The organism is Leptospira hartskeerlii, assembly GCF_002811475.1.
GTDB classification, from domain to species: domain Bacteria; phylum Spirochaetota; class Leptospiria; order Leptospirales; family Leptospiraceae; genus Leptospira_B; species Leptospira_B hartskeerlii.
The window spans coordinates 1-115,343 of the sequence record NZ_NPDL01000011.1; the positions used below are offsets into that span (position 1 = coordinate 1).

A 115,343-nucleotide genomic window follows, 5' to 3' on the forward strand; every position below is an offset into this window, starting at 1 on the left:
TCCCTCCCGGGTGTTCTCCTTCAGGCGTAAAGACCATATTAATTACGTCACTCAACCGGTCAAATCTCTTTTGTAAAAATTGAGAACTATTTCCGAAGAAAATTAAAAGAAAACAAAAGAATTTTCGGGAGTTTTTCACAAGAAATCCCAGAAAAGAATTCATGATTTCACCTTAAGATCCGACACGATTTCACACCTATAAATTAATAATTTATTTCGAATAGAATTACGGGAGATTCTTTCGGAAATATCTTTATTCACTTTATAAAATTCAAATATGTCAGGTTTAGACGAAGACTATTGTCATGCTGTAAATATATGAGAAGAGAATATTCATAAAACCTAAAATTCTTCTCCATTTCACTTTACTTTATTTTCGATACCGACTAGCCTTCTCTCAATATAAGAAGAAGGCCGTATGAATCAAAATCGAATAAGAGTTAGAAACGCAATTATCATTGGATTGGTAATGGCTGCATTAGAAGGGATTTTAATCCGAGTAGCAGATCCAACTACTTCTACTTGGATCTTACTTCAATCCATATTATTTTGGTTTTCCTGCGGACTTGTGGTTAGCATTTCAAATACAGGTCTTCCTAAATGGATCGGTTCTATTCTACTTACTGAAATCTTAACTGCACCTTGGTTGATCGCACTCGTGATCATTCCCGAGCAATATTCTCATCTGGTTCCTTTGATTGTGGTGAATACCTTGTTTGGTGCGGTCATAGGCGGATTGAACAAGATCCTCAAGACTCCAGAATAATTCATTTTATTTCGCACAGAGGACACCGAGATCACAGAGATTTTTGTCCCTGCGGCAGAGATACGCAGGGGTAGTCCGAAGGACCGAAGCCCGGAGTAGCTCGACCCGAGTGAAACGAGGGGGCCGCCATAACCTAACCCTTCCTCTCTATTTTCAAAGTTGCAAAAAAGTTTCGGTTTTGAAGAAAAAACGAATTCGAATTTAGGATTTTGAATTTCAAGTTTCTTGCAAATGGAGAAGGGTCGAAAATTTTATCTTTAGATGAGCTCATATTTTTCTCCAGGAGAATCGGAACAGTCCGGAATGATAGTCGGTTTGCCCAAGGCCAAAAAAGGTGCGAGGGCTTTGGTTGTCGCGGGCGGAGGAATGAAAGGTTCCTTTGCGGGCGGGGCTTTGTATGCGATCAATCAAGCTATGCCTTCTACATATTTCGATCTAATTTTGGGAGTTTCTTCCGGTTCCTGTGCTGCTGCTTATTACACTACTGGATATGAGACAGATCATGCGCATGGTTTGAAGATCCTAGATATTTGGAGAAAAGAACTCACCGGAAGCCAATTGATCTCTTTTTTAAATCCTTTCCGGGGTAAAACTTTCCTAGATCAAGAATATCTAATAGACTATTTGTTCGGGAGCAAGTATAGACTTCCTTCCGAATATTTGGAGAAGAAGGAAACTTCTCCTTTTTACGTGGTGGTCACAAATCTTGCAAAAGCAAGAGCGGAATACGTAAAAGCAACAGCCTCCAATGTGTTGAATTTGTTGAAAGCAGCGACTTCTTTGCCGATCGCAACCAGAGGAAAATGGAAATTGGGCGGGCAATATTACGGGGATGGAGGGATCTCAGATCCGATCCCTGTTGAGTCCGTCATCCAAGCCGGTTATAAGGATATTACGGTTGTCTTAAATAGTCCTGAGGATGAATTTTCTGATCCGATCCCTGGTTTCCAAGGCTGGCTTTCCTATCCTTCTAATAAAAAACTTTCTCATATGATCAGTAAGGTGCACCATACTATGTACAATCGTGCGGTCCGGATCATTCATTCTCCTCCTAAGGGCGTAAAGATCAGAGTAATCTCTCCGGATGAATCCGAATTGAGCATGGTAACCACAAGCTCCAAACTTTTGAATCGTTCTGTCACCAAAGGTATGGAAGCGGGACAGAGACTAGTTGCAAACATGATCGCTGAAATTTCGGAACTCAAAAACAAATCCAAACTTTTGAGAAAACTTTTCATCCCTACAATCCGACCGGAAGAAGGCAAAAGCTGATCTTTAAGCGGCTTCTGCAAATCTGATCTTTTTTAGATCTTCTTTTCTTTTTAATTCGGAAACTGCAAAGTAATACGCCTTTCGGACAGAGTGCTCACTTAGGCCCAGATACCATCCTATCTTTTTGAAACTTTTTTCTTCTGTTACCGACCCACATACTTCGAGCAATTGTCTTCGGGAAATTTTCCATCTTTCTAAATTTTCGAAACGATGGATCTGCATGTTTTGGTAGAGCCTGGAAAGTTTTTCATTCAGTTCTTTTTTCCTTAGCCAGGATTTTCTTTCTTCTTCCGCGTCTTTTCCATAATAATCTCTGAGTTTTAGCTTTTTCTCTTTGAGTTTTGAGCAGAACAATCTGGATTCTTTTAAATTTAAAGGGATCCTATGTTTTAATTTAAGAATAAGACTGGTGATCGGATCCATTTCAGAAAGGATATTTCGGACCAAAAGAGAAGCTTCCCGATTTTGGCTCAATATCTCCTTGGTAAATTCAGACCTTGGGTCATAAAATCTTTCGAATCCATCCGATAATATTTCGCTCCGGTTAAGCCGTATTTCTTTTCTTCTCTGGTTCCATATTAAATTTTTAGTATATGTTGTGAAGAATGCGGGGAAATTAGAATATCCTCTTTCCTTGAATAAATGTAATACTTCTTCCGCGTCCAAAACCAATTTCAGAACGATCTCCGAACAGGAATCTTCGTCTAAACCGTATTTTCCTTTGGCGAGTGCCCAGGCCCAGAGCCATGCTTCTTTTAGAAAATTTTCGGAATTCCCTTCTCGGAAATAAAATTCGACGGAAGAGATCAGCCTTTTGTCTTTTTCGGAGTTTTTTGTCATAATCGGATCTCAAATGAGGAGATCCGATCTTCTATAAATATAAAAATGGAACCGTTCACCTTAGAGCCTAAATTGGGAACTAAGACGAACTTTTTAGATTTTTTTTAATTAGCGATCCCTACAGTCAGACTTGCAATATATCCTCCTGTGGAAGAATCTTCCGTGATCGTACATAATTCCAAACTTAGATCCGAAGTTGAGTTATTAAAAATATTATCGTAACAATTTCCCGGAACGGACGTGTTCTGCCCATGAGCGGAATACAGAGAAGTATTATATACAACTTTCGTAATGTCTTCCGGGAAAGCAATTTGAGATGTTGCTACAAGTCCGTTATTCAGATACACTTGGAAATGGATATGAGTTACCCTGCCCGAGTACCAACCCGGATAGATCGTGGTAAAGTTTACGATACCAGAACTATCCGTGAGCTGTATTCCTCTGCAGAATGTGTCACCGATATAATCCTTAGTGCCCAAATACCCGGATTCTTTGTATCCCGAATAGTAGCCGTCCTTATCACAATGCCAAACATCCACTCTTGCATTGGAGATAGGATTACAATTATCGTTTATGTTTTGGATCGTTAATATAAGACTCAAAGGGATCCCTGTTTTTCCCTCGGTGATATCTTGGCGGAAATAAGAAGAATTGGAACTCAGATCCAAAGGATAAGGACCTTCCGTTTCTGTAGGGATCAACGCGCATACGGAAGAAGTGGAAACATCAGCCGCATTGCAGGAAGAAGTATCCAGAATTCCTTGTAATAAGCCCAGATTAGCCGTGGAATTATCCTTTTGAGAATTACAGGAATTGGCAAGTCCCGTAAAAACTGCGCCGGATACGAATATACTTTTCAGAAAATCTTTTCTTTTCAATTCAAACTCCGTATTCTCTCTGATTGAGTGAGAGAATGATTTAGATATTCTTTGCATCTAGATAAACCCGGTCAGAGAAGAAGGTTCCCGAGAAAAGATTGAAGAAAGTTTTTTCCAAAATAAAATTTATCTAAATTCGGATAACAATACCCCTTAAGGATAAAAAATCCAAAATGAAACTAAATTTAATTATATTAGGTCGGAATAGAAAACGAACTCCCGCAAGAGGACCACATTATGAAAAAACTGATTTTACATTCTGCATTAGCGCTTATATTAACCGGAGCAGTATTCGCTCAGCCTACCGGCGGCCCTGGAGGACCTCCAGGAGAAGATCCGTGCAAAACAGAAAGGCAAACTTATTGTAAAGATTCCAGACCAGGTCACGAAACCGATCGTTGTCTGAAAGAATACATGTCCAAATTATCAGAAACTTGCAAAAATCATATAAACGAAATGATGTCTCGTTTTGAAAAATTCAGATCTGCATGCGCGGCTGACGATGAAAAATATTGCAAGAACGTAGAACGTGGCCCCGGTCATATGAAGTGCATGAGAGAAAACGAAAGCAAGTTATCCGCTGCATGTAAGGCAGCACTTCCACCTCCTCCACCTGGAAATAGAATGTAATTTACGCCGGCAAAATCCCTGGATCGTATTCATCCGTAGGCAAAGGAGTGCAACCAGGGATTTTACTCCAGTCCGGTTCGTCTCCAATATGACGATAAGAATGGGACCAGAGAATTCTATCTTTCAATACTAAAAACACTCCAGGCATCCTGAGTAAATGCCTGCCTTGGACTCCGTAAAAATTTCCTTTTGCAAGAGCCCGCACTGCACTCACCCAAACTTCGGGACCAGCTAGTTCGATTAAGTTGCCTTCTTGTATTTGTATACTTTCGTAAAAGGAAGCGCTCGGATTCGAAATTGCTTTTGCTTCCGGCCAGAATCTGGAAAAAAAATCTTCTCCTTCTCTCGCTGAGTCTGGATATACAAACAAAATTGGAGGGAATGCAGCCATTTGGGAACTGAAAACACGAAGGTCTTCCACAGTTTCTCTGCAAAATATACAACCAAGATGTCGCAGAAAAACGACCAGACTAGGTTTTTGAGGAAGATTGTCCCCGAAACTTAAGCCAGTTAAATTTCTTCCTTCGACCTGGGATTCCAAAATTTCTTTCGGTAGGAATTTCATCTCTCTTTCAAATCTTCTACGATACCGGAATGGAAATCGATTGCTTTTCTAGTCCTTAGACGAATTTCTTTCTACAATGGATTTGCATCTTGTAGACGTTATCATCTCTTTTCTGACCCTCACAGCAATGGAAATCGTTCTAGGGATCGATAATATTGTGTTTCTTTCCATAGTAGTCGGTAAACTTCCAAAAGAACAACAGACCAGCGGCCGCACGATCGGACTCTTAGCAGCCTTAGGTTTTAGGATCGGATTATTATTTACTGTAAGTTGGCTTGCAAGTCTCACAAATGGACTCTTCCAAGTGAGAGATTTTACAGTAACGGGAAGGGACTTGATCATGCTTGGCGGTGGTCTATTTCTAATCGCGAAAAGTACAAGTGAGATCCATCATAAAATGGAAGAAGGCGAAACGGATCTGGAAACAGGATCTTCTCCTACTTTTTTCAACGTGATCCTTCAGATAATCATTCTGGATATTATTTTTTCAGTAGATTCCATTGTTACTGCTGTCGGACTCTCAGGCAACCTGATGGTCATGGTTCTTGCAGTGGTCATTTCACTTTTGATCATGCTCATCTTTTCAGGAAAGGTCAGCGATTTTATCAATGAACATCCTACCATGAAAATTTTGGCACTTTCCTTTTTGATCATGATAGGTGTGATGTTATTCGCAGACGGTCTACATTTCCATATTCCAAAAGGGTATATTTATTTCTCTATGGCATTTTCACTCTTGGTGGAATTCATAAATATGCGGGTTCGTAAGGCAAATCAGTCCCCTTAAGAACTCTGGAGTTGATCCTCGCTTTTCGGTTCCAGATCGCCCAGCTCAGATTATAAAGTGGAGAAGTCCAGAAGTTCGGAAGTATATTCCCGTTCACCGCAAGTTCTAATACCTGATTTCTCCATTTTCGATAAAGTTTATCTACTTCTTCCAAAGCTTCTTTAGTGATCGGATCCAGAGAAAAGTTCCTGCTCAAACCAAGAGTATATTCTACTTTTTGAATATATTTCTCCTGCTTCTCCTTTAATTCCGCACTAAAGATGGAGACTGCCTTATCATAATTTTTCAGACAAAGTCTATATAAAATTTCATGGTTCCACCAAAGAGAAGAATCCGGACTGGCCCCTGGTTGTACAATATCTCCTTCCAAGAAAGTTTTTCCAGGAATAGAAAATGGAATAAAAACGGACAATGAAGGAATAGAACATCCAGTCGCCCAAAACTGAGAATACACTGGATTTGTATCTAGTTCCGCCACAAAAGAAGAAGTAGTTTGGTTCGGAGAAAAAGGACCTCCTGCATGAAGGCAAACTGAGCCCATCCCGGACTGAGAAGGAGAATAACCTATACTCTTGGAAGGAAAACCTCCCTGGCTGATGGAAAGCGGAACACTTCCCTTTTCTTTACCTTCTAATCTTAGTATCTGCATCGCTTCCGAAACGCCTAACTTGGAACCGAAAAATTTACCTCCGTTAGAAACGATCTCTCTTCGAACTTTACATTTACTGAAAGTAGTAAAAAGAGAATCTGAGAAAGCTTCTTTAAAGGAAAAGTTTTCTCCCTTCTTCAACCAACCCTTCGCTCTTGCAAAATCGATCGCATGAGAATGGAGTCCGTCATACTCGGATCCTAAGGTCAGACCGTTGGAGATTGCATAAAACCCTTTGATCTTCTTCCAAGCCCAATATCTGTCCGCAGTTTCCAGAACATAAGCTTCCTTAGGGTCGGCGATTATAAAACTATTATGATAGAAGAAGTCCCGATTGGAATAACCGCCACATGCATCTTGGCCGAATCTTTCTAAATATTCTATGATAAGATCTCTTGCATCCGCAGCAGTGTCGGAACGTTCTAATCCCAGGCGCAAAAGATCCATCCCGGTAAGGCCATCATTTTTCTTTCCGATCTTAAGCCTGGTGAATACTGCCTCGTTACCGATCACAACACCTTTTGAATTTGCACCCATCTCCGCTCCCCACATTTGAAGAGGGCGAGAGATCAAAACTTCTCTGGATTTTTTAGAACTTGGAACATCTATGAAGGTAAGTCTTTGCTGGCTTTCCTTAGATATTTTTTCGGGATATCGCACCAGACATTGGGGCTCGTTCGGTTCTCTATCAGAATTTTTTCCGAAGATCATTTTTCCGGAAGAAGTCGAATCCGGAGTGGCAACAAAAGTATCGCACATGGGCAGTGATCCTAACTCTTCCCACAAGAAGAGCAAGATGTTTTTTGTTTATAGTCCGAGGGACCTTTTGGGACAGGCCCCTATAGAACCTCTAAAAGTAGCATGGTCATATCGTCTTTAGGCGGAGAAGAATGTAGGCCCAACACAGCGTCTCCAAGAGAATCTAAAAATACTCTGGCAGAAAGAGATGTATAATCGCGTATTAGATCTAAAAATGCATCGTAGCCGAAAAATTCTTTTTCTTTTAGATAAAACTCGAACATTCCATCGGAGAACAATACGACTCGATCTCCAGGTTCTAATAGGATTTCATAGTCTCGATTGAATAGTTTAGGAAGTGCAAGTAACACCGTACCCTTCCCGGTCAACTCTTGCACAGAACCGTCCGACTTGATCAAAGCGGCAGGGTGATGGCCCGCATAAGAATAGGTCAGACTTTTTTTCTCCAGGTCCAATCTCATATAAACTGCGGTGATAAAAAATCCTCCGATCATAGTCATTAAAGACTCATGGATCCGAGTTAAACCTTTGGATGGACTTTCCGCAACGGGAGCAGTCGTCTTAAAAGCCATCACCGCCATCGCAGAAACCATTGCTGCGGAAACTCCATGACCCGCAGCATCTGCAAAGAAAAAGTCAAGTTCCCCTTCTTTGCCCAGATTTGTTTTGATGAGGTCCCCGCCCACACTTTCCAGAGGTTTGAAATAAGAATAGATCCTAAAATTGCCAGCTTCCGGAAATTCAAGATCCACGAGACTTTTTTGAGTCTTTTGAGCGATAGACAATTCTCCTTCTATATTGACCTGGAATTTTTCCATCTGAACGTCGGCCGCTAATAGGGTCTCGAATGTTCTCATTCTAAAACCGATCACAAGCACCGACAAAATTCCGGAAGAGATTAGACCGAAATAATACATCCCCACATCTATCTTAGGATCTTTCACATGTATCCCGACAAAGAATGCGATCGAAATGAAAAGAAGAAGGGACGGGATCAAAATCCTTCGGTTATTAATGGAAACCCCTGTGCTGAATACAACGAGTATCAATCCGAATAAATAGCCTAGATATAGACCGTTCACATACAAAAGATAAAATGAATGGATACTCATCACTGCGAAATGGAATAGCAAAATCGACTCGCAGTATCTTTTAAATTTTTCGAATTTAAAACTTAAGAATAAGGAGATACAAATTAATGTAACATGAGCGACCCTCATCCATCTTGGATCGGAAAGACCCTCGGAGGCAGGATCGCCTAACAATAAACCGAATCCGGCGAAAAAAAGAAAAAGGAACATCGCGAAACGAAATCGCGAAAGGGACTCCTCTGATAAAAATTCTTTTACGCTTGTGATTGCCGGAGTTTCATTTATTTTGTTGGAAGAATTGTTCCTTGTAGGCATCTGGAATCGCCGCCGGTTTTCCGGTAGAAAAATTAAACCATAACAGTTCGGCTTTTCCAGTCAACACGCATTCCCCTGCCTGATTCCACATAGAACAAACGATTGAAAAAGATCTGTTTTTAACGGATTCCAATTTTACGGAAATATCAATCGTTTCAGGAAAACGGACCTGCTTTCTATAATCCATTTCAATATGAGTAAGGACTGGCCCACCTTCCATTGGCTTCTGAGGAGATTCCCAAAGATCCATATCATCGAAGAAAGAGGCTCTTGCAGTTTCGAAATATCTTGCATAGACCACATTATTCACATGGCCGAAGGCATCCATATCTCCCCAGGCAACTTTTTGCTGAACGCTGTATCGGTATCTTTCCGGTTTAGACATACTGCTAGAAAAATCGAAGGGACCGATTCTGGAAATCAGGATTTTTTCAGAAACTGTTTATACGCTTGGAACGCTTCTTTATATAGATCAGGCGAAACGGATCCTTCCAAAGTAGAAAGAAATACTTCGAACCCGGATAAAAGAGTAACTACCTCTATCTTCTCTTTACCATCGGAAAGAAAAAAAGCAGACTTTTCGAATTGGACCGATTTAATATCTCGCCAAAGGATCCTTTTATGTTTTCGAAAAACCCCTCTAGACAAAATTGCATCCAGCTCTAATATGATCTTATAATTTTTACAATAGAGTATTAGCAAGGTTCCTATCAGAAAAAGGAGAAACGACACCAAACACAAAACAGGATCCGGAAAACTGAAGATACCATTCTTCTGAAAATTAAAATAAGAATCTCCTAAAAGAACAATAGGGACCAATAAGATTAAAAAGAAACCCGCGAATCTATAAAATACGGGAAGCCTCAGATATCGTTTCGTATCCTTTTGAAGTCGATCCGTTTGTTTGATAAAATACTCGAATGTATATGTAAGAGAAAAAGCGAAAACGGATCCAAGTATTAAAACCAGGATCGTTTCTCTTGTATACCATTCCATATTTATAAAATTCATATAATGTCAGTGGAAGATCTGCGTGTAAGCCGGATTTTGTACTCTTGCGAGCGATGATCATTTATCTTGGTCTTTCAGTTACCGAAAAGACTCTTTGCTCTCTACCCACGGCCCTGCAGAACCAACGATGGCCGCCTATTCGAGATTGCACCCGGGAGGGTTTACATTGCCCGCTTTTTCGCAAAAGCGGCGGTGGGCTCTTACCCCGCCATTTCACCCTTACTAGAAAACTAGCGGTATATTTTCTGCTGCACTTTCCATATCCGGTTTCTTACGATCCCGAACTCCGGGAATTACCCGGTCCCGTGGTTCTATGGTGTCCGGACTTTCCTCACAAACTCTCCGAATGAGGGAAAAATCCACTCGATCAGAAAAGAAAGCGCGACCATCCGGCAGACCTTCCAAAACGAATTTAGAAGAATTCCATGCAAAGGCTATCCGTTTTCAAACCATAGAATACGAAAAATATCTGCGCTATTTTGCAACCTTCTGCACGAACATATCTCTAATTCAATAATGTCATCTAAGAATATACAAAAGCCTCATCCTGGAAGTTCTGAATTAGCCAGAAAAGCGTTACGCTGGTTCGGAAGACTCTACGGATCCTTATTTTATAAAACAGAAGCTCATGGATTGGAAAATGTGCCTCAAACTGGAAAGGTCCTAGTACTATCCAAACATCAAAGGAATGACGATATCCCTCTCGGACTCGCCAAAGCATTATATCATAGAAGAATGGATATCTGGGCGATCATGAAGGATTCCCTTGCTTCTCCCATGTTCTTTGATTTTTTCCTTCGCTGCGGAGGAATTCCTCTGAATAGAAAAGAACCCAGAAAAAGTAAGAACGATCTTCTATTTGCGAAGAAGGTCCTGAACGAAGGCAATATGCTCGTGATCTTCCCGGAACAAACCACAGTTCCTTATAAAATGGGAAAGGGCCGCCCTGGCGGATTCAGATTCATAGTAGGAAAACCGGAAGAACCTCTAGCAGTTCTTTGCCTGGGATTGGAATATAAGCCGAGAGGATTTTTGCGTAGGACCAGCCTGATCGTTCGTGCTGGGAAACTCAGGTATTTAGAGCCGGATATGGACCCAGAAGATTTCCTACATGATTGTATGCACGAGATCGCAAGCCTTACCAGCATGAAATACCCATTCGAACAGGGTAAAAAATCAGCAGATTTAGAGCTGGAAGAGGCACCGATCTAAAAACCAGTCCAGCTTCTTCTCTTTAATACCTTCCTAACGGGGTGGAAGGAACTCCTTACACCCCTCCCCATATACATCCACAACCCAAAAGGCTATAGTGATACTAAGCTTCCGGGAAATTTTCAGGTTTCAGAAATAAAAAATCGGAAAAATCCCAGAAACTTGGCACGGTGCTTGCACTATATTATACAAAGCCCCGGCTGGGAGATAAAAAGATGAACAAAATAATTAAAATTGCCCTGATTTTAAGCATCTCCACTGCAATTTATGCAGAACCTGAGACCAGTGTGATCGAAAGTTCGCTCAAGAACTACGCACCGGAGACAGATACCCAGCTGGCAAATAAGCTTACTGCCCTGGGTAGCCTAAAACAAAAAACCAGGGACTACGAAGGTGCAATCGCTTTTTACGATCAGTCCTTGGCTGTGAGAACAAAAATCGGTGATAAAGAAAGTTCCGGATACGCTCTTGTTCTTTACCTGAAATCCATCTCCGAATTCCGTCTCGGCAAATCCTGCCAAGCCTTAGAGAACATTAAAGAAGTTATCCATGTATACCAAAAGATTGGTGACCTTGATTCCGCTCTACACGCAGAGGAAGAAGGTCTTAAAAAATACCAGGAAGCATGCAGCCTGGCTTTTGCGAAACAGCCAAGCCTGACTCTAAACAAGGACTAAGAAGCACTCGGAAATCATCCCATCTCTAGTTCTAACTTCCCTGGTCCGCCCCTTTCGGGGCGGGCGCTTTTTTTGATTTGACTCTGATTTTTTCCATCCTAATCTTACAGGAATTCCTGGGTTGGGATGACTCCCTTTCTTTCCCCGTCCCAAAATACGTTTCTTTAGTTTTTTCTGATCTGCATTCGTGCTATGATAAAACTTTGAGAAGCCAATAAATAGAATTCCGCGGAGGCTTTACATGAAAATCGTTTTTAATTGGAAAAATTTAGATCATTCAGGAACGGCAGAGGATTATGCCGAAAAAAAATTAGAACGAGTCTCTAAATATATACAAAAGTTAGTATCGATGGAAATTTCATTCGAACAAGTGCATGGATTGATCAGCGCTAATCTGAATTTAGCCGCGGACGGAAGTAAATTTAATGCGCAACACGAAGACAAAGATATTTATTCCTGCATAGATGGCTTGGAAGATAAGATCGTAAAACAAGTAAGTAAACATCACGATAAAAAAGCCGCTCATTGATGGACCAAGACAGGAAGTACGAAGAAGCGATAAAACATTTATCCGAAGGAGAGTTCGAACTCTCTCGAAACTTATTCGATTCCCTATTGGAAGAAGATCCGGAAAACCCCGAGTTTGCCTCGGGGTTTTATATTTCTTCTTTTTGGGATCATAGAATAGATCGGATCCATCTCACAAAAGAAGGAAGAGAAAGAACAGGGCTTCTATTAGAATTCCTGAAAGATTTCGATTCAGTCTATAAAAATAAATCATTCCCAAAAGAACTCTCTTATCATTCTGCGATGAGTTCTATCCTACAAGAAACCACAGACCAAGTGCGTATCGCTCTTAGAAAAGAAGGCATCCAATCACTTTCTCCGGGACTCATCGCAGAACTTGCTTACAGACTATTACTCGCAGAAGATACGGATCTTGCTTCCGAAGTATTGAGAGACTCTGCCGGATTGGAAAGATTCTCCCCTGAGTTATTATTTTTTAGAGCAGAATGTACTTATTTAAGCGGGCAACAAGCACAGGGACTTTTATTATATAGAGAGGCTTTTTTAAAAGAACCGAGCGCGATCCGATTGGAATCCGTTCGCTCAGAGCCTATCTTCTCCGCTATACGGATCTTGAGAGAAGAATTTAAGGAAGAAGGTGAACTGAAAGAAGCATTGCCTGTTCTTCTTCTCGAAAGAGGAGTATTCAAAGAAATCCGCAAAATGAGCGACAAGGAATTGGAAGCATATCGTTCCGAATTATTTAGACTGAGAGACTCATTGGGACTACGAAAGGGCGGAACTGAATTTAAGGTAAAGTGTAGAATGATCCAACTTTGCTGCGCCTTACTCGACTCCAGAACTTCGATTCTTTATGGAGAAGTAGCCCAGGAAGCAAAACGCATCCTGGATTCTTTAGACCCGAATTTATATCACAAAAGATTGAAGGTTTAGCTGAAAAAATATTCCACGCCAAGGCGCTAAGAAAAGAAGATTCGGGATACTTTTCGAAAAACTTAGCGCTCTTTGCGGCTTCGAGTGAAACCGCAGCTAACCACATTTTACTTAGAAGTTGATTCCAGAACGTGGCGGATCTCTTGAGCCGTTCTATAATCACCCTTTTCAATAAAGTATTGCTCTAAAGAACCTAAAGTCTTAGAAGCTTGGGGATTTTTGGAAATCTCGAGTAGATGACGTGAATTCAGATCCACATTTACTCTAGCAGAAGAAGGAAGATCTACAAACTCGCGATCTTCGCCTACTGTAAGAGTTCCGGATCTTTCTGCCAAACTTGTTTCGTTAGAAGAAGAAAAGCGACCTACTGTAACTGCGAGAACTAGGATTGCGAGAGCGGCGCTGAGAGAGTATTGGAAGGAGCGGTTCCAGACAAAACTGCGGGAGAATTTGGACCAAGAGGTTTCTTCGTCGAAGCGGACATCTTTGAGTAGATTTTCTAATCGAAGATTGAAGTCCTTGGAGAGGCTGATATCCTTCATCTGTTCCGTTCGCAGTTCGGAGACCGCTCGAACCAGAGAGTTTTCTAATTTAACGTGATCCGGATCTTCTTTCTGAAAAATGGAAGAGAATCCGAACTTTGTTCCCTGTTGTTTACTTATTTGTCTTTCCATACCTTACTACCTAAAAAAGCCTTCGCTCTTCCCATCCTTCATAATCAGATGTTTCAAAAATTCCTTTGCCTTAAAGAGCCGGCTTTTGACTGTTCCAATATTGGTTCCGAGAATCTCTGCTATTTGTGAATAGGACATTTCCTCGAAATATCGGAGCTCGATGACTTCTTTGTATATATCCTCGAGTTCGCCTATTTTGTTGATTAGATAGTTACTCTCGTCGGAAAGTTCTACTTTTTTTTCGAAGCTGATACGATCGTCGGTGACCTGGAACTCCGAATCGTCCATGGAATTCTCTCTGGCTCTCTTTCTTTTGGCCAGAAGGTCCTTAGATTTATTGACCACGATCCGGTACAGCCAGGTATATACCCCGGATTCGGCCCTAAAATTGCGTATGGAGCGATATCCTGAGATTAGTGCATCTTGTACAATATCCTCTGCGTCATCTCCATCTTTTACCATGGAGACAGCTTTTCTGTACAATCTTTCTCGATAGGGGCCAGTAAGCTCTATATATGCCTTGTCATCCCCTTCTTTGATCCGTTTTAGAAGTTGGATTTCTTTTTCTCTTACGGTTTGTTTGCGTTGAGGATTATCGGTTTCGATCATTAGAAGCCTTTACGACATAGGTAGGCTCTTCCCTGACCTTTGCAATAAAAATATGACGTAAGGAATTTCGCGCAATCGTATGCTATTTTAGGATTTTAACCTTCTAAAGAAAGATTGATGAGTATTAAAGACTCTGTCAGTTCTAAAGGATCTCTGAAACGTACTCCGTATAAGAACTTACGTTTGGATTCCACCTGCTTTGGAATTTTCCACACTACGTCGCCTAAAAATTCTAGACGTTTACCGGTCCTTCTTTCGATGACAGAACCTTCGATCGGAATGGAGCCCGGTAGATCCTCTCCGCTCATTAAAATGCAGATACCTGATTCGGAAATATTACCGAGTTTACCTTCTAACGTAATGAGCCCTGAATCGACCTGCACGATGTACTCGTCGAAATCTCTCGGATAAAATCTGGGACTCCTAGGTTTTTGATCGGGCTCGCTCATCGATAAGAGTTCAAATTAGAAACGAATTCGACAAGTGTCCAGCGTTTTACTTTTTTCAAAAGTCGAAGTAGATAAAAGGGATCTCTCCATCAGGACTTAAGATCGCAAAACAAAATGCGATCAATGGATAAAGAGAAAATTCCAACCAAACTGGTATCTTGAACTCCTTTCCTTTTTCATAAATAAGCCAACCTAGATAATGTCCAACGATCACACAAAGTATCGCGGGGATCCCTTGCTTTAACATATAAGGTCTAAGTTCTCCGCTTTGATACACGTACATTCCGTGGATCATTTTCAGAGCGGATTCTATATTTGCAGATCTGAATATTACTCCGAAGGTTACAGCCACTGAGCTTGCATATAATACTCTAACGGGAGTTAGTGCCTTATCCCAAGAGTTCGAAATCGTGAGGTTCGGGAACCATTTCGCTTTCCATTCTTTTAATACAGATTCTATTAATAGAAATCCGCCTTGTATGGACCCCCAGATCAAAAAGGTCCAATTGGCTCCATGCCAAATTCCAGCCACAAACATTGTGAACCAAACATTGAATCTATGACGGAATACTCCTGCACGATTTCCACCTAAGGAAATATACACATAGTCTCTGAGCCAACTGGAAAGAGTGATATGCCACCTTCTCCAATGCTCCGTGACGGATTGAGAAATATAAGGCATCCTAAAGTTCTCAGGCAACTGATAACCCAGGAGAAGGGCCGCGGAATATGCCATATCGGTATAACCGCTAAAATCGCAATATACCTGCACCCAGAAAAGAAATGCGCCTAACCAAAGTGCTTCTGTTGAATATACATCCGGATTTTTAAAAATAAGGTCCGCGATCGGAGAAATATTATCCGATAGCACAACCTTCTTAAAATATCCCATTAGAAAATAGCGGATCGCTTTTCTAAACGGAATGTCTTCTATCTTCTTCTCTGTTTGAAGTTGAGGCAAAAAGCTTTTGGCAGTTACGATCGGTCCGGCTACCAACTGAGGAAAGAAGGAAACAAATAATGCAAATCTAATGAAATTTTTCTCTGAAGGAATCACTCCCCTATATACATCTATCGTATAACTCAAACTCTGGAACGTATAAAAAGAAATCCCGACGGGAAGAACTATTTTAAGAATAGGGAATAAGCTCGGAAAACCAAAGTAATGTAAGAGTGCATTCAGATTCTCAGTTAAGAATCCGTAATATTTAAAAAATCCTAAAATGAATACAAGATTCAGCACCAAACTGATGACGATCAACCTCTTACGTAATACTTGATCCTTGGATTCGAAGATCAGATCCGCTAAAAAGAAATCGATTACGGTGGATAATAAGATCAACCCGCCGAATTTCCAGTTCCAACTCATATAGAAGATATAACTCACGATGAGTAGGAAGATATGGATGAGCGATTTGCGTAGTTTTGGCTCCGGAATAAGCGCCGGTAAAATATACCAATGGGTAACAAATACAAGGGAGAAAAAAAGAAAAAATTCAAGTGTGGGAAAGATCACGTAGGTTCCCTAAATCAATGGGCATCAGCCCTTAAAGAACGGCTTTATTGTTTTAATCCGTCTTTCGGTCCAGAAATATCGAGACTGGAACTAGGTCAAGGGATTCTCTTCCCTTTATTGGATCAGTTTAGCCCGGAAATTTCTCAGTCAAGATTTTGTCCTACAAAACAGAAGGAAGGATGTAAATCTCTTGCAAGATTTTTTCAATACTTTAATCGTAGTTTCGCATTCCATTCATATAAAGGAGTTCCGTTTTCAATGGTGAAAAACGTATTAAAAAAAATTATCCTAACCTTGGTACTGGTAGGAGCTAGCTTCGGTTCCTTAGCGAACTGTTTCGGAAAATTCGCGCTTGTAAGAGTTTTTTACAATGCTAACGACGGGATCAATGTAGGCGGTGGCCTTCTTGCAAAAATCGTAAAAACGGTTCTGTTCTATATTCCTTTCGGATTTTTAATGGCAATCGGTGGATTTATCGACTTTCTTCTTTTCAACCTGATCGAGTTCTGGTCCGGAAGTAACCCAGTAGGATTAAACGAGTACGATAAAGAAGGAAGATACGCAAAATCTTTCGAGCAAGATGGAGAAAAACTGACTTTAGTATATACTGAGTTCGGTTCCAGATTGGATCTGACTGCCGTTTCTAAAGAAGGAAAATCGGAAACTCTGACTGCTTTCCGCTCTCAGCCTGGAAAATTTTTCGTAGAAAGAGAGGGACAACTTTCCGAGATCGAAGTTACTTCTCAATCTGTAGGATCCCAAGTGATCTTAAAACTTACTGAACAAGGTAAATTAAAATCTTCTAAAGTAGTAGAAGCTCAAAGTTTACAAGATCTTCAATTGAGAGCTTCCGAGTCTCTCTAATCGATAAAGATGATCCGTCCTCAAAGGGCGGATCATTTTCCTATATATCTACTCTCAATCTTTAAAATAGAACTTTTTCCGAGCCCACGTTTCGCAAACCATCTAGGATTTGCTTCCACTGCATACATTACCTTTTGGGTAGAATGATACAGAACTTGTGTTTGGTTCGGGGCCATTTCGTAAACATCGACGAGCTTTTTGTCTTTTGAGAAATATCCTATGCTCAAAGGTATTAAAGTATTCTTCATCCAGAAAGATAAATGGTCCTCGGTAGGAAAGATGAAGATCATTCCTTCATTCTCTCCTAATTTCTTACGGAACATCAATCCTCTTTGTCTGGACTCATCAGTGTTTGCCACTTCTACAAGGAGTGCGTGCTCTCCAATATAGATGGTGGTTTTTTCCAAGTATAAGGGAGAATTATATTCTCCCCAACCCGCCATCGGAAGACAGAATAGAAAAGATAACAGAACGATTCTGAAAGTTTTCATGGACCCTCAAAAATTAGGAGGACGTTTTTCTAAGAATGCTCCCATTCCTTCCTTGGATTCTTTTCCGGAGAATAGATTTGAAAATTCTTTTTTCTCCAACTCTTGTCCTTTGGACAATTGCATGTCTAATCCGTTTAGTATGACCGATTTAGCGGTCGCGACTGCGATAGGTCCTTTTTTGAGAATGGATTCCGCAGTTGTTTTAGCGGCGGAGATCAGGTCTTCTCCATCTTTAACAAGTTTATTTAATATACCGATGCGATAAGCTTCTTCTGCGCCGATCATATCTCCAGTAAAGATAAGTTCTACCGCTCTTCCATAACCGATCAGTCTTGCGAGTCTTTGGGTCCCACCAAATCCAGGGATCAAACCTAAAGAAACTTCAGGAAGTCCTAATTTTGCTTTTTCGGAACCGATGCGGATATCGCATGCAAGCGCAAGTTCCAATCCTCCGCCCAATGCAAAACCGTTCACAGCAGCAATAGAAACCAATCTACTTCTTTGGATCCGATCGAATGTACTTTGACCCAAGGCCGCAAACTTCTCCGCTCCGTCCGCGTTCAATTCTTTCATCTTAGCGATATCTGCTCCGGCTACGAATGCTTTACCCTGCCCAGTGATGATCACAACGTGGATGGACGGATCTTTTTCTAAAGTATGGATCTCGCTAGTTAATTCGTTTAATAGTTCTTCGTTTAATGCGTTTAACGCAGAAGGACGGTTGATCTCTAAGATCGCCAGCTTGCCTTCTTTTTGCAGATGAATCAGTGATTCGCTCATTTATTTACTCCATCTCGATGATCAGGAAAAGTGTATCGTCTTCGAATTCTGCATCTTGAAAGAATGCGGAGAGCTCGGTTTGGACGGCTTCTTTAAACTGTTTTAAATCGGTAAAAGACTTATTTCTGTTCAGAATTTCAATTAGGCCTTCACTTCCAAGCTGTTTTCCTTGTGGATTTCGATTCTCTATCAATCCGTCCGTATATAAAAACAACCTTTCTGCGGACTGGATCGGCATGGAAACCAGTTCAGCAATCGGCCTTTTGATCCCGAATCCTAATATACTCCCGGTAGTTTCAATTTCCCTAAAATCATTTCCATTCTGAGAATGCATCAGATAAGGATGTCCTCCATTTGCAAAATGGATCTCCTTGGAAATAAAATCGAAAAATATATAAACTGCAGAAGCATGATGCGATTTGAACTGCCGAAGAAGAGTCTCGTCCAAATATTCCAATAAACGGACAGGATGCAGCTTGAGACGATAAGGCATGGTCGCTACCATAATTTTGATAAATGATGCGACTAACGCAGAAGCGATCCCATGTCCCGCAATATCGGTTAAGAAAACTCCTGTGTTCCCCTCTCTTAATTGTATAAAATCGTAAAAATCCCCGCCTATCTCGTTAGGAGTCGATCTAAATACTTCGTATTTAAAACCTTTGATGCTTATATCTTCCGGAAATAAAGTTTCCTGTACTTTTCTTGCTATCTGAAGCTCATGTTGTAAAAATCTATATTCGGAATCCAGCTCGGAAGAAATACGGACCAACCTTCTTACGATCACTACAATCGTTGTCCCAATCAAACTTAAGATCAGATAGACCACATCCGGAACGAATAGAACTAAAGGAAATCCAGGAAGAGGGCCGTTCTTAAGTTTGAAATAAATGAATCCAAGGTGTAATACGATCGAATAAGCCGCAGTTAAGAAGCAACCCTTAACTTTGAGTCGAAACATTTGGAATAAGACCAAAAACCCGACGAGTAGGAAATAATTATTATAAAGTTGTAAACTATGAAGATCGTCGAAGCTATAAAAGGATTCGTTTAAGATCAGCATTACCAAAAAGATAATACTAAAGTTTGTACCGTGAATGACGGCAGGCAGATATTTTCTTTGAAAAGAAAGAACAAGACTCAGAATGTTTAAACTCAAGATGAGACCAAAATAGATGGTGCCATGAGGAGAATTCTGTATTTCAGGAATTAGAGCTAAAAAATAAACTAAGAAGTGTAGAAAAAAAGCCAATCGAATGAATGACTGATCGATACGAACGAAGTCTTTCCATGCGCTTACTTCTCTGTAATTAAACTCGGTTTCTAGGAAAGACCAAGGGTTGAGTATTCCAGCTTTTTTATTGGATAGATTCATCTAATATAAATTCGTAAATTTCCGATCCGTTAAATCTGATCTTCATGTTGAAACCAGACGTAAGATATCGATCTAATTTTTCCGCTAATTCCAAACCTTCTTTAGAATCCTTAATATTAGAATAATAGAAAGCGGCTGATTTTGATTTATAGTTATACGGAAATCTTTCGTTAATCAGTAAAGTAACGCGAAATCCGCCTGGTCTTGTCTCTAAAACGATATGACTCACATCCTTGCGATTCAAGATCCTCTCATCTTTAGGAAGTTCCCAAGGATTGGTCACATCCGAAAAAATTGAGATTCCATGAAGAAACAAAACGACTATACATAACAAAAAAGAAATCCGAGCAAAATTGCGGAGAAATCTGCAAGTGTTATAAAAAAAGATATCGGTCTTCATGAGAGACAGGCACAAATCTTACAAAGGGCCTATGAAATGCAAATCAATATCCCCATCTTTCTCTTTCTGATTTTTTGCGATGCAAAGAAAAATACTTTTCGTTCTAGCTCAAGTTTTCCATATTCAAAGCCGCATGTTCTATGGAAAGAAATCCAAGCTAATGAATGAAATGTGTCGATTGTTTGTCCTATTCATTCTTGTTTTTGAAACCTTCTACTCCTGCAAAGAAGAAGCAGGAGATCCAAATCCCTATGCAGATATTCTTTCTTCTACACCACTATCTAAGATAGAGAACTATGTCGGGTTGGAATCTGAAGACTGGTCCTCTAGGATCTTTAACTTAGATAAATATGCCTCGGATTACGTGAATGAATTGAACCGAATAGATGGATTTACCGAATCACCTACTCCGATTAAAGATGTCGAGACATTCAAAGCTACACTGTTAGATGCTCTGACTTCTCAAGCCGGGCCAGTTTCCTCTCTTCTTAAAAATAAACTTCTACGTATTTATGTCTGCGAAAATTTAGGAGGCTCTGCAGTTACTGGGATCGTTCGTAAAGATGGCAAGTCAGTCGGTGGATTTGTGATCTTAGATGCGAACACTCTAAATCGAAACGCTAACGATTGGATTAGTTATAAGGAAAATTCAGCATTCCAAAAAGAAAACGTAAAGATACGTATCCGGATAGAAGAAGAAAAACAAAATACTAAAGCGAATGCACTTCGTTATATTCTATTACATGAATTCGGCCATATTCTTTCCGAAACGGAAAAGATCGGTCCAAGCTTTTTCTCTTCCAAAAGATCCTATACAAACTTTGAATTTTATAAGGGAATTTGGAAATCGGAAAAGGTCAGTTATTTAGACGATTCTGTTTTTATCGTCCGACCTCAGGTCCGTTTTTATTCCGAATCTCTTTCTTTAGATGAGAACTGGGAGAAAATTTATCCAATTCTTTCCTCGACACCATTCCCTACATTATACTCTGCCGCAAATGCTGACGATTTTTTTGCAGACTCTTTTGTTTCCTACGTGCATGTGATCTTAGAAAAGAAACCCTGGGAGTTAGAAATATTAAAGAATGATAAACCGATTTTCAAAATGGAAAACGATATCCGGAAGGACACGTTAACTACTCAAAGAAAAATTATAGAAAGAATTTTTTCGAGGTAACTTATTTCGCACTGAGCACACAGATTTCACTGAGAGACCAAATATAGGAACTCCAACAAATCCAAAACTCTGTGTGCTCAGTGAAGTCTGTGCGAACCTTTATAATTTAAACTTATCCACAGATTTGAGAAGTCCATCGGACTGCCCGTGCATCTCTCCTGAATAAGAAGTCAAATCGTCCGCTCCGGAAGCAACTTCCTGAGTTCCTTCCGAAATACTTACGATCGTCTTAGTGATCTCATCGGTTGCTCGTTTCTGTTCCTGCACAGCTTCTTCTATCTGTAAACTGAAACTCATTAGGAAATTTGCAGATTGATGGATGTCTTGTGTGTTCTTCTCTTGAGTGCGAACTGATTCCAGCACCTTCTTCGCTGATAATCCGAAGGAGTCCACTGACGTTCTTAGCTTACGAAGTATATCACTTGCTTCTTTAACCTTAGTGTTTCCATTATGAACTGCATTATTAGTAGAATCGACTAGCTCTCCAATCTCTTGGACAGAAGATGAAGTCTGTGATGCAAGCTTACTGATCTCCTCTGCAACTACTGCAAATCCTTTACCTGCCTCCCCTGCACGTGCCGCTTCTATCGCTGCGTTGAGCGCAAGAAGGTTTGTCTTCTCGGAAATTTCAGTAATGATAGATAAGATCTCATTGATTCGACTCGCACTTTCTCCTATCTCATCCATCGCTTGGTTCGTTGCGCCCATTGCTTTCTCACCCGTAACTGCGCGTTCTTGCGATTCTGAGGCTACTTGCGATAATGTTTGCATCTCGTTATTGATTGTTCCGATTTGCTCCCTAAGAAGAACTACGTTTGTATCTATCTCCTTCATGTTCTCTATCGCTTTTTCCATCGAGCTACGAACATTCTCCGCTGAAGCCGCAAGTTCCTCTACCGCAGCGGAAGATTCTTCCGCTGCAGAAGCTTGCGCCTGCGCGACATCCGAGAAGTTGCGACTCGACTCTGCCATCTGATCCGAGGTGCTATTTAATTTGGTAGAAGAAGTTTTGATATCTAGAATGATCTTAGAAAGATTCACTTTCATCATATCCATGGACTTCAATAGCTTACCGATTTCGTCCTCTCTTACGATCTTGATTTCAGAAGTTAGATCGCCGTCCGCAATCTTTTCGGAGAAACCGATCGCTTCCAACAACCCCGTTGTGATGAGTTTATTGAAGATCAAATTCAGAATGATCAGGATCACCACCATGATAATGAGAGAAGAAAGGATCGTCTGCAAGATCACTCCCCTCATGTCAGACCAGAAAATAGAATCAGGGATCGAAACCTCTACCGCCCAAGGTTTATCATAATTTCCTAATAAAAACGGGAAAAAATGATGACCTTCTCCTCCCTCATGCAGAGAGAAAGGTTTTCCTTTTGAGATACCTTCCGTGATTTGTTTCAGCCATTCTTGGTCCGGGTTCTTTTTGCCGACTAAGGACGGATCCTTTCCGTTTGCCGCATAAGTCCCATTAGGAGAAACGAGCGTAAGATACCCTTCTCCTCTAAATGGTTTGATAGGTCCTAATAATTCCTGTAAATTTTCCATAGCGAGGTCAATGCCTACGACTCCGGAAAAATTCCCTCCCCTAAACACAGGTTTCACTAAAGAAACCATTAGCACTTCCTTTCCGCCAACAGGGTAAGAAAAAGGATCCGCAACAAAATCATGAAGTGACTTCTTAGGAACAGTATAAAACGCACCTGACTCATCCAGATTTTCGTAATATATTACAGGCTCTACTGTAACTGCACCTTTCGATTTGTTGATATAAGGCACGAATCTTCCTGTGCCATCGTGATAAGGAGGTTTATTCTTGAATCTTGCATCCTGTCCATCAAAACCGTTCGGTTCGAATACAACCCAGGTCCCGAAATAGTATTGGTTGGCCTCAACCAATTTCCAGAGTGCAGCCACAACTTCTTCTCTGCCTGGTTTAGAAGATTCTAATAGAAATTGAGTTCCTCTGAGAGAACCTAAGGCCGAATCCAAAAAATCCTTTACTTCATAAGCGAATCTTTCTCCAGCCATTTTGGATCCGTCTTCTACCTGATACTTCAAACTAAAATAAGATCCAACCGAGTTGATCACGGTCAAAATGATCGAACCGGAAAGTAATACCACCGATAGATAAAGTGAAATCCTGAACCGAATGCTCATTTTACATATTCCTTATATACTTTAGAAGTTTTGGCTAAACCCTATACTGAACCAAACCAAATGAGATGGAATTTTCTGCAGCAGATATGACTCTCTTACGGATTGTCTCAATTGGTCCGGTATAGAAGTGGAAGAATTGATAAAATCCAGCACTAATTGATTGGCGGGGCCGTTTACTTTTCCCGGGTCCACTATCTTACTGTCTTTGGAACTTGTGTTTACGTAACCGCCTGTAGCTCCATAATAATTATCAGTATCATACATATATAAATTAGGCCTATATACGTCTGCGGCCTTTACGAAAAACTTCCCGAAAAAGAAAGTGAGGGTAGAAGTTATATCCTGGATCCCATATCTGTTATCCACGATATTATTACTCATCGCATAACCTATGTTAACCTGAGGAAGTATCCTGAAAAAATTCCCTTCAAAAAATTCATGACCCATCGTCAAAGATAGATAGTTTTTTCCGGCCATCAAACCTGCATTTTCCTGAGAAAATTGAGTATAAAAAGAGATAGTTGGATTCACCCATTGCAAGAACGGCAATTTCCAAAAGAAAAAATATTCCTGCCAAGCTAAACGAGTGATCTGAGTAGAAGGGTTATTCGCTCCGGAAACTCCCTGCGCTGCAGAAGAATTAAATCCTCCTAATGCAGGGGACATATAAGCTGCACTCTTTTGGAAAGTGTTATAGAACCAGATCCCCGCAGTAAAAGTTCCCCAACTTGTTTTTTCGAAATTATAATAAAATGCGTAGAACAATCCGTCCGAACGCTTCATACCGTTCTGTTCTTTTTTGAAACCAGGAACATCTCCACCGCAAGTGGAACCTGTGGTAGGATTTCCCGCCATGAAGTTTGTTTGAGTATCGTAAGGACAAGCAGAGTTTAACGTGTCGGGAGAAGGAGCGGAGAATGGACTTAAAGAACCTGCAGAACCTTGACCTGCATAACCAGGTCCAGCTCCTCCAGGATACATTTGGAATCTTCCATCGTTATCTCTATCATTACGTTCTGTTAATTGAAAGTTTCCCCAAAACTGGACTTGAAAACCTTTTAATGGAGTATTAAAAGTTACTGTAGGTTGGTAAGAAGGAACGAATGTCATCGCTCTATAACTTTCGTTATCTCTACGATTCGCGATCTCTCCGGAGAAACTAAGTCCCCGCCAAATAAAGTCCGTGACCACCTCGTGTATTACTTCTATGGAAGTATCTCCTCCATTACCATTGCTGGATCCGGCACTAGGGCCATACATATTCGGAGGACCGGTTTCCACATGCCCTTGGGGAACATCGGAAACTTTTTGTGGTGCCGTTTTTTTATCTAAGGTAGAAGCTCCTACATTCTGTTTTCCTTTTTCATAACTTACCTGAGCTACATTATCCTTATCTACGAAGCGAACATAGTCGTCATTCTCGGCAACCAAAACCTTCTCATCGTCTTCTAAGATGATCTTACCTCGGACCACTTGTCCGTTCTTTAAACGAACAAAATCGGCTGAGAATACTTCTCCGAAACCGAAAAGAATAAACAGTCCTGCCACGTAAGCAAGCGGACGCTTCGGCCAAACTCCAAGGAACATAATTGTGTCTCCAATATAAACTAGGGTGGGCAACCCTATTCTCTTTCGATATTTCCCAAGTACATAGAGCGATCTTCTACGGACGAGAATCCATAAGAAGACGAAAAGAAATCTGTATTTATCCTAACTCGTCACTCAAAAAATTTTGTTATAAGAAATATTAATAATTTATTTCTGAACGTTTGAAATGTTTCGTTTTAAGTATCGCGGAAATCAGGATTTTTTTGCCTTATTCTTTCCACAGAATCACAATAAAGTCCGAATGAAAACTCGTAGTCTCCAGTATTTTTGTTTTCAAAGGGAGGTTTCCGCTTTCTATTAAATAGAGAGTGGATCCAAAAAATACAAAACAGATCAGCAAGGATCTTCAGGCGAAGTTAGAAGCCGCTAACCAAAGAATCTCCGAACTAGAGAATAAAATTGAAAAACTCTCCCGCTCGGAATCGGATAATCGTCTTCTGAGATCGTTGATCGATTATTCTCCTTCTGCAATCACTATCGTGAACGCAGAGACAGGGATATTCGAGGTAGTCAATTCAACTGCTGAAATTCTTTTCGGTTATACGAGAGAGGAGTTTTTAAAATTAGGTCCTGCCGAAATCTCTCCGGAATTCCAACCAGATGGAAGAGATTCTAAATCTTCCGCATACGAAAAAATAACCTTAGCACTACAGGGAGAAACTCCAGTATTCAGATGGGATCACTGCGATAAGGACAAAAGGGTCATTCCTTGCGAAATACATTTAGTAAAGATCCCAGGTTCTAAAAATTTAGTCCGCGGAAACATAATCGATCTTAGAAATGAGATCGAAGCAAAAGTTTTACTCAAGAACAGAGAAGAACAATTAGATCTTGTTATCAAAAGTGCGGATCTAGGATTTTGGGATTGGAATATTCCGAATGGGATCGTAATCCCTAATGAAAAATGTGCTGCGATCCTAGGATTTACCTTGGAGGAATTCCAGACAACTACCGATTTCTGGAGATCTAGGATCCATCCGGATGATAGACCACTTATCGTTGCAGGACTAAAAGATCATATGGAAGGCCGATCTGAATTATTCGAAACGGACTTCCGAATGTTATGCAAAGACGGATCTTGGAAATGGATCCGCTCTAGAGGGAAAGTTTGGGAGAGAGATAAAGATGGCACTCCAGTCCGAGCACTTGGGATCCATATCGATATCACGGAAAAAAAAGAAACGGAAAAGATCCTAGAAGAAAAAGAAAGCACTCTGGATCTTGCTGTCCAAGGTGCCAACCTTGGCATATGGGATTATAATATTATAACAAACGAACATCATGTGGATGCGAACTGGCTGAAAATGTTAGGATATCTTCCCGGAGAAGTAATTCCTACATACGAATTTTGGAATGAAAGCCTTCATCCGGAGGACAAAGACAAAACGAACTCTGCATGGAAAAGTTACGTTAAAGGAGAATCACCTTCTTACTCCACTACATTCCGTTTAAAATGTAAAGACGGTTCTTATAAATGGATCTTAACCAGGGGAAAAGTCGCGGAGAATGATCCGGAAGGAAATCCGCTCCGAATGATCGGTATCCATATAGATATCTCGGAACAAAAGCAGACAGAGGATGAATTAAGAGAAACAAAACTCTTCTTGGATAGAGCACAAAAGGCAGCGAAAATAGGAAGCTGGGAATACGATATACCTTCCGGAAAAATGACTGCCTCAGAAGGCCTTTACCAAATATTGGAAGCAAATGATAGAATGCTCGTACCTACATTCGATTACATGCATTCGGATGATAGAGAAAGAGTAGAAGAACATTTTAAAAGATCAATAATAGAAGGCGCCTCGGCAGAAATAGAATATAGATCCATCACACCGTCCGGAAAGGAAAAGGTGCTTTTAAACAAGACTGACTTTATCAAAGACTCTGAAGGAAAAGTACTCAAACTTTTAGGGACTATCCAAGATATTACCGACGAGATCAAAAGGAAGAAAGAAGAAGAAGATAAAAGAAATATAGAAAGACTCACCTCCTCCATTTCTACGGAACTGATCAACCAACCTATATTAGAGATTGAAGAAGCAATTTCTAACGCAATCATAAGGATCACTAAAACATTCAAAATGTCCCGGGGAAATCTGGTATTGTACGATACGGAAAAAATGAACAGAACTTTAGTCTATGAGTTCATCATCCCGGAAGCAAAAAATCAAGATGCAAGTTGGCCCGCAGAAAGTCCCATCGATCCGAATAACTTTCTCACAAAAAAGATCTTAGATGGAGAAATAGTCTTACTTCAATTGGAAGATTTTCCGGAGTCGGATGCTAGAAACAAAATGTTAGCATTACGTATCCAATTCCTAATTGGGGTCCCTCTGACGTTAGAAGGAAAAGTGGTCGGGGGCTTAGGGATGAATTCTGAAATTCCCTTAAGCCAACTGGGAATGAAATTCGGAGAATTCGAACTCGCAAATTTAAAAGCGATCGGAGAAACGCTTACAAACGCAATAGAAAGAAAAAGAAAACATAGCGACCTTCTCGCAGAACGTGACCTTCTAGCAGAGATCATGAAAACTTCTGTGGCAGCGATCACTGTGTTAAATCCTGAGGGAGAAATTTTATACGCGAATCCTTCCGCTGAAAACGTGCTCGGACTAAGCCTAGATGAAATCCAGGAAAGAAAATACAATGCACCGGAATGGAAAGCCACCTCAATAGACGGAGGAGAATGGACTGCAAATGATCAACCATTCATACGAGTACTTAACTCCGGGCAACCGGTTTACGATGTTCGACATGCAATAGAGGATGAATACGGAAATAAAAAATTTCTATCTATCAACGGAGCGCCGATCAAGGATGCTTCAGGTAAGATCAAAAATCTAGTTTTCTTAGTTACGGATATTACCGAGTCACTTTCCGCAGAAAGAGCCTTAAAGCGTAGCGAAGAAAGACTTAGACATGCATTAATCGCTTCTAAAATGGGAACCTGGAGTTGGAACCTAAAAGATAGAATCGCTCACTGGTCTTCCGATACCGCTTTTATCTTCGGAAAAGATATAGAGGATTTCGATACAAATACTTCGACCTTCATGGATCTAGTCCACCCGGACGATCAAGGTTTACTCGAAAAATATGTAAGAGCGAGCCTATTAGGCAAAGAGGATTCGCTCAATATAGAGTTTAGAATTTTCCATCCGGACGGTACAATCCATTGGCTGGAAGTCAAAGGCCAAGTATATCGAAACTCAAAACGATTCGCCGAAAGAATGGCGGGGATAGTCGCCGATATCACTGAAAGAAAAAAATCAGAGGAAAAGTTAAAAGCAAGCGAAGCAAGGTTCCAAACCTTCTATAGATTTGCAAACGAAGCAATCATATTCTTAGATCCAAGAACGGAAGGCATACTGGACACAAATCCCGCTTTCTTAAGAGTATTCGGCTTTAACCAAAAAGATCTTCATTCTGTTTCTCCTTCCTCTCTGTTCACTCCCGATTCATGGGCCACTTTACACGCAAGGATACGCTCTTTCGAGAGTTCAGAAAACTTGGAATTGAGAGCAATACGCTGGAACGGACAAGTCTTTTCCGCAATAGGAAGCGTTCACTTCTACACCGAAAGAGAATCCTATGTGGCCGCAGTCAGCCTTTTGGATACTTCTGCCATCCAAGAGGTGGAAGAATTAAAAGTAATTAACGATGAGATCTCCGTTAGGAACAGACTCATAGAGATGCAAAAAAATGAGCTACAAGAAACATTAGAAAATCTTAAAAAAGCTCAAGCGCAACTGATCCAGTCTGAAAAAATGGCGGCCCTTGGACAATTGATTGCCGGTGTTGCTCATGAGATCAATAACCCTATCGGAGCAGTACAGGCTTCCAACCAAAACCTACAAGAATGTCTGATCCGTTTTCAAACCATCCTACCCGATGTACAAAACGTATTAACAGGAATGAATTCGGAACAGGTGGAAGCCTTCCGTCAATTTTTAAGCTTGGTTAGACAACCTAAAGACCAATTAGCAGGAATGGAAGAAAGGAACGCCAAAAAAAGTATAGTAGCTCAATTACAAGAATTGAATATTCCTTCTCCTTACGCAATCGCCGATTCTTTAACTGATATGGGGTTCAGGGAATTACCAAAGATTGCTCTTCCCTTCCTGGTCTGTGAAAGAGCCAACGTGCTTATAGAATATTCAACATTGGAAGCATTCTTCTTTTCTAATACGAATACGATACAGATTGCGGTAGATCGAGTTTCGAAGATCTTATACGCTCTAAAAAACTTCTCTCATTTCGATACCACTTCGGAAAAGATCCCGGCATCTATTACGGAAAACATAGAAACAGTTCTTACAATTTACCAGAATCAACTCAAAAAAGGGATCCAAGTCTTCAAGGAATATGAGAATATTCCCAAAATATTATGCTATCCGGATGACTTGATCCATGTATGGACAAATTTGATCTATAACTCCCTACAAGCGATGGAGTTCCGAGGAACGATCAAGATCAAGGTCTACCAAAAGGCCGACTTCATCTGCGTTGAGATCATAGATAATGGACCAGGAATCCCCGAAAATATTTTGGATAAAATTTTCCAACCATTCTTTACAACAAAACTTCCGGGAGAAGGAAGTGGATTAGGACTGGATATCGTGAAAAAGATCGTAGAAAAACATGAGGGAAAAACGGAAGTAGAGACAAGACCCGGATTTACAATGTTCCGGATCTTGCTTCCTTTTATTGAAGTTAAAGTTTAAACTAATCTGATGACTTAAGAAGTGCTTCTGAAATCATATATCTAATACTCATGGTAAAAGCCTTCATTCTGATTTGGGAAAGGAAAAGCGAAAGATAGTGCAACCAGGTTCACTTTCCCAATTCCAGCTGCCTCCATATTTTTTGGAAATGGAAGCGGCAACTGCAAGTCCAATACCCGCGCCCTCTCCTTCCGATTTGCCGGAAGATAAGACTTCTCCTACTTGTTCTCTAATATTCTTTGGAATACCGGAACCACTGTCCTCTACTTCACAAACAATCTTGGATTCCACATCATAGATACGTACTTTAAGTTTACCTTCTCCGGACATTGCTTGGTATGCATTATCAACGATCTGGGTCCAAAGTCTTACCAAGTCTTCAGGGATACATCTCAAGGTCGCTTCCGAGATATAATTTCTTTCGACCGTAACCCTATTGCCACCTGCTCCCTCGTATACGCCTAACACAACTTCCATAGTGTCGGAAATCTTAACCCGTCTTTCTTTATCTTCTTTTGCGATCCCGGAATAGGTTTCTAATGCAGATACGATCTTATACATCCTATCAGTGGATCTATGAATGACCTCTTCCGAAATTTCCAACCCTCGGACAGCCATCAAAAACTCGGAGATACGATCCCATTCCGAACATCTGCATAACTGAAGAATAAACTCCGGACAATCGGTAAATCCTAATTCGGCGACAACCGCCGCTTTATCTCCGGCATCTTCTATATGTTCCTGCTTTAAGAATGCCTCTATAGAATGCCTAGTTTCTCTGAATTTTTTACCGATCTGCTCTTTATGATTTTCTAATGTTCTGCTTAAGGTAGTGTTAAAAAATTCCCTCTCAGGTTCAGTTGCTTGGCTTAAATATTCGAAAAGAAAAGGAAGAAGTATCGTAATCCTTTTCACATAAAAGGAAATATTTTCCCTAGACGCTCCGATCGCTCCAAGCGGATTATTGATCTGATGACTGACTGCACCTGAGATCCTGCCGATCGCAGCTAATCTTTCGTTCCGTAGTAAGGTTTCTTGTGCGGTTTTTAATTCGCCTAAAGCCTCCTCTAATTCTTCCTTTTGAAGACGAATGATCTCATTACGAGAATAGATCTCTGCAGATTCTCTTAGGATCTTTTCAGACCGGATCTGTTGATCGATCGCTGCAAGCAACTTCTCCTTCATATTCTCTAACGTTATAAAAAGGTGATGGATCTCGTCCTGGAATTTTCTGTCAGGGATCTGAGCTGAATAATTCCCTGCTCCTAATGAATCAGCAAAAGTAGTCGCTTCCGATAATCCTTCCGAGACGTATTTACAAAAGAATCTATCTAGAAAATATAAACATATCGGCAAGAGAGCGAATGTGATTAATAAGCATCTTAGAATAATCGGCCCTAAATCATTCCAAAGTACAGAATCCGGAACATATACCTCTATGGCCCAGTTTTTTCCATAAGTTCCCATACTAAATGGGAATATGTAGGAATTCCCACCTTCTACTAAATAGGCAAAAGGTTGTCCGGAAGATAATGATTTGTGAATTGCTTCTTTTACTTCGGGAGTTCCTGCGTTCTTTCCTTGTAAAATCCCCTTAGCGCCGTGGACCGCATATTTTCCACCCGGAGAGATCAATGCCAAATGACCGTCGCCGAACGGCCTCTTGAAAAATAATTCTTCTTCTAAATCGGAAAGTTTTAGATCTAAGCCGACGATTCCTATAAATCTTCCCTGGCGGATAATCGGCCGGATCAAAGAGATCATATAAATATCGACTCCTTCCAAAGGATAAAAGTAAGGTTCTCCTACAAAGTCGCTTAACGTTGCTTTGGGAATCTGGTAATAATTCCCACTTTCGTCGGTATTATCGTAATATACACTTTCTTCTAAACTGATCTCGTCCGGATTTTTTATACTTCTATGAAAGTACGGAACAAATCTACCGTATGAATTTGAACCTTTACGACCTATAAAAGAAGCATCCCTTCCATCAAAAAGATTGGGTTCAAAAACCGCACCGGCTCCTAAAAATCTTTTGTCATTCTGAAAAAGATCCACAAGATCTTTTTCAACGGAAGCGCGAGAAGGGCGAGTAAGTTCCCAACGAGTTTTGGCTTCGCCTACTTTGGAAATTGCTTCTGAAAAAATTTTACGAACTTCGAAAGACGCACCTTCTGCTTTTGCAAACGCTGCTTCTTTGGAAGAAACTTTGGAATCGTAGAAAGCGGCAGCGGCTACCAACAGAGTTAATAGAACGGAGAATGCAAATAAAACAATAGCGCAATAAAGAGAGAAGCGCGTTCGAAGGCTCATTATGCCCCCCTATTTATTTAAGGGCTGAGGTGATAGTGGTTACTAATTCTTTTTCGTCCCAAGGCTTTTTTAAGTAGCTGTATAAATTGATCTCTTTTTTTAAAGCTTCGACGGAGGCGATGTCCGCATGACCTGTAATGATTATCTTTTGGATCTCCGGATATCTTTGGTGAACGATCCTTAAAAATTCGTCTCCCTTGATATTAGGCATCAGCCAATCGGAAATTACGATCAGGATCTTGACTCCCTCTGTTACTAATTCTTCAATGATCTGCATCGCTTCGGACGCATCTAGAGCTGTCTCATAACGATAAGTATCACCCAGATGTCTTTTGACTTGGGACTTCATACTCATCAAAATGAGCGCTTCATCATCAACAAAAAGAATCGCTTTCTCCACCGCTCCCCCGGTACCAACTTATAAATTAGACGAACAAAACCGAAAAAACCCCGGCTTAAAACCCGGAGCAAAACAAGGATACTTACTCTATAAATTATGTTTGCAACTCATTTTCGATTTTGTCCCACGAAAGAATGAGTTAGAAAAAATAGACCAAAGTACCTATTCAATAATTTTTATCGAAACCGGGGTTATGTCAGGAGAAGGCTGCATTATTAGGTACCCTTGCGAATATTCTATGCCTAGAGAACGTACAACTTTTAGCTCTTCCGGAGTAGAAACGAATTCAGCGACTACTTTCGCTCCGATCCTGTGAGCAAGTTCTGTGATCGCAGAAGTCAATATGAATGCAGTCCGATTTCTTTCCAAGGACTGGATAAATTTTCCATCTATCTTGATGAAGTCAGGTTGGATCTCCAACAATCTGGAAAAATTAGAATGTTCCACTCCGAAATCATCGATCGCAATTTTCGCACCGAGCTCCTTCAGTTCTGAAATCACTTTCAGTCTCTCCGGATTTCCATGAAAGCTTGCGGTTTCTAAAATTTCAAAAGTCACTCTGGAAGGATTGATGCCGTAATGTTCCATACGAGAGGAAGCCCATTTCGGAAAACTCGGGCTCTCTAATTCAGTCTCGGAAAGATTAATAGAGAATGAATAAGGTGAATCCGAAAATTTTCGAAGTGCTTTTTCAAAAAGGATAGGACTAATTCTTCTTAAAAGCCCTGTGGATTTTGCCAGATACAAAAAGCTTGCGGGTGCATATACTTTTCCATCTTCTACAATCCTCGCAAGGCATTCGAATTTTTCTACCTTACCCGTTTGGTTGTCCATGATCCCTTGGAAATAAGGTACTACATTGCCGGAATGGATTGCCTGGTTCAGTCTTTTTCCCAGATCCATATTGATCTTGTATAGATCCTGGTCGTCCATCTTCTCGGAGTAGGTATAGATCCCTGATTCCGAATCAAACTCAGGCTCTTGGCTTGCTTTGACGAGCGCTAACCTCGCCTTATAATACAGATCTTTTTTTCCGCTCGCGGTGGCTATGGTTGCGTTGATCCGGAAAGAAATTCCGGAAGCCGTAAAATAATCGGAGCGGAGAAGTATCCGAAATGCAATTAGATGTGGTAAGAATTCTTCTTCAGCTACCTTGGACAGGATCGCTACCTCATCCTCATATACATGGAAAATCTCTCCATAACTCCCAAGGATCGATTTCATAGAATCCAGGAACTTCTTCATTAAATCCTTATAAAGAGAAACTCCGAAGTCCCTTGTGGTCAAAGAAGTAGATTCAATACGTATCAATGCGAGCAAAGAATCTTCCTTATCTTCTGCGACGATATCCAATCTTCTTCTTAAAGACTCCAAATTAGGAAGCCCAGAGTCCCTATTATAAAGAAGCGCTTCTTCTAATTTTTTATTTAGTTCGAAAAGAGAAATATCCGACTCGTAAGAACGGATCGCTTCTTTTACGGTCATAAGTAGATCGTTTGAGTCCCAGGGTTTGGAAAGATATCTATACAAGTTTGCTTTGTTCAATGCATTCCCAACGGAGTCTGCACTTGCTTGTCCCGTGAGCATGATCTTTCTTGTGTTCGGATTTGTTTCTTGGATGCGGATCAGGAACTCATCCCCTCTGATCCCCGGCATGACCTGGTCGCTTAATATTGCAGGGATATGAATTCCTGCCTGGTTACATTCCTCCACTATCTGAAGGGCGAGTTCTGCGCTGTCGGCAGCTTCTATTTGATAATTTTTTCCGAATGCGGATTTAAGCTGTTCTTTAAGTCCTCTCAGGATGATCAGTTCGTCATCGACACATAAAATCACCGATCTTTTAGGTGCTTCGTCTGATGATCCATTTTCTTGGTTTTTCACGATCGATTACTCATGGAACTTGAAATTAGACGCGGAAAAAAAGAATTTCCGGCCCGGGCCAAAGAATATTTTTATTCTTAGCGAACGTATAGATAAGTCTGAGTATTAGTCTTTTAGCGTTTTTCATCTAAAGTAAAAATGAAAGATCCAATATTGATCGCTGGATTTGATCTCCCACTATGATAAAAATTATCTTCGAAAACGATAAGGAAGTTGTCCTCGAACCTTCCGAATTAAACAAGCCATTATTACAAATTTCACTCGATGCCGGCATCCCTCATATACACGCATGTGGAGGTAACGCACGTTGCTCTACTTGCAGGGTATTAATCCAAGATGGAGATGAGAATCTTCTTCCACGCAACGAAAAAGAAACAGCGTTAGCTCTGAAGAAAGGCTTTCCGGATAACGTGCGACTTGCCTGCCAAACCAAAACCACGGGTGACGTTGTACTCCGAAGATTAGTCATAGACGATGCAGACAAGGCTCTTGCTTCTACATTCTCAGATCTAATCTCCGGCATAGAAAAACCTGTTGCGATCTTATTCAGTGATATTCGAGGCTTCACAAGTTTTTCGGAAGGTCATTTGCCTTACGATGTAGTTCATATTCTCAACCGCTACTTTTATAGAATGGGAGATAAGGTCCTAAAATACGGCGGGATCATCGATAAGTATATTGGTGATGGCCTGATGGCCATTTTCGGATTGGAAGATCCGGATCCCCTTCGAGCAAATCTGAATGCGATCCGTTCCGCGTTAGAGATGAGATCCGAATTAGAAAATCTGAATGCTTATCTTCAAAATCATTTGGGTTCCGAATTCGAGATAGGGATCGGCATCAATTATGGGACAGCGATCTTAGGAAAGTTAGGTCATCCTTTAAGCATGTCGTTTACTGCGATCGGCGACACAGTCAACTCAGCCAGCAGGATTGAAACTACTACAAAGAAGGCCGGTGCAAAGATCTTAATTTCCCAAAAAGTTTATGAATCCGTAAAGGATAGGATACAGAAAGGAAGAAGTTTCGAAACGAAACTGAAAGGTAAAACTGGAAATTATAAAGTCCATGAAGTATTAGGAACCAAGAACAATTGCGAAGGAAGTTCTTGGCAAGAAACAGGATATAGGATCTGGGACAAGATAGATCCTACAGAGGCAGGCGCCTGGCTTCGTATGGTATTTCACGCTTCTTCTATCTTCTCCGCTGATGGAGAATGGTTGGGCCTCGAAGGTTCTATTCGATTTCCTACCATCTTAAATGATGAGAACAATCGTGGAGTTACAAAACAAATAGAAACGATCGTCCATTTAAAAGAAGAAATGGAAAAAGAAGGAAGGGTTGGAATTCCTTCTCTCGCAGATATGATCGCTCTTTCGGGTGCGCTTGCTCTCCAAAAAGCGGGAGGACCTCAAGTCCATATTCTACCGGGCAGAAAAGATTCGAGTTACCCAAGCGGAAGAATGCTCATGCCTGTGGATAGTCCGGATGTGAAAGATTCTTTGGATTATTTTTCTAAGATGGGATTTTCCGTAAGAGATACGGTTCTACTCATGGGAGTCCATACATTGGGCTGGCATTCCAAGGGATCATTTACGGATACTCCGAATATATTCAATAATCATTATTTTAGGGATCTACTTTTGGATGGCGGAGTCAGAATGCTCGCCTCCGACAGAGCCCTACTCGGTTCCGAAGAAACTAAAAGAATGGTGATGGAATACGCACTCAACGAGTCCTTATTTTTCAAAGACTTCCAAGGTCTTTACCAAAGATTGGTAGAACAAAAACGATTGGAAGAATCCTGACTCCGTTTTTTTCTGGAATTAGATGCGATTCCAGCCCGCTTTAGACAAAATCCCGGCTTACGAGGCCGGCAAACCGATAGAACTAGTCGTACGTGAATACGGAATTTCTCCGGAGAAGGTCCTTAAACTTGCCTCCAACGAGAATCCGTATGGTGTATCCCCTAAGGTTTCCGAGGTCATAAAGGAAGCTGTATATAAGATGCCCTTGTATCCGGACGATTCCTATAAGGCTCTAAAGGATGCACTTGCAAAGACCCACGGAGTAGATGCAAAAAACGTAATACAAGGGAACGGAAGTGATCAGATATTCGATTTTGCAACCAGATCCATTTTAAGCCCGGGAGATAAAATCCTTCAAAACGGTAAAACATTCTCCATGTATTCTATTTACGCAGGACAGTGTGGCGCTGAAACAATCCAAACAAATTCCGAACTTCACGATCTGGACCAATTTCTGGATCTATACAAAAAACATTCCCCTAAGATCATATTCATCTGCACTCCTTGTAATCCGATAGGAGATGCTTTGGATCAGTCGGATGTATATACTTTTCTCCAAAAAATTTCTCCAGACACAATGATTGTATTGGATGCGGCCTATATGGAGTTCGGAAAAACCAGGGATCCTAAAAAAGAAGTCCAAGCCAGCGATATAATTTCAAAATTTCCTAATGTATTGTACACCAATACATTCTCCAAAATTTACGGATTAGGCGGGATGAGGATAGGGTACGGAATCGCTTCTGAAGAAATGATCCGGGCATTCTACAAATTAAGACCTCCATTCAATGTTTCGCAACTTTCTCAGTTAGCAGCGGCAACTGCGTTAAGCGACAGAGAATTTGTGGAGAATTATCTAAAATCAAACTTAAAAGAAATGATCCGTTACGAAGAATTCGCAAAGAAGAAGGGGCTCTTTTACTTCGAATCCTATGCTAACTTTATCACGATCAAATTGGATCAGGCAAAATTGGATTCTACCCAAACCTTCGAAACATTGCTGAAGGAAGGGATCATCTTGAGAAATCTGAAAAGTTACGGATTGAATGCGTTGAGAATTACGATAGGAAGACCGGAGCAGAACGACCGAGTATTAGAAAGGCTTTCGGAACTTCTATAGTCGGCATGGTTTTAATTAACAGACTAAGTTTTTGAGCGGACTATAAAGTTCCCGATCTATTTTTCGTATAAGTCCGGTCTTAGTCGGACCACTTTTTCGTTTCTGCTTTCTGCCTTTTTAGAGGAGAAATTCACAGCTTCTGAGCGTGCAAATTCCTTTCTGACTTGGATCGGCCCAGCGGATTGGAATTGGCTCTTTTCGTTTTTCTCTCTTTCGGATTGAAACATTCGAAACCTCCTTTTTCGTCTTGGAAGGGTAAGACCCGCGTTTCCCTATTTAGTTTCGTCCCGAAACAGCGAATTCCTTACCGTATTATGTCAAAATTTTTTAGTTCTTAATCAGCATACTCCTTATCTACAACAACCGGATGTCTAGAATATTACAGAAAGATATTTCTTTTAAAGCGGAGGTAGGAACTCCTTTCCGAAAATCCGCAACGGGACTTTCGAAAAGGAACCTAAGTTTAGATCAAGCTGCTACAGAAGAGCCGGATTTTTGGGACAACACCCCTACTCCGGATAACGTATCTTTCACTGGGCAAATCCGATCTATATGAGCAAGTAAAGAATCCACATTTTCTTTAGGAGAATCTGTTTGGATATCTACTCTATAACGGATTTGAGAAAATCCGGGACGCACAGGTGCTATTTCCTGGAATCCGTCCAGATCCAGATCTCCTTCTACAAATACATGGAAATCCTTTAATTCTACCTTGTGTGCAGGGGCATAAAGAGAAACCAAAACTCCTACGCAACTTGCAAGTCCACCTAATACGAGTTCGACGGGATTCGGTCCTTGATCGGTCCCACCTAAAATTTCAGGTTCATCCACCACCCATTTATGATTCCTGGATTGCAGGTTTAATTTCAAACCTCCCGCCCAAGAAGCCTTACTTTCGAATACGGTATTTGCCATATCTTCCTCCCGAAGTTGAAATCATTCAGGATTCCTTGCTTAGAGATGGGAAGAATTTAATATGCTATTGCGGATATTTTAGATGCTTTATTGAACAAAAGAATGTACTTTTGCCCAATCGCTTAGTCTCACATTTTTTCGCCGGGCAGCTCGCTAGCCTGTTTGATCCAAGAAGAAAGTTGGGCCTCGTCTATCTTTTCATTCTCTTTGATGTCGAAGTAACGAACTTCTTTTTGTTTGGATTCACCAGGAGGAAGCGGTCTCAAATGACTTCCGCGAAAGAAAGCAACCTTGACGTATTTACTGAACACATGAATTCCTAAGAACCAACCATCTCCTTCTATTCCGTATAAAGGAGAATTCCATTTTACTGCCTTGTACACAAAAGGCACTGTGCGGACTATGATTTCGTCAAGTTTACGACCGACATCTTTTTTCCAACCAGGCATGGCGGAGATGTATTCTTGGACCGGACCATCTCCGTAACCTTTTGCGATCTGGGGATTGCCGCCTGAAAGAAGTGCCGGTTTCCTTTTGACGGCGGGTTTTGCTTTTATCTTCTTCGCCGAAGCCTTCTTCTTAATCATCTAATCCCTTTCCTTTCAGAATATGAGGGATATATTTTTCAATCCGAGCCTCTCTAGTCTTCGATTGTTTTGCGGAAGAAAAATGAAGAAGGTAACCTCTTTGTCTACCCGGAGTCAAAGAATCAAAAGCGGATCTTAGATTTGGAGATTCCTCTAACTTGCTTAAAAATTCTTCCGGCATATCAAACTCTTTTGTCTTTTTGAAATTTACTTTCTGGCCGGACTTTTCGACTTCGATCGCGTTTTTGATATATGATTTTAAAGAAGTTTTGAGTCTGTCGATTTCCTTAATATTCGTAAATCGGATCTGACGAGCAGACTGTACATTCTTAGTTTGCTGTATCAGAATTCCTTTTGGGTCCTTTAATAAAGCGCCTTTGAAAAACAAAAAAGCACAATATTCTTTGAATCCATGTATCAAAACTATATTATTGTTTTGAGATGTATAGCAAGGTTGACCCCATTTTAATTCTTCTGTAAGTCCCGAGGCTAAAGCAATTTTACGCAATGCCTCATATTCTTCCTTCCATTGTTTGGCCTTATTAAAAAAGAAATCAACCTTAGGATTCATTTAGATTACCCTTGTAATTTTCGATCAGCCGGTCTGAAATACCAGGATACTACTGTAAGCACCAGTAATAATAGAGGTCCGAAATATTCTTTTGCCCCATCTCCGGCTGCAAAATGAGAGAATGCTGCTCCGGACATTGTAAAGAAAAATCCCGCGTACGCCCATTCCTTTATCAAAGGATATTTAGGAACGAGCACTGCAATCACTCCTAACAATTTCCAAACACCTAATATGATTAGTAAATAAGCAGGGTAACCTAAATGTGCAAACATATCTACTTCTTCTTTCATTTGGATCAACTGTACGATCCCAGTCGATACCATACCTAAGGAAAGCCAAGCTGTAGCGATCCAATATATAATCTTATTTCTCATGTCCAATATCCTATTTTAATTTATTAGCGGCTTCTTGTAATCTATTATGAGCCATATTAATACCCTGCGCAAAAGGCAGTTTTAATAATTGATCTCTGAGCGAGACTGACTTAAATATTATATGCATTGTTAGTTTACTTTTTTCTTCTCCTAACGATTCGAATTCCAAGAACTCAAGTTGAGGCGGAAAAGGAGAATTTTCCATTTCGAAAGTGCGGGTAATCTTTTGATCCGGAACAAATTCATGGATAACACCGTTGAATCCATGTTTGTTTCCATGAGGATCTGTGGTCTCAAATTGCCAACCACCGTGCTTCTTGCCTTCTAACTTAAGCACTTTTGTCCCCATCCATTCTTCTACGATCTCCGGCTCTACATGTGCCTTAAAAAGTAGATCTATTGGAAGATCGAATTCCCTTACGATCAGCAATTCTTGTTTGCCGTCTTCTGCGTCAATTTTGGTTTTTCTTTCCATATTCTATTTTCTTGATTTGTATTTTTTCATTATGGATTCGAGCTTATTGAATCGATCGTCCCACATGTTCCGAAATGGTTCTATAAAGTCGGCAATTTCTTTCATCTTATTTGGATTCAATTGGTAATAAATTTCCCTACCATTTTGCTCCTGTTTTAACAATTCGCACTCTGTGAGTATTTGTAAATGTTTGGAAACAGTGGGTCTGGCCGTATCGAAATTGGAAGCGATTGCCCCCGCAGTCATTGCCTGAGAAGCTACCAACAAAAGTATTGCCCTTCTCGTAGGATCGGCTATTGCCTGGAATACGTCTCTTCTTAGATTCATTATGTAGCCATTTAACTACAAATATAAATGTAGCCACTTAGCTACGCAACAAATTTATGAAACGATTTTCGAATTTCATCGGAGAGTTCATTTGTAAATAATTTTTAAGAAAATCGGTAAAACTACCGTATTTAACTATTTTACTAAGTGTTTCTACGTATTTTATCCTTTGAAAAAACCGTTAGAATTAGCGCTATGGCCCTATTTCAAATGTTATCCAACTCTCCCTCTGCAATCGTATATAACGGTTTGCTATATTGCTTTTATCGATCTTCTCTTCCCGATCAATTTTTATATTATAATATCTTCGACGGTAAACGCTGGCGCGGAGTAAAAACAGTCGGAGGACCTTCTCAAGAGGCAAGACTCTCCGGAAGCCCTAGTGCTGTCGTATTCGGAAGTAAACTTTATGTGTTTTACCAAGGTTGTAATAATGAAGGTTATATTTGGTTCAGCGTGTTCGATGGACAAAAATGGAGTGGAAACGAATACTTAGGAGGAGCTCAAACAAAATCGGGAATTACTGATAGTCCGAGCGCAGTAATATTTCAAGACAAACTTTACGTATTTCATCACGGGTTCGGTGATAACGGTCAAGTTTGGTGCAGGATCTTTAACGGAGTAAAATGGACTCCGGATACAGAGATAAAGGAGTTTCATGGGATCACGGATAGCCCGAGTGCGGTAGTATTTCAGTACGGTTTATGGATCTTTCACCAAGGAAGGGGAACAAACAGCGTAGGAAAGATCTATCTAGTCCAAAAAAATAGTACGGAATGGTTTCAGGATAAGCAACTGGAACCTTATTCCGGAATCTCGAGCAGTCCAAGTGCCGTCGTATTCCAAGATAAACTTCATGTGTTTCATCAAGGAGAAGGACGCAACGGCCAAGTATGGCTCAGGATTTTTAATAATGGAAGATGGGAAAACGACCAACGGTTGGCTCATTGTTTGCCGATGATGAACTCCCCGTTTGCGGTGGTGTTCCAGAATAAGTTATATCTACTTCATCAAATGGCGAATCTCCTATACTTTAGTACGTTCGACGGGAAAACTTGGTCTCCCGATCAGATTGCGTTAAACAACTTCCTATCATGGACTCCTTCTCCTGAAAAATGGATGGAGGAAATCGGCGAAGATCTGAAAAATGTTCCACTCAACGAATTGATCATACCTGGAACACATGACTCTGCCACTAGCGCAATCGATACTTACTCCGGTTTTAGCGAAGAAGTTAGTCCTCTTTTGAACGCACTCTATGCTTTACTCGGAGCCGGTGCTGTCGTAGCAAGAATCGTAGCCATCTGGGCAAAGACACAATCCGTAACGATCGGTAAGCAACTATCGTCCGGTATTCGTTATTTAGATATCCGCATCTCTAAACGGAAGGATAGAGGCGGAGAACTCTGGACCACGCACACACTTTGGAGTTGTAGATTTAGCGAGGTACTCGATGATATCGGAAACTTCGCGGCCGCTCATCCTAAAGAAATCTTATTCTTAGAATTGGGAAATTTTCAAGGAATGCAGTCGGAAGATCATGATTGGCTTATTCAGGAATTGAAGCGCAGGTTTGGAGAAAAGTTAATCCCTTCTTCCGTCAAAGTGAATGCGACCGTAGGCAGGGTCTGGCAAATGGGGAAAAATATAATCTTCTTCTATAAACCGGCATCGGATAAGGACGATACGAATTTCTGGTCTACTGAGTTGAAAATAAGCCACTGGCCGAATGTAACAACTCTAGATAATCTCAACAGCAAACTTATCCAAGACATCCAAAACAGGGATAAAACTAAATTTCTAGTCACACAAGCCTTACTCACAATCGGAGGTAGCGGCCCTCCTATAACGAATATCGGAGCGAGTGCCGAGGATGTGGCTAAGGAAACGAACCGGAAACTCCTAGAATGGATCCGTCTATGGCCCGCGGAAAACCTGAACATCATAGAAGTAGATTTTTTCGACAATTGCGAATTTACGAATTTAATTACGCGTATGAACGGCAGATCAACCTAAAACTTCGGCTCGATCCAAGGAATACAAATACATTAACTATTCGTAATTCTTTCCCGAGATCTTTTTCCAGATAGAGGACAGATGTTCCCTGATCTTTCCTTCCATCCCGTTTTTGGTAGGTTTATAGAATTGAGGTGGGTTGTCGGATAGATCATCCGGGAAATAGGAGAATGGCGTAAATCCACCGAAGTCGTGAGGATACTTATATCCTTGTCCTGCTCCTTCTTTTTTATGAGTAGAAGTAGGAGCATTTCGGAGTCGATTCGGGATCTTTAAACTTGGTCCTCTTTCTTTTACGAAAGATAATGCGGAACCTATTCCTAAATAAGACGCGTTGGATTTAGGACAAGAAGCCAAGAATGTAGTAACCTGTCCTAAGACGATCCTTCCCTCAGGCATTCCGATTGTCTCAAGAGCATGAAGTCCAGCAACTGCCAAAGGTAGTCCGTGAACAGAAGCATTTCCAATATCTTCAGAGGCCAAAATGATGAGCCTCCTTGCGATAAAGAGTGGATCTTCTCCGCCTTCCAACATCATTGCAAGGTAGAATAATGCCGCGTCCGGATCACTTCCTCTTACTGACTTGATGAATGCGGAGATCACGTCGTAATGACTTTCTCCGCTTTGATCATATTCTATTACTCTACTTTCTAAAAATGTTTCTATATCGGAAGCTTCTATCTGGACTCCGGAATCCATGGAAAGAACGAGACCTTCTAAATTGGAAAGAAGTTTTCTGGCATCCCCTCCTGAATAACGGACCAAAAGAGAACTTGCTTCTTTTGTAATATTCGGCTTCGGATCTAAAGATTCTATTCCCCTCGAAAGTATCTCTAAAAGATCGTTTTCACCGAGCGGCTCCAGCTTGAGCACCTGGCATCTGGATAATAGAGGTTTTGTAATTCTAAAAGATGGATTTTCAGTAGTAGCTCCGATGAGAACTATTCCGCCAGTCTCCACTCCCTTTAATAAACTATCCTGTTGAGAAGAACTGAATCTATGTATCTCATCCAAAAACAGAAGAATACTTCCTTCCTTCTCGGATCTCTCCAACAATTTTTTAATATCCGCAACGCCTGTTGTTACTGCGTTATACTCTACAAACGGAAGTTTCCAGGTATTACCTAATATCCGAGCAATCGTAGACTTACCTGTTCCAGGAGGTCCGTATAGTAGAATGCTTAACGGTTCTTTATATTTTTGTAATTGAAGCTTTGCCTTTTCCTGTCCGATGACCTGAGCAAATGTACTAGGCCTAATCTTATGGGGAAGAGGCGCTCTTTCAAATAGACTGCCCAAGTTCTTCTTCCAATTCTCTTTGGATTTTACGTATGCAGGAACGGATTGTAGAATTGCATACATCGCAGGCGCTATGACAACATACTAAGGACTGTTCTCTGATCTTTCCATCCAATACATTCTCCACCAATTCGGAAATACGAATAGGTAAACCGAACCAATCCAAATTTTCTAAGATTAGTTCTTTTCTGGTTTTAGGAATGAGTCTCGGAGAATCGTCCTTCATCTAAATTTTTGTACCTTTACTTTTACTTCGCGTCAATCCGAATGTTTTAGATCCCGATCCATCCGCCTTTTATTAGATAGTAATATAGAATAAAACGCGGGATCCTAAAGAGTGCAGCTGTAAAAAAAAGATCAAGCCGCATCTTCATTACACCTGCTGCCACCGATGTCCAGGAATAAGGCAAGGGAGTGAGTGCTGCGAGAACCACCGCCCAGAACCCGAATCTTTTTACGTAAACTTCTAACTTCTCTTCATGATTTCGAATGAACTTGGAGAATACGGTTAACTTAGGAAGAAGGAACCTTCCTTGAGAATAAGAACATCCTCCTGCAAGTAGAGACCCGAAAGAAGCAAAGAAGATTACCCAAAAATCAGGCATCTTCGCGGCTACTGCCAAGATCAAAAATGTATCCGGAGGAAAGAATATATGCACCGAGTCTGCAACGAATATAGAAAGCCCAACCCCCCATACGCCTGTGTAATCTAAAAAGAGTCCCGCGATCTGAGTGACTCTTTCATTAAAAAAACGAGCGAGCACTAATACGATCAATAGCAAGATCACACTTGCAATCAATGTCTGACGGACCAAAGAGGAGATTACATTCTCCGTAGAATTTTTAAGTTCTTGGGATTCGGTTTTCAAATTTTACCTGCGATGAAACATTCTCTCCAGATCTTCTCTGGTTAATTTGACCAAGGTGGGTCTTCCATGAGGACAACGGGATGGATTTTCACAATAACTCAAACGATTGAGCATCTCCGCGATTAGATGATCCGAAAGTTGATCTCCTTTTTTGACTGCGGATCTACAAGCTACACATTTTGCCATAAGATCGTATAACTCAGGCTCCGGAACTTCTTTGCCTCCGGTGCGATTTAAAAAATCCAGAACGATCTCTTTTTCATGTCCAGGAAGAAAGTAACCGGGGACTTCTCGAAGGACCATTGTGTCTTCTCCGAGTGAGTCTAGTTTTAAACCGACTTCTTGGTATTCCCCCAATCTTTCTTTGATATCTTCTGCTTCTTGTTTGGAAACAGGGATACGGATAGGCGTGAGAAGCGGCTGTATTCCGTAATTTTTCTTTTTCAGTTTTCTTAATACTTCTTCGTAACGTATCCTTTCGTGGGCAGTATGTTGGTCTATGATGTAGAAACCATCTTCTCCTTCTGCCAAGATAAACGTTTCGAATAATAGTCCGAAATGTTTTTTAGGAATAAACTCGGAATGTTTGATCGGAATATCAGTTAGATCATCTAACCTGGAACCTGGCCCGATTGCTTCTACGGGAAAAGAAGGAGAATGTTTGACTTCTTCATATAAAGAGGAACCTAAAAGTTGCTGTTCTGTCCCCGCAGAAGTAGAACCAGAAAAGGAATATAACGTAGATTCCATTTTCTTAGGCTCAGGTCTTAAAAGTCTGTTTTTCAATTCTAAAAAACTGACTGGCGTACTGGATCTAAGTTCTTTTTGGATTAACTGTAAGAAGAATGTATTAAATCCTTCTTCATCCAAGAAACGTATCTCTTTTTTAGCAGGATGAACATTTACGTCTATGGATTCCGGGTCTACTTCAAAAAATAAAAAACAGTATGGATGAGCGTTCGGAGGAATAAGTTCATCATAACATTTTTTTAATAAATGCGAAGAATATTTGATCTCAACTGGTCTTCCGTTCACGAATATAAATTGGCCAGTACGATTGGATTTATAAAAATCAGGATCACTGATATAACCGGTCGCCTTCCAACCTTTTCTTTCCAGTTGGACCTCCAACAAATGGTCCCTGAAATTTTCTCCGAATAGATCTATGATCCTTTCTCTTTTATTTTTGGGAGAAAGTCTATAGATCTCCTTATGATCCTGAACAAATCTAAACCTGATATCTTCTCTTGCAAGTGCCTGGATAGTCACTTTGTCACGGATCTTCTTATCTTCAGAACGAACCGATTTTAAAAATTTTCTTCTGACAGGAGTATTATAAAATAGATCCTCAACCAGGATCTTAGTTCCTTGAAAACCTGGGATAGATTCTTTGGATAGGATTTGTCCTTTTTCTGCCCTCACCTTCCAAGCGGTAGGCTGCCCTGTTCCGGTCTCGATAGTGAGCTTGGAAACGGAGGCAATGGATGCCAATGCTTCTCCCCGAAATCCATAAGAAGAAACTAATTCAAGATCCTTTAATGTACGGATCTTGCTTGTAGCATGTCTTTGGATTGCGAGAGGAATATCCTCCTCTTCGATTCCTGATCCATTGTCCGAAAGAAGAAGTGAGGTCAAGCCTCCGTCTCTGGATTCGACTTCGATCGTGTCTGCACCAGCATCCACCGAGTTCTCCATCATTTCTTTTAAGACGGAGTGAGCGGATTCGATAACTTCTCCCGCTGCGATTTGGTTGATTAATTCCGGACTGAGTTCTTGGATCCTTCCCATATAGTTTGGACCCAGCTTGGAAGGTGGAAATCTTATGTCAAGATTGGATTTCCGGTTTCGATAGGGCGATTTCCAGTATAAATTCGGAACCTTTACCCGGCACACTTTGGACGGAAATATCGCCGTCCATTTTCTGAGCGAGAGCCTTACAAAGTGCTAAACCAAGCCCTGCTCCCTGGAAAGGTTTAGTCACCCCTGAATCCACCTGTTGGAATGGATTGAATATAGAACCGAGTTTATCTTCGGGAATTCCGATGCCTGAATCTTCGACTCTAAATCTAAGGCGATAGTCCAGGTTGGTGTCTTGGACTTTTTCTCCAGTGAGTTTGATAAATCCTTTTACTGTAAACTTCTCCGCGTTTTCCAGTAGGACCAACAACATTGTTTTAAATCTTTCTTCGTCTCCTTCTACCGTCTCGGGAAGGTTTTCAGAGAGAGTCACACTAAAATCCAGATTCTTTTTGCGGATCTTGTCTTCTACTCTCATGGCAGCTTCGTAGATAGCGGCCTTAAGACTGAAACGTTTATTCAAAAGATATAATGTACCTTTTTCCAAACTGGAAGCATCCAACATAGAACCAAGGATCACCATCATTGCGTCCCCACTTCTCTTTAGTAACTCCAACATTTCCTTATGTTCCGGCTTAAGATCCGCATCCAGTAACATTTGGGTGATGCCAACGATACCATTCATAGGAGTTCGAACCTCATGGTCTACGTTGATCAAAAATTCACTTTTTGCTTTATTGGCGGCCTCAGCCTCGTCTCTTGCAAATTCCAATTCTCTGGTCCTCTTTCGGACCAGTTCTTCCAAGTTTGTATTTAAGATCTCTTGGACCTTCTCTCTTTCTCTGAATCCGCTCAACATCTTGCTGGATAAAGAAAGTGCATTTCCAAGCACGAATATTCCTACTCCTATTCCGCTCAGTTCCCAGGAATCCAAGAGCTCCGCATGGAAAAGTATTTCACTTATCAAGAAGAATAGAAGGAAGATAAAACCGGTAAGATAAATGTAAGCTCCCACCATTTTCTGAGAGACTGCTTTTGCTAATACAACCAAAGAACAGGCCCCGTTAAATACAAAGAGAAGATAAGAAGGATTGATTAAATAAGAATAGATCGCAGGCCCAGTAAACAAAGTGATGAGTGTAAATATTCCTGCGAAAATATATCCTAGTTTCAGGAATTTTTTTCCGAAATTTACTGGGAACACTTCCAGTAGGAAATGTTGGGCCAAGGGCATTCCCATAAACCATGTGATAAATTCAGTCCTAAGATAGATCTCGGGTCCTACTAAAAAATGTTCCGGAAGTAATCTTACTCCTGTGGAATACAATCTAAGTCCTACTGTAATGGAAAAAATCCCGAGGATCAAAGCGGAAGAATCTTTTTTATAAAAAACCGATACAAAAATATGGAACAGACCTAAGAAAAAAAGTCCTCCGCATAAAATTCCCTCCAAGTCCCTTCTATCTAGATAGTAGCGGCCCACACATTCCGGAGTGCCTATAACAGGAGGTTTCCAAAGTCCTCCTTTTCTATATTGGTAATTTGAAACTTCAAAATCAAGATGTGCCGTTCCTTGCCAAGGAGGAAGAATAGAATAACTGGTCTTAAGTTCGAGTCCATCTTCGGTCGGATCTCCAACCTTTCCTACTTCATTAATTACTTTTCCGTTAAATAGTATCCTATAATTTGTTCCTTGGTCATAAGAAACTAGATGCAAACTTTCGACAGGAACTGAGGAAACCAGGTCTACTCTATACAGCGCTTTTCCATATTTAGGAAATTCTCCTTCGTCGGAACCCGGCGTCCAACTACTGGGAATCACACTTGTGGAAAATTTTTCAGGCTCTTTTGGAATGCTTGTATCCGGAGTAGCGCCCAACCATGCAAACTTCCAGTCCCCGGTCATTCGGAAACATTTTCCCTGGGTCCGAGATTTTTCCCAATCTATAACACCATTCTCTAATAAAGCTTTTTTAGGAGAAGGAGAACAATATGCGAAAAATAAGAATGCCGCCAGAAGAAAGAACGGATCCTTTTTAGAGAAAATTCCCATAGAGTTGGCTATCTTTTATCGATTTGCCGGAAATCGTCCAGGACAAAATCACGCGGGTCAATCCTATCTAAAAATTAAACCGAATCCGCCTGAGAACTAATAAAAGGAGCTTTTGGGGATAAGAAATATCCGCTCAAAGAGGCAAATAATACTGGAGTAAAATTGGAAACTCCGGTTAATCCAGTGAGTAATATAGTAGTGCTGATAGGTGTTTTGGTCACGGATGCATTCACAGATGCCATCAAACAGATCAGCAAAAAGGATTCGTTTTCAGAAGGAAAAAAGTCCATAAAGAATCTACCGGCCACTGCTCCAACGAAGAATAACGGTATGATAATCCCACCCCTCCAACCGCTAGAAACAGTAATATTGATCGCTAATATTTTTAATAAAGCGAGAGTCCCGAAAAAGATCCAATTTCCTTTGGTAACTACGATCTCATTCAATTGATCATGACCGAAATATCTAGTCAATGGCTCGTAATATGCAATACAACCCAGTAATAATCCGCCGATGGTCGTCTTGATAAAAATAGGAAGTGCTATTTTAGAGAAAGAAAATTTAGTAATTTTGAATATTCCATAAAAGATCCAACCAACTAGAGCTCCCGCCATCCCAAATCCGATCGCGTATTGGAAATCCTCTATTCCGCCAGGAACATATTGAGGAAATTCCCAAGTAGGTCCAATTCCCATATCCGTCATGAATAAGAATACAAAGTAGGCGCTACAACTAGAGAGAAACGCGGGTAATAGAGCCTCGTAATATTCCACAACATGTCTATGCTGTAGGATTTCCAACGCGAAGAGTGCCCCGCCTAAAGGAGAACCGAATAGAGAAGTAAATCCGGCTGCCATCCCTGCGATGGTCATAGATCTCAGCTCTTCTCCTTCTAATCCTAACTTCTCAGCAAACCAACTCCCAAAAGATCCAGTGATCTGGACGAGAGGAGCCTCAGGGCCTGCACTTCCTCCCGAAGAAATACTGAGTAAAGAAGACAAACTCATAGAAGGATTACTCTTAGAGTCGAGTTTTCCTCCCCTAAAACGAATATTATCGATTACTAATGAAATTTCTCCGGGTTCCCCCAGGAAGTAAATTAGAAGACCGATACCAAGACCGGACAAGGTCATGATCACAATTACAGAATGTCCTTGGAAATCGGCTAAAAGTTTGGTGAGATATTCCAAAACTTTCCAAAATACTGCGGAAAATACTCCAGCAAATAGTCCCAGGAGCACATATAAAATACTCCATCTGGAAAGCATGAACGGGTTCTTTTTAGATAGAATGAAAACTGGATTTTTTAAAAGAGCTTGGATCCGATCCATATATCTGCCGGTTTGAAAAGTTCAGACAAAAAGAACAGACTCTTTATTTTTCGAAGTGATTACTCCGATTTTATGGACCAGTTCTCCTTTTTCTTCCAAAGCCGCAGTCGCATCCGATACAGACTCTGGAGAAACGATGACTATGTATCCGATTCCCATATTAAAAGTGGAATACAATTCCTTTTCAGATAAGGAAGGAAAATCTTTTTGAACTCTTGTAAAGAAAGGATTCTCAGGAAGATTTTCCCTTTTGATCTCTACTGCTAAGGAATCAGAGAGCACTCTAGGGATGTTTTCGTAAAAACCTCCTCCAGTGATATGCACCATTCCTTTTACTTCGACCTTCTTAATAAGGTTCAGTATACTTTGCACATAAATTCGAGTTGGACGAAGTGCGAATTCTTTTAAGAAACCGACTAACTCCGGATTTGCGGGAAGCTTTCTTCCCCCCTCTAAATATAATTTACGAATAAGAGAAAATCCATTGCTATGAGGACCGGAAGATTCCAAACCTAAAACGATATCTCCAGGCTTGACCTTAGATCCATCTATTAAGTCTTCCTTCTCCACTGCACCTACTACGAATCCGCCTAAATCGTATTCGTCGGGATCCATCGTGCCTGGATGTTCCGCAGTTTCTCCGCCGAGTAAAGCAGCTCCTGAAAGTTTACATCCTTTTACGATACCTGCAACGATCCTTTCCATTCTTTCAGGGATCAATTTACCGCAGGCTATATAATCTAAGAAGAATAAAGGCTCTCCACCTGAGACAAGAATATCGTTCGCACACATAGCGACTAAGTCGATGCCGATCGTATCATGGATATTGAATAAACGAGCAAGCTCAACCTTGGTGCCTACTCCGTCGGTGCCGCTGAGTAATATTGGGTTTTTATAATTTTTGAGGAAGGAAACGTCGAAGGCACCTGAAAATCCTCCGAGCCCGCCTAAAACTCTGGGGCCATGGGTGGATTCTACGTTTTGTTTGATCTTTTTGACGAATTCTTGGCCGGCTTCTGTATCGACTCCGGCGGATTTATAACTAATATCTTCTTGCATGGACCCGCTCCAGAACAGAATTCCCAGATCGGGTCTAATGCCCAGAAAAAAAGCTATTTCATTTGGTCAATTTGTTCCATTGCGGAGAGCTCACCTGCAGCTGCAGGGCGAACTTTTAGGGCCTTAATTCCAGGTCCTAAGTCCACAGCTTCTCCCGCCTTTACTAAAACTCGAGCTTCGTCGTCTTTTCTGGTAATCTGAACGCTACCTTCGCGAACTGCAAATGTTCCAGTTTCGTTAGCAGGATTCACTTGTCCCCAGAATTGGGTCCCTCTAACAGCAGCTACTACGGTAGGAGTGTCGATGGAAATAGATTCGTTCTTTTTCAGTTTGGCGACTTTTACTAAAATATTGCCTGAGTTGATCTTAATGTAATTTTGATCCGCTCTCAATGCAGCGATAGAAGCCTCTGAACCACCCAAGAGTCGGACTGTCCCTAAAGTAGTGGTTAGATCTAAGGTTGCATCCTTGTCCGTTTTTACGATTTCGGATTCCACAATACGATCACTTGCCTTCAGAACGGAGCCCGCTTTTTCCGCAGTCGCCTTTCCTACGATAAAGGAGACGATTGCATCCGTAGTTTCTTCTTCTTTAGGTTTGCAGAAGAAGAATAGGCTCGGAACCAACAGGATCGTAACTAGCTTTGATATGGATATAGAGTTCATACGGATTCATAAAGCTAATACAAAGCACCTAGACCGGGAACCAAAAAAAGTACTCTTTAGGAAAAAAATTTCTCAAAAAAGCTTTGGCCGCCTCTGCCTACTCCACTTCGACTAAACCAAAGTAAAATTTAAGTTTGATCATTATTCTCTTCTTTTCCATTCATTAGAACTGAATATTTGGCAGAATTCATTAAATGAATAATTTCTACCATTTTCTAACTATTCCTGCTTGACAATACTATCGATAAACAAGAATATAAAACGTGATCAATTCCTTTAAATCAAAGGAGACTGAAAAAGTTTGGAATCAGGAATTTTCAAAAAAACTCCCGAATCAAATTCAACCGATTGCTTATCGAAAATTAGTCATGATTGCTCGATCTAAGCAAATTGAAGATCTTAAAATTCCTCCTTCAAATCATTTGGAAAGACTTTCAGGAGAAAGAGCAGGACAATATAGCATTAGAATCAATAATCAGTGGCGGATATGCTTTAAATGGAAAGATGGCAACGCCTTTGATGTTGAAATAGTTGATTATCATTAGAGGGCATTATGAAAAAGATTCCAAATGTACATCCAGGTGAAATTTTGTATGAAGAATTTCTTTTGCCGATGAATATAACTGCATATCGCTTGGCGAAAGAGACTAAGTTAAATCCTACTAGAATCAGCGAAATCATTCATGGTAAAAGAGGAATATCTGCGGATACTGCTTTAAGGTTCTCTAAGTTTTTCGGCAATTCCGTTGAATTCTGGATGGGGATCCAGGATGAATATGAGATCCGTGAAGAAAGAGAACGGATCTCGAATGAATTGAAAGAAATCAAAAATTATAAAGAATTGATTAGCGCCTAAATTTTTTAAAACGACAAATAACTTTCGGCGCCCCAGTTCAGTCGCCGCCCTTAAATCCCGTTATCATCATCAGGCATGCGTTATCTCACCGAAACGCCACGTTTTTTGACTGACGTGCCGGATTACAGCTCCGAGAATGTATCCATGCTTGCATTGCGCCCATCATGTGAAAATTGCGCTAAGGCTCTCCCGCCTGACTCAGTTGAGGCAATGATCTGTTCGTTCGAGTGTACCTTTTGTGCCGGTTGTGTAGACAGCGTGCTTTCGAATGTTTGTCCGAACTGCGGCGGAGGATTTGAGCGCCGCCCCGTTCGACCGCGCTCTGCGCTTCGCAAAAATCCAGCCGTGACAACCGAAACCTTGAAACCCGTTGAACCGGCAGTCGCACAGCGAATGCGTGATAAGTTTGAACACATTCCGCCTGCGCAGCGTTGAAACTCTGCATGCTCCGTAAACGCATTGCGAAATTACTTTTGCAATAATCGGGAGGCCAGATCTTCCGTTTCCTCCCGGTTTGTAATAGAAGAAAAGAAGAGTGTATAGTTTGGCTGCCCTTGTTTTTCATCCAGTTGAAGAGATCTGACTAAATGGCGTATAGTTCCCTGGTTCCCATCGTGAAGGATCGCATCAGGATAAAGGTCTTTGATCTCATTTTTTAAGAATACATAATGTGTGCATCCCAACACAAGAGCACGGATGCCTTGTTCTTTAGGGATTTGTAATATGTCTTTAAGAAGAAGTTTGGCTTCTTCCCATTTTCCTTGGTCCACGAGTGTTGCGAGACCGTCGCAATTCAGGTGAACTACTCTTTCTGATGCGCCTAATTCCGATTTTAATTCCTGCAATTTTTCTTCTCTATGAGTAACTGAAGTAGCGAGTAACGCAATTCTTTCTCCTGGGTGTGCAAGAAGTGCAGGTTTGATCGCAGGCTCCATCCCGAATACAGGTACGGATAATTCTTCTCTTAATTTAGAAGCGGAAGCGGAGGTTGCAGTGTTACACGCGAGAAGGATTGCATCTACTTTTTCTTGTAAGAATATATTACACACGTTACGCGTAAGTTCCAAGACTTCGGAAGTCTGCTTCTCTCCATAAGGGGCGTGTGCAAGATCTCCATAATAGAGAAAATTTGCAGAATATGGAAGATCCAAGAGTTCCTTTAGAACGGAAAGTCCTCCCATTCCGGAATCCATCACTCCGATCTTAGGAACTCTTTCTTTTTCGTTTCTCATATCCTAAGCGGAAGCTGTGTAATCCTCTATACTCTTTCTCAAAGTACCATAGATCCAACGGAATTTTTCCTCGTCTTCTTCTAAAAGCGTTACTCTAAAACCGTCTCTATCAGTACAGAAAGAAGAAAGTGGAACCACACAAATACCTGTAGAAGCCAGAAGATAATAAACAAACCTACGATCCGGAGCACAATTCCCGAGAAGAGGACGGATAAATTCTTCTGCCTTTGGATTGGAGATAGGAAGAGTCATCTTATTCCCCAGGATCCCTTTATCAAATGCAACGGTAAGATAAAATGCACCTTTAGGTTCGACTACAGTAACACCTTTGAGTCCTTTAAAAAACTCAGTGGCAAGTTTCGCTCTCTTCTTGAACTTCTCGTTTCTTTCTTTTAAGTGGGGAAGGAACTGAGGATGGGAATATACTTCCGGAATTGACATCTGAGGAAGAGTAGTAGAACAAACTTCCAACATCTTAGCATCCAAGAGAGATTTTACATAACGTGCAAAAACAGGATCTTTATCCTTATTGAATATCTCCAACCAGCCGCATCTTCCACCCGGCCAAGGAAATTCCTTGGAGACGGAACGAAGAGCCATTCCTGGCACCTTATCTCCGATTACTTCGGAAAGATGGATAGTACCGGTTTCCGAATAATTCACATGAGCATAGGTCTCGTCGCAGATAAGCATTACATCATATTTTTCTGCGATCTTAACGATCTCACGCATTACATTTTTATCATATACTGCACCGGTCGGATTATCCGGATTGATCAGAAGAATACCAGCAATCGAGTCATTGTATTTGACCTTATTCTCAATATCTTCCAGATCAGGCATCCAGCCCTGCTCCGGATTTAAGTTATAAGTCATATGCTCATAACCTGAGTGAGCCGCTTCCGCAGAAGAAAGTGTAGAATATGCAGGGCTTGGCCCTATAACTCGAGCCTCTCTTCGTAAGAATCCGAAAATTTTAGCGACCGCGTCGCCGAGTCCGTTGAAGAATAAAATATCATCGGCGGTAATTTGGGCTCCGCCTCTTTCGTTCACTTTATCTGCTAAAAAATTTCTGGTCTTTTCAAATCCTTGAGTAGCCGTATAGGCCCAGGACTTGTCTTCAAGGATCAGATCCGAAACGATTTTTTTCATCCAAGGAGCGACCTTCTCTCCTTTTTGGATGGGGTCCCCGATATTCTCGTACGTAATCGGAACTCCGAGAGCTTCTAACTTTTTAGCTACTCCTACGATCTGACGGATCTCGTAAATGAGAGCATCAGCACCGCTATGAACGATATTTCTTCTCATGTCTAGCCTTATGATTTTTGAAAAATTATTTCTGAATCAATCTAACGGTCAGTTCTTCTAGGGCTTTTTCCCTGTAGATCCTAAGTTTTAACCTGCCGCCTAATCCTACTATTCCGACCTGTTCCCTCAGATCATTAATATTTTTAACTTGGACTCCGTTTGCTTCCATAATGAAATCGTATCGTTTCAAACCGGAACTTTCCGCAGAAGAACCTGAGTCCATATCATACACCAAGACTCCCTTCCAATCCGCAGGAATCCCGAGAGTCTTTCTATGATCCGGAAGTGGGACAGTCGCCATCACTCCCAAAGTAGCAGGTCGGATAATTCTGCCCTTGTTCTCTTCGATGAGCTGGATAATTTTCTTGGCATAGTTCATCGGGATGGCAAAACCGATGCCGGTGTTCCTACCTGAGTCGCTTCGGATCAAACGATTGATCCCGATGACTTCTCCATAAATATTCAAGAGAGGCCCACCGCTGGAACCAGGGTTGATCATACTGTCCGTTTGGATATGGGTTTGGCCAGTCTCATCCAGATCTTCCCTATATTTCGCAGAAACCACACCCACTGAAAAAGATCTTTCCAGGCCGAAAGGAGAACCGATTGCGATCGCCCAGTCCCCCACTTCTATCTTATCAGAATCTCCGAAAGAGACAGGTTTAAGTCCGCTACCTTCTTTGATTTTCAGAAGAGCAATATCCGCTCTTTCATGGCTTCCCACAAATTTAGCAGGGAAAACGCTACCGTCGGAAGCGATTACTTCTATACTTTCCGCGTCGGAAATAACGTGAAAATTTGTGACAACATATCCTTTTTCGTGGATCAGAAATCCGCTCCCAAAAGAGGAAAGTTTTTCGGTGCGGTAATCGAAATATTGGTAAGGACTTGTGATCGCTTCCGTTTTTTTGGTTCGGATAGAAACCACAGAATCTTTTGAAAAATTATAAACATTGCGGAAAGCGTTCTGTAATTGTATCCCTGCTCTTTGGTCGGAATAACCTAAAGGTTTGCCGCCTCGGAAAAAAGAGGACAAACCTCCTTCTCCCGGGAGAATGAGGACGAATAGGAATAAAACCAAAAGTCCGATATTGACCCAAACGATTTTAGGAAGACGAATATTCATGCAATCAGACTCAACCCACCTTCTACCTAACGGAAAGAATCGTCGACTCGGATTCTTTTCCGGGATACCTGTTTTGTTTTTTCTATTCTTTTCCGGCCAAGGATGTATACCCTACCTCTTTCATCTCGGAAAAGAACAGGCAAAGATACTTCTACAAAGAAAAGCAATCCAAGAAGTTTTGGCTGATCCTGAAGTATCGGAATCTACCAAAATAAAATTAAAGGAAGTGGAGAAGATCAGAGAATTCGGGATCCAAGAATTAGCGCTCTCACCTGAAGGTGGATTCAAAAGTTTCGTTCAATTGGATAGATCGGCAATCGGTTGGCATGTAAGCGCCTGCCATCCACTCCGATTCGAATCTTATACTTGGTGGTTTCCGATCGCGGGTACGGTTCCTTACAAAGGATACTTCTCATTAGAAAAAGCGAAAGAAGAAGAACAATCCCTCAAAGATCAAGGCTTCGACACAAGAATAAGGATCACAGCAGGATATTCCACTTTGGGATGGTTTGAAGATCCATTATTCTCTTCTCAACTTTATGAAGACCCAGGAGATTTAGCTTCCATAGTCATCCACGAAATGGCGCATGCTACAGTTTACTTTCCGGGAGATTCTTTATTTAACGAAAGTTATGCGAGTTTTGTAGAAGACGTCGGATCGGACGAATATGTCCTAAAGATCGGCGGCCCAAAACTATTAGAAGAAAGAAAAAGATCCGAAGAAGAAACAAAACTTTATAAAAATATAATTATAGAAACTGCAAATCTACTCAAAGCCACATATACGGAAGGTGGCACAGAAGACACATTACGAAAGAAAAAAACGGAGATCATCTCAAACTTCCGAAGAAAACTACTCCAAACAAAATGGACCAAGATCAATTCCAAAAAACTTGCAGAAAGAAATTGGAATAACGAAGACTTCATCGGAATGCTTCGATATAATTCTGGGACCGGGTATTTCACGAAAAGATTTTTAGAAGTCGGAAAGGATTTTGGTAAATTTCACGAAGAGATGAGGAAGCTGAAAGAGAAAAGCGCGGAGGAAAGGAAGGCACTGTTGGAATTCCAACAAGAGTAGGATGTAAAATTTAGTTGCGAAGATCTCAATTCTATGATATAGGAGAAGGCGCTCTCCCACGAGCCACTCCCCCCACCCGAACCAGGGAGGGGGCGATCCCAATACCTTTGTTGGAATTCCAACTTAATCCTTCGAAATAAACGAAGTCGTAAACAATCGATATCCGTTCCAATATTTATCTATAGGATACACTTCTCTCATCGTATCCATAGTTTTCAAAAAACGATTCCGAAGAGAAGTTTTAGAGTCCTCTTTTCTGGAAGAGATTTCTTTCAGAAATCTTGAATTATGAGTGTCCGTTTGAAATCCAAGGTTTACTATCCCGGGCCCCTTCCAGAATTTTCCTAAATAATATAAGGAATCTCTTAAATTCAAAGAAGCATTTCCAAAACCTTCTAAGAAAGAGGAAGCCAATATCCAAACACCTTGCAAATAGCCAGGCTCCACTTCCGAAACAGATCTATTTCCGAACAAGATCCCTTTTTCTCTATCTTCCACCAAAGGAACGCGAATCACATGAAAAGGAGTGATGCCAGGATTTCCTTTAGGAGAAAGTTCTAAGTTCTCCAGATGGACCAGTTGAGAATACCATTCCGGAGAATTCGGATCATCTTTAGTGATAATACCGAACCCATCCCAGAATTCTTCCTTCTCTTTATGTACTGGATTTTTAAGTAATGTCTCAGGATCCGCAACATAATAGATCTCTTCTTCAGCCTTGGGCAAAATAGGAGCCAGAAAATGATAAGAAGAAAGATACAGATACGTGGTTTTATTTTTAGAAGGACGGATATTCTGACGGATCTCAGTCTCCAATGCCTCTCTCAATAAAACTTCTGCCCCACCTTTATCTGCCTCTTCATTGTATTTATAAATAGAAGCTCTTATTTTTCGGTTATCCTTGAACGCAAGATCACCCTTCGACTTACCCTTTGTAAATTTAATATAAAACGTTTTTAATCCCAGATCCATCAAAGCCAAAAACTCTTGGTTTTCAGGGATCTTCTCTTCCAAAACAAAGGATACCTTATTAAAATTAGGAAGATCGGAATAAAAAATAGAACGCCCAAACAAAGTGGAGCGAATTGCCGAAATTTTGTCCTTGATCAATCCCAAATCGAAGAATGTCTCAGAATCGTTCTGCTGAAAAGAAAGAGTCTGCAAGTATGTTATAAAATCGTTAAGTTCCCTCCTCTCCGCAGGACTAAATTTTTTCTTTTTCCTATGTTTAACAAAACGATTCGCTAATTCCACAAATTCAGATGATTTTTTAGAAGAAGCATTTTCGTATTCGGTAAGATATTCTGAAAAACCGGACTCTGATATTTTATTGGGCCTTTTGCCTTCTAAATAGGAAATTTTTGAATTTATAAATTCAAGCTCGGAAGAATAGAACTCATCCGAAATCCCTTTTGATCTGGAAACCCAATACTTTGCCTTATCAAAATCTCCTCGAGAAAGATACACTTTTGCGAATTCCAGCATGATCCTTGCTTGTCTCGGAAAATTTTTCTTAAAACTTTCCAGATCCGCAAAAGAGTTCAAAAATTCTTCCATTTCTTTTCCGGTTTCTTCAGGTAAAGAATAACGTAGCAAATCTAATACTGAAGATCTGGACTCTGCATCTAATGTTTGAAATAGGGCTTTAGAAGAACTATGGATCTCCGAATACAAAGAAAGAGGAGAGATCCTATGCCCCAGTCTCTTGCGATTTCCTAAAAAGGCCAAATGTGTCGGATAACTTCTCTCTTGAGGATCCAATTCAATTTCATTGGAATTTTCAGACCAATCTTCCTCTTCTCCCAAAAGAGCTTTATCTTTTCGGATCCGAGCCTCCATCTTCTTCCAAGTTTCTAGATCCGATGCAGAAGATATAAATTGTTTTGCAAGTCCAAGTTGAGAAGTAGCTAGATCCGGATAATAAGCCTCCAAGGCTAGATTAGAAAGTCTTAATCTAAATAAGAATGGGTCGTATCTATCCGCGGAAATATTTGAACTTAGAGAATTGCCCGGGAATTTTCCTTCTTTTAACGCAAATATACCGTTTAAAATTTCACTCTTAGCTTCCGGTAATGGAATGTCGCCACAATCCTTATACTCCGTCTCCAATAGTCTGGACAAACATAGGTTCAGTCCTAAATCCTTTTGAGAATTCACATCTCGATTTTCATAACGTAAAGAGAAAATTTTATCTAAGGAAAAATCGGGTTTTAATCTTTGATATGCTCGGACCAAGTCTGATTCAATTTTAAGAGCCAAATTAGAATTCGGTTCCGCATAAGAACGGGCCTTATGCAGATCGGAAAACACTTCCGAAGAATTTGAAATTCTTTCGTCTTTTCTTGACTTCGCAAAAAGCCTTTCTGCATCTTGGTTTCTATTTCCGGATCTTTCCAAAGTTCTGCCGAAACGGATTGCTGAATTAGATACTTTTCCTGTAAAAATCTCTTCCAGAGATCCTTTTACACAAGTTTCTCCAGGACACAGGTACATCTGACTTACCCCTGAACCGGAAAGTCCCGTGTACACCTTTAAGATTTCTTGCCAGCTCGGCTTTTCCGAATATGTAAATATTACGGCACCTAATCTATGTTCTCTGGAAAAAATTTCCCTGAGTTCGAGAGAATCCTTCTTTCTTTCCCCAAAGGCGGAATCCCCTTTTACATCCGGAAAAGGACTAACGAGTATATCAGTATCTTCTAATATATCTGTCCAAGAATCAGAATCCACCTTTCTATAATTCCAACCTGCAATAGGTATAAAAGAAGAGGTCACTTTCGGAGTCCGTTCTTCTCTATTTAAAATAGAAGAAGAAAGTTTAAAACTTATCCCTGGAATCTGAGAGTGCAACTTTTCCCCAATAGATGTATTCCCCGGATCCAAAACAAGGTTATGGCCTGAATTTTCAAAATTGGATTTGATCCAATTTTCTACTTTGGATTCATTCTCAAAGCTCAGAAATTTTACAGAAGAAGAATTTCGGATCTTAGCAACTACGGAACCTCTGGATCCTAATAAACGAATTTCAGTCTCGTTTTGTTTTAGAGTTTCTTCTGGAACTGCTCCGAATGGGTCCAAAAAAGCTGCTTTCTTAGGAAGTTTAGATCTTAAGACTTCTAAAGATTTGGAGACTTGAGTAGCGGCCTGGGCAAGTGCAAGTTCTTCTTTCCTGACATCTCCTCTAATTTCCAAAGAGTTCTGATATTTAAAATAGGTGTTTCTGTAGTTTTTCCAATCGGATTCAAATTTTACGTATTCTACTCTCGATTCTCTAAATTCCCAATTCCCTTTTTGAAAATTACGGAAATTTAATAATCTCTGGAGCCTAACCCAATCGTTAAATGCAGTATTTGTATTTCCTGAATCCAGCTCTGCCCTGATCTTTGTTTCATATAAGTCTCTCAGTAAAAAACTTTTGTTATCCGAGATAAGATGGAATTGTTTTTTAAGAAGCTCTTCCGCCTTAGATAATTTGAGCTTTGCGTTATCAGGCTTTTTAGAGATCAGATCCAGCCTTGCCTGCAGGACCCAAGTTTGGATGAGTTCGGCTCCAAAATAGAAAACATTGGCCATTTCCTCCGCGGCTTTCAAACATTCGTCTGCCTTTTCCAAATCCCCTAATCTGTAAAATACACTTGCCCGACTTAAAAAATGAAACACCCTTTCCTTTCTCGAAAATGGGTCCTTAGAGAGTCCTACTATTTCCTTGGGCAATCCTGAGGGTGTTTCGAGTAAGGAAGAAGAAAGCCCCAATTTTTCAAAACCTTCTAACCATTCTCCCTTTTTTAGATTCTCCTCTCCTGAATAATAGAGAACTGTCGCTTTCAATATATCGAAATCATAATATTGTTTATAAAATGCTTCAGAACATACTGAATTTCCTTCTAACAGATCTTCTGACCAGGAAGGAAGACAGTTTTCCATGGATTCCCTTTTGAAGCTATTTAATTCTTCCAAGGCGTCGTTTAATTCTTCCGAGTAACTATTTTTGTCCTTTTTGTCGGAGGATTCTATAGAGGCGAATAATGAATATAAATACCGTTTAAAACTGCCAGTGGATCTTCCGGAGAGGTTTGCGGATCCTTTTAGAAATTCATTTTCTTCTAAAAAAGCCGCTTTAGCTTTTTCGAATTCGTTTCTTTTATACTGAAAAAAGCCAAGATCAGCGTATGACTGGGACTGAACCAACTGTCCTGCTAAGGTCTTCTTCAAACCTTTTTTACTTACATATTCCAAACGTTTGTTTGTTTCTTCCGCGGCCAGACGATAATTCTGTTCTAATACAAGATTATTTACTCGTATTCCGGAAGATAATAATGGCTGAAATACGGGAGGAATAGCTTCCGGAAATCTACCAGATCCGGAAATACGAACCGAATCCGGAAGAACTGTCTCAAAAACAAAATCCCACATGGAGTCCCAGACAGATTCCCAAAATTTAGGACTCACCTTCTTAGGTAGCCAGAGAGTCGTACGCGAAGAAGCTTCTTTCTCCGCTTGTTTTAAATTTTCTTCCGACTTAGAAATATAACCTAATTTTTGATAAGAAATTGCTAATGCATTTCGAATATTGATCGGATCCACTAGTCGAGACGGCTCGTTTAGCTCCAGCGCCTCAGTTAGATAAGGAAGAGCCTGTGCATATTCTCCCAATTCCATATGGGACAAGCCTGTCAAAGTCCTAAGTAATGTTAATTTTTCCCTATAACTTTGTAGGTTTTTAGCGTAGTCCGTTCCGGAGTATAATTGTAAGAATTCGTTTTTAGAATATATATCCGATGCGCTTTTTAATTTTCGAACTGCGTCCCCGTACTTGGACATGTACATGGAAGCACGTGCAGAATTGAATAAGAAGACCGCCTTCTGTCTATAATCCTCAAATTGCGCCTTAGATATTATATAATTTGAATAAGATTCTACTAGAGAATATTGCTCATCTGCTTTGGGATAATTTTTGAGTAAGAAATAATTATTACCTAAATTCAATCTCAGATCGGAGAGTGCTTTTTTATTTTGGAAATTTTCTCCAAGTAACTCCAAGATCTGACTGTATAGTTCTATATTTTCCTCAAAGTTCTTCTCTGGGAAGTATTTGGAATATTCGTCCTTGTATTTGTCTTCGTCGGCCGGTTCCTTATCGCTAGGCTTTCTGGACTTCATAATATCTACATATTGGTACAACCAACCTAAAAGTTGGTAGGCATCATGATATGTTGGCTCAGCGAATATGATCCATCTGAGCTCATACTCTGCCTGTTTATAATCTCTAAGAGCGGCCTCTTTTTTGATCCGATCCATTGTCCCGGAATTATAGTAAAACGTTTCACGGATCACGGAACGATTGATTAGATAATATGCGTATCCGTATAATGTGGCAAGGTCCAAGAAGGCCCGAGCACGGGGTAAAATCTTTTCCTTCTCGAAATATTGATCTATATAGACGAGTCCTTCTTTTTTATCCAATGGATCAAATTCGAGAGGATTCAAATTTCCTAAAATACCCGAGGCATTTTTCTCGCTCACTGATCTGGCTAATTTGAAAGAAGTATCCACCATCAATTTTTGGTAATAGATGGCGTAGTCCTTATAAACAGTGTCCTGAAAGAGACTTTTACTTTTCGCCAGGAACATATTCTCAGTATTATAAAAATAATGAAGAGAAGCCTGGAAGAAGTCTGATCTATTCTCATAGTTTCTAGCCAGATTCTCAAAATATATAAAGAACCTTTCCATCTCCTTATCAGAGATCTCTACTCCGGAATCATGATCGTAATTTTCTAGGAATGTGCGGAGGGACTCTAATGAATAACGAACGCTCCCAAGACCTTTGAAATTGGAGGATCTTAATAAATGGATTTTTAGAAAGAGCGGGTCCTTTGGAGTGATCTCCTTTAACAAAGGTTCCAGTAGAGAATTACTTTCTGCAAATGCTCCCTGTCCGGAAACCCCAGCAGCCTTAATATACATTAAAAATCTATATAATACGGGAGAACGTTCTTTGATCTTATTAGAAGATTCTATTTTTTCAGAGAGAGAAATTTTTTCGGAGTCTGATTTTCCCGCCAAGATCTGTTCTTCAAAAAGATCGTATAAATTCCGAAGTTCGATCGTTTTGGATTCGGATTCATTTGCTGCTTGCAGAAGTGTAGATGGAATGGTCCAATCCTTCTTCTTCGCTTCCTTTAGCTGAAGAGCACCTATATTTCTTAAAATTTCGTGGATATTATAATATCCGGGAAATCGAGTTACTAACTCTTGTTTTGAGTTCAGTGAAGCTTCTAATTTACCGGCTCTTTCTTCCAGATTTCCAATCTCTTCTAATACGGCAGCAGCCACCTGCGCATCCGCATGATTTCGAATATTAGAATAATATTCTCTAATCTCCGAGATTCCCTTGTTTTCCGATTCTAAGTAGAATACATACGAAAATCCCCATTTAGGATCCAAACGAGACGCACTCATTTCCTTTTTGATCTCTAAAGTTTTTCCGGACTTTTTATATAGTGAATATTTTTCGTTCAAAACCTTGGCCCTAAAAATCGGATAGAGAAGGTCTTCCTTGTAATATAATTCCAACGAATCTAAAGCTAATAGATAGTCGTCTAAGGATTGTTTTTTACCATATTCTTTGGCCAACTCGAATTGTGCGGAAATATTGGAAGCCTTAGGAATAGACCCGCTCAAAGGAAGAAAATAGATATTTAAAGTTCCATAATATGATGCGGTAAATAGAATACTTCCTCCGTTAAAGGAAGAATACTTAGTATCGAATAATGAAAAATTTCCGGAAGTTAATCTTCTTTCCTTCATGTCGGAAAGGTCTAATCGGATGATCAGGCTATTGTCCCTCTCGTCCAATTTCCGGTTCCCGTCCGAATCGGAACGAATAGATGTATAAAACAAATATCTTCCGTCAGGAGATAAACTGGGAGAAAAATCCAAATAAGGATCGTTAGTCAGTCTTTTGGTCTTTCTCGTCGCCAAATCCAAAGAATAAATTTCCCCTTCTCTGGAATCGACATATGAGAGATATACAATCGTATTCCCATCTTGAGACCAATATGGATTTACCGCTCCGGACTGTGTGAGTAATACCGGTTTTTCCTTTTTTTCCGTATCCCATAAGATCAGATTCGGAGTTCCTGGAGTCAGACGATCCGATGAAAACAATAATACTCTATTGTCCTTTCCCCAAACAGGATCCGAGTCCGAAAATTTATCCGACCTGGTGATATCGGAATATTCTGGATTCGTAATGAACTCAAAATCATCGCTTAAGAATCTTTTTCCTTCTAAGATCTTTTTTGCCCAGACTTCAGGTTCTATTTCTAAAAGAACTATATCCCCCGCTGTGTCGTACTGCTCGGATACGAATGCCAATTTTTTACCGTCAGGACTGATCGCGGGTTTGTATTCGGAGGAAGGATGTTCCGTGATAGGAACTACAATGGAACTTTTGAGATCCCTGAACCAGATATCGTAATTTCCTTTTTGTCCCGTTGTATAAAATAAATATCTTCCATCCTTGGTGGTGGAATTATAGAGGTTGTTCCCTCTTTGAACAGTCAAAGGAAAAGGTTTATCATTTTCAGGATTAAAATAGTTTTTGGAGATTGGGCCATAATCGAACTCGATAGGCCTTACCCTTTGTGCAGGGATAAAAACGAGACAATTACAGAATAGAAATAAGAAAAAGAATGGGACGCGTTTCATTCTATCCATTCCTTCTTCTTCCAATTCCCGGCCGAAACCTCGTAATATTCTCCAACATCCGCAGAACGAAGCCAAGTGGTTTGGATACTTTCTTTGATAGATATCTTTTCTTTTTCAGTAATAGTGCGATTCGGATCTAAAAAAGCCTTCTTTAATTTTTCCTTAATTACGATCTCTCTATTTTCGTTTGTAAGTTTGACCAGATCATCGATTCTAGATTTTTGTCTTGGATCTTGGGAGATCTTCTCCGCACCAGCTTCTTTGATCTTAGGATTCCATCTTACTTTTCCATCCAAGCCTTCTGCCAAAATCCCGAGACTTCTGTATTCTCTCAGTTCTCTTGCTAAATAAGCCAGAATACGAAGCGCCATATAGAACTGGTTGTTCGAAACATTTCCGAATTCTTCTTTGATCAGATCTCTTTCCCAGATCTCGGACCCGGAAGAAGAAGTTTTGATAGATGCGATGAGCCATCCGTCTTTCTCAAGGTTTCTATCTTCTCCCAACATCTGCTTTTCTGCCGCTGTTTGGGTCTGGGTAAACGTGATCGGAGGCGCCTTGATCGGACAATATACGAACAAAGGAAAGATTGCAAAAAAAATAATATAGGATTTTGGAATATTCTTCATAAGTTCTACTGATTAAACGTTTCGATCTCATTCTGGGCGCGTTTGAGAAAGTTTGCCAAAGGCATTCTTTGCTGGGATACTTGATTATTCTCCAACTGGATAATAGTTCCTAAAATGGAACGTTTGAATAGAATCACTGCGTATACCAAACCTTTGGACAATTCCAATTCTATCTTATCCACCGCATAACTACCGTAAATAAAATCGGTGAGTATATTGGAAGGTGCAAAAATATTGATCGCACTTTTCCCAAAATCGTTCCCGATCTGATAGATACTAAAAAACAAATTTAAGTTCGGGACCGGATCTCCCAGATTTCTTCCCCAAAGATTTAGATCCGCTTTTACCTTTCCATCGTCTATCTTGGGTTGGGTCTTAGCAGGAAGCAATTGTTTTAGATCTATATCCTTGACTCTTAAAGAAACTGAATATTCCATTTTTTCAGGATCGCCGGAGCCCACGTTAACGATCATATCCTTACCCCAAATTTCCCCGTCCAAAGTATATACTTTGAGATAATCCATTCGTAAATAATTTTCCGAGTATTCTAGATTGGCAGAAAGTCCAGGAGAATCCGCTTTAGGCCTGCTGTATTCGAAAGGAGTTCCTTTTAAAGAGGGGTGGTTTCCGATGATCTGTCGGATCGTAAAATTCGGAGCAGGCGTCCTTCCGTAATTCATTACGAATTTTCTTTTATTTCCTTCGATCAGATTTTTAGTCTCTTTTACGGACAGATCATGAGCGAATGGAACATCCGCATTCCATCCGTCTATTCTGTATAATTTACAATCGTATCCTGGACAAACCCCGCTCTGCACCAGTACATTAGAATTTTTGGATATTACATTTCCTTGAACAAGACTTCCATACAAATTAAACTTAACTCCTGCTTCTCCTTGGAAGAAGAGCCCTTTAATCAATCCACTTTCCTTAGGAGATAAAAGTTTCAATTCTCCCTTTAAGTTAGGAACAAATTCTCCCATCGAAGGAGGAGGCCCGTTTTTAGATGCTTTGATTAATTCTCCTCCCAATCCTAAACGCAATTTCTGGGAGAATGCACTCAATTCAAGTTTATCAATCTTGATCTTAGAACTTGGACTTCCGATCATCTTTAGATCTAAAGAAAGTTTTCCGTCTCGTAAATTCATTCCAGGCAGGTCGACTCCCAGACTTCCTTGGATATTCTGTCCATGATTTCCGAGTGAATAATAAAAGTCTCCGTCCAGCCCGATCTTCTTTCCCACTTGGTTTCGGACTGGGATCAATGTTTCCCGGAGGGATAAAGGAAGAAGTGGAACAAGATATTCTAAGTCCAGATCCAATCCCGCTTTTTTCAGATCTAATACGAAAGGTTCTCCAAGCCCTATCCTTCCGCCCGTATTCAATTTTACCGCGGAGTTTCCTTCCGGGGAGAAAGCTTGTAGGTTTAGATTGGATACTAATATTTCCTCTAGGCCCCAGGCTTTTTTAGGAAAATAGAATATAGCTTTTAAGCCGCCTTCCAAATGTATATTTCCGGAGTTTCCTCTCCCCAATGGGAATCTAAAACCTTTGGCTCTTAATTTTAAGTTCGCATCTAACCCCGAAAAATCTTTTCCTAAGGCAGAAAGTTCTGCGGAGAATTTTCCTGAATACCCTGTAAGATAGTCTCCAAGTCCAAAATTATCCAATTTCAGATTTAGATTCGGTCCTTCTGCCTGGGAATAGTTTAGGTTTCCTTCTAATAGTATTTGATTATATATTACTTTCAGATTTTTGAATGTAAAGGATCTCATCCAAGGAATTGGAACCTTGGGGCCTGGATCTTTTTCACTCTGCGGATCGATCCGAACGTCCCAATCCAAATTGAAGACAGGAATAGAATGTCTCTTCTTCCCTACCCTGAAATCCAACGAGTTTCCTCGGATTTCTCCCAGGACTCTCAGATTGTCCCAACCGCCTTCCGCTAAGATCGGGGCAAGGCTTGCTTCTCCGCTCATGGAGAAGGAATCGAATCCAAGACTATGCAGAAAATCTGATAAAGGCGCGAGTCTTATCCTGGATTTTTGGATAGCGAGATTTACTTTTCCTGAATCTTCTGCGAAGTCGGAAATTTTTCCACTTCCTTCCAGCCAAGTATCTTCTCCTACTTTCCATTCTAAATTTCTAAGTAGTACTTCCTTCTTCTCGGGAGAAACATCTATATCGTATTTTAGCGAAAAACCGAAAGGTGCGCTGACTCTGTTTGCAATTCGTATCGGTATTTTTTCTGAGCCTAAATCAAGCTTAGAGTGGAATCCGGATTTGGAACCTTCTGCCCTTTCCCAAACCAAGGTACATCTAAATGGATGATCCAGTCCTCCGGAAGAATCTTGGAATTTAAGTTTTATCTGATTCTCAGGATTCAACTTCACTTGGAATTCGTCGATCAGATCCAAAACTTTCAGATCTAATGGAATTCGAGTGAAACGATTCGTATCTAAAAGAAATCCAAGTTCTAATCCTTCCAATCCTGCCGAGTAAGATTTAGATCCGTTTTCTGAATTTACACGAACATCGATGCCTTTGAGATCGAGTTCTAAGAATGCACTGACCGGGATATAAGTTCGGATCTCAGTAAGAGGTTCTTTTTTTTCGGTAATGACTTCTTCTTTTTTGCCAGGAGGAAAAACGGAGGAGATATTCCATAGGCTTCCTCTTTGGTGGAGGTCCAACACCAATCCCTGAACGGATATTTTGGAAATTTTCAATCTTCCAAAGAGGATAAGAGGTAGATTGTAGGAGATCCCCAGTTCCTTAGCCGTCACCACAGGATTCTGATCCCAGTCGGTTGTAGGATACAATTTTACGTCAGTGAATCTGAATCCGTAGAATGGAGAAAAACTTCTGACATTTGCCTCGAACTTTCCCGCAAAAAAGGAAGACGCAATTTTATCTACGAGGATCTGTCCTGTGATTGAGTTGAAAAGGAGATGATAGAAGAGAAAAATCCCCGCAATGATCCCAAGGCGGAGTTTTTTCTTTTTCAAATACTGTAAGAACTCGGAAGCCAACCGAAATGTTTAGGCTAATACTCGAAGGATTCGATAGCCTCTTCCAGCGTTTTGTAGATCTCGAAAATGCTGGCTAACTTTGTAATCTCCATTAAATTTTCGATATCGTTATTCAAATTGGTGAATACCATGCGACCTTTCAAACCGTCGATATGTTTGTAAATGTTAAGGAACATCCCCAAACCGGCTGAGTTGATGAAAGGAACTTTTTTCAGGTCGATGATAAACTTCGGAACGTCACCTTTCGAGATATACTCCTCGATTTTTTGACCAAGCTCGAATTCATTGCCCGCTTTGATCGGGCCTTCGATCTTGATGATGTGAACGTCGTTTTTAGTGGTGACTTTGATTTTCATAACCCTTTCTTGGATTTTTGTGCTTATATAAGATCTGCATTCCAGCCTCCTTGTAAAGCGCTTTTTTGCAGAATTGGCCAGCCGAATCCCTCGAAAGCTCCCAAAAATCAAAGAGCAACTGGTTTCGACTCTGACAGAAATTACAGGAAATATTGTCGACATTTTGACCGAATACAAACATCGTACCAAGGTCAGCAATGCCCGCAAAGCCCCCTCTTTTATCCCTAGTCATTCCCGTTTATAACGAGGAAAAAACCATCCCCGAACTTGTAAAAAGACTTCGGGGTTTACTCACTATCTTAAAGGAAAAACATCACTTCGGAAAAGAGGATGCAGAAATTCTTTTTGTAAACGACGGTTCAAGAGATGGTACCTTCGATGTATTAAAAAAATTCTGCGAATCAGAGCCTGGGTTTTTTCTTCTGAACTTATCCAGAAATTACGGACACCAATTAGCCATCACTGCAGGAATCGATACTGCAAGAGGCGAAACAGTTGCCGTCATGGATGGAGATCTGCAAGATCCTCCGGAATTTGTTGCGGATCTTTATGCAAAAATGTCGGAAGGTTACGACGTCGTTTATGCCAGAAGAAAGAAAAGAGAAGGTGAGTCTTTTTTCAAACTAATCACAGCCCATGTTTTTTATAGGATACTGAAAAAACTGACCAGGTTCGAGATCCCGATCGATACCGGAGATTTCAGGATCATGAGCAGAAGGGTGACTGATGTTCTAGTCTCCATGAAAGAGCAACATCGTTATATTCGAGGATTGATTGCTTGGATCGGTTTCAAACAAACAGGCCTGGAATATGATAGGGATGAGCGTTTTGATGGAGAGACTAAGTTTTCCGTCAACAAGATGCTCAGGTTCGCTTTAGATGGGATCACTTCCTTCTCCTCTGCCCCACTCAAACTTTCCTCTTATTTAGGATTTGCTTCTGCATTTTTTGGCGCATTGTACACCATCTATATTCTATATTTAAAACTATTTACTGATAATACCATCCAAGGTTGGACTTCGGTCATGATCGTAGTGTTGGTATTAGGTGGGATCCAGCTTATCGCATTGGGCATGATAGGCGAATATCTAAGCAGAGTACATGATCAGTCCAAAAATCGCCCTCTGTATGTGATCGAAAAGATCTATTCTGTAAAACCGAAAAGTAAAAGATGAACCGCACCTGGGATAGAGTTTTAGGAATTTCATTCGGCATCCTTGCCTTATTTGCCACTGGAGTTATGATCTCCAAGAATTGGCAGGCATTCTTAGAGATCTGTCCGATTACGGATCTTTTGACTTGGGATGAGAATATCCGCCTAACGGCAGTATACGATCAGTTCCAAGATTATAGAGACGGTAAAATTTGGAGGGCTACTCTTCCCTTCTTAGAAGCGGCAACCTGGCCACCATTAAGACCGATATTATCCCTCTTACTCTTAGCAAGTCCGGGAGAATGGTCAATCACTTGGAAGGATTCCTTTCTGGGTTTGGCATTCTATGCTCTTTGTTTTCCTTCTATCATTTATATAGTTTCCAGGATTTCGGGATCTTTTCTTTTCGGAAGTTTGGTTTCTATTTTCGTATTGGCATTAAGCCTTCATACTTCCGAAACTCCTGCTTATAGTCTTTCTTCAATGTTGGAAACTCAAGGGATGTTCATTCTTCTTTGGGTGTATTGGGGATTATACAAACTTTATGATTCCGTAAAGGATCTAAAACCTGGAGAAAGTTTGCCTTCCGGCTCCAAGGTGGCAGCGTTAGTATCTGCGGTTTTGATACTTCTGTTTTTTACGAAGTATCCTTACGGACTTTTGCTATTCATTTCTATCTTTTTGTTCGAATTGATCTCCAGATTTCCGGAATGGATCGGATTTGTTCGATTCTCCGTCAAGGTCCATTACAAAGGTCTTAGGCTTTTGTTTTTAATCTTAGTGGTTCTACTCGTACTTTCATTACCTGTCTTGAGAGTGGTGACAGATTGGAATCTGGATCAAAGATCATTTAAGAAAGTATTATATTTCCTTACAGTTCTTCTTTTCTTAGACTTTAATTATTTCTTATACAGAAATAGAAAAGACTTAGGAAAAATTTCTCCTCCTTCTATCAAAATACTTTATTTGTATGCGATCCTTCCTTGTTTTATCTGGTTATTTACGAACCTAGACAGGGTAATGAGCTTAGTAAACGCTCAAATGATCGTGAATAAATTTGTTCGCAGTTTTATTCTAAGTTTATTCGAATCTCCAGAGGACAAATTCCCTGCGAGCCATGTATTTAATGAACCTTGGATCTTTAGGACCTTCTCCTTATTTTCTTTGGGCGCAATCGGATACTGGCTCTATCTAAACAGAAAAGAAAAAATTTCTTCTCCGGAAGCACATGGAGAAGGAAGAATTGATTCCCTACTTGCTAAATTGCAGAATATCAACTGGCCAAAATTCCCCAAAGATCCGTTATTCGCGATCACTGTAATCGTATTCTTACAATACATCGTCATTGATGCGAGCACTGGGAACAAACAATTGCGCCACGTATTCTATCCATTGCCTGCCTTACTTACAATACTAAGTTTATGGTCTTTCAGATTAATTCAAATTTCTGATAATAGTAAAAAGTTAACATTCTCGGTAGTGTTCCTATTCTTCTTAGTTTGGGCATCGAGCCTATTTGTAAAAGAAGGTGGATTATTCAGCCAAACCTATCTTTCCAAAAATCAGTTCTGTTTAAAAGGATTCGATACTGCTACATTTGAACCTGCAAGAGAGTTCGCAAAAGAGATAGATCCGCAAGGGAAATACATTGCATTCAACACATTCCATGATGAAGAGAACTTCCAAGTACCGGGAAGAATTCTCGCCTCCGAATTCGATCTTTTGTTCAGGCAAAAAACGGTCGAAAAAGGTAAATATCGCAACGATAGCAAATACAAATGGAAATCCTGGGAAGAGTTTGACAAAGCTGTGTATGTAGGACCTTCCTGTGAGTTACCTCCGAAGGTTCTTTCCAGAGCGGAAAGTTTAGGAATTACCCTCGATCTACTTAAAGAAATTAAACACCCTAACGGAGATTATTGTTTCAAAGAATTTCGTCTTATTAAAAAATAATCGGACTTAACCGAAACCTGTTTTCGGTAAACGGCTGAAGGCATCGTGACTCATCCTTGGTTATTACCCACCATTATCGCGGCTACGCCTTCCGCCTTTTTTCTATTTTTTATTTATCTATATTTATATAAAAAAGAAGGACAGAAGGCATTGCTTGCTTGGTCCATCTGTTGGGCATTCCATCTCTTTGGTTATTTAGGAAATATCATGCAAGTAGGAGGGGCGGACTCTTACAAATATTTTCCAGCCTTCTCCATCGATTTTATCAGAGCGCTTTTTCAATTCTTAGGGTGTTTTTATTTTTTAAATAAATCATTCTCCAGGCCGTTTCAGGTCTTGTTCGCACTAACCGGCATATGGGCATTATATTTGGATTTTGAAAAGACTCAAGATCCGTATTTAATCTGGCCAATTTATATTTTAATAGGTGGATCCCAAATTTATACCGGGATCATTTTTCTAAAGACCAAAAACTTGATCCCTAGCTTAGGAAAGTCGATTGCGGGTTGGATCTTTATTCTTTGGGGAATCCATGTATTCAACTATCCATTTCTAAAATTTCATCCTGAATTCGGTTTTATCGGTTTTTTCCTAGCCGGCCTGTTTAGATTTTCCTCTGCGATCGTGATACTACTCGTATTCTTCGAAGAGACAAAGGCGGCACTTTCCAAAACGGAAGGAAATTATAAAAAGATAGTAGATACAACCTTAGAAGGGGTCTGGCTTATAGATAAGGATTCCAAGACTATATTCGTAAATTCTAAAATGGCTGAGTTTTTGGGAATGAGCGAAAAAGAACTCATTGGCAAAAGTTTATTCGATTTTGTTACAGTAGATAGACTGGGCTCGGTAAATAAAAGACTAGAAGAAAGAAAACAAGGCCAAGCGGAAGTCCACGATTTCTTTTTCAAACGCCCGGATGGAGAATCTGTCTGGTTATTGATGTCCACAAATCCAATCTTCGACTCCCAAGGGAATTACGAAGGTGCACTCGCTATGTGCACCGATATTACTTATTATAAAAAGACGGAAACCGCATTAAAGGAAAGTGAAAGACAGCTTTCCACTCTGATCCGAAATCTTCCCGGTATCGCATATCGTTGCGCGTATGATCCCGATTGGACCATGGAATTTATTAGCGAGGGTTGTTTCGAACTTACAGGTTATTCTCCTTCTGATTTCGTTTCCAATCGCACAATTTCTTTCGGGGAGATCATTCATCCTGAGGATGCGGAAAGAGTATTTAATGAAGTTACGGACGCGGTCAGCAAGAATATTCCGTATAGACTAGTCTACCGGATCTACCGTAGAAGTGGAGAAATGCGCTGGGTATTCGAACAAGGTTCCGGAGTCAAAGGTGATAACGGGGAATTGATCGCCCTGGAAGGTTTTGTGACCGATTTCACTCAAGTAAAACTTGCGGAAGAAATTATGGCAAATGCTCTCCAGGAAAAGGATCTTTTACTTAAAGAAGTGCATCATAGGGTCAAAAACTATCTGCAAGTATTATCCAGTTTGCTTTCTATCCAATTAGAGCAGATAGATGGAAGTAATCCGACTCAAGTTCTCACAGAATCCCAAAACAGAATTTTATCGATGGCCTATGTGCATGAATCCTTATATGGAAAACATAGGATCAGCGATGAATTCTTTCCTGAGTTTGTGAGCAAACTTGTGGACAGCCTTCTCAAATCCTTTGGTCATAAAAAAGAAGAGATCCAGATTTTCTTGAATTGTGAATCTCTTCCGATCAAACAGAATTCTGCAATCCCGATCGGCTTGATATTAAACGAATTAGTCACCAACGTTCTAAAACATGCATTCTCTTTTAAAAAACATTCAGACGAAAAGATCATCAAGATCTCCTTTTACAAAGAAGGAAATTGGATCCATTTGGACGTTTCGGATAACGGAAAGGGAAAAACTTCGAATTCGAAACCGATAGACTCTCTGGGTTTGGAACTTGTAGATCTTTTGACCAAACAATTAAAAGGTTCAGTGATAGATCTTTCTTCCGAACAAGGGACCGTTACAAGAATACGATTCCCTGCTTCTTATTAGAAGTTCGCTCGTAGAAGCTCCTACATCTCGTTAGAAGACCGTTGTCGGAGTTCCAACGTCTCCTACAATTTCAGGTTCTCGACTAGTCACTTCTCTAAATGTATCAAAATAATCTTCGTGATTGGTCCTCATAATCCTATCCCAAATATTAAAATACAAACCGTAGTTACAATTAAAGTATTTATGGTGCATATTATGATGAGTAGTAGAATTATGAAGTCTTAATATTCTATTTTCTATAAATCCCTTAGGAAAAAGTTCGAAAGAAAGATGACCTAACACATTTAAAAAATTGCTATAAAAGAAAAACACAACAAGTGCAGTTGTATGCACCGGCAGAAATAAGATCACCAATGGAACGATCCCAGCTTCGACTACCGCTTCATATGGATGAAAAGAAAACGCTGCCCAAGGAGAAGGATTCGTGGATTTGTGATGCACCAAATGCATTCTTTTAAAAAGGAGAGGATGGTGCATCAACCTATGTGTCCAATAAAAGTATGTATCATGCAGGAATATTAATGCAACGATGCTGAATAGAAGATAAGGAACTCCGTAGTCCTCGACCTTATCGTAGATAAAAGTCCAACCTGCCTTTTTCATTAAGACCACCAGAATTCCGGAGGCCGCAAAGATCAAAAGAGTAATCGCCGAATATTTGAGTTCGTGCGTAATTTTATCTTTTTCAGGAAGTTTTTTCTGGATAATCTTATGCTTAAGCTTATCCCTGAAGATCACCCATATAAAAACATATGCGATACCAGCCATCAAAATATAGCGGAACCATAATATCCCCAAAGTCAGAAAATAATAAGCTGTATAGCCCATTTGATCCACGATCTCGTTCATCCCATTCTCTCCGTGTGCGCACAGTTTACACGATAGAACTGGGATTGGCCTATCCGATTTTTAAAAATCTCTAGCTGATTTCAAAATCGGCGGTATTTTTTAAGGATTCGTCCCTGCCACGGTTACGGCGGAATTCAGTAGGAGTGACTCCGGTAAGTTCTTTAAATGCCCGGTTGAAAGGTCCTAGAGATTGGTAGCCCAAATCCATAGCGACTCGAATGATTGGGATTTCATCTTTTCCTGAATCCAAAAGTATCTCACATGCTTCTTGGATCCTATAACGATTTAAGAAGTCCGGAAAATTCCGAAAACCCATTGCCTGGTTGATCAATCTTCTGAGTTTGTATTCTTGCACTTCTAAGTCTTCTGCAAGCTGTCCGATTGTCAGACCTTCTTTTCTATAAAGTTTGGTCTCTTCAAACGCAGAGACTAATTTTTTCTTCAATGCGGGGTCGGCATAGACAGCTTTTTCTTCTTTACCCTCGGTCTCCTCTGGTCTTGGGTCCACGAGACCTTCTTTCAACTCGAAGACCAAATACATGAATGCAAGGATCAGTCCCCAGGCAAATACAACATTTGCCAAATCTAAAATTTCAGATAGGATCTTACCCCTTAGGATCAAGTGAGAAAACATATTAAAAGTGATTACGCTTCCGGTCATCAGAATATGAACTTCGCGTAACCTTCTTCTTGTTTCTATCAAATCATCCTTTCGTCCAGAATAGATCCGAATGATCGCGGCAACAACAAAGCCCAAAGATAGAAGAGTAGGAATAATGATGTGAGCAAGAACAGTTTCTGAAACGATAGGCCCTCTCATATTGATCAGATCTAATACCGGATAGACCGACCAAGCGGAAACACCAACCTTACAAAAGAGCAAAAGCCAATGCCAATATTTGATCTCAAAATGATCTTCGAAGATGGCAAGACTGATCATCCAAAAGAAAAAAGGTAAACTGATAAGACCTGCAAACAAGAATACTCTAACGGGGTAAGGAATTTTGAGATCGGGATCTAAGGATAGAATGATATAACAAACAATCCCGAAAGAAAAACCTCCGGCGATACGTATCCTAAGATCGTAAAAGTATCTCCATCCGAGAAGTCCGATGATAAAGATTAAATTCGAAAGACAGAATAAATGTAATATGTCCGTGATCTGTGAGATCAAATGAGTTCTTCCAGTTTTTCCAATTCTCCCCAAAAGTCCTTTGTTTGTAAACCAGGAAGAAATTTCCGGATCAAGCTGCTGTCTATAAAACTGTCTTCTCTATCCATCTTTTCTTCGGGAATGGCCTGGATCTTACCATGATCCTCTAAGAATCGGAAGATCTCCAACCAAGTATGCCATTGCCCATCGGATAAAATTAGCTCGGAAGGCAGATCATTTCCGGGATAAGAAAGAAGCAAACGTACCGCTTCAGAGATATCATCCCCGTGGATAAGATTCAATTGCCGTTTAGTCTTTTTAACGGAGCCTTTCCTTGCCCAGTTTGCAGGATTTCTGCCCGGTCCATAAATCCCGGAAAGCCGAAGGATCTTGCCACCCTTCTCCAAAAATTGGTTTTCTGTTTCGTAACGATCATGCTCCGGATCTAAAGGAGTCTTTTCAGTAATATCGGAAGTAATCCTTTGATAGATGCTAGTAGATCCAAACATCCAAACAGTTTTAGAGATGGAGAATATAGTATCAAAAACTTGTTCCCTATTCTCTAATTTTTGAGCGGGGAATGTGATAAGGCTTGCGTCAAACTTTGCGCCCAGGTTCTCTTTGCGGAAATTTTCCAATGCAGCCCGATCGGATAGATCCAGAAGAATGGAATCTTCCGCTTGAGTTTCTCTGGAAATCCCTAAAACAGTATTCTCTTTTTTTAATGTATTTAGAATACTTAGACCGGTATATCCCAGCCCGAAGACCGCAAACTTTGACATTACTCAAGACCGAGTCTTTTATAGATCAATCCTACTTTATCTAAATAAGGAGAAATTTGGAAGATAGAATCTAGATCTCCAGGTTTCAGGACCTTTTGCACTTTAGGATCTTCCGCTAATCTTGTCTTCAGATTTTGGGAGATATCCGCCCAAACAGCCATCGCATGTCCTTGCACGATCGCATAAGCATCCTCTCTAGTAATCCCACCTTTTTCAATCAAGTGAAGAAGAACCTTTTGAGAGAAGATCAAACCTCTTGTGGTTCCTAATGTTCTTTCGATCGCATCAGGATACACGTGCAGATTTTTCACTACGAATAACATTTTGTCTAAGATATATTCCAGAGCAATCGTGGAGTCCGGAACAACTATCCTTTCTGCGGAAGAATGTGAAATATCTCTCTCATGCCATAATGCTACGTTTTGCAAAGCAGTAGAAACATTAGAACGGATCACTCTAGAAATACCGGAGATCCTTTCGCAGATCACAGGATTTCTTTTATGAGGCATTGCAGAAGATCCCTTTTGTCCCGGTGAAAAAGGCTCCTCAACTTCTCTACCTTCCGTTTTTTGAAGAAGACGGACTTCAGTTGCAAAACGATCCAAACTTGCAGCAGTTACACCTAACGCGGACATATAAGCAGCATGTCTATCTCTGGAAACTACTTGAGTCGCGATCGGATCGGGTTTTAATCCTAACTTCTCGCAAACATATTCTTCAATGTCAGGTTCTATATTAGAATAAGTTCCGACTGCACCGGATAATTTCCCTACTGCAACTTCTTCTTTTGCCAGGGCCATACGTGCCCTGTTTCTTTTCATTTCTTCGTAGAATAATGCGAACTTCAGACCTAAGGTCATCGGTTCCGCATGAATTCCATGTGATCTACCGATACAAGGAAGGTCTCGGTATTGGATTGCCTTCTCCTTAATCGCTTCGATGAGCTGATCCGTTTTTTTCAGGATCAGATCCATTGCCTGGACCATCTGCACACAAAGTGCGGTATCGCCAATATCGGAAGAAGTGAGGCCATAATGCACATGGCGACCTGCAGGTCCGATATACGAATTCATATTAGTCAAAAATGCGATAACGTCATGGTGGACCTTGGATTCTATTTCCAGAATTTCATCCACATTGAATCTAGCTTTAGAACGGATCTCTTCGAAGTCTTCTTTAGGGACTTCTCCTTTTTTCATCCGGGCTTCGGTTGCTAATATTTCGATCTCTTTCCAAATATCGAACTTGTTCTCCAATTCCCAAATTTTAGAAATTTCCGGATTCGAATACCGATCAATCATTCCAGTTTATACCCCTATTGATAAGATTTTTATCCGGGGTTGTCCCGTAAACGGCTTTTCATAAAGGTTTCGCACAGAGACCACGGAGAGCACTGAGGATTGGTTTTGTAGGAGCTCCTACATCGCCCATTTTATCTCTATGTTCTCTGTGAACTCCGTGCGAACCTACTTAACCTAACTCAAAAGAACTCACAAACTCTTTGATCAGATTGATATGATCCACTTCAGGCGAAGGATTTTCCTTGCTAGGCTCATAAAGATGTTCATCGAAAACATGGTAATCGAAAATTTTAAGTTCGAAGTCGGGAATAGTGATGATGATGTTTTCGGAATGGATATCGAAGATCAGTTTTTCTTCGGACGCAAGATAGCGGGTCACCTCTATCACTCTATGGAAATCCAAGGCGATTTTTTTGAGCTTGGCCTTATTGATGATCCCGAATCTATGAGTATCGAAGTTTAATTTCCATTTGGGGAAAAGTGCATCCTGGATCGGATTCTGTCTCACCTTCTCATTCAATCGGATGAATTCTTTTAAATGTTTTCCAGGTAATAAATTTTGGTTATCGCAAGGAGTGAGGGTAACTACCGGAACACCGAAAGGGCTTCTCCTGTAACGTAAACCCATAAAAAAACGAGTGGGAAGTACAAGATCAGGGATCAGACTTTTCAATTTCCAATAATGAAGTCTTTCCAATCCTAAACGAGCGAACTTAAAACGTATCTCGTCTCTTTTGGATTCTCCCCAGGCGGACTTTTGCAAATGATGCATTAGTCCGATTTCTTCTGTTTTCAAATAACGTTCCAAGTTATTCTGAACTTCCTTATACAAAGAACCAAAAATAGGATCAGAAGGAAGTTTGGATTTTCCTATCTTGACAACCTGGTTCCAAGGAAGTGTATATACGAATTTATAAGAACCTCTTCCTATATAATTCTCCGAAGCAAGAGGCATAAAATTATCCAAAAACTCTCTGCCATATCGATGCGTTATACGAAACACGTGAGAGACTGGAAAAAGTTTTTCGTAAAATTTTCTTAAAAACCCCGATTGCCTGAGACGGAAGTCGATAGGCAGATCCTCTTTTGGGATCTGAGAATCCGCTCTGTCCGGATCGAAAAATAATTCTTTATCTAGACCCTTTTCCAGGATCTCGATAAAGCTTGGGATCCCGGGAGAGTTCCAAAAATTCCGGATCGCATCTCCGAATTCGCTGAATCTTCCCTTCTTTGCCATTAGAATCCCATTATTTATTTAGAATGGTAGTACAAGTCTCTTTTATAAGGAGGAAGAGCCGTCTTATTCTTCTTAGAATTTTCCAATGCCTTGTCTTTTTCTGCGTCTATCCACCATAAAGACTTGGCTGCACCTTCTCCAGAATATCTGGAAAGAGGATTTTCTGGTGTTCCGAATCTATTCCAATAAAGAACTCTCGTGGATTTAATCCCCCAAAGAAGAACGTAGGGAACCTCTTTAGTTAAGATCTTATCTATCTTCTTTAAGATTTCTGTTCTTTTTTTAATATCGAATTCCGTTTTTTGCTGCTCGATAAGTTTGTCTACTTCCGGATTTTTGAAACCGTTATAATTGTTCTGTCCGTTTTCGTTCGCGTATTTAGAATCCCAATGATGTTCCGGATCCGGAAAGGAACTTCCTGCTCCCCAAGCGGCCCAGGTAACATCAAAATCATACTTGTCCATTCTTTCGGACCAGTTAGCAAGATCTGTGCTCTCTATAGTAACTTGGATGCCAAGTTCCTTTACTCTTTCCATGAATAGAGTAAAATATTTTTCAACACTTCTATCTCTTTCCAGGATATGGATCACAAATTGTTGTCCGTCTTTTTCCAAGAAACCTTTTGCATTGGGTTTCCATCCAGCTTCCGCAAAAAGTTTTTTAGCTGCTTCCGGATCATAATCTATCGCAGGATTTGGTAATTGTCCTTCTTCCCATACGGAACCGTAATAGGAATCTGTGAGTTGGTATTCTCCGAAAGCGAGTTTGTCTACCATGAGTTTTCTGTTCACCAAATGAGCGATCGCCTTTCTGATCCGAACATCGTCGAAGGGTTTTCTTCTCATATTGAATGCCCAACCCTGAAAACCCGATTTTTTATCATTATAGATCTTTTGTTTTACGATATAATTCTTATCAAAAGGCTCTCCGGTCGTATCTTGAACCCAAGTCGCGGCTTTATACACCGGATATAGATCTATATCACCTTTTTTGAATGCTTGGAATGCTACTGCGTCGTCGTTGAATACCTTAAATATAAGAGTATCAAAATTGTCCGCTCCCTTATAAAAAGGATAAGCTCTCATCCAATAATCGTTCCTACGTTTCATTTTCACGTAGATCCCTTTTTTGGCCGACTGTAATTCGTAGGGTCCGGAAGTCACAGGAAACTCGAAATTTTCCTTATTAAAATCTTTTCCGGCATAATAATGTTCCGGAATAATAAAGAAGTCGTAAGCTATAAATTCAAAGTTCTTCCAATGGATCTCTTTTTGAGTAAATTCCACTTCGTATTCATTGACTAACTTAGGAGTTTCGAAACGAGAAAGGTCAATCCGATGAAGCGCAGTATTATTCTTCTTATTCATGATCGTTTCGTAAGTGAATAATACATCTTTAGCAGTGATAGGCTTACCATCGCTCCATCTGGCATTTTTATCCAGATTGAATGTAAAAGTTTTTTTATCGGAAGAGATCTTCCAAGAAGAAGCAAGTTTAGGAAGAGGCTCCATCGTAATTGGATGTCTTTCCAAAAGTGGTTCGAACATTTGACCGAAAATCTCGGCAGTGGTAGAGAAATTTTCCAAATACCAGTTCAAAGACTTAGGATACTGATGACTATAGATCCTAAAAATCCCTCCCCTTTTTGCGTTAGGAGAAACAGAAGGATTCGGCTTTCTCAATGCTTCCGGGATACTATTCGGATCCCCTTCCCAAGGAAGATCTTCAGTCGCTACTGAGATCTGGACTTCTTCCTTCTCTTTACAGCCGTTTGAAGAGAAAGTGATTACGGATAATAAAAGTGTAAAATAGCAAATGTTTAGGAATTTGGAATTTTTTAGAGCAAGGTTCAAAGCACACCTCTTAGGAATGTTCGTGTTCGAAAGCTTCCGGGAAAACCCGATTTCAGGCAAACTTAAATGTAAAATTTCCGATGAAAAGATAGAAGGACTAAATCCTTATTTAACCCTATGAGCAAAGACCACGTCAGGAATACGCTTTAAGTTGCCTAGGATCTCCTTCAATTGGTCCAAATGTTCGACTTCGATCATAAAGCGGGCCATCAAAGTATCCTTTTGCACTGTAGAAGCCCCCGCTTCCAAAATATTTGTCTGGGTTCCTGAGATACTTTTTACCATCTCCAAGTAAATCCCCTGACGATCCTTTGCTTTCACTTCCACTCTAACAGGTACAGGTTCCGTTTGACCATAGTCCCAATCCACAGTGATCTGTCGGAGTTGTTCTTCTTCTCTTTGTTTTAATGCAACACTACAATTCTTTTTGTGAACGGAAACACCTCTTCCTCTAGTTACGAAACCGATGATCTGGTCCCCAGGAAGAGGAGAACAACAACCTGAAAGACGTACCGGAATATCTCGAAGCCCTGCGACCAAAATTTTTCCACCTGCAACTTGGCCTTGTTGATGAGTCTGCTTCGAAACTTTTTCGGAAGGTTTACGTTTAAGTTCTTCTAATACTTCCGCATTCAGAGTGAGCTCTGCAGCATTCTCCGCACCGTGTTCCAGATCCTTGCTCGTCTCTTCTCTGAGTTTTCTGAAATAAGCCCGTAACTTTTGTCTGGCAGAAGGAGTTTTAACAATGCGAAGCCAGATAGGAGAAGGTTTGGATCTTTTGTCTATTACAACTTCTACTTGATCACCACTTCTAAGTTCTGTGCGAAGGGGGATCATTCTACCGTTGATCTTAGCTCCCTTACAATGCAAGCCCACATCTGTGTGAATTCTGAATGCAAAGTCCAAAACCGTTGCACCTTTAGGAAGTTGTATAATCTCTCCCTTAGGAGTGAAAACAAATACTTCATCTTCATGAAGATCATATTTTAGTTCTTCTAAAAATTCTTTAGGGTCTAAAGCGGAATCCTGCCAGGTCTGTAGGACTTCCAACCACTTCACGGTTAGATGTCTTTCGTTGGCATGAGTTTTACCTTCTTTGTAAACCCAGTGAGCAGCGATCCCGAATTCAGCGATCGCATTCATCTCTGCAGTACGGATCTGAACTTCCAAAGGTTTTCCGTCGGGACCAATCACAGTCGTATGAAGCGATTGGTACATATTTGTTTTAGGAGTTGCGATGTAATCCTTAAACCTTCCCGGGACAGGAGACCAAAGTGTATGCACAATCCCTAATACACCGTAGCAATCTTTGATCTCGTCGGTCACGATACGGATCGCTCTTAGATCGAAAATTTCGTCGAAGGTTTTTTCCTTCGTTTTCATCTTACGATAGATGGAGAAGAAATGTTTTGCCCTTCCTTCTACATTCGCGTTGATCTGAATTTCAGCGAGCCTTTGTTTCAGGATCAGCTGAAGTTTTTCGATATAATCTTCTCTTTCAGACTTTTTAGCGCTGATACGCTTTTTAATATCTTGGTATTCTTCCGGAAAGATGACCTGGAACGCGAGGTCTTCCAGTTCGGATTTAACTGAATATATACCTAATCTTCCAGCAATTGGAGCGTATAAAGAAAGAGTTTCGTTTGCGATCCTTCTCTGTTTTTCAGGAGGTTGGAAAGAAAGAGTCCTCATATTGTGAGTCTTATCTGCAAGTTTGATCAGAATGACCCGAATATCCTGGATGGTTGCGATAATGATCTTTCGGATATTCTCCGCTGCTTCCGTTTCCTTGGATTGGCTTTTGATCTGAGAAATTTTAGTCACACCTTCCACAAGCTGAGTGATCTCAGTCCCAAAATCACGGACCATATCATCTCTCGTGTATTTTGTGTCTTCTATCACATCATGAAGGATCCCGGCAGAAATTACCTTCTCGTCCAAGCCTAACTCGTATAAGATAAAACCTACTTGGAGAGGGTGAACTATATAAGGTTCACCCGAAAGCCGGAATTGTCCTTGGTGAGAATCTTCCGAAACCTTATAAGCCTTCTCGATCATTTCCAAGGCTTCGGGTCCCATAGTTTCCAGAACCCCTTCGATTAACATTTCTTTGGTGGCAGGAGCCTTAACAAATCCCATCTTTTTAGGTCCTTATATCCAAACCTAGATCCAAAAATCTGGTAGTATGAGTCAGGTATCCCATGCTAACTCCTACACCGGGAAATTCGGACAATGCTTCCAGTTTTTCCGGAGTGATCCCTCCGGAACATTCTATCAGGATTTTAGGATTTTTTTCTTTTACCCTTTGGAACGCTTTGCGTGTATCGGGTATATTAAAATTATCTAACATTAAAACATCTGGTTCCGCTTCGAGCGCGTCTTCCAATTGGTCCAAGGAATCTATTTCTAGTTCCACCATTCTTCCGGGAAAATTAGATCTGATCTTTCCCACAGGAATTTTTGCAGATCCGAATAATGCCAAATGATTATCCTTGATCATCGCCATTTCAGAAAGATCCAATCTATGGTTGGAACCTCCCCCGCAATACACTGCGTACTTTGCAAGTTTCCTGTATCCGGGCAGTGTCTTCCTGGTATCCAAGATCATTATACCCTTAGACCCATACTGATCCACGACCTTTCTAGTCGAAGTAGAAATACCGGAAAGATATTGTAAGAAGTTTAGAAGGATTCTTTCTACGCGTAACATGGAGAGAAGACTACCTTGTATCTCGGCGATCTTGTCTCCTTTGACGAATTTTTCTCCGTCTTTAAAGAAGAATTTAAACTGTAAATCTCCGCCTGAAAGTTTGGAAAGAACTTCCGAAACACCGCTACCGCAGAGAATACCTTCTTCTCTTGCGTTTAAGTATGCGATCGCTTTTTGATCCGGAGAGAATAAAGAAACAGACGTTATATCTTGCTCAGGACAATCCTCGTCCCATGCCATTTTAGCCAGGGGAAAATAATCCTCCTCGCTCGTCTCTGATATAGGCTTAGTATAAGCCCTCTTCACTTGGAATTCACCGCTAAGTAAAACTGTTTCGAATAATAAATGAGGATCAAGCGGAATTCGAAAATTTCCAACTGTAGAAAAAAGAAAGGCCCGGAAAAATCCGAGCCAACCATTTGTGTTGAGTTGCTAAAATATTAGACTTATATCAACGAGCTTCTTCGTCGCTTTCCTGTTCACCAGAATCGGAAGGTGCTTCACTCTCTGTGGAAGGTGCCGGAGTTGAAGGCTCTTCTTCTTCCGGTTCTTGCTCAGAAGTAGCAGGAGGAGGAGTTGTAGTCTCTTCCTTCTTCTCTTGCGGAGCATTCGCCTCTACTTTATCACTTCCTGTCTGCTTTTTAGGAGCTTTTTTCGGATCGAACTTAGTGGATCCTTTAGCAGGCGGAATTAACAATACTTGTTTAGGATAGATCAAGTTTGGATTTTTGATCTTACCACGGTTCGCATCATAGATACGTTTCCAAAGTTTAGAAGTGCCGTAATGTTGTTTGTAAGCGGAAATTCTCCAGAGGCAATCTGCAGGAACTTTCTTACGAACTACGTATTTTTTCCAACCTTCAGGAAGTTCTCCGGAAGAAGAAGCAGTAGAATCTTCTCCTTTTTTGGTAGAAGAAGTATTGTCTCCTGCATCACCTTTGCGACCTGCAACGGAAGATCCAGTGCGTAATCTTTCTGCGATATCATCAGACTGATCTACAACAATGCGAGAAAGTCTGATTGCTTCTTCTGATCTACCGATAGAATCTTCGTATTTTTCGGAAGAATATAACTCTTCTGCGGAAACTAACGACTCATCAGCCGCTTTTAAGTTCTCGTCAGCTCTTTGGTAAGAAGTTTGGAGATCCTTGCTGGATTTCAGTTTGGACTGATCGATTCCAGATAGTTTATCCTTAGCTTTTCCGATGGAATCTTTTGCTTCTGCCTTCTTCTTGAGTGCGTAAGCTTGGATATTTTTTGCTACGAGTTCTGCTGATTTTTTGCGAATATCATCAACTTCAGAATAACCTTCTTTGATCTTTCCTTCGTCGATTTTTGCCTTAGCAGCATTCAAACGTTCTCTTGTTTGGGCCACTTCAGGGTCTTGGCCAGAAGCATATCTGTCTGCATCATCCAGATTTTTTTCGATATCTGCGAGAGAATCGATCAACTGTTGTTTTTGAGAAAGAGCCAAAGATTTGGCGTCAGTTGCCGCCTTTTTGGACTCCAGATATTTTTTATTACTTTGTTCGTACTGATCGAAAGCAGCAAGACGGGTTCTAAGTTTTGCGTCGTCCCCGGATTCCTTAGGATAGGATTCCAAAGTGCGGTCCGCATTGTCTCTTAGAGTATCCCCTTCTTTCTTAAGCTCTACTGCATTATTATAAGGTTCTGCAGCGAGCTGAGAAGCATAAGCCTCATCCGCTTCGTTGATAGAGGTGTTCGCTTGTGTCTTGGATTCCTCGGTCAATTGAGGATAAGATCTTTCTAATGCATCATACGCTTTGCTTTTTGCATATTCGGCACTTTTTTTGGTCTCGCCCAAATCTTCGTTAGAAGCTTTTTCATGAGCGGTCAAAAGACTTTTGCGAGCTTCCTCGAATTCTCCGGAAGCGTATCTTTCTGCGCCTGCATCTTTAGCGCGAGTGATAGCGGTCTTAGCTTCCGCCAATTCTTTTACAGGTAGTTCTGCACCACAGGCGACTAGGAATCCTAAAACTCCCAGTACCAATGATGGGAACGATATAGCTCGAAAAGTTTTCATTTATTTTGCACCAGCCAGAGGATCGTTAAATATGCCTTACTTATTTGAAGGCAGCGACGGCATCAGCTTCGTTATCAAAGATCTCGAAGAATGACGTTAATTTAGTTAATTCAAATACCTTTCTTACGGAACCAGCAACGTTGATAATTTTAAGTCCGCCCTGGTATTTTTTTAAGTTAGAGAGGCTGGAAATCAAAGCACCGATTCCGGATGAGTCGATATAAGAGACCTTTTCCAGATTGATAATAGTATAGTATTTCTGCTCTTCAATGAGCTTTGCGATCACATCCTTAATCTCAGGGGCATTGTATAAATCTATCTCCCCATTGATGTCCAGAATTACGATGTTACCGCTTTCCCTTCTGGTGATTTCCATAAAAAATCAGCAACTCCTTTCTTTATCTGTTTGAACCATCCTACAATAGGGGGGTCATTCTCTATATAGTCAACGAGAAATTTCCGGTCTTTCGTACAAATTTTTCCATTTAACGAAAAACTCGCTGAAATTTCCAACTTCGATGGAATGTCGAAGTTCTCTCATGAACTTTTTCATAAAATGCAAATTATGGTACGTGCTCAAGGAAAATGCGCTTAACTCTTTCACGTGATGTAAGTGTCTAATATACCCGATACTGTATCTTTTACACACTTTGCATTCGCATTCCGGGTCCATCGGCTCATCTACGAGCTTCCATTTTTCATTTCTGAGATTCACTTTTCCTCGAGAAGTGAATACTTGCCCGTTTCTAGCATTTCGGGTGGGAAGAACGCAGTCAAACATGTCGACTCCGTTTCTTACTCCTTCCAAAATATCCGGAACAGTTCCTACTCCCATCAGATATAATGGTCTAGTCCTGTCGGTGTACGAGGAAATTCCTTCCATGGTTCGGATAAAATCAGGTCTGGGTTCTCCTACGGAGAGTCCTCCGATCGCAATTCCGGAAAAAGGAAGAGAACGAATCTTCTCCAGGCTCTCCAATCTCAGATCTAAATTGGTTCCGCCTTGGAAAATTCCGAATAAAAATTGATTACGTTTGTCTTTCTCCCAGTAATTCACAGCTTCTTCCGCCCAACGATGGGTCCGATCTAAAGCTTCTTTGATCCTAGAAACAGTTCCGTCTCCGGGAGGACAATCATCCAAAACCATCATGATGTCTGAACCGATCGATCTCTGGATATCGATGACTTTCTCGGGAGTGAAAAAATGAGGACTTCCGTCAATATGAGAACGGAACTCCACTCCTTCTTTTTTAAATTTCACAAGAGAATTCAGACTGAAAACTTGGAAACCACCGCTGTCTGTGAGCAGAGCTTTTTTATACGAAACAAAGTTTTTAAGCCCGCCAAATTTCTCCAGGACCTCGGTGCCGGGGCGGAGATAAAGATGATAGGTATTTCCGAGTATCAGTTCATAACCTAACTCATCTATATCGTCAGAGTCCAGGGATTTGACTGCACCTCTTGTGCCCACAGGCATAAATACAGGCGTTGGAATTTCGATTCCGTTGAGGGATAAGGTTCCGGTTCGGGCAAAAGAATGTGGATCTTCTACCCTAGATCTATAGATCATTTTTTGTTCGGACAATTCGGATCCAAACAAGAGCCGTAGATATTCAGGCTATGACCTGTGATCTTGAACCCGTTGCTTGCGGCTGCTTGCTCTTGCAGCTGTTCGATCCTTTCGTCCATGAACTCGACTATTCTTCCACAGTCTATGCAGATGATATGATCGTGATGAGTATGACCTATGATATGTTCGTAATACTTATAATCTTGGCCGAAATTATGCTCTTGCAATAACTTCGCTTCCACCATGATGGATAGAATTCTATAAATGGTAGCCTTGGAAATTTTATCTCTTTGGTCTTTGAATTCTTCCAGGAGGCTTTCCGCGGTGAAGTGATTATGCAGGGAGAAAATACGTTCTGCGACTAACATCCTTTGGTTGGTGATCTTTAGTCCCTTCTTCTGTAAGTAATCGGAAAAAGTTTTCATCTCCATCCGGATGGAATCGTCTACGGTTTTCAGAATTTCAGTTTCTCGGTCTTTGTTCATTTTTTAGGAGGAATGGAACTCTCTTGCAGAATTTTCCTTTCGGATCAAGGAATCTGGGCTGTTCACATTCTTTTTCCACAATTTAAGATCCGGTTATGAGATTTATCAAGTGGAATTTCATTTTTAGGAAATGAAATACTTACTCTTCCTCACCTTCTATTTTGCCCGCTATAGAATAATACCAGGCTCTTTCTAATTCTTCTGCGATACGGACCGCAAGAATTTTGAGTAATCTGGTCTGAGCCTGCCCCTCTGTTTCCATAAAACCAACTTGGTCTGAATAGATAATCCTCGCTGGGATCTCAGTTCTTTCTAATGGAATTTTTTCTCCACCTGCTTTCTGGAGCTCCACCTTGCAGACTACAAACATCTCTTTGCTAAGTTGCTGGCCACCTTGATCTAATAGTGCACCTACCTGTTGGTAATGACTGATCTCTCCGTAGATACGATATGCGGCTTGAGACTTCTCCCTAGTCTGGATAAATCTTCCTCGATAATTGATCTCCTGTTTTACCAGATCCGAAAGAGTGGTATGCATTGCGATCCCGTAGGAATTGTTCCGAAAATTCTGCACATACACTGTGCGTTTAGAATCCGGGATGGGGATCCCGTCTATTTTAGGAGGATTACCGGGCTCCCGAGTGAGATAGGTGCAAGAACTTAGGCAAAATACCAGAAAAATCGGAACAAGGAGCCTCATAACATCAGGCTTTCCTCCAAGTATGAGGCTGCAAGAAAATTTCACAGATTTCAGGCTTTACAATTTAGGGGAACCGGATCTGAATTCGCAAATGGGAAAAAATTTCCTAAAACTTTTTCCACAAATCCCGCTTCGATTCGGACTAACATTTCTTCTCCTCTTTCTAACTTTGGGAGAAGGTAAAGCAGGCGAAACCGGTTCCAAAGTTTCTGCAGTTTCTCCTAATCTAAAAGTTAATTCGGCCCTTCAAAAAAATATTTGGGATGATCTCACACCTGAGGTTTTAGCTGATCTTGGAAATTTAGGTTTTCCAATGGAGATGGAAACTCCCATCTCAGGTTCCTATGCAGAATATAGAGTACATCATCTTCATATGGGTTGCGATTTTAAAACATTCCATACGAACGGGATCTCCGCCATTTCCCCATTTCAAGGATATATAGAATCGATCGGACAATCCACAAAAGGATATGGTTCGAATATAATTTTAAGATCTTCCGGTTCTAATTTAAAGGCAAAGTTTGCTCACTTACTGGACTTCAAAGGTTTCAGAAAGGATTTAGATCTACTGAGGGAAGCATTGGCATTACTCAGCGGTGGAGAATTTCAGGTAAAACTTTCTCCCGGTTCCTATAATCTCCCTAAAGGAGAAAATATTGCAAGGCTCGGAGAGTCGGGCTCAGGCGTCAGCCATCTACATTTTGAATTACATTTACCTAATGGAACATTAAACCCTCTCCCCTATTTACCTTTGAGGGGAAAAGACAGATATTCTCCCGAACTTTTGCTATTATACGTGGACTCAGAAGATGGAGTGCAGGCCAGATTACCTTTAGAAAAAAAGGGAGAAGGTAGATTTGCACTTCCAGGAAATCAAAAACTGAATCTTGCGGGAGGGGTCCGTTTCAGATTGGGAGCCTACGACCTAATGACTTCCAGAAACAAAAACAATTTATTCTTCGCAGGCATTTACAAAGACGAGGCTCCCTTATACGAAAGGTCCTTCAGAGGAATGAGCTATGAAGAAGCAAGGATCCATCACGATATATTCGACTCAAATCGTTCTTCCTTAAATCCTCCCGTTTATGTTTATAATCTATTCCCTGCAAAAGGACCAAGCATAGATCTTAGAAATTTTGAAACAGGAAGTATAGTCAAACTTGTCCTCAAGGCTTCCGATCACGCAGGAAATCATTCCATTCTTCCTTTAGAAATAGAAGTCGGAACGATAAATTCCAAAAAACCTTCCATTACGAAAACTGAATTCACATCCGCAGATGGGATCTTAAAGATCAAAACTCCAAACAAAACAACGTATGGCCAAGGTTCTTTAATATTCAAAAAATTGGAAAAACCGGAAGAAGATCTAAAACTTCCGGAAGGACTTAAATCTAAAGCGGCTATTTACGAATTAGAATCTTCCGATCTTTCTTGGGTGGGAGAAGCGGAACTAACTTGGCGTGGTGCGGCCCTAGGTAAAAAAGATGGGATCTATATCTATGATAAAGCTTCTAAAAAATGGTCTGCCCTAAAACAAAAAGGCCAAGCTGGATTAGTCACCAAACTTGGGGCATTAGCAATTCTCACTGATGATGCAAAACCTGCGGTGAATTATCCATATCTGATCACAAGAAATAGAAGGATTAAGGGCCAGGAAGAAGAAGGAATCGAAGAAAGATTATACACAGTTTCCGACACAGGCTCCGGCTATGCAGGCGGAGCAGAAGTTTTACTCGAAGGAGAAGTTTACCCAAGTGAGTTCGATGCGGACCGTAAAATGCTAATCGTCAAATTTCCCAAAACTTTCTCCGCTTGGAAAAAGTATATGCTACTCCAGATCCGAATTAAAGACAGAGCAGGAAACTCCTCCGATTGGTTTACAGATTTAGTGAGATTTTAGTTCCTTATAAATAAAAAGCCCCGCGACTCCGCAGGGCTTTAAATTTCAAGATTGGAAAGTGTCTTTCTTAGTCTTGATTTTGAAGAGAGTATCTACTGATCTGCAGAACCTTAAATTTGGTTTCTGCTCCACCAAGATTTAAAGAAGCGTTATCTCCCACTTTTTTACCTAAAAGAGACTTAGCAAGCGGCGACTGATAAGAAATAATATTTTTCTCAGTATCCGCGTCCCAAGCTCCCAAGATAGAATAAGTTTGATCTTCTCCGCTGGACTCGTTTTTGAGTTTTACGGTAGTTCCGATATTGATACGATCTGTTTTCACGTTGGAAAGATCTAGAACGATCGCAGCCTTGAGCTCCGCTTCCAGCTTTTTGATCTGAGCTTGGAGCTGGACTTGTTTTTCCATAGCGGCTTTGTATTCCGCGTTCTCTCTTAAGTCCCCTCTTTCCTGAGCCTCTCCGATATCTCTGGAGTTTTCAGGCATCTCAACGTTGACTAAATGATCGAACTCCGCTTTTTTAGCGTTCAGAGCACGGCGAGTAACGAGAACTGCGTTTTCCGGAATTCTTGCCAGAACATCCTCTTCCTCTTCATCATCATCCTCTTCTTCCCAGATTAGATCCGGTTTCAGAGCTCGAATAAGAGACATCAATTTATCCTTTTCAGTCTCTTCGATATAAGGAACTTCTCTATAAAGAGCATACACTTTGCGGATATATTCCGAGTCTCCGTTTTGGATCGCCTCGCTGATCACAGCTGCGTCGTTTCCGAATAGGATCTCTTGGCAAGTGTTCTTAAGCTTGGTTCCTTTTTCCTCGATCTTGTTCAGAGGTTTTAATAAACGAAGAACTCTCAGGATTAGATCCTGTCTAGAAACGTTCATCCATTCTTCTTCCCAAGTTTTGAGAAGGATAGATTTTGCTACCCAGAGGAATACTTCAGGATTTTCTTTCGCGCGGCTGGATGAGGTTTCGATGAATAAGTTCAGTTCGGCGAACTTTCCGTCAGCTTCCAGAACGGAAACAACGTATTTATTGTTCTTAACCGGAACTTCAAAAAGAAGACCAACCAGAATATTGACCCAATCAGAATGCGATTTTTTCACTAAGTCTACGAAAGACTTTTTGATATCCAAGTTGCTGATCCTAGAAGAATATTCCAGGACCTCTTCTCTTTTCAGAGACTTAACGATCTTGGAAACATCATCCAATTTTTGGTATCTTTGGAAATCGTAAGGACTTCCGTCTTCACCTTCCATGGTAGAAGCGACTTCGTCCAGATATAGATACGCAACGATCTTGCGGAATGAGTCGTGAGTTTGTTCTTCTTCGAAATAATGATGAGCGAAAGTATCGATCGCTGATTCTGCTTCTTCTTTGTTACGAAGCGCTTCGATCGCGATGTCCAGACGTTTTGCAGGATCAGTGTTCGCATTGAATTTTTCAGTCAATTCTTCAGCGTAAGTGATCGGTTTTTCTCTATACCAGAGTTCGTCTTTTTTCTTAGGGTTAAAGCCTAGGTTATCTTCTTTCTTGATAACATTCTTAGCTTTGTTCCACCATTTGGACCAATCAACCACAGGGATAAATTTCCCTGCAATCTCCGCTTTCATTTCGGCAACCAACATATGGTTTTCGAAAGAAGTTAATAATTCCTTAAAGAAGCCAGGAACATCGTTCTCAAATAAGGAAACAACGGAAGGCTTGTCCTCATAGAATCTTACCCAGATATGATCTCCTTTCAGAGGTTTCAAACTGGTGATCGCCATTTGGATGGAAAGTTTATGATTTTTCTTATCTTTGAAATCTACGAAGATGGAATCTCCGTTAGGCGAAATAGAAACGATCTTACCTACTCCCCAATTCCTATGAAGAACGTAGTTGCCGGTATCGAATACGATGTTTCTTTCGAAGTTGGAAATACAAACCTTAACAGGTTTTCTGTTATTTCCTAACTCGGACATTTTTAAGAAATCTTCCAACAAGCTGTGGTTGGCATATTTCAGTTTATAAACTCTAATCAGTTCGTTTCTTGCCTTGTTGGAAACAGGCTCATGATCCAGGATCTTTTTCAGAAGATAGATCACTCTGTCCCAATCTTCAGTGATCTTAAATGGCTCAACTAATGGATAAAGGTAACCTGCAAGACGGGTCTTTTCACGGTGACCTAAAAGGATACGTTCTATCTTTTCAACGAATTGGATATCATCGTGGCTGTTGGAAACAAAGATAGGCCAGATCTCTTCGAATTGTACGTATTCTTTGGTTTTTGCAAAAGTTTCGATCGCTTGTTTTAGATATGCGACTGCCTTTTCTTTGTTTTCATCAAGAATTGCTAATGCGTATTTTTTAGCGATTTCCGGGTTCTTGCGATCTTGTTTTGCAAGTTTTTCCAGGATAGGTTTAAGCTCTTTATTCTTCTTTAGTTTTTCAAGAGCTTCCGCTTTGAAACGAAGAGCGTAACGATCCTCTCCGAATTTTAAAATATTGTCAGTGATATGTTCAATGATGACCCATTTGCTGGCTTGCTTAAAAGAATCCAGTAGAGTCTTGAAATAAGAAGCAGCGTCTATACTTCCTTTTTGTAGTCCGAGTAATCCAAGCATGTATCTTGCGGAAATACTTTCAGGATGATCAGCAAGATGTTCTTCCAATTTTGTTTTGGCAGAATCTATAAGTCCGGATGATTGAAAGGATTCTATAAGATCGTCGTAAATTTTAAATTTAGATGCTGGAATGGAATTTGCGTCCGAGCGTACATAAATCTCCTCGTTGAAAAGAGAAGTCAGCTTGTCCAGTTCGCTGGCAGGCTTAGTTTCCGCGGTTGTCGCAGTTTCGTTAGACATAGGAATTACTCCGCCGACGGGGTCGGCATTCAAAAATAGGTTCGGATGGGCGGTTTTTTGTCTCTTAAGAGCCCTTTCAGATCAATTATAGCAGCTTAGGCTTATACGTAAACTAGAATTTGGACTTAGGCTTGTACAGGTGCTGTTTCGCTATTACTTAGGTGAGAATTCGTAAGAAAAACGCCAGATTTTCATAACAGAGAAACAAAAAACGCGGGAAGGTTCCCGCGTTTCATTAGAGTCGGATTGTGAGAAAGGCTTACTTGCCGTTTCCACCTTCACATTCTTTCTCAGCTTTCACTTTTAACATCTTATCCAACTTACGCTTAGAGCGGCAGTCATCCGCATCGAAGTCGATAGAAGCTCCGTCGAAGTGAACTTCGAATACGTCGGAAAGAACTCTTAGCTCGTCAAAGAAAAGGTAAACAGTTTCTCCACTCGTATCGTTACGAGAGCGAATTTTAAATTGTTTGAATACAAGTGTCTTAACCTGAGGGTAAGAATTTACGTCTTGAGGAACTCCCGGAGGAATTTCAAAAGTAAGAGGTCTCCAACCGATAAAGTCCAGATCTCCGAATTGGAAGATATGAGAATCACCTTTCCAATCTTCTAACCAACCCTCTAGGTTGTACTCGTTACCACGACCGCAAACCCAAACAGAAACCGCCTTTACGATCCCTGGGAATTCAACACCATAGATCTTGAATTCTTTTCTTTTGTTGTTCGCGTCTAAGTAAGCCATTTTACGAGTGATCTCGTATTCTGGTGTGCGAGGGGGACGGATACTGACAGAGTTATCTCCTGGGAAAGTGAAAGCAAACTTCACTCCCAAAACTTTTCCGGTTCCAGCATCTACGTTCTTGATGTCTCCAGGTTTTCCGGGAAGAAGTTTAACTTCTCTCAATGCTTGTGCATTAGAAGCTGTAGGCTGGTACTGTCCCTGCTGCCCTTGAGGAACTTGTGTATCCTTATCTGTGGATACTTCCCAACCGTAAGGAGCAGAACCTGGAGGATTGTCCCAGGATTCTACAGTGATGGAGCGTAACTCCATCCCGCTTACGTCGATACCGGTAGGAGTCTCGATCCCGCCTTTTTTCTTTTTGATAAATTGCGCGCTCACAGTCCCGAGAAGAAGGATGGAAGAAATACCTACTACTACTGCCGCGGTGATTTTAGTTTTTTTGCTGAGGTTTTTCATACGTGTCCTACCGGAAGATCACCAATTGTCCTTAATTTCAGAACCAGGATACTTCGTATCAGATTTATCGGCACGAACTTCCAAATCATCTACATAAAAGTAGAAGCTTCCGCCCACTTCATGAACATCAGATGTCACGAAAATGGAAACGAATCTTAGGTTCTTGTCCAATAATGCAAATCTGGTACTTTGAGGAACAAATCCCGGAACAGTTGCAGTTAACTTTCTCCAACCGAAATAATCCAAGCGACCCATTCTGATATTATGGGTTTTTCCTCTATAGTCTCTCAGTTTAACGAATAGAGTATGACGGAATTTTCTTCCCAAAGCCCAAATAGAGACCTGACGAGCTTTTCCTTTTACGATATATTCGTGAGGAGGAAAAACTTCTACTCTGTCAAAACCTCTATCGGTATAATGAGTTTTGATGCCGAGGATATGGTTCTTTTCTAATTGGTCTCCACCATTATCCGGAACAGTATTCTCATCGAATACGTCTCGGATCAGACCTCTTTGAACCATCTTAAGAGTTTTAGTCTCTCCCAGGGGAGTAGTAGACTTAGCTCTCCAGTCTTCGGACTCCTCGAAGTTTTCGAGTATAATTTTCTCGAGGGGATCCGGTGCTTGGCCGCCTTGGCCGCCTTGGTTCCCTCCCGCTGGCTGCTGACCGGAAGTCCCGGTAATCGCCAAGAAAAAGAGAACGCTAGCTAATAAGTACGTCTTTTTCCCCATGAGAACATCTCCTAAAGATTTAGTGCAATCCAATCTAATTCTGAGAGGGAGGGATGTCCGTAACTTCTCCATCCTGAATCAGGCCTTGGAATTTACGTAATACCTCGATCATCTTTCCGACACCTTCTGCCGGAATGAATATGGAAGATTTTTTGCTATTGGACCATTCGGAAACTTTTAAGTAGTATCCGTTCTCGTTCCGTTTTAGATCTACCAGAAACTTTTTGTTCTGGGTAGCGACCTTCTCCGTTAGGATTTCGGGGTCCAAATAGATTTCTCCTTCCCGTCTCTGTGTATAAATATCGGTAGCCTAAGTTCCAAAATTAGCCAAGTAAAAAGTTTTTTGCAGTTCAGGAGAAAAAATTGAAAAAAATGGATCTCCGAGCCGACAAGACTTGCCCTGGGTGAAGGAACTCCTGCACTTTATTGTGGTCATGCCCTGATTTATGAGACATAATTTCTTTTTTCTCCGCACAGAGACCACAGAGTTCACGGGGAGATTTTGTAGGAGTTCCTACAGCTCGAATGTCTCTGTGTTCTCCGTGAGCTCCGTGCGAAATTAATGTTTCCTCTTATTCCAAACCAGGATTCCAATGATCCAAATATAGTTTAAAGCGAGAAGGCCCGCAAGCCCAAGAACTCCCATATTGAACAAAACTTCTTCCGGATTGGAGATTGGGAGAAGGATCCGAGGATTTTTAGGAAGATCGAAACCGAACTTTTTACAGGCCTCCAGGACTGCTTCCGCATAATACGAGTTCAATCCTGCAATATTGGAATGGGACAAAGACTGCCCTACTCTCGGGTTCTGCTTCTCCCAATCACATACTTTTTCGGAGAATTGTGGGCAAACTGCCCAGGTCAGGACCTCGTCACCTTCTTTCCAATCGGAAGAAACCCAGGGTGCCACATGGAAATACAATGTTTTCTTAATAGAACCTGGAGTAGTCTTAGTGACCTGGTATTTGTATAAAAACTTAGAATCGGTGAATCTATAGATATGAGAATTAGAAACTCCACTTTCTTTCTGAAAGATGGTTTGTTCCGGAGATTTTAGACCCAGAAAGAAACCGAATGCATGGCTTAAATACAGAGCGGAAACTGGTGCAGAGATAAAGCCCAGGAATAAAGCGAAGAATATACTATTCCCGTAAAACTTGGTCAGCCTTAGGGTCATAAAGAACATAGGAAGAAATAAAAAACCAAGGCAGGCGATCGTAGAGATCAATGTCCCGAAAAGGCCGATCGGTAAAAAAAGTGCGGCCATTCCGTTTACGAACAATAAACCCAAACCAAGTAATCTCCACGGAGGTTCCGGCTTTTTAGGTCTTTGGTTTTCCCAGTTTTTGACTAAGGCAAACATCTCCCTTATTCTACGACGACAGAGGAAGAAAATCCACTCCAGATTTTTGTGCCAAGGGCCTCTAATTTGCTTGGATAAGCCAAAGAGAATAGTATTCCCCTGGTCCCTCTTAAATAAAATTTTTCCAGCACGATGATCTGGCTCTTACGCCCATCTTCTCCTACAAAATCGAAACTCGTTCTATAAAGGTCCCCTTCTTTTTTGCGAAGATAATTCCATTCTCTCATCGTCCTGGAATTGATCCCTCGGAGTGAATCCCATACAATATAATAGTTTTGAGCATTAAAGATAGAGGGATGAAAATGAAGTGTGGTTCCTATCGTGAATACAATCCGATCCGGCCGAAAGAATAATATACCTTCACTACTCTTTCGATATTCTTTTTCCCAAGTAGAAGGTCCTCCTTCCACAGGAAAATTCTGGTAGAATCTATGCACCTGCCAGAGATAATCCGGATCTTCTCCTGAAAGCTCTCTGTCTTCATCCGGAAATAAATAAGTAAGATCAGGAGGAAGATCTAAAGAATATGCAAAGTCGGAACTCCTAATCTTCAAAACTTCCGGAGTCCAGCAGCCGAACGGATCAGTAAATCTTTGTAGTTCTTTTTCTTTATGAGAATATTGTTCTAAAAATTTCGCGAGAAGTTTTGCAGTTCTTTCATAACCTTCCGGTACCAATTTTCCGTATCTCAATCGATAGCAGTACATGGAACCTTTTAAAAGGCGGATTGCAGAATATGGATTTGCATGCTTTTGCAAACTTTCCGCCTCGCTATAATGTAGATCCAATTCTTGCCTGTTCGGAAATACTTCCTTGTAATTTCGATCCAGGATCATCTCCACTTTTCCGTCTTTGTAAAAACGATAATTGCGAGATCTGGAGTCTGTCTTCCAAACATAATGTGCGCTTAATCTAAATGCAGTTTGGAGCCTGTTATAAAGTAGTTCTTCTTTTTTTTCCTGATCGCCAAACCAAGGCTGACGCAGAAGTGGATCGACTTCTTGGGCAATTACCGGAATCGAAGCTATAGTCGGAAGGAAAAGCAGGAAAATTGTATATAATAATTTTATAATATACGAAATGCGCGCAAACGAATCTTTTACGATCCGGGTTTTCATTTAAAAAGGCCTTCTAATTCTCTTAGAGCGCTAATTCCTACAATTTCCATTCCGGGGATTTTTTCTAGCTCCGCCAGATTTCCTTTAGGAAGAAAAACTGTTTCGATCCCAACACCTTTCAGTTCTTTTAATCGAAGGGAAACCTGTCCTACGGACCGGACTTCTCCGGAAAGTCCTACTTCTCCAATGACAGCAAATCCAGATTGAACAGGTCTTTCGGTATAACTGGAAAGTATAGAAGCGCAGATCGCAAGATCGAGCGCGGGTTCGTCCACCTGTAGTCCTCCTGCCAGGTTTCCGAATATATCACATTCTGATAATGTATGTCCCAAGTATTTTTCGATTACTGCAGCAAGCAAGATAAGTCTTCGAGTATCGGGACCTTCTGCCATTCTTCTTGCCTGAGAATAATTGGTTCTGCTTACTAAGGCTTGGACTTCTACGCTGAGAGCTCGGCTTCCTTCTACAACGGAACTGATGACTGAGCCACTTTTTCCTTCTGTGAGAGAACTGATAAATACTCTTTGTCTGTCTTTTACTTCTTTTAATCCGGATTCCAACATTTCGAAAACTGCAAGGTCTCCTACTGCGCCGAATCTGTTTTTTACGGCGCGAAGAAGTCTGAAATAATTCAGTTTGTCCCCTTCGAAGTACAATACCGTATCGACTAAATGTTCCAATACCTTAGGACCTGCGATCGCTCCATCCTTAGTAATATGTCCGGTCATTAGGATAGGGATTCCGGTGCGCTTTGCTGTTTCCAAGAGAACTTGAGTACATTCTCGGAGTTGCGTGACTGTTCCCGCTTGGTTTGGAAGTGCTTCCCTTGTAAGAGTTTGGATTGAATCTACAAATACTAGATCGGGGGCAACATCCTCGACCATTGCAGAAATATTCTCAGCGTATGTTTCTGAGGAAAGAAGAAGGTTATCTGATAGAACATTCATCCTTGCCGCTCTGAGTCCCACTTGAGCTGCTGATTCCTCACCGGATATGTACAATATTTTTCTGCCTTGAGAGATCATACTTCTGCTGATCTCTAAGATGAGAGTGGACTTACCTACTCCAGGTTCTCCACCTACTAAAATCAAACTTCCAGGAACAAGTCCACCGCCTAAAACCAAATCCAATTCAGAAAGTCCTGAACTCAGACGTTTTGTATCATCGGGTGAAATAGAATCTATAGGAACGGGTTCCTTATAGACCGCGGATTTCTTATAACTGGGAGAAGAAGAAAAACGATCCCCTCCCGATTCTTCCACAATCGTATTCCATTTACCGCATGATTCACATTTGCCCGCCCAACGAGAAAATTCTTGTCCGCAGGATTGGCAAAGAAAGGTTTTGGAAATTTTCTTTTTCAATGTTCGAATAAATTCTCCATTTGGAGCCAATCAATCTGGTTGAACACCGGAAGACATTGGAATGCTTCTTGAGCAAGTTCGTATCTTCCTTCTCGAATCAATATCTGAGTGAGTTTTTGGGAAAGAGAGATCAGGAATAAAACATCTCCGGATGCATATTCAATCTGATCCTTAGTTAAACTTTGGGCGCCCCAATCGGAGGACTGATTTTTTTTGTCCAGTGTCTCGTCGAAAAATTCTCTGATAATATCTTTCAGACCATGTCTATCCGTATAAGTGCGGGCAAGTTTAGATCCGATCTTAGTGCAAAAAACTCCTTTGGTTAAAATCCCAAGTCTGTATCTTAAGAAGAGGGTATCCATACGAGCAAAATGGAAAACTTTGATAATATCAGGATTTTCGAATAATTTTTTGAGTCGCGGAGCCTCTGTTTGGTTGGGCAGAATTTGCACCAGGCTCACCCTATTTTTGGAATCGCAGATCTGGACCACGCAAAGACGATCTCTTCTTGGATTTAAACCCATCATTTCGCAATCTACTGCCAAATGATCTTCTTCTAAATATTCTTTGAATCTCTCTTCGGAAAGATCTCCCGGAAAAAGATCCGGTTTATTGTTCGCGCGGTTAGATGCCATAAAGCCAAAATAATCGAATAGGATCTCAGGTCCGCAAGAAAAGTCCGGCCCCTCAACCGGTTTTTTTCCTTTTCTATCTTTCGAATCAGTAAACCATCGTCCTAGAATGAAAGCAGTTTTGCGAACCCGTATCTATGAAGAAGAACAAAAGTCTCAGTTTGAGTTCCCTATGGGAAGGACCGAGACCAAGAGTGATTGCGGGAATTATAAGTTTTCCTTTAAATTAGTCAAATCACCCGGCAAATCCACGTATGCTCCCATTTTAGAATGGATAGCGGAAAGAAGACCTCCTGCAGGTTTAGAACTTTTGACCCTGGAATGGGAGCTCCCTTCACACGGGATCAAAGAAGGTAGAATTTTCCGACATGGATACCAATCCTGGAGTCTCTCCGCTTCTGAAAATTTAGAAGATGCGGACATTTCTCCTAAGTTGGGATTTTTACAGTACTCCCAAGAAAATATTTATTCGGAACATGAAGGGGAAGAAGGTAACTGGATCTCGGAAGCTTATGTTGTTCTTTTACCTAAAAACGAAGATTCAAAATTTTTTGCAGGAGCTGTTTCCAAAGGAGAAGAAGGAGTTAAGTTTAAAATTCTTACTTCCACTTCTTCCCAGAAAACCACTGAGAATTTTTTCAGCGGAGATATTCGAGTTGTGTATGATTTTTACCGCTTCGAAGATTTTAAAGGGAATAAACTTCCACTCACTCAGATCCGCGTTTCCAAATTCACAGGTGACGAAGCGATCTTCATAAAAAATTATTTTGCCGAACTTGCAAAAAATCTAAAAGTCAAACTTCCAGAAACACAAGTACCGACTGGTTGGTGTTCTTGGTATCATTACTATACCAAAATTTCGGAAAAGATCATTTTACAAAATTTGAAAGAACTCAGATCCAAAAATTTAGGATTAAAAGTTTTTCAAATAGACGACGGCTACCAGGCAGAGATCGGAGATTGGTTGGAAACGAATGATCGTTTCCCTGGTGGAATGGGCTTACTTGCAGAAGCGATCCGTTCCGAAAAATTGATGCCTGGGATCTGGCTGGCTCCATTCTTAGTACGTAAAAAATCCAAATTTTTCCAAAAATTCCCGGAAGCAGTTTTAAAAGACAGAGATGGAAATCCAGTACCAGCACTTTGGAATCCGAATTGGGGTGTAGATTATACTTATTGTTTGGATGTGACCCACCCTGCTTCCAAAGAATTTCTAGCAACAGTATTCAAAACCATAGTTAAAGAATACGGATACAAATACCTAAAGCTGGACTTCCTATATTCTGCATTGTTACCTGGCTGGACTTACGATCGTAGTCTATCACCTCATACTCGTTATGTGGAAGCTATTAAGTTCATCCGAAAAGTAGTCGGAAAGGATATATTCATCTTAGGCTGCGGAGCTCCAATGCTTCCTTCTGTCGGACTATTCGATGCGATGCGAATTTCCTGCGATGTGGCACCTTTCTGGTATAGAGAAAAATCCAGGATTTTAGTAAAAGATAGAAACGGACTCTGTACTGAAAGAGCGCTGATCAACGATATCACCAGAGCCTCTATGCATAGAACACTTTGGTTGAATGATCCTGATTGTCTGTTAGTTCGTAAAAAGAAAAACAGTATGACCGAAGCACAAACAAAGATCATGGCAAGTATCATGTCTGTCTCTGGAGGAATGTTATTCGTTTCCGACGATCTTTCTCTGGTGAACGATGATCGTTTGGAATTATTACGAAAAAGTTTAGCACTTCAATCCAAGTGTAGAGGAAAAACCCCTCTTCCAGTTGGACTCGGAACCGAATTTTTCCCGAGCGCTCTATACAATCCATCCGGTTATTTAGGGATTTGGAATCCAAGCGACGAAAAGAAAGAGATATCGCTCTCCTTATTTTTCCCTTGGGACAAGAAGAATTTGATAGATTATTGGACAGGAAAAAAACCTGACTCTATAGAGATAGATTCCCGTAAAAAAATTCTGAAAATTGAAATGGAACCTTGGTCAACAGTGGTCCTATATTCCGGAAAACAAAGTTGACTCTTACTGAATTCAGGGTGAGAATAGGCGCGAACGTGTCAGAAACTTTCTTCCAAAATTCGGAAGATCCAAGGCGAGGTACATCAATGAAATTTTTTCACAAAATTCTGGGAACAGGTCTACTTACATTCGGGATACTGCTCTCTCAAAATTGTTTTATAGATTCCATATCAAATTCACTTTCAAAATCTTCGGACTCACTACAAAGCATTTCCAACGCTGTGGTCTCCGTAGTATCTTCCGTTTCTTCCTCCTCCAAAGACGAGGCTGCTGAGAAAAAAGGATATAAAAGAGATGTGGAAAACCTAACCGCTTTCTATCTACAAACTGGATCTACTCGTTCTTCCGAATTTGAATCTGATTTAGCAGAACTCGCTTCTAAAAACGGAGTGATCAACTGGAAAAATTCAGAGAGTACTTACGTTTCCATCGGTAGAGGACTCAAAAAAGCGGGCGTTAGTGAAGAAGGTTTTAAAACTTTTGCTGCAAACGTAAATTTCAAACCTGAAATCGCAAAGGCTCTGGAAAGAGGCTATCTTTCCCTCTAATTTGAGATCAAGCGTGTGCAAGCGGCTCTTTTCCAAGGGTCGCTTACTTCTTCTTTTTTTAATTTTTCCCTTTTCCACTCTTCATTCCAAAGATAGCTTTTTAGATTTCATCTATGTGGATGCAAATACCGGACAATCCAGCGGCGGACATTCCGCACTTAGATTCGATGATACAGTCATCCATTTCCAATATTATCCTGACGAAATATTCAGAGTAGTCCGCGAATCCTACGAAAGATTTTCCTATTCATATAATACTTATTCTAATCGAACGAGTAAGATTGCCCGCATTAAAATTTCCGAAGAAGATTTAGACAAGATCAGGACCGGTTTCGAAAAACTAGCATTAATACAATTCAAACATATTAAAAATTTAGGATCTATTAGATCAGATGTGCAATTTCTAAAAGAACTCCAAACACCTGAAAAGAATATTAAAATAAGAACATTCGGTTATTTTAGAAAAGAAGAAGGAGCCAAACCTTCCTCTTTAAAGGAAGAGCTGGGATCTATCTTAGGCAAAGGCTGGCTTGGAAAACTTAGAACGCAGATCAAAAAAGAATTAAACTCCGCGTTACTCGAAGGAAAATTTACATTATTCTCCGAGTCACCTACCGTCCAAAACGGAACCTATCCTTTTTATAAGGAGGGAATTTCTTCTTGGTTTCTGCCCAGATTGGAAAAACTTTCCGTCTTGGAAATCCTAGATTTGGGATATTCCTTGGATCCTGAAACAATCTTTCTTTCCTCCGGAAAATCATTAAATGAAGAAGAAAAAGCAAAACTGATCTCTCTCAAAGAATCTCTCAAACTTTCTATTATTGAACTGCTCCAAGAAGAAAATTCAACCTGGGGTCATAGCGTACTCGTCAATCTTGCAAGATTTTTCGTTTTGGAGAAGAGTATACAAGAGCAGAGACTATACTTCTTAGTTACTTTCCCGGAATCTGTCTCACAGATTACCCCCACCACCTGGTCCAAAGACAAAAAAGTAGTCGAGGCAAGTTCAGATCTACTATTGGAAGCTTCTAAAACGTTTAGAGAAGAAAGACTAAACTCGGAAAATCTCACGGAAGAAAATTATCTCACCTGGGAAGATCTAGAAAATCGAGACTGGGAATTGAGAACAGGATTAAGCAGAGGGATCTCCATCCGAAATACTTTTGATAGACTTTCGCCCGATCTTTCGGGCAATTTTGTATTCTCATTTCCGACTCCGGAGCCTGAGATTATCTCGGAAAACTTGCTTCGTTCCGAACAGGAAGAAGTAAAATATTATGAGAACTTAAAACGTTTTTATACCTTCAAACTCATTACAAAGAACTGCACCTCAGAGATTTTTGATTCATTGGAATTTATCCTAAATGAGCAGGAATACCAAAACGTTTTAGGAAAAAGAATAGATCCGCATTCTTCTCTCACTTTTATTCCATTTATTGCTTACGATTCGATTACGGAAAAATGGAAAATAAAAGAAGAAACCTTAGAACTTTCTCATAGAAAGGCCGCCTTAGAAAAAATCTACGAATCGAATCCAAAATGGAAAACATATCTAAAAGAATCCAATGTTTTCAGTTCTAGCATCTACCAAACGAATCCGGATGATCATATGTTCGTATTTTTTACGGATGATGTAATTCTGCTCAGACCGATCTATGGGATCGTAAATTTGGGCTGGGGGATCGGAAATTTTGCTATAGGAATATTCACTAGTCCGTTTGACAAAGGAAGAAGAGCGCAAAACGGATTACAATCCGCGTTCTTCTCCTTGCCTGAATTAGTATTTTTTAATATTCGAAAAGGTTCCTTTCCAGGTGCAAAACCTCTTCGTTCAGAAAGAAGATCAGAGCCTTAGAAGTAAATAACTGGAATCGTCCCTGAATTCTCTAGTAGGCAAACTTACCTTACTGAAAGTGTTGATTGCTTCTTGGTAATCTTCTATACTTAAACCTTTTTTTCGGACATCTTCCAGCTCTTTAAATAGAGGACTGGAAAGACTGTTCAATAGTCCGTCACTGTATAAGAATAAAACATCTCCAGACTCATAAGGGATCTCATGAGACTCGAATTCTAAAGCGTCCATAATCCCAAGTAGCTGACCCGATTTTTCGTTTAGGAGTTTTTGCCCGGCAGCCTGGTATAAGACAGGAAAAGGATGACCTCCCCTTGCATAACAGATTGTCTTTTTTCCCAGATCGATCACCGCAACTGCAGCAGTAAGACTATGAGTCCCTATTTCTTGGGCAAGTTCCAGGTTCATTCTTTTCAGAACATGAGAAGGGTCCTGGTTTTCTTTGTAAGCTTCTCTTGCTATGCTCGTCATGAGAAGTCCGATGAGTCCGGAAGTCACTCCATGATCCTCAATATCTCCGAGAAGGACCATTACCTTGTTCTCAATTTTAGAAAGTACATAAAAGTCCCCGCTCACGTAAGAAGCCGGGGTATTGTCCACTACTACTTCCAGGGGGGAAATTACCGGAACGGAAAGGATCTTTTTCTGGATCTTAGAGGCAAGCCTCAGATCTCGCATGATATTTTCGTCCCTCGCTTCCTTCTCCTTTAGTAAAGTATAATAGTCTAATGCTCTTTGGACCGCTATGCGGACCGTTTGGAGGGAGAACGGTTTTAAAAGAAAATCAGATGCTTTATGAGTGAGAGAAGTCACCACATTATTGATATCCCTTTCGCCGGTCATCATGATGACTTGGGTGGCGGGATTCAAATTTTTGAAATAAGGTAGGACGTCCAACCCGCTGGTTTTAGGCATGTGGATGTCCAGGAAGACGATAGGATTGGTTTCTTTTTCGAAATACTCCTTACCCTTCTCCACTGAATCAAAAAAAGTAGAATTGTAACCTAATTTGGAGAGAAGAATTTCCAGCGCCTCTCCTACGTCCCGATCGTCGTCTATGATCAGAATTTCAGGTTTAATCGTAATTGATGTCATCTAATCGATCCTAGAAAATTCCCGGGTCTCGGAAATTCTGGCAACCATAGAATCATACTGTTCGTCGAACAAGGATTTTTCGAGAAACGGATTGGTCGCGGACACCATTTCTCCGTAACTCCAAGAGTATACTGCAGAGGTCTGACGATCTAAAATTTTTCCGGAATGGATGGCTCCGGAGAGAGATCTCAGATTTTCTTTTTTAAAACATCTGAGTAGTGCCCTAAATTCTCCTTCTTTTTCAGGAGATAAATATCTGAAATTTTTATGAAATAGCACTGCGTCGTGAAAATATTCGGGAATATTGAAAGCGCCCGCGGCCCCAATCTTTCCGGAAAGTAAACGGATAAAAGAAGTGATCTCGTTCATGATATTCAGACCGGGATATTCTTGGCCTTCGAATAACTTTTTCTTTTCTCCTAATTTCCCAAGTTTTACGTTTTGGCTTAAGAGCCAATCTATATAGATCATCGGAAAAGATTCGTTAATCTTTTTAAAAAGAAAGTCGGAAAATTTTAGTCTCATATGGACCAAGGTTTCGTTCTCTTCGGTTTTGATATAGATCCGATTATCTACTTCCGAAATTCCATGGATCTCTAATTTAGTTTTTTGGAATCCTCTGAACTGTAACATTTCGAACATTCCGGATTGTTCCAAAAGTTCCTGCACATCCTTAGTGGAAAATCGATTGAATAGAGTATCTTCTATCCCTAAATGTGTTTTGAATTCTCTGTTTACATCGATAAGACCTAATGCCTCTGGATCGATATAACTCTGGCCTGATGCGGATTTATCTGAACCGGAAAATATGCTCATGTAATTAAATTAAAGAAGCGAAAACCCTGATCGTATTAAAATGGATACGGACAGTGTCATGGAAATTTCTTGCGTAACCGCCTGCTGGCATAACCACCACAGGGATTTCCAAAGAATCCGCAAAAGTTTTTACCATTTTATCTCTTGCCTTCAAACCGTCGAAAGTAAGCTTCAGATCCCCCAAAGAATCGTCCTCGAAAGGATCCGCACCCGCAAAATAATAGATCAGATCCGGTTTGAATTCTCTTTGGATCTTCTCCAAACCTTCTTGCAAACGAGTAAGATAAGCTTTATCACCTGTCCCTTTATCCAAAGGTATATCCAGATTGGACTCCTCTTTTTTAGGATATAAATCTTCTTGGTGCATGGAAAAAGTCCAAACCGAACGATCTCCATGGAAAATTCTAGCGTTCCCGTTTCCTTGATGAAGATCCAAATCTATAAATAAAACCTTTCTTTCCGGATGTTTTTGCAGATAAAGTTTTGCGGCGATTGCAGCATCGTTCAGATAGCAAAATCCTTCTGCGCGATCCGGCATACTATGATGGAAACCTCCACCGATATGATACACGTATTTATAATTTTCGGTCATCTCCGTCGCGAGAATGGTCCCACCCACTCCTAAACAAAAACTTCTGACCATGGTTTGGTTGAGGGGAAGTTCCGAATACATGGTCCTGTCCGTATATCTCAAATTCATAAAATCGGAAATAAACTCGGGAGTATGGACTAGGCTTAATTCTTCGGCTCCGACAGGTGCAGGCTGAAGGGCAGGCAAAGAAGAAAGTTTCGGATCTTCCTTGACTTGATTGTATATCATTGCGTATTTACGTGCGGGGAATACGTGGGGACCCAGGTCCATATTGTATTCCGGATGATAAACTAAAGCGAGCCGTTCTAACAGTTGGCGCAATTGGGTGTGCCTTTTTTTTCCCAAGCTTACCCTTCCGTTTCGCCCCGTAAAGAACGAAATAGCATTCTTAAATACGTCCAAATTTTCGGAGGTTCCCATTCATGTTTAGCCCGGAAAAAAAAACCAAAATGGTCTGCACCATCGGTCCTTCTTCCTCAGATGAAAATATTATCACCGCACTTCTCCGAGCCGGAATGGACATCGCGAGAATGAATTTCTCTCACGGCACTCACGAAGTTCACAAAAAAGTTTTTGAAACTTTACGAAAATGCGAATCCGAGTCCGGCGTTCCTCTCGGCATCATGGCGGATCTGCAGGGACCAAAAATCAGAACCGGAAAACTCCGGGTTCCCCAAGTCGAATTAGAAAAGGGAAACAAGATCAGACTTTTACCCGACGCGGAATATTTAGGGGACTCCGAGGCGGTCGGCACTACCTACCCTGCCATGATAGAAGATCTTCGTTCGGGAGACAAACTTTTAGTAGATGACGGTAAACTCGTACTAGAAGTCGAATCCAAATCAAGCAAAGAAGCCGTTTTAAAAGTTATAATAGGAGGAATTCTAAAAAGCAACAAAGGAATTAATTTACCGGGAACTCCTATCTCCGCGCCCGCACTTTCCGAAAAAGATCTACTAGATCTGAAGTTTGCACTAAATTTAGGAGTAGATTACGTCGCATTAAGTTTTGTAAGACGCGCCTCGGACTTAGAACTTGCCCGCGAAATGATGAGAGGGACCCAAACCGGACTCATAGCCAAAATAGAGAGGCCGGAAGCAATCCGTAATATAGACGAAATTTTAGAAGCCGCAGACGGGATCATGATCGCAAGAGGAGACCTGGGAGTAGAAGTGGAAACAGAAAGAGTTCCGGTCTTACAAAAAGAACTCATCTATAAAGCAAACAGAGCAGGTAAACCTGTAATCACAGCCACTCAAATGTTGGAATCCATGGTGGACAATCCGAGACCAACCAGAGCGGAAGCGAGCGATGTTGCAAATGCAGTCATGGACGGAACAGACGCAGTCATGTTGTCCGGCGAATCAGCGAGCGGAAAATATCCTGTGGAATCCGCAGAGATGATGGCAAAGATCCTAAGAGAAACTGAAAACTTAGATCGTATTTATGAAATTCATTGGAACTTAAAAAAATCCGAATTAGAAATAGAAAGAGCAGCACTCGGTTCCGCCGCAAGAGAGATCGCACATAGTATCAATGCAAAAGCAATCGTGAATTTTACAAGAAGTGGATATTCTGCTTTGATCACTTCGGAAATGAGACCTAAGGTCCCTATCCTCTCTTTTACTCCTTACTTGGCCACCGCAAGAAAGATGAAATTATATCGTGGTGTCCAACCTTACGTTATGCCATTTATGGAAACCTTTTTTGATATGATCCGCTATATGGAAACAAAACTTCCGGAAGATGGAATGTTAACGCCGGGAGATATAGTAGTCATTCTTTCCGGCGCACCGGGCGGAGAAGCGAAATCCGTGGACTTTTTACAAATTTATAAAATACGATAGAGGGACGATCATGATCAAATATATTCTAAGCTGGTTCCTTCTTCTTTTAGCTGCACTATTAAACGCTGCAATCCGAGAATTAGCCTATAAAGATTTTTTCGAAGAACATCTCTCTCACCAGATCTCCGTTTTTACAGGGCTCTTTCTTATCTCCATACCGATATTGTATATTTCCAGAAAATGGCCCTTTAAAGACAGAGTTCAAGCTTTCGTCGTCGGACTTATCTGGTGTTTTATGACGGATCTTTTCGAATTCTTAATGTTTTTTCGAGTTTCTGAAAATCCATATAAGGCTTTTCTAAAGGTCCATAATATTTTCGCAGGGGAATATTGGATCTTGATCCTAATTTGGCTCGTGATCTGTCCTATACTGTTTTACAGATCCGATTCCAGATCGATCAAGATAAATTAAAGAATACGAATTCCAGCCTCTGCAAATTCTTTCAGGACTTCCCTGGATATCCTTGCCTTCTGGTTTCTTTTTTCTTTGATATGGGTCAGATAACGAAGGGAGAATAATACTCCTCCTTCTTCCACACCTATGTATACGATAGGTGTGGTCTTACCTAAACGGACCAGATAATTTTTAGAAAGTTCTCTAACTGAATAATCGATCTTATGTTGGTCGATCACGGATCCATTCTTCAGGATACCGTTCAAAATTTTTTCTGCAGCTTCCCAGTCAGAACCATGGGGAATCTTGATCTTGAACTCATCCCAAACAAATCCTAATTTTTCCTTAACTACATATACTTTATGAAGAATGATCGTATGATTCGGAAGATGCACCAAACGATTCGTGGATTGTTCCGACTTAGGATCTTGGCTTAACTCCATGAGAGTAAATCTGTTGATCCCAATATTGACTACATCACCTTTTACACCTTCTATCTCGATTCGGTCCCCTACTTCGAAACCGTTGCTACCGTGTATAAGCAACCAGCCAACATAATTTAAAGTGATATCTTTTAAGGAGATTACTATACCTGCTCCCGCAAGACCCATCACTGTAGGAAGATAAGACAGACCGGAAAAAATTACGGGTAGAAGGGATACTGCTCCCACAACTACAAATAGGATCCGAGTCACTCTTCTACGATTATACCTGACAGAATTATCCGCAGGAGGACTGATCCTATCAAAACTCAAAACGAAAGTTTTATAAACGATCACTAAGGTCAGGATAAAATACACGACCAGAATGAACTCTTCCGTGATGGTTCTTTCCTTCGAGTTTAGAAGGGAAATCGGATTTAAGAGCCGAAGTATTTCTTCCATGATAAGAGAACCAGGCTAAAGAAACTCTAAGCTAAGGCAAGGCGAATTCTAATCCATTTTCTTCTGCTTTCTAAAAGCGGAAGCTATCTCTTCTAACTCGATTGGAATGTCCCAAATCGGATTCCCGGGAGATTGAAGAAGAACAAACCGAACTGAGTTTCCCACGTTCTTCTTATCATGAAGAGTGTGTTTAGCTACCTGAGTAGACTTACTTTTATCATGATACGGAAGATCATATGATTTCAGGATTTTTTTCAAGTTCTCAATCCAAGAAACATCCAGTCCTTGCTTTTCAGTCGAAAGAATGATCGCAGTCAAAAGTCCTATGGAAACCGCTTCTCCATGAGAATATCTTCTATAATTTGCGAGGGACTCTATCGCGTGAGCGGTGGTATGCCCCAGATTCAGGACTTTTCTCAAGCCTGTTTCTCTTTCGTCCTGGGAAACTATATTAGACTTATATAAAATAGAGCCTACGATCAATTCCAAAAGTTCCGGAGAAGTATGGTCGTAGACGGATTTATCGTTCGAGCGGACCTTCTCCAGATATTCTCCTCCGGATAAAAGACCGTGTTTTACGATCTCGGCCATCCCGCATCTCCATTCTCTTTTAGGTAAAGTAGACAATGCTATTAGAGGTAGATATACAAACTCAGGCTGGTAGAAGGAGCCGATCATGTTTTTTCCAAGATCGGCGTTTACCGCTACTTTTCCACCTACGGAAGAATCTACGGAGGCAAGTAAGGTTGTAGGAATTTGTGCGAAACGTATTCCTCTTTGGAATGTGGAAGCGATAAATCCAGCAAAGTCACCTACTACTCCGCCGCCTAATGCAAGGATCAAACTTTTGCGGTCCGCTCCCAGTTCTATCAGTTTATTATAAACTTCTGCGGTGCGAAGAATGTGTTTATTCTTTTCTCCACCTTTGATATAAATTTCGTGATATGGAATTCCTAGATCGGAAAGTTCAGATTCGTAAAACTTGGAAAATAATCCCGAAAGTTTTCTTTCCGTAAGTATAAATATGGAAGATACAGGATAAAATCTTTTGATCGTTTCTCCAAGACCTCTAAAGTCGGAATGGATCTGTACTTTGTATTCTTTAGAAAAAGCTCTGATCTGTACTTCCCGGATAGGATTCATTTATCATATACCCATTGGCTTCGTATAAAAGGAGCCGGTTTGTATTTTCCGGAAGAAAGAAATGCCTTAATATCCGGTCTTATATCCATTTCTAAAACCGCACCCAAAGGAAAATAGCCGAATCCTGTGATTGCTTTTTCTTTCAGGTTCACTTCCGGGTCCTGTTTTTTGACGGTAGCCAAGAATACTAATTGGAGAAGATGACGATTTCCTTTCGGATCAATGGACTCGTTCAAAAATAAAAAATTTGCGCTGGTGATATCGAGAGAAAGTTCCTCTTTCAGTTCTCTTCTCAGAGCGTCTTCTGCGCTCTCTCCGAATTCAATTCCGCCGCCCGGCAATAACCAATAATAGGCATCCTTCTTTTTTTGCTGCAAAAGAAGGATCTCTCCCTTACGATTTCGGATCAAAGCGGCCACTCTGACCCTTAAACCTTTCTTTTTAAAAAAGAATTCCATATTAGATTTCAATCTTTAAGGCCTTTAATAATTGTTTCGCGGCGTCTTGTTCCGCGAACTTTTTATTCTTTCCCTTACCTTCCGCAGAATGTTTACCCCGGATAGATACGCTAACGTAAAATGTTTTTTCGTGATCCGGCCCGACCTCTTTCAGTAATCTGTAAGAAGGTAGAAGTTTGAATTTTTTTTGGCAAATTTCCTGGAGGATGGACTTATAATCCGTAGCCTCTTTTACCTTATCGGAATTTTTAACGTAATCTATAAGATGTTCGAGTATAAACTTCTCTGCCGCTTCCATTCCCTGGTCTAAATAAACAGCACCGACCAAGGATTCGAATAGGTTGGCCCCTAATTTTTTTTGAGCGCTCCCCTGGCCTTCTCCTTTTCCTAATAAAACATAAGAGGCTAGACCCAACTTTTCACTGAGTCCGTTTAACATTGCGGTAGAAACCAAGGTGGCTTTTTTCCTGGAAAGTTCTCCTTCATTTGCAGAAGGATTTGTTCTGTATAAATATTTTGCGACCACGAGTCCTAAAACTGAATCCCCTAAGAACTCTAATCTTTCGTTGTCTTCTTTATACTGAGGATTTTCATTTCTGAAAGAACTATGTATGAAAGCGATTTCTAAATAGGAAACTTTATTAAATTTTAAACCAAGTGCGGACGCAAGTAGAGAAGGATCCTTTCTATTTTTAGGATCAGTCTTGTTTTGATTTTGATTGTGCTTTTTTTTTATCAAAGGATTTTGATAAAAGGGAAGGAAGAAAGACTTCCGAGTTCCCGTAAGAACCCGGAGGTCTAGTCAATTAGGACTTTAGAGTGTCGATGAACTTAATTACGTCTCCGACGGTTTGGATCTTTTCAGCATCCTCATCGGAAATTTCAACGCCAAACTCTTCTTCAAGAGCCATAACGAGTTCAACTGTGTCAAGAGAGTCTGCACCAAGGTCATCAATGAAGTGTGCTTCAGGAGTCACTTCAGACTCATCCACTCCAAGTTGCTCAACGATAATAGACTTAATCTTTTCGAAATCTGCCATTTGTTTCCTCCGTACCACCAAAGTGGTATGTAAGTTTTAGTTAGGTTTAGAATCGGGGATGAATTCATCCACCGATTTTTAAACATTTTTTTCTCAAATGTTTTGGCAAGCGATAACGGATTGAAACCGGGAAAAAAACAGAATATTATATTCATAATTTTTTCAAAGAAGATGTTCTATAACTTACGTATTGGATCGACTCGGTTGGATCAAAAATTCCGGCTCCGCCCCGTATTCAAATAATCAAAAAGTCACATTTCTAATATTAGATCTTGAGACTGTTCTCGATCATTTGTTCGAACGCCGTTCGGATTTATAATTTTATGGAACATTACGAGAATCTTTCTAAGAAAGGATTTATTGGTTCTGCAAAAAAACAAAAGCCCGGAAAATTCCGGGCTTTCTACCTTACCTATTCAGATTAAGATCCGAATAATTAAGCTTGGACTCCTGGAAGGAATCCCCCACCGTTCACTTCGATCAATTGTCCTGTAATGAATGAGGAAAGATCGGAAGCTAGGAACGCGATTGTATTCGCGATATCATCCGGTTGTCCTGCTCTTTTCAAAGGGATCGCGGCCACCATCGCAGTACGGATCTTTTCAGGGATCGCGTCCGTCATTTCGGTAGCTATGAATCCTGGAGCGATCGCATTACAACGGATCTTACGACCAGCCATCTCCAGAGCGGTTGCTTTAGTCAAACCGATCACACCTGCTTTAGAAGCGGAGTAGTTAGTTTGTCCGATATTCCCGTTCACTCCCGCGATGGAGGAAAGGTTGATAATCGATCCACCGTTCGGATTTTTTGCCATAAATTTAATAGCAGCTTGTGTACAATTAAAAGTTCCAGTCAGGTTTACTGCAATTACAGCGTCCCACTGTTCCTGTTTCATTCTGAGCATAAGAGTGTCTTTAGTGATACCAGCATTGTTCACTAGGATATCTATTGAGCCGAAATTATCCACAACAGCTTGGATACCTGCTTGAGCGGATTCCGCATTTGCTACGTTTACGGAAACTCCGATTGCTTTTACACCAGTAGCTTTTGCGATCTCGGCCGCAGTAGCTTTACTTGCCTCTTCATTTAAGTCGGCAATGACAACGTTTGCGCCTGCTTGCGCGAGTTTAAGAGCGGTTGCTTTACCGATTCCACGGGCAGCCCCGGTAATAATGGCGTTTTTGCCTTTCAAATCGATCATTGGTTTTTTCCTTACCAGATAATGCGGTTAGCGTATTTTTCGAGCCTGGGGGGTCAAGTGATTCTGGGTGTAGCGTTCACCTTGGAGTAGGCGAAAGAGAGAATATTAGAACTTTGCTTTCTCTATATCTTCTTTAATTCTTTGGTTCACGTCCCTTTCGGCACATTCTACCACTACTCTGATCGCGTTTCGGACCGCATGTGCGTTAGAAGAACCGTGTCCGATCAAACAGGTTCCTTCTACGCCAAGAAGAAGTGCTCCGCCATACTCTGCGTAATCCAATCTTTTCTTGATCGCAGTGAATGTAGGTTTAAGAAGAAGTGCTCCTGTTTGCGCAAGGCTAGACTGAGCGATACTTTCTCTGAGTACGGCAAAAATGGATTTGGAGAGACCTTCTGTTGCTTTCAGGACAATGTTTCCTACGAAGCCGTCACAGACTACAACGTCGACATCCCTTCCTCCACCGTAAAGATCTCGTCCTTCTACGTTTCCTACAAAGTCGATCGGTAACTTTTTAATATATTCGAATGCCTTTACTGTGACTGAGTTTCCCTTCTTATCTTCTTCTCCGTTGGATAAGATCCCAACCTTCGGTTTATGGATATTGAAGATAAGCCTGGAATAGATCTCTCCCATGATCGCGAATTGAGCCAAATACTCAGGCTTACAATCCACGTTTGCACCGGCATCTAAAAGAAGTGTAGGAGCTCCTTTCTCTCTTGGGATGGGAGCAGCAATAGGAGGTCTAAGAACTCCGGAAATTCTTCCTAGATATAATAACGCAGCCGCCATAGTAGCACCTGTATTTCCCGGAGAGAACATTCCAACGCAGGTTTTATCTGCGACTAGTTGAGCCGCCTGCACAACGGAAGAATCTTCCATCGCACGCACTGCAATGGAAGGAGAATCGTTCATACCTATGATCTCACTGGCGTGAACAATCCTGATCTTGTTTGTATCGTATTCGTATTTGAGGAGGGTCTCGCTGATATCTTCTTCTTTACCAACGAGTATGACGTTTCTGCCGTCTTGATTTACCGCGTTAACGGCACCTTCTACGATCCTGTCAGGACCGTAGTCGCCGCTCATTGCATCGACGGCGACCCACATATTGATTAGTTCTCTTCGCTAGTCTTCCTGACTTTCGGTTCCACCACTACACGGTCTTTGTAAAAACCGCAAACAGGGCAGATTCTATGTGGAGGTCTGAAGGAATTACAGTTCGGGCAAGGAACTAGATTCGGTTTGCCGATCGCATGATGGGCCCGTTTCATCCTCACTTTTGATTTAGATTTTCGTCTCTTAGGAACTGCCATTGTTTTTCTCTATAGATAAGGTCGATTTACGACTATGTTTTTTTTAAAGCCGGAATTCACAACCGTTTTTCAGTCAAAGCAAAGGAATCTAGGAATTCCCCAACTTCTGCCCGTTTTGTGTATAATGCAGAGCGGTTGAAGACCAATCTGGCTGTGGATTCCATAATAACTTCGATC

General features: G+C 40.8%; 102 protein-coding genes and 1 other RNA gene (1 of these 103 running past the window's edge). 27 read left to right on the forward strand and 76 right to left on the reverse strand.

The window, feature by feature from the left end:
- The first annotated feature begins 418 nt into the window (after window positions 1-418).
- The gene (locus CH352_RS17155) at window positions 419-766 is read left to right on the forward strand and encodes a hypothetical protein (protein ID WP_207766683.1); all 348 of its coding nucleotides are present in this window, start codon (window positions 419-421) and stop codon (window positions 764-766) included.
- Window positions 767-1,027: 261 nt separating this feature from the next.
- Window positions 1,028-2,038 (forward strand): patatin-like phospholipase family protein, encoded by a 1,011-nt coding sequence (locus tag CH352_RS17160; protein WP_100706955.1) that lies wholly within the window; start codon window positions 1,028-1,030, stop codon window positions 2,036-2,038.
- Between the two features lie 3 nt (window positions 2,039-2,041).
- Here the strand turns inward: CH352_RS17160 and CH352_RS17165 are convergent, their stop codons facing one another.
- Entirely contained in the window at window positions 2,042-2,878 is an 837-nt protein-coding gene (locus CH352_RS17165; protein ID WP_100706954.1) for an RNA polymerase subunit sigma-70, read from the reverse strand.
- 104 nt (window positions 2,879-2,982) lie between these two features.
- Entirely contained in the window at window positions 2,983-3,813 is an 831-nt protein-coding gene (locus CH352_RS17170; protein ID WP_100706953.1) for an intradiol ring-cleavage dioxygenase, read from the reverse strand.
- 180 nt (window positions 3,814-3,993) lie between these two features.
- Here CH352_RS17170 and CH352_RS17175 point away from each other — a divergent pair, with 180 nt between their 5' ends.
- Window positions 3,994-4,386, forward strand: coding sequence for a hypothetical protein (locus CH352_RS17175; RefSeq protein ID WP_100706951.1), 393 nt, complete (start codon window positions 3,994-3,996; stop codon window positions 4,384-4,386).
- 1 nt (window position 4,387) lies between these two features.
- Here the strand turns inward: CH352_RS17175 and CH352_RS17180 are convergent, their stop codons facing one another.
- Entirely contained in the window at window positions 4,388-4,951 is a 564-nt protein-coding gene (locus CH352_RS17180) for a SelL-related redox protein (protein ID WP_100706949.1), read from the reverse strand.
- 76 nt (window positions 4,952-5,027) lie between these two features.
- Between CH352_RS17180 and CH352_RS17185 the strand changes: the two genes are divergently transcribed.
- Window positions 5,028-5,738, forward strand: coding sequence for a TerC family protein (locus tag CH352_RS17185; RefSeq protein ID WP_100706948.1), 711 nt, complete (start codon window positions 5,028-5,030; stop codon window positions 5,736-5,738).
- Here CH352_RS17185 and CH352_RS17190 read toward each other — a convergent pair.
- From CH352_RS17190 to rnpB, 5 genes are all read right to left on the reverse strand, one after another.
- Window positions 5,698-7,146, reverse strand: coding sequence for a peptidase C69 family protein (locus CH352_RS17190; protein WP_100706946.1), 1,449 nt, complete (start codon window positions 7,144-7,146; stop codon window positions 5,698-5,700). The genes CH352_RS17185 and CH352_RS17190 overlap by 41 nt on opposite strands.
- Window positions 7,147-7,226: 80 nt before the next feature.
- Window positions 7,227-8,411, reverse strand: coding sequence for a PP2C family protein-serine/threonine phosphatase (locus CH352_RS17195; protein ID WP_243396332.1), 1,185 nt, complete (start codon window positions 8,409-8,411; stop codon window positions 7,227-7,229).
- A gap of 103 nt (window positions 8,412-8,514) precedes the next feature.
- Window positions 8,515-8,937 carry an acyl-CoA thioesterase gene (locus tag CH352_RS17200; RefSeq protein WP_100706944.1) on the reverse strand — a complete coding sequence of 141 codons (423 nt, stop codon included), beginning with the start codon at window positions 8,935-8,937 and terminating at the stop codon, window positions 8,515-8,517.
- A 35-nt stretch (window positions 8,938-8,972) separates the two neighbouring features.
- Window positions 8,973-9,548: a hypothetical protein gene (locus tag CH352_RS17205; RefSeq protein WP_243396331.1), complete on the reverse strand. Its 576-nt coding sequence runs from the start codon at window positions 9,546-9,548 to the stop codon at window positions 8,973-8,975.
- Between the two features lie 24 nt (window positions 9,549-9,572).
- An RNA gene (rnpB, locus tag CH352_RS17210) (RNase P RNA component class A) lies at window positions 9,573-9,964 on the reverse strand.
- Window positions 9,965-10,079: 115 nt separating this feature from the next.
- Here rnpB and CH352_RS17215 point away from each other — a divergent pair.
- The 4 genes from CH352_RS17215 (at window position 10,080) to CH352_RS17230 (ending at window position 12,913) form a co-directional block, all read left to right on the forward strand.
- Window positions 10,080-10,775, forward strand: a complete 696-nt coding sequence (locus CH352_RS17215) for a lysophospholipid acyltransferase family protein (RefSeq protein WP_100706941.1) — start codon at window positions 10,080-10,082, stop codon at window positions 10,773-10,775.
- Window positions 10,776-10,990: 215 nt separating this feature from the next.
- Window positions 10,991-11,452 (forward strand): tetratricopeptide repeat protein, encoded by a 462-nt coding sequence (locus CH352_RS17220; protein ID WP_100706992.1) that lies wholly within the window; start codon window positions 10,991-10,993, stop codon window positions 11,450-11,452.
- A gap of 241 nt (window positions 11,453-11,693) precedes the next feature.
- Window positions 11,694-11,981, forward strand: coding sequence for a ribosome hibernation-promoting factor, HPF/YfiA family (hpf, locus tag CH352_RS17225; protein ID WP_086446306.1), 288 nt, complete (start codon window positions 11,694-11,696; stop codon window positions 11,979-11,981).
- Complete coding sequence (locus CH352_RS17230; protein ID WP_100706940.1) at window positions 11,981-12,913, forward strand: hypothetical protein; 933 nt, start codon at window positions 11,981-11,983, stop codon at window positions 12,911-12,913. The genes hpf and CH352_RS17230 overlap by 1 nt, the downstream gene beginning before the upstream one ends.
- A 107-nt stretch (window positions 12,914-13,020) precedes the next feature.
- Here CH352_RS17230 and CH352_RS17235 read toward each other — a convergent pair whose 3' ends face one another.
- From CH352_RS17235 to CH352_RS17250, 4 genes are all read right to left on the reverse strand, one after another.
- Window positions 13,021-13,587: an LIMLP_12425 family protein gene (locus tag CH352_RS17235; RefSeq protein WP_100706938.1), complete on the reverse strand. Its 567-nt coding sequence runs from the start codon at window positions 13,585-13,587 to the stop codon at window positions 13,021-13,023.
- Between the two features lie 6 nt (window positions 13,588-13,593).
- Complete coding sequence (locus tag CH352_RS17240; RefSeq protein WP_086446302.1) at window positions 13,594-14,196, reverse strand: RNA polymerase sigma factor; 603 nt, start codon at window positions 14,194-14,196, stop codon at window positions 13,594-13,596.
- A 95-nt stretch (window positions 14,197-14,291) separates the two neighbouring features.
- Window positions 14,292-14,645, reverse strand: coding sequence for a PilZ domain-containing protein (locus CH352_RS17245; RefSeq protein WP_100706937.1), 354 nt, complete (start codon window positions 14,643-14,645; stop codon window positions 14,292-14,294).
- Window positions 14,646-14,700: 55 nt separating this feature from the next.
- Window positions 14,701-16,161: an MBOAT family O-acyltransferase gene (locus tag CH352_RS17250; RefSeq protein WP_100706936.1), complete on the reverse strand. Its 1,461-nt coding sequence runs from the start codon at window positions 16,159-16,161 to the stop codon at window positions 14,701-14,703.
- A 258-nt stretch (window positions 16,162-16,419) separates the two neighbouring features.
- Here CH352_RS17250 and CH352_RS17255 point away from each other — a divergent pair, with 258 nt between their 5' ends.
- Entirely contained in the window at window positions 16,420-17,025 is a 606-nt protein-coding gene (locus CH352_RS17255) for a DUF3332 family protein (RefSeq protein WP_100706991.1), read from the forward strand.
- 32 nt (window positions 17,026-17,057) lie between these two features.
- Here the strand turns inward: CH352_RS17255 and CH352_RS17260 are convergent, their stop codons facing one another.
- From CH352_RS17260 to CH352_RS17275, 4 genes are read right to left on the reverse strand one after another with little or no spacing between them, the layout of a single operon-like run.
- Complete coding sequence (locus CH352_RS17260; protein WP_100706935.1) at window positions 17,058-17,516, reverse strand: DUF192 domain-containing protein; 459 nt, start codon at window positions 17,514-17,516, stop codon at window positions 17,058-17,060.
- Between the two features lie 6 nt (window positions 17,517-17,522).
- Window positions 17,523-18,296, reverse strand: a complete 774-nt coding sequence (locus CH352_RS17265; RefSeq protein WP_100706934.1) for an enoyl-CoA hydratase/isomerase family protein — start codon at window positions 18,294-18,296, stop codon at window positions 17,523-17,525.
- A 4-nt stretch (window positions 18,297-18,300) separates the two neighbouring features.
- Window positions 18,301-19,671 (reverse strand): PP2C family protein-serine/threonine phosphatase, encoded by a 1,371-nt coding sequence (locus tag CH352_RS17270; RefSeq protein WP_100706933.1) that lies wholly within the window; start codon window positions 19,669-19,671, stop codon window positions 18,301-18,303.
- Complete coding sequence (locus CH352_RS17275) at window positions 19,655-20,014, reverse strand: hypothetical protein (RefSeq protein WP_423789702.1); 360 nt, start codon at window positions 20,012-20,014, stop codon at window positions 19,655-19,657. Before CH352_RS17275 ends, CH352_RS17270 begins: the two co-directional genes overlap by 17 nt.
- Window positions 20,015-20,231: 217 nt before the next feature.
- Here CH352_RS17275 and CH352_RS17280 point away from each other — a divergent pair, with 217 nt between their 5' ends.
- Complete coding sequence (locus CH352_RS17280) at window positions 20,232-21,248, forward strand: hypothetical protein (protein WP_243396329.1); 1,017 nt, start codon at window positions 20,232-20,234, stop codon at window positions 21,246-21,248.
- A gap of 99 nt (window positions 21,249-21,347) precedes the next feature.
- Here CH352_RS17280 and CH352_RS17285 read toward each other — a convergent pair whose 3' ends face one another.
- Window positions 21,348-23,417, reverse strand: coding sequence for a methyl-accepting chemotaxis protein (locus CH352_RS17285; RefSeq protein ID WP_100706932.1), 2,070 nt, complete (start codon window positions 23,415-23,417; stop codon window positions 21,348-21,350).
- Window positions 23,418-23,438: 21 nt separating this feature from the next.
- On the reverse strand, window positions 23,439-25,004 hold the full coding sequence (locus CH352_RS17290) for an LA_0442/LA_0875 N-terminal domain-containing protein (protein ID WP_100706931.1): 1,566 nt from the start codon (window positions 25,002-25,004) through the stop codon (window positions 23,439-23,441).
- Between the two features lie 329 nt (window positions 25,005-25,333).
- Here CH352_RS17290 and CH352_RS17295 point away from each other — a divergent pair, with 329 nt between their 5' ends.
- Entirely contained in the window at window positions 25,334-29,746 is a 4,413-nt protein-coding gene (locus CH352_RS17295; protein WP_100706929.1) for a PAS domain-containing protein, read from the forward strand.
- Between the two features lie 63 nt (window positions 29,747-29,809).
- Here CH352_RS17295 and CH352_RS17300 read toward each other — a convergent pair whose 3' ends face one another.
- The 3 genes from CH352_RS17300 to CH352_RS17310 all read right to left on the reverse strand — a co-directional run bounded on the left by CH352_RS17300 (window position 29,810) and on the right by CH352_RS17310 (window position 34,343).
- On the reverse strand, window positions 29,810-32,059 hold the full coding sequence (locus tag CH352_RS17300) for an ATP-binding protein (RefSeq protein WP_100706928.1): 2,250 nt from the start codon (window positions 32,057-32,059) through the stop codon (window positions 29,810-29,812).
- A 13-nt stretch (window positions 32,060-32,072) separates the two neighbouring features.
- Complete coding sequence (locus CH352_RS17305; protein WP_008597002.1) at window positions 32,073-32,459, reverse strand: response regulator; 387 nt, start codon at window positions 32,457-32,459, stop codon at window positions 32,073-32,075.
- 162 nt (window positions 32,460-32,621) lie between these two features.
- A complete protein-coding gene (locus CH352_RS17310; protein WP_100706927.1) occupies window positions 32,622-34,343 on the reverse strand; it encodes an EAL domain-containing response regulator in 1,722 nt (573 codons plus the stop codon).
- 179 nt (window positions 34,344-34,522) lie between these two features.
- On the opposite strand from CH352_RS17310, the gene CH352_RS17315 reads away from it, so the two are divergent.
- Entirely contained in the window at window positions 34,523-36,151 is a 1,629-nt protein-coding gene (locus CH352_RS17315; RefSeq protein WP_100706926.1) for a peroxidase family protein, read from the forward strand.
- Window positions 36,152-36,173: 22 nt separating this feature from the next.
- The gene (gene hisC / locus CH352_RS17320; protein ID WP_100706924.1) at window positions 36,174-37,271 is read left to right on the forward strand and encodes a histidinol-phosphate transaminase; all 1,098 of its coding nucleotides are present in this window, start codon (window positions 36,174-36,176) and stop codon (window positions 37,269-37,271) included.
- A 56-nt stretch (window positions 37,272-37,327) separates the two neighbouring features.
- On the opposite strand, the gene CH352_RS19070 is transcribed toward hisC, so the two are convergent.
- From CH352_RS19070 to CH352_RS17350, 7 genes are all read right to left on the reverse strand, one after another.
- On the reverse strand, window positions 37,328-37,498 hold the full coding sequence (locus CH352_RS19070; RefSeq protein ID WP_165780180.1) for a hypothetical protein: 171 nt from the start codon (window positions 37,496-37,498) through the stop codon (window positions 37,328-37,330).
- Window positions 37,499-37,739: 241 nt separating this feature from the next.
- Window positions 37,740-38,186, reverse strand: coding sequence for an OsmC family protein (locus CH352_RS17325; RefSeq protein WP_100706923.1), 447 nt, complete (start codon window positions 38,184-38,186; stop codon window positions 37,740-37,742).
- A 128-nt stretch (window positions 38,187-38,314) separates the two neighbouring features.
- Entirely contained in the window at window positions 38,315-38,773 is a 459-nt protein-coding gene (locus tag CH352_RS17330) for a DUF1801 domain-containing protein (protein WP_100706921.1), read from the reverse strand.
- Complete coding sequence (locus tag CH352_RS17335) at window positions 38,766-39,344, reverse strand: YdeI/OmpD-associated family protein (RefSeq protein ID WP_100706920.1); 579 nt, start codon at window positions 39,342-39,344, stop codon at window positions 38,766-38,768. Before CH352_RS17335 ends, CH352_RS17330 begins: the two co-directional genes overlap by 8 nt.
- 5 nt (window positions 39,345-39,349) lie before the next feature.
- Window positions 39,350-39,718: a DoxX family protein gene (locus CH352_RS17340; RefSeq protein WP_100706919.1), complete on the reverse strand. Its 369-nt coding sequence runs from the start codon at window positions 39,716-39,718 to the stop codon at window positions 39,350-39,352.
- Between the two features lie 10 nt (window positions 39,719-39,728).
- Complete coding sequence (locus tag CH352_RS17345) at window positions 39,729-40,193, reverse strand: SRPBCC domain-containing protein (RefSeq protein ID WP_100706918.1); 465 nt, start codon at window positions 40,191-40,193, stop codon at window positions 39,729-39,731.
- Window positions 40,194-40,196: 3 nt separating this feature from the next.
- The gene (locus CH352_RS17350; protein WP_100706916.1) at window positions 40,197-40,520 is read right to left on the reverse strand and encodes an ArsR/SmtB family transcription factor; all 324 of its coding nucleotides are present in this window, start codon (window positions 40,518-40,520) and stop codon (window positions 40,197-40,199) included.
- 195 nt (window positions 40,521-40,715) lie between these two features.
- Here CH352_RS17350 and CH352_RS17355 point away from each other — a divergent pair, with 195 nt between their 5' ends.
- Window positions 40,716-42,536, forward strand: coding sequence for a phosphatidylinositol-specific phospholipase C domain-containing protein (locus CH352_RS17355; protein ID WP_125169478.1), 1,821 nt, complete (start codon window positions 40,716-40,718; stop codon window positions 42,534-42,536).
- 36 nt (window positions 42,537-42,572) lie between these two features.
- Here CH352_RS17355 and CH352_RS17360 read toward each other — a convergent pair whose 3' ends face one another.
- The 8 genes from CH352_RS17360 to lsa19 form a co-directional block, all read right to left on the reverse strand.
- Window positions 42,573-43,835 (reverse strand): replication-associated recombination protein A, encoded by a 1,263-nt coding sequence (locus CH352_RS17360; protein ID WP_100706914.1) that lies wholly within the window; start codon window positions 43,833-43,835, stop codon window positions 42,573-42,575.
- A complete protein-coding gene (locus tag CH352_RS17365) occupies window positions 43,819-44,061 on the reverse strand; it encodes a hypothetical protein (protein WP_100706913.1) in 243 nt (80 codons plus the stop codon). The genes CH352_RS17360 and CH352_RS17365 overlap by 17 nt, the downstream gene beginning before the upstream one ends.
- Window positions 44,062-44,107: 46 nt before the next feature.
- On the reverse strand, window positions 44,108-44,704 hold the full coding sequence (locus tag CH352_RS17370) for a YqaA family protein (protein ID WP_100706911.1): 597 nt from the start codon (window positions 44,702-44,704) through the stop codon (window positions 44,108-44,110).
- A gap of 3 nt (window positions 44,705-44,707) precedes the next feature.
- Window positions 44,708-46,492: a DNA mismatch repair endonuclease MutL gene (gene mutL, locus CH352_RS17375; protein WP_100706910.1), complete on the reverse strand. Its 1,785-nt coding sequence runs from the start codon at window positions 46,490-46,492 to the stop codon at window positions 44,708-44,710.
- 37 nt (window positions 46,493-46,529) lie between these two features.
- The gene (locus CH352_RS17380; RefSeq protein ID WP_100706908.1) at window positions 46,530-48,554 is read right to left on the reverse strand and encodes a sensor histidine kinase; all 2,025 of its coding nucleotides are present in this window, start codon (window positions 48,552-48,554) and stop codon (window positions 46,530-46,532) included.
- A gap of 74 nt (window positions 48,555-48,628) precedes the next feature.
- Window positions 48,629-49,885 (reverse strand): chloride channel protein, encoded by a 1,257-nt coding sequence (locus CH352_RS17385; protein ID WP_100706907.1) that lies wholly within the window; start codon window positions 49,883-49,885, stop codon window positions 48,629-48,631.
- A 21-nt stretch (window positions 49,886-49,906) separates the two neighbouring features.
- Entirely contained in the window at window positions 49,907-50,944 is a 1,038-nt protein-coding gene (gene purM, locus CH352_RS17390) for a phosphoribosylformylglycinamidine cyclo-ligase (protein WP_100706906.1), read from the reverse strand.
- Between the two features lie 53 nt (window positions 50,945-50,997).
- Window positions 50,998-51,609, reverse strand: a complete 612-nt coding sequence (gene lsa19, locus CH352_RS17395) for an adhesin Lsa19 (RefSeq protein WP_100706905.1) — start codon at window positions 51,607-51,609, stop codon at window positions 50,998-51,000.
- 263 nt (window positions 51,610-51,872) lie between these two features.
- Between lsa19 and CH352_RS17400 the strand changes: the two genes are divergently transcribed.
- From CH352_RS17400 to CH352_RS17410, 3 genes are all read left to right on the forward strand, one after another.
- Window positions 51,873-52,154, forward strand: a complete 282-nt coding sequence (locus CH352_RS17400; RefSeq protein ID WP_100706904.1) for a type II toxin-antitoxin system RelE/ParE family toxin — start codon at window positions 51,873-51,875, stop codon at window positions 52,152-52,154.
- Between the two features lie 8 nt (window positions 52,155-52,162).
- Window positions 52,163-52,465 (forward strand): HigA family addiction module antitoxin, encoded by a 303-nt coding sequence (locus CH352_RS17405; protein ID WP_100706903.1) that lies wholly within the window; start codon window positions 52,163-52,165, stop codon window positions 52,463-52,465.
- Between the two features lie 144 nt (window positions 52,466-52,609).
- On the forward strand, window positions 52,610-52,900 hold the full coding sequence (locus CH352_RS17410; RefSeq protein WP_100706902.1) for a DUF1272 domain-containing protein: 291 nt from the start codon (window positions 52,610-52,612) through the stop codon (window positions 52,898-52,900).
- Between the two features lie 32 nt (window positions 52,901-52,932).
- On the opposite strand, the gene murI is transcribed toward CH352_RS17410, so the two are convergent.
- Genes murI through CH352_RS17425 form a run of 3 tightly spaced genes read right to left on the reverse strand, consistent with a single transcriptional unit; the run spans window position 52,933 to window position 56,131 of the window.
- The gene (gene murI, locus CH352_RS17415; protein WP_100706900.1) at window positions 52,933-53,697 is read right to left on the reverse strand and encodes a glutamate racemase; all 765 of its coding nucleotides are present in this window, start codon (window positions 53,695-53,697) and stop codon (window positions 52,933-52,935) included.
- A 3-nt stretch (window positions 53,698-53,700) separates the two neighbouring features.
- Window positions 53,701-55,005: a pyridoxal phosphate-dependent aminotransferase gene (locus CH352_RS17420; RefSeq protein ID WP_100706899.1), complete on the reverse strand. Its 1,305-nt coding sequence runs from the start codon at window positions 55,003-55,005 to the stop codon at window positions 53,701-53,703.
- Window positions 55,006-55,030: 25 nt separating this feature from the next.
- On the reverse strand, window positions 55,031-56,131 hold the full coding sequence (locus CH352_RS17425) for a S1C family serine protease (protein WP_100706898.1): 1,101 nt from the start codon (window positions 56,129-56,131) through the stop codon (window positions 55,031-55,033).
- Between CH352_RS17425 and CH352_RS17430 the strand changes: the two genes are divergently transcribed.
- The gene (locus CH352_RS17430; protein ID WP_100706897.1) at window positions 56,130-57,212 is read left to right on the forward strand and encodes an aminopeptidase; all 1,083 of its coding nucleotides are present in this window, start codon (window positions 56,130-56,132) and stop codon (window positions 57,210-57,212) included. The two genes, CH352_RS17425 and CH352_RS17430, sit on opposite strands and share 2 nt — an antisense overlap.
- Before the next feature lie 123 nt (window positions 57,213-57,335).
- Here CH352_RS17430 and CH352_RS17435 read toward each other — a convergent pair whose 3' ends face one another.
- The 4 genes from CH352_RS17435 to CH352_RS17450 are packed head-to-tail and all read right to left on the reverse strand — an operon-like array spanning window position 57,336 to window position 68,942.
- Window positions 57,336-64,925 carry a TolB-like translocation protein gene (locus CH352_RS17435; RefSeq protein WP_100706988.1) on the reverse strand — a complete coding sequence of 2,530 codons (7,590 nt, stop codon included), beginning with the start codon at window positions 64,923-64,925 and terminating at the stop codon, window positions 57,336-57,338.
- A complete protein-coding gene (locus CH352_RS17440) occupies window positions 64,922-65,554 on the reverse strand; it encodes a DUF1318 domain-containing protein (protein ID WP_100706896.1) in 633 nt (210 codons plus the stop codon). The genes CH352_RS17435 and CH352_RS17440 overlap by 4 nt, the downstream gene beginning before the upstream one ends.
- A gap of 5 nt (window positions 65,555-65,559) precedes the next feature.
- Window positions 65,560-68,586, reverse strand: a complete 3,027-nt coding sequence (locus CH352_RS17445; protein WP_100706894.1) for an LIC_11026 family protein — start codon at window positions 68,584-68,586, stop codon at window positions 65,560-65,562.
- Window positions 68,587-68,600: 14 nt separating this feature from the next.
- Window positions 68,601-68,942: an STAS domain-containing protein gene (locus CH352_RS17450; RefSeq protein ID WP_008594836.1), complete on the reverse strand. Its 342-nt coding sequence runs from the start codon at window positions 68,940-68,942 to the stop codon at window positions 68,601-68,603.
- A gap of 197 nt (window positions 68,943-69,139) precedes the next feature.
- Here CH352_RS17450 and CH352_RS17460 point away from each other — a divergent pair, with 197 nt between their 5' ends.
- The 3 genes from CH352_RS17460 to CH352_RS17470 are packed head-to-tail and all read left to right on the forward strand — an operon-like array spanning window position 69,140 to window position 74,109.
- Window positions 69,140-70,117, forward strand: a complete 978-nt coding sequence (locus tag CH352_RS17460) for a glycosyltransferase family 2 protein (RefSeq protein WP_100706892.1) — start codon at window positions 69,140-69,142, stop codon at window positions 70,115-70,117.
- Window positions 70,114-72,048: a hypothetical protein gene (locus tag CH352_RS17465; RefSeq protein ID WP_100706891.1), complete on the forward strand. Its 1,935-nt coding sequence runs from the start codon at window positions 70,114-70,116 to the stop codon at window positions 72,046-72,048. Before CH352_RS17460 ends, CH352_RS17465 begins: the two co-directional genes overlap by 4 nt.
- A gap of 45 nt (window positions 72,049-72,093) precedes the next feature.
- Window positions 72,094-74,109, forward strand: a complete 2,016-nt coding sequence (locus tag CH352_RS17470; protein ID WP_100706889.1) for a PAS domain S-box protein — start codon at window positions 72,094-72,096, stop codon at window positions 74,107-74,109.
- 30 nt (window positions 74,110-74,139) lie between these two features.
- On the opposite strand, the gene CH352_RS17475 is transcribed toward CH352_RS17470, so the two are convergent.
- The 13 genes from CH352_RS17475 to CH352_RS17535 all read right to left on the reverse strand — a co-directional run bounded on the left by CH352_RS17475 (window position 74,140) and on the right by CH352_RS17535 (window position 88,793).
- Window positions 74,140-74,958, reverse strand: coding sequence for a sterol desaturase family protein (locus tag CH352_RS17475; RefSeq protein ID WP_100706887.1), 819 nt, complete (start codon window positions 74,956-74,958; stop codon window positions 74,140-74,142).
- Between the two features lie 70 nt (window positions 74,959-75,028).
- Window positions 75,029-76,132, reverse strand: coding sequence for an AraC family transcriptional regulator (locus tag CH352_RS17480; RefSeq protein WP_100706987.1), 1,104 nt, complete (start codon window positions 76,130-76,132; stop codon window positions 75,029-75,031).
- Entirely contained in the window at window positions 76,129-76,893 is a 765-nt protein-coding gene (locus CH352_RS17485) for a Rossmann-fold NAD(P)-binding domain-containing protein (protein ID WP_100706886.1), read from the reverse strand. Before CH352_RS17485 ends, CH352_RS17480 begins: the two co-directional genes overlap by 4 nt.
- Window positions 76,893-78,194 (reverse strand): adenylosuccinate lyase, encoded by a 1,302-nt coding sequence (purB, locus tag CH352_RS17490; RefSeq protein ID WP_100706884.1) that lies wholly within the window; start codon window positions 78,192-78,194, stop codon window positions 76,893-76,895. The genes CH352_RS17485 and purB overlap by 1 nt, the downstream gene beginning before the upstream one ends.
- 169 nt (window positions 78,195-78,363) lie before the next feature.
- Window positions 78,364-79,431 carry a hypothetical protein gene (locus tag CH352_RS17495; RefSeq protein WP_100706882.1) on the reverse strand — a complete coding sequence of 356 codons (1,068 nt, stop codon included), beginning with the start codon at window positions 79,429-79,431 and terminating at the stop codon, window positions 78,364-78,366.
- A 14-nt stretch (window positions 79,432-79,445) separates the two neighbouring features.
- Window positions 79,446-81,284 carry an extracellular solute-binding protein gene (locus tag CH352_RS17500; RefSeq protein WP_100706881.1) on the reverse strand — a complete coding sequence of 613 codons (1,839 nt, stop codon included), beginning with the start codon at window positions 81,282-81,284 and terminating at the stop codon, window positions 79,446-79,448.
- A 105-nt stretch (window positions 81,285-81,389) separates the two neighbouring features.
- Window positions 81,390-83,423 carry a RelA/SpoT family protein gene (locus tag CH352_RS17505; protein WP_100706880.1) on the reverse strand — a complete coding sequence of 678 codons (2,034 nt, stop codon included), beginning with the start codon at window positions 83,421-83,423 and terminating at the stop codon, window positions 81,390-81,392.
- A gap of 4 nt (window positions 83,424-83,427) precedes the next feature.
- On the reverse strand, window positions 83,428-84,300 hold the full coding sequence (nadC, locus tag CH352_RS17510) for a carboxylating nicotinate-nucleotide diphosphorylase (RefSeq protein ID WP_100706879.1): 873 nt from the start codon (window positions 84,298-84,300) through the stop codon (window positions 83,428-83,430).
- A gap of 145 nt (window positions 84,301-84,445) precedes the next feature.
- Window positions 84,446-86,038, reverse strand: a complete 1,593-nt coding sequence (locus CH352_RS17515) for a lipoprotein LipL71 (RefSeq protein WP_100706878.1) — start codon at window positions 86,036-86,038, stop codon at window positions 84,446-84,448.
- 40 nt (window positions 86,039-86,078) lie between these two features.
- Window positions 86,079-86,414 carry an STAS domain-containing protein gene (locus CH352_RS17520; protein ID WP_008595243.1) on the reverse strand — a complete coding sequence of 112 codons (336 nt, stop codon included), beginning with the start codon at window positions 86,412-86,414 and terminating at the stop codon, window positions 86,079-86,081.
- Between the two features lie 69 nt (window positions 86,415-86,483).
- Entirely contained in the window at window positions 86,484-87,608 is a 1,125-nt protein-coding gene (tgt, locus tag CH352_RS17525; protein ID WP_165780179.1) for a tRNA guanosine(34) transglycosylase Tgt, read from the reverse strand.
- Complete coding sequence (locus CH352_RS17530) at window positions 87,605-88,093, reverse strand: Fur family transcriptional regulator (protein ID WP_100706875.1); 489 nt, start codon at window positions 88,091-88,093, stop codon at window positions 87,605-87,607. Before CH352_RS17530 ends, tgt begins: the two co-directional genes overlap by 4 nt.
- Window positions 88,094-88,232: 139 nt before the next feature.
- Window positions 88,233-88,793 (reverse strand): LPS assembly lipoprotein LptE, encoded by a 561-nt coding sequence (locus CH352_RS17535; protein WP_100706874.1) that lies wholly within the window; start codon window positions 88,791-88,793, stop codon window positions 88,233-88,235.
- A 91-nt stretch (window positions 88,794-88,884) separates the two neighbouring features.
- Between CH352_RS17535 and CH352_RS17540 the strand changes: the two genes are divergently transcribed.
- Window positions 88,885-90,693, forward strand: a complete 1,809-nt coding sequence (locus CH352_RS17540; protein WP_100706986.1) for a M23 family metallopeptidase — start codon at window positions 88,885-88,887, stop codon at window positions 90,691-90,693.
- 67 nt (window positions 90,694-90,760) lie between these two features.
- Here CH352_RS17540 and greA read toward each other — a convergent pair whose 3' ends face one another.
- From greA to CH352_RS17580, 8 genes are all read right to left on the reverse strand, one after another.
- The gene (greA, locus tag CH352_RS17545; RefSeq protein WP_100706872.1) at window positions 90,761-93,538 is read right to left on the reverse strand and encodes a transcription elongation factor GreA; all 2,778 of its coding nucleotides are present in this window, start codon (window positions 93,536-93,538) and stop codon (window positions 90,761-90,763) included.
- Window positions 93,539-93,797: 259 nt separating this feature from the next.
- Entirely contained in the window at window positions 93,798-94,736 is a 939-nt protein-coding gene (gene flaA1, locus CH352_RS17550) for a flagellar filament outer layer protein FlaA1 (protein ID WP_100706871.1), read from the reverse strand.
- 18 nt (window positions 94,737-94,754) lie between these two features.
- Window positions 94,755-95,468, reverse strand: coding sequence for a flagellar filament outer layer protein FlaA2 (gene flaA2 / locus CH352_RS17555; protein ID WP_100706985.1), 714 nt, complete (start codon window positions 95,466-95,468; stop codon window positions 94,755-94,757).
- Window positions 95,469-95,502: 34 nt separating this feature from the next.
- Complete coding sequence (locus tag CH352_RS17560; RefSeq protein ID WP_100706870.1) at window positions 95,503-95,736, reverse strand: DNA-binding protein; 234 nt, start codon at window positions 95,734-95,736, stop codon at window positions 95,503-95,505.
- A 291-nt stretch (window positions 95,737-96,027) separates the two neighbouring features.
- Entirely contained in the window at window positions 96,028-96,831 is an 804-nt protein-coding gene (locus CH352_RS17565; protein ID WP_100706868.1) for a hypothetical protein, read from the reverse strand.
- A gap of 5 nt (window positions 96,832-96,836) precedes the next feature.
- Window positions 96,837-97,949, reverse strand: a complete 1,113-nt coding sequence (locus CH352_RS17570) for an LIC10775 family protein (RefSeq protein ID WP_100706867.1) — start codon at window positions 97,947-97,949, stop codon at window positions 96,837-96,839.
- Window positions 97,946-99,313, reverse strand: coding sequence for a DNA repair protein RadA (gene radA, locus CH352_RS17575; protein ID WP_100706865.1), 1,368 nt, complete (start codon window positions 99,311-99,313; stop codon window positions 97,946-97,948). Before radA ends, CH352_RS17570 begins: the two co-directional genes overlap by 4 nt.
- Window positions 99,310-99,948, reverse strand: a complete 639-nt coding sequence (locus tag CH352_RS17580) for a ribonuclease D (RefSeq protein ID WP_100706864.1) — start codon at window positions 99,946-99,948, stop codon at window positions 99,310-99,312. The genes radA and CH352_RS17580 overlap by 4 nt, the downstream gene beginning before the upstream one ends.
- A 106-nt stretch (window positions 99,949-100,054) precedes the next feature.
- On the opposite strand from CH352_RS17580, the gene CH352_RS17585 reads away from it, so the two are divergent.
- From CH352_RS17585 to CH352_RS17595, 3 genes are all read left to right on the forward strand, one after another.
- Window positions 100,055-101,980 carry a glycoside hydrolase family 36 protein gene (locus CH352_RS17585; RefSeq protein ID WP_100706863.1) on the forward strand — a complete coding sequence of 642 codons (1,926 nt, stop codon included), beginning with the start codon at window positions 100,055-100,057 and terminating at the stop codon, window positions 101,978-101,980.
- An 86-nt stretch (window positions 101,981-102,066) separates the two neighbouring features.
- Entirely contained in the window at window positions 102,067-102,528 is a 462-nt protein-coding gene (locus CH352_RS17590) for a putative lipoprotein (RefSeq protein ID WP_100706984.1), read from the forward strand.
- Window positions 102,529-102,643: 115 nt separating this feature from the next.
- The gene (locus tag CH352_RS17595) at window positions 102,644-104,383 is read left to right on the forward strand and encodes a hypothetical protein (protein WP_243396325.1); all 1,740 of its coding nucleotides are present in this window, start codon (window positions 102,644-102,646) and stop codon (window positions 104,381-104,383) included.
- Here CH352_RS17595 and CH352_RS17600 read toward each other — a convergent pair.
- From CH352_RS17600 to CH352_RS17610, 3 genes are read right to left on the reverse strand one after another with little or no spacing between them, the layout of a single operon-like run.
- Window positions 104,372-105,475, reverse strand: coding sequence for a SpoIIE family protein phosphatase (locus CH352_RS17600; RefSeq protein WP_100706860.1), 1,104 nt, complete (start codon window positions 105,473-105,475; stop codon window positions 104,372-104,374). The genes CH352_RS17595 and CH352_RS17600 overlap by 12 nt on opposite strands.
- Window positions 105,476-106,291 carry a hypothetical protein gene (locus tag CH352_RS17605; protein WP_100706859.1) on the reverse strand — a complete coding sequence of 272 codons (816 nt, stop codon included), beginning with the start codon at window positions 106,289-106,291 and terminating at the stop codon, window positions 105,476-105,478.
- A 4-nt stretch (window positions 106,292-106,295) separates the two neighbouring features.
- A complete protein-coding gene (locus CH352_RS17610; RefSeq protein WP_423789698.1) occupies window positions 106,296-107,153 on the reverse strand; it encodes a histone deacetylase family protein in 858 nt (285 codons plus the stop codon).
- A 152-nt stretch (window positions 107,154-107,305) separates the two neighbouring features.
- Here CH352_RS17610 and pyk point away from each other — a divergent pair, with 152 nt between their 5' ends.
- Both pyk and CH352_RS17620 read left to right on the forward strand, forming a co-directional pair.
- Window positions 107,306-108,730 (forward strand): pyruvate kinase, encoded by a 1,425-nt coding sequence (gene pyk, locus CH352_RS17615; RefSeq protein WP_100706856.1) that lies wholly within the window; start codon window positions 107,306-107,308, stop codon window positions 108,728-108,730.
- Window positions 108,731-108,740: 10 nt separating this feature from the next.
- A complete protein-coding gene (locus CH352_RS17620) occupies window positions 108,741-109,142 on the forward strand; it encodes a hypothetical protein (RefSeq protein WP_100706854.1) in 402 nt (133 codons plus the stop codon).
- Here the strand turns inward: CH352_RS17620 and CH352_RS17625 are convergent.
- The 9 genes from CH352_RS17625 to hisG all read right to left on the reverse strand — a co-directional run.
- Window positions 109,139-110,008, reverse strand: coding sequence for a mechanosensitive ion channel family protein (locus CH352_RS17625; protein ID WP_100706852.1), 870 nt, complete (start codon window positions 110,006-110,008; stop codon window positions 109,139-109,141). The genes CH352_RS17620 and CH352_RS17625 overlap by 4 nt on opposite strands.
- 48 nt (window positions 110,009-110,056) lie before the next feature.
- Window positions 110,057-111,151: a 3-dehydroquinate synthase gene (gene aroB, locus CH352_RS17630; RefSeq protein ID WP_100706851.1), complete on the reverse strand. Its 1,095-nt coding sequence runs from the start codon at window positions 111,149-111,151 to the stop codon at window positions 110,057-110,059.
- A complete protein-coding gene (locus CH352_RS17635; protein ID WP_100706849.1) occupies window positions 111,148-111,609 on the reverse strand; it encodes an NUDIX domain-containing protein in 462 nt (153 codons plus the stop codon). Before CH352_RS17635 ends, aroB begins: the two co-directional genes overlap by 4 nt.
- Window position 111,610: 1 nt before the next feature.
- A complete protein-coding gene (rnc, locus tag CH352_RS17640; protein ID WP_207766680.1) occupies window positions 111,611-112,348 on the reverse strand; it encodes a ribonuclease III in 738 nt (245 codons plus the stop codon).
- 67 nt (window positions 112,349-112,415) lie between these two features.
- A complete protein-coding gene (gene acpP, locus CH352_RS17645; protein WP_008594933.1) occupies window positions 112,416-112,649 on the reverse strand; it encodes an acyl carrier protein in 234 nt (77 codons plus the stop codon).
- A 436-nt stretch (window positions 112,650-113,085) separates the two neighbouring features.
- Window positions 113,086-113,850, reverse strand: coding sequence for a 3-oxoacyl-[acyl-carrier-protein] reductase (gene fabG / locus CH352_RS17650; RefSeq protein ID WP_100706847.1), 765 nt, complete (start codon window positions 113,848-113,850; stop codon window positions 113,086-113,088).
- A 105-nt stretch (window positions 113,851-113,955) separates the two neighbouring features.
- On the reverse strand, window positions 113,956-114,960 hold the full coding sequence (gene plsX / locus CH352_RS17655; protein ID WP_100706845.1) for a phosphate acyltransferase PlsX: 1,005 nt from the start codon (window positions 114,958-114,960) through the stop codon (window positions 113,956-113,958).
- 5 nt (window positions 114,961-114,965) lie between these two features.
- Window positions 114,966-115,166, reverse strand: coding sequence for a 50S ribosomal protein L32 (gene rpmF, locus CH352_RS17660; RefSeq protein ID WP_008593555.1), 201 nt, complete (start codon window positions 115,164-115,166; stop codon window positions 114,966-114,968).
- Window positions 115,167-115,222: 56 nt separating this feature from the next.
- Window positions 115,223-115,343: the 3' portion of an ATP phosphoribosyltransferase gene (gene hisG / locus CH352_RS17665; RefSeq protein ID WP_100706844.1), read on the reverse strand. 509 nt of this gene lie beyond the right edge of the window; the window shows 121 of its 630 coding nt (coding positions 510-630); the start codon falls outside the window, past its right edge; its stop codon occupies window positions 115,223-115,225.

Excerpts from the sequence above, each read along its gene's own strand:
- CH352_RS17155 (WP_207766683.1), top strand. The coding sequence starts at position 419 with ATGAATCAAAATCGAATAAGAGTTAGAAACGCAATTATCATTGGATTG.
- CH352_RS17160 (WP_100706955.1), top strand. The coding sequence starts at position 1,028 with ATGAGCTCATATTTTTCTCCAGGAGAATCGGAACAGTCCGGAATGATA.
- CH352_RS17165 (WP_100706954.1), bottom strand. The coding sequence starts at position 2,878 with ATGACAAAAAACTCCGAAAAAGACAAAAGGCTGATCTCTTCCGTCGAA.
- CH352_RS17170 (WP_100706953.1), bottom strand. The coding sequence starts at position 3,813 with ATGCAAAGAATATCTAAATCATTCTCTCACTCAATCAGAGAGAATACG.
- CH352_RS17175 (WP_100706951.1), top strand. The coding sequence starts at position 3,994 with ATGAAAAAACTGATTTTACATTCTGCATTAGCGCTTATATTAACCGGA.
- CH352_RS17180 (WP_100706949.1), bottom strand. The coding sequence starts at position 4,951 with ATGAAATTCCTACCGAAAGAAATTTTGGAATCCCAGGTCGAAGGAAGA.
- CH352_RS17185 (WP_100706948.1), top strand. The coding sequence starts at position 5,028 with ATGGATTTGCATCTTGTAGACGTTATCATCTCTTTTCTGACCCTCACA.
- CH352_RS17190 (WP_100706946.1), bottom strand. The coding sequence starts at position 7,146 with ATGTGCGATACTTTTGTTGCCACTCCGGATTCGACTTCTTCCGGAAAA.
- CH352_RS17200 (WP_100706944.1), bottom strand. The coding sequence starts at position 8,937 with ATGTCTAAACCGGAAAGATACCGATACAGCGTTCAGCAAAAAGTTGCC.
- CH352_RS17205 (WP_243396331.1), bottom strand. The coding sequence starts at position 9,548 with ATGGAATGGTATACAAGAGAAACGATCCTGGTTTTAATACTTGGATCC.
- CH352_RS17215 (WP_100706941.1), top strand. The coding sequence starts at position 10,080 with ATGTCATCTAAGAATATACAAAAGCCTCATCCTGGAAGTTCTGAATTA.
- CH352_RS17220 (WP_100706992.1), top strand. The coding sequence starts at position 10,991 with ATGAACAAAATAATTAAAATTGCCCTGATTTTAAGCATCTCCACTGCA.
- hpf (WP_086446306.1), top strand. The coding sequence starts at position 11,694 with ATGAAAATCGTTTTTAATTGGAAAAATTTAGATCATTCAGGAACGGCA.
- CH352_RS17230 (WP_100706940.1), top strand. The coding sequence starts at position 11,981 with ATGGACCAAGACAGGAAGTACGAAGAAGCGATAAAACATTTATCCGAA.
- CH352_RS17235 (WP_100706938.1), bottom strand. The coding sequence starts at position 13,587 with ATGGAAAGACAAATAAGTAAACAACAGGGAACAAAGTTCGGATTCTCT.
- CH352_RS17240 (WP_086446302.1), bottom strand. The coding sequence starts at position 14,196 with ATGATCGAAACCGATAATCCTCAACGCAAACAAACCGTAAGAGAAAAA.
- CH352_RS17245 (WP_100706937.1), bottom strand. The coding sequence starts at position 14,645 with ATGAGCGAGCCCGATCAAAAACCTAGGAGTCCCAGATTTTATCCGAGA.
- CH352_RS17255 (WP_100706991.1), top strand. The coding sequence starts at position 16,420 with ATGGTGAAAAACGTATTAAAAAAAATTATCCTAACCTTGGTACTGGTA.
- CH352_RS17260 (WP_100706935.1), bottom strand. The coding sequence starts at position 17,516 with ATGAAAACTTTCAGAATCGTTCTGTTATCTTTTCTATTCTGTCTTCCG.
- CH352_RS17265 (WP_100706934.1), bottom strand. The coding sequence starts at position 18,296 with ATGAGCGAATCACTGATTCATCTGCAAAAAGAAGGCAAGCTGGCGATC.
- CH352_RS17270 (WP_100706933.1), bottom strand. The coding sequence starts at position 19,671 with ATGAATCTATCCAATAAAAAAGCTGGAATACTCAACCCTTGGTCTTTC.
- CH352_RS17280 (WP_243396329.1), top strand. The coding sequence starts at position 20,232 with ATGAATGAAATGTGTCGATTGTTTGTCCTATTCATTCTTGTTTTTGAA.
- CH352_RS17285 (WP_100706932.1), bottom strand. The coding sequence starts at position 23,417 with ATGAGCATTCGGTTCAGGATTTCACTTTATCTATCGGTGGTATTACTT.
- CH352_RS17290 (WP_100706931.1), bottom strand. The coding sequence starts at position 25,004 with ATGTTCCTTGGAGTTTGGCCGAAGCGTCCGCTTGCTTACGTGGCAGGA.
- CH352_RS17300 (WP_100706928.1), bottom strand. The coding sequence starts at position 32,059 with ATGAGCCTTCGAACGCGCTTCTCTCTTTATTGCGCTATTGTTTTATTT.
- CH352_RS17315 (WP_100706926.1), top strand. The coding sequence starts at position 34,523 with ATGATAAAAATTATCTTCGAAAACGATAAGGAAGTTGTCCTCGAACCT.
- hisC (WP_100706924.1), top strand. The coding sequence starts at position 36,174 with ATGCGATTCCAGCCCGCTTTAGACAAAATCCCGGCTTACGAGGCCGGC.
- CH352_RS19070 (WP_165780180.1), bottom strand. The coding sequence starts at position 37,498 with ATGTTTCAATCCGAAAGAGAGAAAAACGAAAAGAGCCAATTCCAATCC.
- CH352_RS17325 (WP_100706923.1), bottom strand. The coding sequence starts at position 38,186 with ATGGCAAATACCGTATTCGAAAGTAAGGCTTCTTGGGCGGGAGGTTTG.
- CH352_RS17330 (WP_100706921.1), bottom strand. The coding sequence starts at position 38,773 with ATGATTAAGAAGAAGGCTTCGGCGAAGAAGATAAAAGCAAAACCCGCC.
- CH352_RS17335 (WP_100706920.1), bottom strand. The coding sequence starts at position 39,344 with ATGAATCCTAAGGTTGATTTCTTTTTTAATAAGGCCAAACAATGGAAG.
- CH352_RS17340 (WP_100706919.1), bottom strand. The coding sequence starts at position 39,718 with ATGAGAAATAAGATTATATATTGGATCGCTACAGCTTGGCTTTCCTTA.
- CH352_RS17345 (WP_100706918.1), bottom strand. The coding sequence starts at position 40,193 with ATGGAAAGAAAAACCAAAATTGACGCAGAAGACGGCAAACAAGAATTG.
- CH352_RS17350 (WP_100706916.1), bottom strand. The coding sequence starts at position 40,520 with ATGAATCTAAGAAGAGACGTATTCCAGGCAATAGCCGATCCTACGAGA.
- CH352_RS17355 (WP_125169478.1), top strand. The coding sequence starts at position 40,716 with ATGGCCCTATTTCAAATGTTATCCAACTCTCCCTCTGCAATCGTATAT.
- CH352_RS17365 (WP_100706913.1), bottom strand. The coding sequence starts at position 44,061 with ATGAAGGACGATTCTCCGAGACTCATTCCTAAAACCAGAAAAGAACTA.
- mutL (WP_100706910.1), bottom strand. The coding sequence starts at position 46,492 with ATGGGAAGGATCCAAGAACTCAGTCCGGAATTAATCAACCAAATCGCA.
- CH352_RS17380 (WP_100706908.1), bottom strand. The coding sequence starts at position 48,554 with ATGGGAATTTTCTCTAAAAAGGATCCGTTCTTTCTTCTGGCGGCATTC.
- CH352_RS17385 (WP_100706907.1), bottom strand. The coding sequence starts at position 49,885 with ATGGATCGGATCCAAGCTCTTTTAAAAAATCCAGTTTTCATTCTATCT.
- purM (WP_100706906.1), bottom strand. The coding sequence starts at position 50,944 with ATGCAAGAAGATATTAGTTATAAATCCGCCGGAGTCGATACAGAAGCC.
- lsa19 (WP_100706905.1), bottom strand. The coding sequence starts at position 51,609 with ATGAACTCTATATCCATATCAAAGCTAGTTACGATCCTGTTGGTTCCG.
- CH352_RS17405 (WP_100706903.1), top strand. The coding sequence starts at position 52,163 with ATGAAAAAGATTCCAAATGTACATCCAGGTGAAATTTTGTATGAAGAA.
- CH352_RS17410 (WP_100706902.1), top strand. The coding sequence starts at position 52,610 with ATGCTTGCATTGCGCCCATCATGTGAAAATTGCGCTAAGGCTCTCCCG.
- murI (WP_100706900.1), bottom strand. The coding sequence starts at position 53,697 with ATGAGAAACGAAAAAGAAAGAGTTCCTAAGATCGGAGTGATGGATTCC.
- CH352_RS17420 (WP_100706899.1), bottom strand. The coding sequence starts at position 55,005 with ATGAGAAGAAATATCGTTCATAGCGGTGCTGATGCTCTCATTTACGAG.
- CH352_RS17430 (WP_100706897.1), top strand. The coding sequence starts at position 56,130 with ATGCAATCAGACTCAACCCACCTTCTACCTAACGGAAAGAATCGTCGA.
- CH352_RS17425 (WP_100706898.1), bottom strand. The coding sequence starts at position 56,131 with ATGAATATTCGTCTTCCTAAAATCGTTTGGGTCAATATCGGACTTTTG.
- CH352_RS17435 (WP_100706988.1), bottom strand. The coding sequence starts at position 64,925 with ATGAAACGCGTCCCATTCTTTTTCTTATTTCTATTCTGTAATTGTCTC.
- CH352_RS17440 (WP_100706896.1), bottom strand. The coding sequence starts at position 65,554 with ATGAAGAATATTCCAAAATCCTATATTATTTTTTTTGCAATCTTTCCT.
- CH352_RS17450 (WP_008594836.1), bottom strand. The coding sequence starts at position 68,942 with ATGAAAATCAAAGTCACCACTAAAAACGACGTTCACATCATCAAGATC.
- CH352_RS17460 (WP_100706892.1), top strand. The coding sequence starts at position 69,140 with ATGCCCGCAAAGCCCCCTCTTTTATCCCTAGTCATTCCCGTTTATAAC.
- CH352_RS17465 (WP_100706891.1), top strand. The coding sequence starts at position 70,114 with ATGAACCGCACCTGGGATAGAGTTTTAGGAATTTCATTCGGCATCCTT.
- CH352_RS17475 (WP_100706887.1), bottom strand. The coding sequence starts at position 74,958 with ATGAACGAGATCGTGGATCAAATGGGCTATACAGCTTATTATTTTCTG.
- CH352_RS17485 (WP_100706886.1), bottom strand. The coding sequence starts at position 76,893 with ATGTCAAAGTTTGCGGTCTTCGGGCTGGGATATACCGGTCTAAGTATT.
- purB (WP_100706884.1), bottom strand. The coding sequence starts at position 78,194 with ATGATTGATCGGTATTCGAATCCGGAAATTTCTAAAATTTGGGAATTG.
- CH352_RS17495 (WP_100706882.1), bottom strand. The coding sequence starts at position 79,431 with ATGGCAAAGAAGGGAAGATTCAGCGAATTCGGAGATGCGATCCGGAAT.
- CH352_RS17505 (WP_100706880.1), bottom strand. The coding sequence starts at position 83,423 with ATGGGATTTGTTAAGGCTCCTGCCACCAAAGAAATGTTAATCGAAGGG.
- CH352_RS17515 (WP_100706878.1), bottom strand. The coding sequence starts at position 86,038 with ATGAAAACTTTTCGAGCTATATCGTTCCCATCATTGGTACTGGGAGTT.
- CH352_RS17520 (WP_008595243.1), bottom strand. The coding sequence starts at position 86,414 with ATGGAAATCACCAGAAGGGAAAGCGGTAACATCGTAATTCTGGACATC.
- tgt (WP_165780179.1), bottom strand. The coding sequence starts at position 87,608 with ATGATCTATAGATCTAGGGTAGAAGATCCACATTCTTTTGCCCGAACC.
- CH352_RS17530 (WP_100706875.1), bottom strand. The coding sequence starts at position 88,093 with ATGAACAAAGACCGAGAAACTGAAATTCTGAAAACCGTAGACGATTCC.
- CH352_RS17535 (WP_100706874.1), bottom strand. The coding sequence starts at position 88,793 with ATGAGGCTCCTTGTTCCGATTTTTCTGGTATTTTGCCTAAGTTCTTGC.
- CH352_RS17540 (WP_100706986.1), top strand. The coding sequence starts at position 88,885 with ATGGGAAAAAATTTCCTAAAACTTTTTCCACAAATCCCGCTTCGATTC.
- greA (WP_100706872.1), bottom strand. The coding sequence starts at position 93,538 with ATGTCTAACGAAACTGCGACAACCGCGGAAACTAAGCCTGCCAGCGAA.
- flaA1 (WP_100706871.1), bottom strand. The coding sequence starts at position 94,736 with ATGAAAAACCTCAGCAAAAAAACTAAAATCACCGCGGCAGTAGTAGTA.
- flaA2 (WP_100706985.1), bottom strand. The coding sequence starts at position 95,468 with ATGGGGAAAAAGACGTACTTATTAGCTAGCGTTCTCTTTTTCTTGGCG.
- CH352_RS17565 (WP_100706868.1), bottom strand. The coding sequence starts at position 96,831 with ATGTTTGCCTTAGTCAAAAACTGGGAAAACCAAAGACCTAAAAAGCCG.
- CH352_RS17570 (WP_100706867.1), bottom strand. The coding sequence starts at position 97,949 with ATGAAAACCCGGATCGTAAAAGATTCGTTTGCGCGCATTTCGTATATT.
- CH352_RS17580 (WP_100706864.1), bottom strand. The coding sequence starts at position 99,948 with ATGGCATCTAACCGCGCGAACAATAAACCGGATCTTTTTCCGGGAGAT.
- CH352_RS17585 (WP_100706863.1), top strand. The coding sequence starts at position 100,055 with ATGAAAGCAGTTTTGCGAACCCGTATCTATGAAGAAGAACAAAAGTCT.
- CH352_RS17590 (WP_100706984.1), top strand. The coding sequence starts at position 102,067 with ATGAAATTTTTTCACAAAATTCTGGGAACAGGTCTACTTACATTCGGG.
- CH352_RS17600 (WP_100706860.1), bottom strand. The coding sequence starts at position 105,475 with ATGACATCAATTACGATTAAACCTGAAATTCTGATCATAGACGACGAT.
- CH352_RS17605 (WP_100706859.1), bottom strand. The coding sequence starts at position 106,291 with ATGAGCATATTTTCCGGTTCAGATAAATCCGCATCAGGCCAGAGTTAT.
- CH352_RS17610 (WP_423789698.1), bottom strand. The coding sequence starts at position 107,153 with ATGGACCTGGGTCCCCACGTATTCCCCGCACGTAAATACGCAATGATA.
- pyk (WP_100706856.1), top strand. The coding sequence starts at position 107,306 with ATGTTTAGCCCGGAAAAAAAAACCAAAATGGTCTGCACCATCGGTCCT.
- CH352_RS17620 (WP_100706854.1), top strand. The coding sequence starts at position 108,741 with ATGATCAAATATATTCTAAGCTGGTTCCTTCTTCTTTTAGCTGCACTA.
- CH352_RS17625 (WP_100706852.1), bottom strand. The coding sequence starts at position 110,008 with ATGGAAGAAATACTTCGGCTCTTAAATCCGATTTCCCTTCTAAACTCG.
- aroB (WP_100706851.1), bottom strand. The coding sequence starts at position 111,151 with ATGAATCCTATCCGGGAAGTACAGATCAGAGCTTTTTCTAAAGAATAC.
- CH352_RS17635 (WP_100706849.1), bottom strand. The coding sequence starts at position 111,609 with ATGGAATTCTTTTTTAAAAAGAAAGGTTTAAGGGTCAGAGTGGCCGCT.
- acpP (WP_008594933.1), bottom strand. The coding sequence starts at position 112,649 with ATGGCAGATTTCGAAAAGATTAAGTCTATTATCGTTGAGCAACTTGGA.
- fabG (WP_100706847.1), bottom strand. The coding sequence starts at position 113,850 with ATGATCGATTTGAAAGGCAAAAACGCCATTATTACCGGGGCTGCCCGT.
- plsX (WP_100706845.1), bottom strand. The coding sequence starts at position 114,960 with ATGTGGGTCGCCGTCGATGCAATGAGCGGCGACTACGGTCCTGACAGG.
- rpmF (WP_008593555.1), bottom strand. The coding sequence starts at position 115,166 with ATGGCAGTTCCTAAGAGACGAAAATCTAAATCAAAAGTGAGGATGAAA.